The organism is Arthrobacter sp. Sr24 (genome assembly GCF_054511175.1).
In genome coordinates this window covers 1-113,971 of sequence record NZ_JBTNDB010000004.1, presented here as the reverse complement: position 1 = coordinate 113,971, position 113,971 = coordinate 1, and the positions used below count along the sequence as shown (strand labels likewise).

Here is a 113,971-nt window from a genome sequence, read left to right as displayed (position 1 = left end):
AACCTTTGAACCACCATCAGAAGAGGAAAGAGCGTCCTCCATGGCTGTTGGGGCGCAGCACGGGTGAGTGAGCGAATGGTCAGGAAAAACTGATCACCAGCACCTGAGCCGTCACGGTGCACGATGAACGCTTCCTCACCACTCACCGGATGGCCGGGGAGTGTTCGGTACGAGAAGCCCACTCGTTCCGGGGCTTTCACCACGGCCACCACTTCCACTGGTTCAATGACCTTAATGCCCCATAGGCCAGCGGTCACCTGAACGTACTGACCTTCAGTGACGGGATCAGCGGTATTGACGGTGAACCCACTCTGGGTTTTGACGGCCCAATGCAACACATCTTCTGACGCACGCTCCCAGACATCGGCACCTGTTCCTAGCAACCCGGTTACGGAGGAAACCCTGTAGCCGGCACTACGACTTACCCCCGCAAGAGCCCACTGGGCGATGCCGGGATGAGTCTTGCCTCGCCGTAGGGATGCAAGGGCATCCGTGGACATCACCCATTCGTGGCCTTCTGTTCTCTGCAACCATCGTTGCGGTTTCGAATCCGGCGCGCCCGTTGCCAGCGGGCTTGAGGGATGAGTTGTCAGGTCATTGAGCCAAAAAGTGGCATCAGGATCCCAGCCTGCCAAGACAGTGGAAAACTCTGCATCGACGGGAATGGCACGGCCAGCGGTGCTCAAGTAGGCACCCATGGTGAGGTGAACGGCGTCGTACTTTTCTTTCAGTAGGGCCCAGTCCGGGATCAGCCACTTGCCATGACGCCCGGTGGTCCGGTACCAATCGTGGCGCTTGGAGGCCGTGACCTCCAGAGAATGCTCGCGGCACAGCTGGGCCCAGGCCTCAGGAGATTCGATCTCAAACACCCGCACGCCCGGAGCGATCTCGAGCTTTGCTGCGATGGCCTCCTGCTGACCGAACCCGTCTTCTACCAGCCACAACCCAACGGGACCGTGCCCCTGCATTGTGCGGGTGCTATGGGTCAGGGCTGCCGGCGGCATGGACCACCACTGCCCACCCCAATTCGCGGCGGGGTCGGCGGGACGCTCTTTGCTGGCACGGGTTTCCTCCGCGATAGTGTCCGGGCGCCACTGTGCAAGTGTGTCCGCGGCGTTCGTCAACTCAAGGGGCGGGCGGGGCTCATCGTCAAAGAAGGTGACCTCCCACTGAGCCGTTGGATCCAGGGGAGCCATCCACCAGTTCGTGAGCGGAGATGCCAGTAAGTGTTCGGCGAAGCGATGCAGCGCGCGGCGCATGGTAGCGCTCGCAGCCAGTGCGTCGTCACCGTCGGGCTCCTGCCAGTAACGGGCCGAGTTCACCGTGGCGGCGAGTGCGGAGAGCAGTAATTCCTGGGTGAGCACGGGTAGGGGAACAGCGTCCAGGAGTTTAGCGGCATCGTCAGCCGTGGGCCGTGGCGGCGGTACGTTTGCACCGGGGCCAAAGAGGACGCTGGATCTCCCACTTTCCGGAGCCATGGAGTGAGCGGCATAGAAGGCTGTCGAAGTATAAGCACTCGCTGCGGATGCTTCGGCGGCCTCGGTGGCTTCTGCGACTTCTGGGACTTCGGCGGCAAGGCCGGCAATTTCCAGGCACAGCCGCCGTCCACGAGGGCCGGCTAGTAAAATGTCAGGGTTCATGGAGGGGGAGGAACGCGTCATGAGCCCAGCCTACTGGGCACCGGCTTTTAGATGGCGAACACCGCTAGGGCTCCCGCAAGGGACTGTTAGTGGAGTTGCACCCGGCAACTTTTGCCGGTGGGTTCGTCGTTAACTGTGAACTCGATAGTCAAGTGATTGACTCCAGAGGGTGGTTCCGGCATAAAGACCCAAGAAGCGTCCCACTCACTAACGGACCCCGCCACCCGGCCAGCCACTAGGCGGTAATCAGTGTCGTGGTTGTCGGTGATGACAGGCTTCACGGCGCTAAGTACAACATCTCCCGGCATGACGGGCGGGCGGCCGACATTTTCTTGCCCTTGAGCCTTAATTTCCTCGTGCCACGCTTCTAGCGCCTGCATATAGGCGGCACCCAATACGATCGTCTCTCGACTTGTGACGCTAGCTAGATTCACTCGGATGCCACGCTCACCGGGGACCTGGTCTAGGTAGAAAGGGACGTCCGGAGTAATGGCGACCCCGGCCAGGCGCACATCGACGCCTTCGTTGCTCGCAATGATCAAGTCTCCCGGCGCCCAAATGATTGTCATCATGATGTGAGACTAGCAAGCCGATCCGAGCTAGGGGAGGCCCTGCGCTAAGATGCTTGTTTCTTCGCCGCCCACGCCGTCCTGTGCCCACGAACCACCAAGTCACCGCGGCGCTCTAAGGACCCAGGCCCATCGCCCAACAAAACATCAAGAGCGGCTAAGTCAGCAGGAGCAGCCGAGTCAGCGAGCGCCCCACGCATTTTGCTGAGGAAGATGCGCCCGTAACGGGCCGCTAGCTCTTGGGTGACGCTGCCCGTAGTAGGGAAGTGGCGGCGTTCAACCACAAAACCGGCACGCTCAAGCCCTACTGTCCACTCGGGATACTGATTCCAGCCGCTACTTGCCAAGGCCGCGTGCAGCCGTGACTCCAAGCCGGACTCTGTCTCTTCGCCTTCTGCTGCACCCGCCGGGAGGAAGGTGGGGAGGCTATCCATCTCAATAACCATCAGCAGACCACCCAGGCTCAGGTGGGAGAACATTTCCACCATGGTTCGCTCCGGATTGGCCAGTTCATGGAGGGAGGATGAGGCCCATATGAGATCCGCCGTTGCGCTCGCAGGCCACCCCTCATTCAAATCAGCCTGGACACCTGAAATGCGCCCATCAAGTCCGTGCGCGGTGGCCGCTGAGAGGGTCGTCTGAAGCATTTGCTCCGACATATCCACCGCGGTTACATGGGCGGTGGGGAATCTGCGGGCCAGAGCGAGGGAGCCGACGCCGGACCCGGCACCTACGTCAACAATGGCCGCCGGCGCATTGACGGAGAGTTCTGCCGCCCACGCCGTTGCCTCATCGAGGTAGGAGCCCAGGATGTGTGCGTCAAGATCCAGCATCTGCGCTAACTCGGCAGGGTTCGCGTGCGAGTGTTTATGCCCTGAGTGGTCATGGCCCCTATGCCCATGGCCAGTCTGAACATGGCCCTCGGCTCCCTGATGAGAATGACCAGCGTTGGCGTTGGCGGGGGAATGGTGACGTTCGTGGTTAGTCATGCTTCTACGGTAGCTTTTGGATTCGTTAGAGGCATAGACTTTTGCGCATGACGCAAGAAACCGATGTTGACTCAGTGATCCGCCAACGAATCCGCAGCCTCCGCGCAGCTCGCGGCTGGTCCCTGGACAGCCTTGCCGCCCGCTGTGGACTCAGCACCTCCACTCTGAGTCGGATCGAAACGGGTCACCGCCGGATTGCATTGGACCAGCTCATACCGATCAGCCGGGCTTTGGACACTACTTTGGATGCGCTGGTGGAATCACACGGCGATGCGGACGTGGTGATTCGCCCGCAACCCGGGCAGTCACAGGGCCTGACAACCTGGATCCTCTCCAGTGATGATGGCTTGTACGGCAAAACGGTCGCCAAGCTCCGGATCACCCCCGACCGTCCGCAGCGGCTCGGCGTCCACCCAGGCCGCGACTGGTTCACCGTACTCACCGGCATAGTCAGGCTAGAGCTGGGGGAGCGGACCATCCTGGTGCACCCGGGCGAGGTTGCGGAATTCTCCACCATGGTTCCGCACGCCATCTGTGCCCATGAAGCGCCTGTGGAAATCCTCAGCATCCTCAATCACGACGGCGGACGGGCTCACCTCCACGGCGAATCCCACCCGGCGGGTTAAGCGCACGGTGCTAGCGCTGCTGGGAGCTCGCGTAGGACGACGCCATCCGAGCTGATATTTTCAGAAAGCTTCATCTGCTGACGGCGAGTGTTGCGTGGTTAGCTCTGGCAGCCGGAGTCCTCGGCGTGAACCAGACTATGGTCCCCAGTTCTGCCGTCACTGCGGGGATCAATCTTGTCCAGTTAATCGTCTTTTGGGGATTCCTGAGCGTTCTCATGATGTTCGTTTATGGCAGCTCCCACAGTTATTTCGGTACCGGTTATGGCCAGAAATTCTGGCAGATACCGAAGCCACCATGAGCGGCGAACGTTAGCCATGCTGAGCGTCGATCCAGTTCAGCCGTTCCACCCGTACGAACAAATCCGGAGTCAAGTCCTCGCACTCATCAGCGAGGGTGAGCTCAAGCCGGAAACGCGCTTGCCCACCGTCCGCAAACTCGCCGCTGATCTCGGAGTGGCACCCAATACCGTGGCCCGGACGTATCGCATACTTGAACTCATCCGCGCCATCGAGACCCGCGGCCGGCACGGCACCTTCGTCTCTGCGCATGAGGATCCCATCCCGCGTCAGGCGCAGAAAGCTGCCGAAGAATACGCCCACCACATCCGCTCCTTGGGACTCGGTAATCAGGACGCCAGTGCCTTCCTTAAGCACGACGCCGGGACTCACCTGCGTGCCTTAAGATGGGCAGAATGGTTCCCACCGCGCGTCGACCCCACGCCCTTTCGCTCAGCAAGCCTGAATTGGCGCTGCTGGCCATCACGGCGGTATGGGGTGGCACCTATCTGGTGATCCACTTAGCCATGAAGTACAGCGGTCCCATGTTCTTTGTGGGGCTCCGCTTCGCCATTGCAACCCTGGTTGCGTGCTTGATATTCCGGCGCGTTTTGAGGGGGATGAGCCGGGCAGATCTGGGCGCCGGAGCCGCTATCGGTGTCATGATCTTCTTCGGTTACGGTCTTCAAACCGTGGGCCTACAAACTATCAGCAGCAGTACCTCGGCGTTTTTGACAGCCCTTTTCGTTCCAATAGTGCCATTTTTGCAATGGGCGGTGTTCCGGAAACGGCCGCACGCCATGGCGTTCATCGGGGCGGGTCTGGCGTTTGCCGGACTGGTGATGTTGGCTGGTCCGGATGCCTTTAAGGTCGGCTTGGGCACGGGCGAGGTGGTGACTCTGGTCAGCACCGTTGCCATTGCAGGTGAGATCGTGCTGATCAGCCTCTTTGCGCCAAAGGTCAATTTAGGCCGTGTCACAGTAGTGCAATTGCTAGTGTGCAGCGTGCTCTCATTCTTGGCCATGCCCGTCACTGGAGAATCCATTCCCGAGTTCTCCTGGGTGTGGCTGGTTGCAGGGGTAGCTCTGGGACTAGCCAGCTGCCTGATCCAACTGACCATGAACTGGGCGCAGAAATCGGTGGACCCCACACGAGCCACCATCATTTACACCGGAGAACCCGTGTGGGCAGGCGTCATCGGACGCATCGCGGGGGATAGGCTGCCGGGTCTGGCCTTGGTGGGCGCCTTGCTCATTGTGCTCAGCGTGTTGGTCAGTGAGCTCAAACCCATGAGCCGCAAGCCCTCAGGGAATCCGTCCTCCATGGTGGAACTGCCCACCGCTAAAAAGGAGCCGGGGGAGTAGCACCATAAGTCAGTGGCGATTCATCGGCCCGGCTGTTCTTCTCAGGTGCGTTTCAGGTGCGTTCATCTCAGAGGTGTTCACCTGCGCTGGCCTACCGCGTAGTGTGTTGTGGGAACGTGAAACTCAACCACGCAGGAGATGATTCCCGTTGACAACGCTCAACAATCGGCCTCATACGGCGCTGCTAGTGATCGATGTTCAAAACGACGTCATGGCCGAGAGCTACAATTCCGAGGCGATCATTGCCAATATTGCATCCCTCATTGATAAGGCCCGTTCAGCAGGAACTGCTGTGGTGTGGGTGCAACACTCGGACGCCGAGCTGGTCCCGGATACCGAGGGCTGGCAGTACGTCCCAGAACTCATCCGGCTGGAAACTGAGCCGCTGGTACCCAAGATGTACGGAGACTCCTTCGAAGGCACCGATCTGGAAGACGTGCTGGAACGCAACGGCGTTGGCACACTGGTGGTTGCCGGGGCACAGACCGATATGTGCATCCGCTCCACGATCCACGGCGCCTTCGCCCGCGGCTACGATGTGACGCTGGTCAGTGACGCACATTCGGGAGCAGACCTCACCGGCTGGGGTGCGCCGTCGCCGGAGCTGGTCATAGCCCACACCAACCTGTATTGGGACAACCAGAAGGCGCCGGGCCGGACCGCGTCAACGGTGCAGACAGCCGCGGTTCAGTTCGCTCCGTAATCTGGTGTTCTCGCTACTGCTTATTGCCCGCCGCCAGAAACGTACGACGGCGGTCATCCCCAGTGCCGCTGTGCCGTTTGCTGGATATGGAACCGAGCCGCTTCCACCAGCCACGTTCCCTCCGCCACGGGAGCTTCTCATGAAATCTCACAGCAAACTTTGGAATACCGTCAATATCTTCGTACGTGGACTCGCACCGGCGATGCCACTGGCACTCTTGACTGCCTGCAGCAGCACCAACTCCACCTCGTCCACCAATGTTCTCCATACTCCCGGTACTGTCTTGGGCACGGTGTTGGCCAACGGCGCCCAGCAAGTGACGCTCAACGGTTTGCCCCTCTACGCCTATGCTGCGGACAAGAATCCCGGAGACGATTCTGGCCAGGGTAAGGGTGGAATTTGGTAGGTCAGCGGGGCCGACGGCGCCAAGGTCACTTCCGCTCCGGCGCAGATCGGCAGCGGTTACTAGAGACACAGCCCGCTTACTACTTCGAGAGATGAAGCAGCAAAACTTACGGGGCCGTGGTTCCCGTAGCCACGGTGGTCTACACCCCGGCGGCAGTGACCATCACCAACACGAAGTCCTGACCCGCCGGATCAGCCGGATCACCTGAGTAGTCAGATGCCGGGGCGTAGCTGCAGTGCCAACTAATTTGGGTGCCCCAAGAATAACTGGAGAGCTTCCCCGTCGCTGAGTGTCCCCGAGGCAACGTGCCGGCGAACGTGAGGGGCATGCTCGGGGAGGCACTGCTGACGGCCAGCGATGGGGGAGCGGTACTGGAGATAATCTCGGTGGTGATGGCCGCCGTCGTACCTGCCAAGATGTCGGGGGAGTAACTCCTGAACTACAGCCAGCTCACCGCTTCCCCCGCAAATCAATTGTCAACTCTAAGTTGCATTCTTCATACGTTGGATCCCAAGACGCTCCGGCGTAGCCGAAAGGCGGCTGTGATGTGGGGAAAGCTAACCAGTCCCGTTTCCGGTGACATGGCCTGTTCGCCCAGTAAACGGATCCGTTCCAGCACGGTTCCTTGATCCGATCTCTGGGCGACGAAAGCCCAGGAATTGGTTAGATCAACGAGCTGGTCGAGGGACAGATCGTAACTAAAGCGAAAATCTTTACGTTCAAAGCCGCCCCGCCCCATAAATTCACGGGGCACGCTTCTGGTTTGATCCGGCGGAATTCCACTCGGCTCCACGATTGCGGCAAGTTCCTTTACCCAATAGCTGCTGCGATCCCACGTATGCCACGCCATACTCATCATTCCGCCTTGCCTCAACACACGGTCACATTCAGGCAGCGCGCGTTCAGGGTCAATCCAGTGCCAGGCCTGGAGGCAAGTTATGGCGTCAACGCTGCGATCATCCAAAGGAATGGATTCCGCGGAGCCGAGGGCAGTGGTGATTCGGCTAGTAGTGGCGGGCAAGAGCTGCTCACAGCTCTTGCGGAGTACCGAGAGCATTTCCTCAGATGTATCAACCGCGGTGACGTAGTGTCCCAGGGTTGCAATTGCACGGGTTCCCAGGCCTGTCCCGGCTCCTAGATCGAGGACTTTGAGTTTGCGATCCAACAGCGGTGAACCCAGCAGCCATGACATCACATCTGGTGTCCAAGCAGGCCGAACTGCGTCATGCAGTACCGCATTGCGACTCGAAGCGGATGGCTCGGCAACAATCTGATTCATGCTTGCCAGTCTAACGAGCGAGAGGTTACAGCTTGCGCACCAACGGTTAGCGGGGCAGCAACGGCGGCGACCAACGATCGTCCATGGACGGAATGCTAATCGTCGGCACGGCTAGGGTGCGTCACTTCAGATGCGACATGACACCAAGGCACGAGACGCCGAATATGACCCCTTCCGGGGCCCAGTTTCACTTTACTTGACATAATGTAGATTATCGGCACAATGTCAGTATTTCTGAAAGTACCGGATTTCAGGGGTTTTGCTCTATGGAGTGAACGCAAGCAATCTACTCAGCGTGCGCTACTCAGTGTGCGACAAGATTTCCCTGATGACGTCCGTCTTGGCGTCGGCGTAAGCGTTCATATCGTCCCAGTCACGCCGTAGCAACAGTTGTTTAGTTGATTCGTAGAGTTCTCGATCATCATCGCTGCGACGGAGCTGGTCGCGAAACCGCAGCCTGTCCACTGCATCCTGGTCACCGGGTTCATTCACGTGGATGTGTACGTCTCTGGCAGAAGTTCTCAGGAGACGGTGCCCAGGTTCACGCACACGCAATTCGTAACCGGCCGAAACCAATTGCTTGACATAATGCTCCTCGTCCGTGATGTCAGGAACAGTGACCAGGATATCGATGATGTCTTTTGCAGCTAGCCCCGGGACAGATGTTGAACCAACGTGGTGGATGGCAGTGACATGCTCGCCTAGCGCCGACTCAATCCTGTTCCGTTCGCTCTCAAACCGAACTATCCAGAACGGGTCGTAAGGCAGAAGCTCGAGCTTTCGATGCTCCACTCCCCCTACTAATTCCGCCCCCGTCACGTCGTCCCTTTTCCTGGGACGGGCAGCGCGCATGAGGAGGCCCATGCCACCGAGGAACTCCGTCGTATGAAATTTCGCGGCGCTCTCAACCATTGTGAAACCCCATTGAGCGTGCAGGTCTATGGAAGCCAAATTGGTCGCATTGACAACGTAGCAGGCCACCGAATCGCGCTCCCAGATCCAGGCTAAGCGCGCTTGCGTCAAAGCACTACCAATCCCCCGCCGCCGCCATTCGGGCTTCACGCTCACTCCGCCCAGATAGTGTCCAGCCGGCGCCAGCTGGTCTGCCTGGGCCCAGAAATGGGTCTTGGCCCAGCCCACAACCACCCCATCAACACAGGCAACCACCACCAGCCGCGAATTATCCGAGATGGCCGCGGCGAGCGGTAGAAGGCCCATAGAATCCTGACCAGACTGCTCGTTGGTCTCAACTATCCGGGGAATATCAGCCACAACGGCCTGGCGAATGATCAGTTGACCGGGCGCCAGGGCGTCACCGAGAGACTTCTCATCCGGTTCATAGTTGACGAAGTTTCCTTCTGGATGGGGCATATGACTCAGTGGTCCATCAGGCGTCAACATAAGCCGCCAAATGCTGGCCTGTCAGCGTCTCTTTCGAGGCCACCAGCGCAGCCGGCGTTCCCTCGAAAACTACCGCGCCGCCGTCGTGCCCTGCCCCTGGACCAATATCAATAATCCAGTCCGCATGAGCCATCACGGCCTGGTGATGTTCAATCACAATCACCGATTTCCCCGACTCGACTAGCCGGTCCAACAGCCCCAGGAGCTTCTCGACGTCGGCCAGGTGCAGGCCCGTGGTGGGTTCGTCCAGAACATAAATGCCGCCCTTCTCCCCCAAGTGCGTGGCCAGTTTGATGCGCTGGCGCTCACCGCCGGAGAGGGTCGTCAGTGGCTGGCCCAGCTTGAGGTAACCCAGTCCGACGTCGGACAGGCGGCTGACGATCTTATCCGCGGCAGGCAGTTTGGCCTCACCGTCGCGGAAGTACTCCAGCGCCTGATCGACGGACATGTTCAGCACCTCGCTGATGTTCTTTCCGCCCAAATGGTAGTCCAGGACGGCGGCTTGGAAGCGGCGACCCTCGCAGTCCTCACAGGTGGTGGAGACGCCCGCCATCATGCCCAGGTCCGTGTAAATGACCCCGGCGCCATTGCAGGTGGGGCAGGCACCCTCGGAATTGGCGCTGAACAGGGCCGGCTTGACGCCGTTGGCCTTTGCGAAAGCCTTGCGGATGGGCTCCAATAGACCCGTATAAGTGGCCGGATTACTACGACGAGACCCCCTGATGGCTCCCTGATCTACGGTGACCACGCCATCGCGCCCGGAAACCGAGCCGTGGATCAGCGAACTCTTGCCGGAACCGGCCACGCCCGTAATCACTGTCAGCACGCCCAGTGGAATGTCGACGTCAATGTTCTTCAAGTTGTTCTCACTGGCTCCGCGCACCTCCAGGACAGAGGTGTTTTTCCGGAACGAATCCTTCAGTGACATGCGGTCATCCAGATGTTTGCCAGTCAGGGTGCCACTGGCGCGCAGGCCCTCAATGGACCCTTCGTAGACAACCTGGCCGCCGGCGAAGCCAGCCAAGGGACCCAGATCCACCACGTGATCGGCAATCGCGATGGCCTCGGGCTTATGCTCAACCACCAATACTGTGTTGCCTTTGTCTCGCAGCTGTAGCAGGAGCTGGTTCATGCGGGCAATGTCGTGCGGGTGCAGTCCAATGGTGGGCTCGTCAAAAACGTAGGTGATGTCAGTCAGCGAGGACCCCAGATGGCGGATCATCTTGGTCCGCTGAGCCTCCCCGCCGGACAAGGTGCCCGATGGCCTGTCCAGTGACAGGTAGCCGAGTCCGATGGCCACGAAAGAGTCCAGGGACTCCCCCAGCGATTCCAGCAACGGCCCCACCGAGGGCTCATCTAAGGACCTCACCCACGCGGCAAGGTCGCTGATTTGCATGGCACACGCATCGGCGATGCTCACGCCGTCGATCTTGGAATTGCGTGCATGCTCAGCCAGCCGCGTGCCTTCACACTCGGGGCAAGTGGTGAAGACGACGGCGCGCTCCACGAAGGCGCGGATGTGTGGCTGCATGGCGTCAACATCCTTGCTGAGCATGGACTTTTGCATCTTGGGAATGATGCCCTCATACGTTAGGTTGATGCCCTCAACCTTGATCTTGACCGGTTCCTTGTAGAGGAGGTCGTGGAGTTCCTTCTTGTTGAACTTGCCGAGTTTCTTGTCCATGTCGAAGAACCCGGAGCCAGCAAAGATCCGCCCGTACCAACCATCCATGCTGTAGTTGGGTACCGTGATGGCACCCTCGGACAGTGATTTTTCGGCGTCGAACAGGGCAGCTAAGTTGAAGTCATTGATCTTGCCCATACCCTCGCAGCGCGGACACATTCCGCCGGTGATGGAGAAGCTGCGGCGCTCCTTGATCTTCTCCCCCGCCTTCTCGATGGTCACAGCACCGGCGCCGGAGATCGAGGCGACATTGAAGGAGTACGCCTGAGGTGAACCAATATGCGGCTGTGCTAGTCGGCTGAAAACGATCCGGAGCATGGCGTTGGCGTCGGTGACTGTGCCAACGGTGGAGCGAGGATTGGCGCCCATCCGCTCCTGATCAACCAAGATGGCCGTGGTCAACCCTTCAAGAAGGTCGACGTCGGGACGGGCCAGAGTGGGCATGAATCCTTGGACAAAAGCGCTGTACGTTTCATTGATCATCCGCTGCGACTCTGCGGCGATGGTGCCGAAAACCAAGGAGCTCTTTCCCGAGCCGGAGACGCCTGTGAACACCGTGAGGCGGCGTTTGGGAATTTCAACGCTGATGTTCTTGAGGTTGTTGACCCGCGCGCCCTGCACGCGGATCATGTCATGGGCATCAGCGGCGTGCTGGCTTGAATTTGGCGATTCCACGTCTGCATCGGTACTCATAGCCACTCTTTCCTCGGTTCGGCGTCGTTGTCCACTGTAGTGGGAATTCAGTGCGTCAGCGGGCAGAAACTTTCTCCATTTCTGCTCGATGCGTAGGGGCACTCTGCGTGACAGAGCAGTGACTGCACATCTAGGTGGCTCACGTAAGTTCGACTGACTCAATGTGGGGTCAGACAAGATAGAACGACACCCAACATGGACCGTTGTTAGGTGATGTCATGAACTTGAATGGGTTCGGCGATTGGGTCTGGGCATCCCTTCAGCAATTGACAGGCGAAGCGCCATTGGGAACTCTCCTGGCCGTAATCGTTGCCTATTTCTCCTCCCGCTGAACAATCAACCAAAAGACTTTGGCCGACAACCGCAATGCATGGTGGCACCGTGTTCAGTGAGCCATCGATGCGGCGCTGTCGAATGACAAGCCGCTCCAATTGCTTGAATCGGAGAACGACTCAGCGCGCATGGTCGGCGCGTAATCCTGCACAGTCGGGCAAGTATGAAGTTACATTGAACTCACGCGACGGCAGGGTTGTATAGGCGAAGTCAATAACCCAAAAGCGAATCCTCGCCAAGGCCAACAAAAAGATTGCCGGGTAGGCGTTTCAGCACGTCTCCTGCGACTACTGAGGACTCGCCCTCTTACTTCCGGTCCCCCCTTCCGCAAATAGCCTTGCCACGCAAAAATGCCCTGGCCACATGCTTAGCCAGGGCATCTCCTTTCCCTTTCAACTTCTCCTACGACGCTGCCACTGGCTTATCGATCACGAAAAGCTCACAACGGGCGTTGTAGTACTTCTTGGTAGAGCCTTGGTGTTCCATGCCAATGCGGCGGCACACGCTCTGGGAAGCTTCGTTGGCGGGGTTCGTCACGGCCACTACTTGCTCAAGACCTGAGGAAAAAGCATGCTCGAGAATAGCCGTAGCCGCCTCTGAGGCGAAGCCACTCCCCCAGTGGTCCGGATGGAAGTGCCAACCAATTTCGACGTCGTCGGAGGGCTGGAGTGGTTCCTCGCCTGAAGCGGGAATCGGCTTGAGCAGTAGCGCTCCGACGGGCTGACCGTCTTCTTTGCGTGTTACAGCCCAGATCCCGTGGACAGGGTGATTGCCGACCTCCATGAAACGGTTGACTCGAGCCACCGCTTCAGAGCGACTTTCCATCACGGCAGGCTCCGTGCCGATGAAGCGCTGAACCACCCAGCGGGAGTAGAGATCAAAGACGAAATCGACGTCGGATTCCTCCCATGGGCGCAGGGCAAGGCGTTCGGTGTTGATGTGGACTGTCATAAAAGCATTATGCACGTTTCATCAATTCGATGGGCTTGACCCCCGGATTTCTGGGCGAGCCCTGCCGTAACAAAAGTTTCCACGAAGGCAATCTGCTCAACACAACAGTCCACTCAACGCCACATTCCATGATTCTGAGGCGGTCTGGAAAACGAGGCCTGAGAGACTTTGGAACAGCGGTTGATCATTGAGAATTCTCCGCGGGTTCGTGGCTCCAGCGTTGCCCGCGTATCTTTCCGAGATGGTGGTTGTGGAACGTAGCGTTCGTTCCTTATGCCGCCGTTCATGACGGCAGGCGTCAATCCTGGAAAGGCACGCTAATATTTCATCTGCTACTTCATTGGGAGTCACTGTGGTCGATTACCTAGGCGAAGAGCATCTCGCAGGGCTCGGCGAGTTAGCCGGGTACGTATCAGCGGAGGATCCGTAACGTTGTTCTCGGTCGGGCTACCCGAACCTGTCGGTAGCTAGTCGCCGCCGGAAAAGCTCAGCCGCTTGGGTAGGCAGTCCAACTAACCGCCCGTTCACAGGGCCGTTAGCCGGACGTATTTCCTATGGAACTCTAGGCTCTTCGTGGCTGGTTGCGGAGTTCCTGGCTGAGCAACTGGGCATGGCCAATGCTTACAAGCTCAAGTCGTGTGAGTAGCCGTATAAGTCCGTGAATGTGCATCCCTCTGGCATTTTCACCGTCTAATATGTAGATTTCTCCGATGCGGTCGGTCACGAGGTACCGAAGCACTTCTAGGAGGCCCAGAGCGGGAACTCTGGAAGAAACTCCGCCTCGTCTATTTGAATGGGCGGTGGTCTGGCTGTTCGAATGGAAGGTCATTCCCCCTGGCATCCGCAAATTACGGAACTGGTTTTAGTTGATGTCTCACCAAACTGAGCCGCAGGTTGCTCCCTAGCAGCACTGACTCGCAACTGTTCGAGCGGTTGGTTGACGGTGTTCGTTTCGTCGCGGAGGCTCCTCGCGCAGACCGTGAGGCATTAAGTCATAGCCTGGCACCAACTCTGTGTACCCATCGGGACGATGTAGGAGACCCGAGCTCTTCGCGTGCAAGTCGAGGTCGGAGATGGCGAGGGCTGTGATGAGGGCAAGCTGCCGCATAACGTTAGCCTCGGCGCGAGTTCTCAACACATCAGCGATGCACTTCTGGCTCACGGTGCCGCCGTACATCTGGTACTTATGCTGGTAAATATTCTTCCGGAGCTGTGAAATGCGCGCATTTTCTAAGTGTTCTACGAATGCGCCCTTCAGGGGTTCTTCCTCCATCATTCTAGGCATTTAGCTTGGCCGCGCGTGGTGGAGGTGCCTGTGACTCAGGGAATGAGCCGATCTTGGCGGTAGTGATCAAAGAGGGCCATGAATGCGTCTTCGGTCCTCCGATACCCAGTGAAGCCGGCTATGCGGCTCTTGCCCATATCCGCGGTAACTTCGATGTTCCGTCCGAGGTCTCCATCGGTATGCCACCATGAGGCGATGCGGGCGAGATCGGGCTCGATCAGTCCATACTTTTTGCTGATGATGGCCCACGTGGATTCCATGCCCAGCATCTGTTCCATCAAGGGGCGGGGCTGGGTATCGAATCCGACCGCTTCGACGCCGAAGTATGCTGCCAAGCGTGGCCACATCCAGCGCCACCGGAAAACGTCACCGTTAACAATGTTGTAAGCCTGGTCGCCGGCATTAGGTGTAATGGAAGCCCAGATCATGTGTTCGGCCAGCAAACCGCTATCCGTCATGTCTACGAGTGAGTTCCATTGGGTTTCAGAGCCGGGGAAGATGAAAGGGATATCAAGTTCACGGCAGATTGCTGCCTGCGCCGCCAAGGTCAGGCCCATGTTCATGGCGTTGCCAACCGCATGCCCTATGACCGTATGAGCACGATGCACCGACCACGTGAATTCCTGATTGGTGGCTGCATCGAAAAGGATATCTTCCTGAGCGTAGTAAAAGTTCTTGACCTGCAGCCGGGGTTCCTCCTCGTGGAACGGCGTATCAGGCATTTCCCCGGATGCGTAGGCCTCAAAAGGACCAAGGTAATGCTTCAGGTCCGTCATAAGAGCCACATGTTGCACCGGCGCGTGCTTCAAGGCCGCAAGCAGATTTCTCAGCATCCCGGCGTTGACCTCGATATTTTCCTCTTCTGAGTCCTGGCGCAGCCACGCTGTAAAGAAGACGTGCGTGGGATGCTCCCCCGCAAGAGCCTGCCCAAGGCTTGCCGCAGAGGTCAGGTCAGCGGTAATGTGGCGTGCCCCTATTTGCCCTGTGTCCTTACGCGACAGCGCCAGCACATTCCACCCGTCTGCGAAAAGCCGCGCAACGATAGCAGAGCCTGCGATTCCGCTGGCTCCCACAACAAGAGCCGTGCGTTGACTCTCGGATACCTGAGTGGCTTGCATAGATTGTCTCCTCAATGGTGCCGGTAAAGCGTTCCCTAGCTTGCAACCTTAGCGGCTCAAGTGCGCTGGACTCCCAGCGGATCGGGCACGCACGGCAGATAACCGGTTCTCTTCTCATCGATCAGTAAAGTGCGCTCTCCTCTCCAAAGATGGAGTCTGAGAGGGGCATTTCTGACCAGTTCCCTGTAACAGCCCGCTATGCGCCCGAAGATAATCGTCGCGTTTCTGCTGGGTGATTCAACGCCCACAGGCAGGGCGCTCTACGAGACTGGGACTCCGTACATGTGGTTGGTGCCAGGAATTGAGTTCCACTGAGGACGCAGGACGGTTACCGGCGACTGCCGATTTCGCGATGCCAGAACTGGCCGTCATCACTGACGGCACGCAAGATGGCGTCCGGTTCCACAGACGCGGACCACAACTCGATGAGATAGGAATCAAGTAGTTGCTCGGAGAACTCGTCATCGCGTCCCTGATCTCTCCCCATTGCGCTAACTCGCATCCTGTAGCTACCCGATGCGACACCGTCGAGCTTTCCCCAGTTCATGCCCGCCCAGCTCGCCCACTGCATTTCGTGCCCGTCTGGGAGGACGAAGGATACCTCGACTACGTCTTCCCATTCAGGATCAATCGACGTTGGAGGCCCTTCCCGCAGAATAATACGCACGGGCGAGCCGCCTGAGCGGCGGCCGAAATGGATGTATATGCCGCTGGAGTCGGAAACGCCAACCAAGCCGTTGAGATGCCCTGTGAAGTAGTGGTCGAAAATACCGTCGAAACCATCACCATCAGCATTCCAGACAAGATCAAATTGTCCGTAGTCGGTATTTATGACCCGATCCAACAGCACTTTTTCCATAGGCTCAGGATACGGCCCACGCGGTGGCCTAAAGCTCATTCATCGGCTAGCAGTCAGCGTTCGTAAACGTTGCTGCGATGACCAAGCGTGATCTCTGCTACAACCAGGATGTTGTCGACAACCGTGTAGACGATGCGGTAGTCCCCTATGCGAACTCTGAGACCGGGACGTCCTTGTAGGGCTTTGGCGCCTGGTGGTCGAGGATCCTCACCAAGAAGCGCGATCGCTCCACGAATGCGGTCGCGATCATGATGGTCAATTCGTTTCAACGCGCGAACTGCGGCAGGACGCAACTCGACTCGGTAGGTCATACCCAGCCCAGATCGACTTTCACTTGAGCCCAAGGGATATTGGGACCCTCCTCTGCCATCGCCACATCGAATGAGGCGACATCTTCGGCATCTTCCAGAGCTTCAAGCATCTGCTCGTAGCGCTCAGGGCTGATCACCACGGCAGCGCGATGACCGCGGCGCTCGATGAACACCGCTTCGGTCTTCGAGCGATCGATGACGTCTGAAAAATGGTTGCGTGCGTCTGCGACGCTGACAATGGACATCATCAAATTGTCCATCGAGCCTTTTGAAATGTACATGGAATAAGTTCCTTGAAAGGAAAGTCACGTTGATCGCGCTACCCTCTGAAGGAACCTCCTGCGGGACTGATTAAGACTCAAGGTGCAAGAATCCCAGGGACTTCTGAATACGTTCTGAACTAGGCTCGAAGCATGAACACACTCGCCCGTTCCCGAACCACGTTTCAGTCTTCTGAATTGAGCCGCTCTTCCGCTGATGTCTTCGCGGCTGCGGCAGATCATCCTGTTGAGGTTACTCGTCGTGACGGTGAATCTCTGGTTCTCATGTCCGGCAGTGCAGATCGAGCACGCACTAATCTGCTGGAGCTGGCAGCCCAGCTTGTTGCGGTTTCTACGAGCACGGATGGAACTCTCGTAACGCGCATGATCGACAGGTTCCCTTGGATGCTGGCGCTGAGCTCGGCTGATCGGCAGGCCTGTGTCAATGATATTTTGTCTGCCGCACGCGCTTCGTTCGCCACCAACCAGCCGCACATGGCCATTGCTGAACTCACAGCTTGGCGCGAAACGGCGACGGCTATCGCCGGCCTCGGCCAGGAGCCCGTGGAATGGCTAGATGACTCCGTAGTCGTTGAGCGCCCCTAAGGGATGGCCAAGAACCTGAAGGTCGAGCGGCCAACAAAGAAGTCTGAATACGAGGTGAACACGGCGTCGTGACCCGTAATGGCTTCACCATTGAGCGATGGCAGCACAAGCCAACGCTCAAGGGCGACGCTCGTATGTGGTTCTACGTCGGGGGCCCGGTGGTCTATCTGGAGCAGGTCCATACCAGGCATCCCAACGAGACCAAGTAGGGATCTTGGGGAAAGAATACATCCAACGGTAGCGTCTCTCTCAGATGCCTAACCAATGGACCGCAGCCTGGTCGGAGCGATCCTCCAAGAGTCCACCCGCAGGGGAACGGCTAACGGGAATGGGCATCCCCTAGTCGTTAGACTGCCGGACAGGAGAATGGAGGGCTGATGTTTTCTACTTGCATCGACCAAGAAGCCGCAAAATGGATCACGACCGGCGTTGAGCACTGGTGGAATCTGGTGACGCTAGGCCCGCCGGGATGACACCCTCCCCGAGCCGGTATTGCGCACGCCCCAGCTGATGGTCCCGAATCGTGAGTACTACCTGTGCAGGGTCTCGCTGCAGGACTTCGTAACCGGGGCGATCGAAGACTCGTGGCAGACGGAAACGGGTCACACCTTGCCGCACCCCGCCTCCATCTGGCCCTCGGACCAGTCTTGGTGCATCACCTCAGACGTTGATCCCCATTGGGCTGGCATCGGGGCTGAACAGGCGCTGATCGATCCGCTACTGACCGAGCCACGTCTCGACGTCGTCCGGGTCGAGCCGAATCAAAAAATGCCCTTTTACCACTAGGGGCGGCGAACCAAAGACACGGAGGGAAAGCGCCCGCAGCAGTAACGTGAAACGGAGCCAAATGCCTATTCGTAGTCAGAGAATTGTTAGTTCTGAAGCCGATAGGCTACTCGCCCGCGGGACCCTCTTCGTTTGCTGTTTGCTCTATCCAGTCGAATGCCTCATCTGACAGGAAAAGTCCGTCGTGCCCGGTGTCTTGAATCCAAGAATCTTCCGCCGTGGCTTGGCCTGTCATAGCAGTTATCTGGTCAAGAATGTCTGGCGGCACGACGTCGCCATTGTTGTCGATCAGCCATTGCTGAGTTGGAGAGTCGAGTAGTGGCCACCAGTCCTGAATGTTCATGGCGTCATTCTGACACCGCATTGGCCACGACGGGAAGCCCTACCGGGCCGGCGGGTATGGCGTGAGGCATCGCGATTCGCAAGGTGCCAGTTTCGCCCGCGATGTCATTTGCGTGAACGATCGTTCCTTGACACCAGGACTATGACCACAAGGCACACGACAAGCAGTGCGACGTAGAGCCCTTTAACGAGTGCCCCATTTCCGATGAAGATCATCACCAGGCTGAGAGCAGCTAAGAAGGCAAAGCCAATTTTCCATGCTTTCAAAATGTTCTCCTTTGGTCTCATGCTCCAGTAGACATTGGATTGCCTAAATGGGGAACACCCAGCGCTACACCCACCAACAGTCCATGGGTGTGAAGGAGAAACCGGCATTTTCATCCATGTAGTCCGGGAAGTTCTCCGCCGAGACCATATGCCGTTGCGATAGTTCCGGAAAGTCGGGAATTAATTGCTGACTGCTGTTAGCCTTTCACGATGCGGGTACTGCTCACACTCCTCGGAATCGTTGCGATCATCGTCTACTCCTTCATCGGGGCAACATTGATGAACGACTGGGCAGTGATCGCCGCGAGCGAGATGCCGCTTGAAACGACGATTGCTGACATGGATGCTGCGGATCAGACATACACCACCGTTCCGGGCTTCGTCTTCGCGGTGATGGGTATATTGCTCTCACTTGCTTGGGGCGTGACGACGCTTTTCCGCCGATCCGCAACTGCGAACTGGGCAGCCGTGTCACTATGGGCCGGAATCGTCGCATTGGGTGCGCCGGCATATTTCTTCACGTCGTTCACCAACCTGAACTCAGTAGGTGATACCTATCTTGATTGGAACGCCGAGGCGGCATTCGCGTTGGAGGCGCCCCTGTACATGGTCAGCGGACTCGCGTTCCTTGTTGTCGTTGCAATGATGGTGACGGCGGTGAACAAGGCAATGGCGCGGAAGAAAACGTCGCCGCTCACGTAGCAGGACAACAAAACAGGCTTGTAGCCCCTGACCGCCGGGCACACGAGCGGAGGCGCCAAGTCCGCCTTACGGTGGGACATGCGCTCGATCGCGGTGACCTAGCGTGGAAACAGCTTTCCCCGCGACTGTAAGAGTTGAATGAGTGTGCAAAATAACCTGATTCGAGATTGCCGTAAATGCCCTAGCTAGGGCGCTTCGCTCTTCATTGATTGACAGGGTTGAAGAATGAATCCACGCTCGATTCCCGCCACTGCCATCTTGCTTCTATTTGCCGCACCAGGCTCTCCCGGGGCTCCCTGTTCGATCAACAGGTGGACCTCACTCTGCGCGACCTCGTAAACCCCGAGTCCGATGCTCCCGATGTCACAACACAGGCGGAAGGCATAACAGACAGGGCGTCTGTATACCGGTGTGATTGCGTTGAGGCGTACAGCACTGCAGAAGCAGACTATGTCCGGTTTGATACTCGAAAGCGTGCTGACGTGTATGGGGACCGTGTATGGGTACATCGATCTTGCCGGAGGGTGGGGCGCGGCGCTCACCAGCCGGCGGTGCCCGGGCCGCCCTTGAATGGTCCAACGATCTGCGCGGTGATCCAACCGCCGTAGAAGTCGCCTTCTTGGAAGCTGACCTGCTGGCCGTTGACCTCGCAGGATTCCATTCGGCCTGGGTAGAGTGCCACGCGGGTACTGAGCATCTCGAAACCAGAGACTGGTTTGGGGTAAGTCCACCCCGCGCGGGAAGCGATGATTCCGCCAGCCGCAACGTCAAAGTAGTGTGCTTCTCCCTTGTATTCGCAGATACTGGTGCCTGGAGCTGGAACGAGTACACCGGAGGCGAATGCATCCAGTGGCAAGTAGTAGACGGGAGGGTGACTGGTCTCTAGGACGCGCACTGCATTGGTGGTGTCGGCAATTACGTGTCCACCAAGGCGAACAATGATCCGTTCCGATCTTGGCTCGACTTTTGGTGGTCGAGGGTAGTCCCATACCGATTCTTGGCCAGCTTTGGGCTTGATGGGTTGGGGACGGCGGGAGAAGCCTGGATGATCTTTAGCAGCAGTCATATCCACATCCTGCCATCTTGCGATGGGATGCCACCGTGAATGAAGGGATTGTCTCGGTCGGTCTATGCCCGAGCGTTCAATGCTCCATGCTCAATGTTGTATCCATAAACGTCATGTACCTTGGCGTCGACCGACCCAAAAGGGAACCTCATGCGGGAGGTTCGAGCAATGGTTCCCCTCGTCGTACTCTGGTCACCTCCGGTGATTCGTATGACGACTGTAGTCATGGAACGAAAAATACGTGGACAACCAGTCTCAGGGGCCGAGATCGACTGGTGGGTCGAGGAAGCTGAGACTGGGTACGACGTCGAAGACCTCAAGGCCCGCATGGGACGCCCCGCCAGAGGGGCTACAGCTTCACAGGTCGTGCCCGTGCGCTTGACCACCGAAGAGCTGGCTGCGGTCATGGAGCGGGCTGAGCGCGAGCATCTGAACCGCTCAGAGGCGTTCCGTGCTGAGCTGTCGAGCTGGGCGCACACGGATAACACGGTTGCCAGTTCATGATGGTTCGCGGCTCCGCGCACAGGCACGGAATCAACGATGAGGACGGGGTCGAAGCGGCCTCGTGGCCGCTTGTGGAGGTCCCGCTGGACGATGAAGATCCTCGACGCTTCCTCCGTTTGGGGTTTGATACCCGAAGCAGGCTGTTGGAACTCATCCACGCGATGAAGTGCAGACCCAAGTACCTCTCGCTGCTCGACTGACGGGGACAGCTCCGACTGTGCCAGCTCGTGGGCCAGCTGGTCATTAGTAACGCCTCATAGGGGAACCTTTACCGGACAGCTGAAACCAGGTCGGGGCCGATGGGTTTTGGAGAAGAAAAAGTGGAGTTGTCCACGACGAACGTGGCACGTTCCCAGGGGCGTGCCGCCTTGAAGTACAGACGTTGTCCGCCGACGTAACGGCGCATTGTGGGGTGCCCCCGGGTCCGGGTTGCTGCCGTTTCGGTTCGCCATTCGTGCCGCGGTTTCGGTGAAAGGAACGTCCAGGTACACCGAAGCATCCCAATATGAGGCGAGCTCATCGCGGTGGAGGAACATGCCTTCCACCACTATCACTACATCCGATGGCGCACGAACGACTTCCCTTGGTGCCAGTCGGTCGGCCTGCGCACCGTAGGAAACCGGTGAATACCAGCCGTTCCCGTGAGGACCGAGGGGTTCGAGCACTTGGGTGAGGAGGGCAGCATAGTTGTACGTGTCCTCCCAAAACCCTTCCGGCGACGCACGACCTTTGGCATGTCTGACCAGCGAAGGATTCAAGAAGTCATCAACATGGATGGTGATCGCTGGTCGGTCCCGGATCTCCGCTACCAAGTTGGCAGCGAAGGATGTCTTGCCAGTGAGTGCATCAACTTTTCCATACGTCCATTCTCCACGGCTCGGCCCCTCACCGCCGACCGCAAGGGAACGGTCTAAGGGACACTATTCGCGGGGCCGCAATGAAGATGAAGGATGCTGGTGGATCGCAGAGATAAATGGTGACTCTACTGCAGCGCTGAATGACACCCCGGCGCCCGAAAGTCAAACCGTCAATGGCTGCCCCGTCGGACATATTCAGCCTCTGGGAGGAGGCGCTTTCTTTCGGCCGCTGACAGACTGGACCAATGCATACACTCGCCATGACTAATTTGTTTGGGGCTATTGAGCGAGACGGTATCCAGTGAAGAGAGCGATTTCCCTGCTGTGTGTGTTCGTGACAGCGGCGGTTCTAGCCACGGGCTGCACCAGTCATTCGGTCCCGACGCACCCGTTTGATCATGAGCTGGTGAATGAGAGTTCCGTGGCAGTGCCAGTGCCAGATCGAGGTGAGGTTGCACTCGTCGTCTCACGCTTGGAAGAAGCGGGGTTCTTTTGCGCGCAAGTGCGTGCCAATAGCGATGCCGCCCAAGTTTGGTGTCGTGCTTCAGAGAACCCAGTGGGAAATGAGATCGACAGTTCGGCGACGTCGGTGAACATTGTGACAACCCGGGAAGGCGTCATTCAATATGCAGATATTTCAGCCTAGAGAGGTGGGCGCGACGGTGACTGAGACAGACTACGCGAAGTGCTGGATGCTTCATTCTTGGCCCTGTGGCCCAGTGATGCGTCGAAGCTCCACAAAGTAATCACTGAAGTTGTTAGGGGCCCCGGATTTTTCCCCGATGACCCTCACCCGTCCGTAATCAAGAATTTCAGCACCAAGAATGCCAGCTATCTCGTTGCTGAAGGAGGGCTTGTCCCTAAGTTCCGCCTCATCACCTCGGCAGTTCAGGATCGCAGCTGGCCCTATGCGGCCAATGATTACGCAACGACGATGGCGGTAGCCGGTCCGGAGCTTGAATTGGGTGGATACGAGTGTTCTACACACTGGTCCTCACCGTGCAGAATGAGAGGAGGACAGGGGTCCAACCAAGAAATAAGGTTCACAACTCCGAACCCAAACTTGAGCCTAGACGACCCGGATCAAATACTCACTGTGGATATGTTCAATCCTGGAACAAGCAATGACGCCGACCTTGAGAACTTGTCCTCTATCGGATTCCCTCAGGAGCTGCCGTTCCTAGTTCCTGCTGCTCGCGGTCCTGTCGAAGCGCAGATCGTGGCCACACAACGCACCGGCGAACCCTTTATTGGAATAGTGGCCGGGACGATCCTCATCGTCGAGCCACCAATTGACCTCCCCCGAGTCAGGACGGGGCCCTTGCCAGTCAACGTAACCATCGGTGTAGCCCCGATCAGCATCGTTCAATGACCGGCCCAGAAGAACACTGCTCCCCGACTGTTTGGCTTCCCGCGGTGTCCGGAATCGATTCTCGTCCGGCGCTAGATCCGGACGCTGGGAGCACTCGCCCCATGCTTCAATCGTAGGGGCCTGCCCACAACCCTGAGTGAACATCAAGTCTGACGATTCATTCCTGGCTAGGATGATTCATCCTAGACCGGCTGAGACTCTGAAGTAGTGAACTCATGCCTTGGTTGTCTGCCTAGCCATCAAGCTTGTACTTGCCGTGTTTGTGCTGATTGTATGCATCAGCTCGTCACATGGGATGTGAGCCTTTCCCGCACGCGGATTGTCACGTCAGAATTTCCGTCCGTCAGTCAAAGTCGTTGAAGAGGGACATTGTGGTTTCTGAAGTTACTGTCGCCCCCCAGCTCTACCGTCGTGGCCTAACTTGCTGTGGCACTGATTGTCACTACAGCCGATGGCAGGGCGCATAGCCTCGAGTGAACTTTGGTGCTTCAGCATCGTCAGCTTGCGTCACAAGAAATCGGACACAGTAGTCCCTCGACCAAGATCTGCTCCGTGCCCTCAGGAGTAACCGTCGCCATGGTCGTCAGAAGTCAAGAGCCCGGAGTCTGATGGCAGGAGTAATGCTGACGTCGAAGGTGCCATACAAGACGAAACGGTACAACCCTCTTCCAGCCCCCGGTCCTTGCTCACTGTGGCACCAAGGTGGTCACGAAAAACATCAGTGACCTCGAAAGCAGTGAGCCCTTGCCGAGCCACGCTAGATTCCGTAGATTATGTTCCCTCCATCTGAGCACCCAACCGCGAAGGCATGGCCAGCTTTTTTCACGGCTTCCCGGAGGGGAACGGGCGCAGCTCCTCACGAATGGCGTCCATGTTGTTGGGGGTCATCCGCCAACGGCTGGTGTCAAATTCCTCGAGTAAGACGTTGTACTGCCCAGACTTCCGGTTGAACTGCACCAGCAGTCGTGTGGGCCACTGCTCTTCGTGGGTGTAGTGGCTCACCATGAACGCCCATACCGCTGGTCCGATCTTATGCGGCTTGAGACCTGCTGGCGCCAAATAGTCCTCAGCTGAGTAAATCAGAGCCGAGGTTCGCTATACCGGCCAATCTTCATCCTTATCCGGATCTATGACGGCCGAGTATGACTCCCAGTGATCGTTACCGGGAGTATTGAGGTTCTCCGCGATGGCACGCAGCAGCTCTCCAGAAACATCGATGGATGACATCTTTCTCCCTCACACGCAGACCTCAGCGTTCTTTAATGCCTAAGTGAGGCATCACCCAGCGACTCTAACGGGAGTCCAGACTAAGTATCGAGAAGCTGACGCAATACGTACTGCAAAATTCCACCGTGGACGTAGTAGGCCTCCTCCGCCGGCGTATCAATGCGCAGCGTCGTGGCGATCTCTCGGGTGGCTCCCCCGGATTCAACCCTAACCATCACCTCCCACGGCAGTGGATTCGCACCGGCCAGACCGAGGAAGGAAAACGTCTCAAATCCGGTAAGCCCCAAGGACTCCGCGCTCTGGCCGTCCTTGAACTGAAGCGGCAGCACGCCCATACCAATCAGGTTGGAGCGGTTAACGCGCTCAAAGGAAGTAGCAAGAACGACCTTGACACCCAGCAACATGGTTCCCTTGGCAGCCCAGTCGCGTGAAGATCCTGAGTCGTAGTCCGTGCCAGCAATGACCAACAGGACGCTCCCTTCTCCTGGCAAGCGTTGGAAACCTCGAAGATGGACTCCATCTCCCCGTCGTCGTTGCGCTTGGTAAAGCCACCTTCCACCCCTGGAACCAGCAGGTTCCGCAGGCGGATATTAGCGAAAGTATCGCGGATCATTACGTTGTGATTGCCGCGGCGCGATCCATAGGAATCGAAATCCGCCTGCGCCACCCCCTGTTCCAAGCGGTACTGCCCCGCCGGTGCGCACTCTTTGATGTTCCCGGCCGGAGAAATGTGGTCCGTGGTGACCGAGTCATCCAACAAAGCCAACACACGCGCCCCCACAATGTCCGCCACTGGTTCCGGCTCACGCGTCATGCCCTAAAAGTATGGTGGCTTGCGCATGTAGCTGGATTCATTGGACCAGGCGAACATACCTCCCGCAGGGACCTCCATGCCGCGCCAATTTTCATCTCCTCGGTACACATCTGCGTATCCGCCCGTGAACATGTCTGCCGCAAGGCTGGCGTTCACCAGTTCCTTGTCGTCCGCCGTCGTAGGCCAAATGTCCTTGAGGAACACCCGTTCACCGGAGACGTAGGTCCCGAGCGGGTCCTTGAGTAGGTCCACGCGCATGGATCCTGCGAGCGCGTAAGCGATGACCAGCGGCGAGGAGGCCAGGAAGTTCACCTTGACCTCGGGGATGAGGGGGCGGGAGTTGCCAATGCAGGTGGTGCAGCCGTAGCCCACTAAGCCGAAGCCGAGTTTGTCCAAGTATGGGGTGAGTCCGGCGCGCTCGAGGTAGTCGGTGACGACGCGTGAGCCGGGGGCCAGAGTGGTTTTGACTCAGAGTTTGCGGTCGAGCCCCAGTTGCACGGCCCTATTGGCGGCAGGGTCACTGCCGGGGAATGATTCATCCCCCGCGTCGTCGAGCCAGCCAACCAGCAAGCAAGCACGGCAATATCTCGGGCCTCGCCGGCAAGTAGGCCACGGACGGCGCGGGTTGTGCTTCGGCGCGGGTCTGCTGCGGAGTAGGGTCCGGTCTTGGCGGCGTTTGGGGGCCGGCGATGGAAGTCTCCACGATGGAGAGGTCCAACCCGACGATTTGGCTGCAGTCCGGTGTGTGCGTGGGATCGTGCACGATGCCTGGTTCCTTGGCGTTGCCTTGTTAGCCAACCGCCGATTAACTACCCGGGGCCGAAGAAGTCTACGAACTTCCCCACCATCCGTGGGACCACCATGTTCATGGGCTGGCCCAACATGGCGGCCTCGGCTTCGATGCCGCCCACACACAGCCCAGCACGCCCAAGCCATTCGTCATGGGTGTGTGGGCGAGTCTGCCCCTACCAGAGTGTCTGGGTAAGCCAACTGCACGCCGTCGTGCTTTCTGGTGAAGACCACCAGGACGTCGTCGAAGGACTGTTGGGCCAAAGCAATAGCTCGTAGCGTTCCTTGTTGTGTTTGAAATCGATTTCAGAGTTGCGGGCGCTGGCGTCGGGACGGTTGAAGACGTCGACGATGAGTGAGTGGTCGCTGATCAGCTCGCCGTCACTAGCAAGCTCACTAGGTGCGTTACCTGTGCGCAATGAAAGTATCCGAATATTGCTCCCCTCAAGGCACCCGCATCACTGATTGCTTGGCACAATAGGAGCGGGGATCGGCACAGCGTCCGACTCAGTAGGCAGCAACATCAACAGAGACACTCGGCAGACACAGGAGCATGCGGCATGACAGTTCAGGGTACGGATAGGCACGGCCTCACTCAAACAGGGGCACATGAACTCGATGTAGCTGAGGCCCGCAATGTCTGAGCCGCTGACCATCGACGATTCTTACCTGCGCGCTACCGTTACCGCTATCCTGGCCGCCGATGACCTGCCCACCATTGTGCAGGCTGGCCATCCCGTCCTGCGCGCCCGGGCTCTACCTTTCACCGGCCAACTCTCCTCCGCGGAGCTGGCCCACCTGATTGACATCATGACCGCAACCATGCATGCAGCGCCGGGGGTGGGACTCGCCGCGCCGCAGCTCGGGATTCCGCTCCAACTTGCAGTGCTAGAAGATATGTTCGAAGTTTCCCCTGAGAACGCCGCTGCCCGCCACCGTGAACCGCTGGAACACTTCACCATCATCAACCCGTACTACCAGCCGCTGGGCACGGAGTTGGCCTCGCACTACGAAGGCTGCCTGTCCATGTCAGGCTGGCAGGCGGTAGTTGAGCGCCCTGCCGCCGTTGAACTGACGTACGACGACGAACACGGCACCGCGCGCACCCGCCAGTTCGCGGGGTGGCAGGCGCGCATTGTCCAACACGAGACCGACCACCTCTTCGGCACCCTCTATATAGACAAAGCCCACACACGCTCACTGGCCAGCAATGCACAGTACAGCCAACACTGGGCCAATCCAGACATTGCCGCCGCACGGGCAGGACTGAACTTCTGAACTAGTGAGCCTGCGAGCGCCTAAGATGATTCCATGGAAATCTCTGCTGTCAATGCCCTGGTGTGCCCTCATTGCGGATCGGAGTTCTCCACCCCAAGCGCTGGTGCTGGGTTGCTGGCATGCACGGCCGGTCACAGTTTTGACATTGCCCGTCAGGGTTACCTGAACCTCCTGACGGGTCACGGGACTAAATTTGTCCCCGATACCGCTGCTATGGTTGCGGCCCGCGATGCCTTCCTTGACGCGGGCCACTACGAACCGCTTGCTCAAGCGCTCGCAGATCGGGTCAAGGAACTCTTGCCTAGCGCATCTGTGAATGCCGCTACGCCGAATGTTGATTCCGTGATTGTCGACGCCGGTACCGGCACCGGCTACTACCTACACCACGTACTTGCTGCCACTGCGGTAACTGCCGTAGGCATGGACATTTCCAAGTTCGCGCTACGCCGTGCCGCCCGCCGCAACCCGCAGGCGTTGAACATTGCGTGGGACCTGTGGCGCGAGCTGCCGCTGGGAGCCAGCACGGCCGACGTCGTACTTGTGGTCTTTGCGCCGCGCAACGCCAGCGAGTTTGCGCGCATCCTCAAGCCGGGCGGCACCCTGCTGGTGGTCACCCCGTTGGCGAACCATCTGGCCGAGATTGCACAAGACGCTGGCATGCTGGGGATTCAAGAGGATAAGGAATCGGCCCTGAACCATTCACTGGAGGAGCACTTCACTCCAGCGGGTAGTCAGGAGCTACTGGTTCCGCTCCATCTTGGCCCAGCAGACATTGGCAACGTTGCTCTTATGGGACCGGCTGGCCATCATCTTGACACAGTGGCGCTCGCCGCACGTCTGGCGCAGCTGCCCGCTACCACTGAGGCAACAGCCGCGTTCCGGATTTCCACCTTCATGGCACGCCAGCACTGACGCGCAGGCTCCATGGCCTGTCCTAGCGTTGAGGTTCGGGCAGCTCTACTTTGGTGGTGCGCACACTTTTGGCGTGCAGATCAACGCGCAACCAGCGCAGCGTCACCTGAGTCAGCGGCCCTACACCCAAGGCGAAAGCTGCAGTACCAGCACCCACCACGCCACCGAGTAAGAATCCCACCACAACAACGGATAGCTCAATGCCGGTGCGGATGATCCACACCGGGCGGCCAGTGACGCGAACCAGCCCTGTCATGAGCCCGTCACGCGGACCTGGGCCCAGGCCTGCGCCAATGTACAGCGCAGTTGCGAAAGCGAGCACGAACAGGCCAGCGGCGAAAGACACGGTTTGCAAGGCGAGGTGCTCGGCCTGCGGAATCAGGGCTAGCCCTGCATCGGCGAAGACGCCCACCAAGATGGCATTGGCAATGGTGCCCACTCCCGGGCGCTGCTTCAACGGGATCCAGAACAACAGAACCACACCGCTGATGATGATGGTGCACAGGCCAAAGGAAATGCCCACCGTGCGGGACAGTCCCTGAGCGAAAACGTCCCAGGGTGAGGCGCCAATATTGCCTCGGATCATCAACGCAATGGCAAAACCGTACAGGACCAGCCCCACGAAGAGTCGCAGGAACCGTACGGGGAGGTTTTGGGTGGTAATGAAGAGTCGCAGGAACCGTACGGGGAGGTTTTGGGTGGTAATCAGGGACGTGAAGTACTGGCGCATGAGTCCATCATGATTGAAAGTGGCCTTACAACATAGATCCAATTCAACTAATGTGGCCTCATGAATACTCTTGTCACTGGGCGCAGGCTGGCACGCGAACTCGGCGAATGGCGCAGCAACGCCCCCGCCTACCGCTCACTGGCCGAACGCATCAGGGTCCTGCTCATGGATGGGCGGCTCGCCAGTGGCGCCAAACTCCCCGCCGAACGGGAACTGAGCCAAGCCCTAGACCTCAGCCGAACCACCGTCGCCGCTGCTTATTCCAAGCTCCGCGAGGACGGCTTCCTCGACAGCGTCCGCGGCTCTGGCAGCACCTTGCGTCTACCTGGCTTGGAACGCGGCGAACACCGCCTACACCCCGGCCTGGCCCTGGACTTTACCAAGGCCACAACGCCCGCCTATCCCGGACTCCAAGCCGCCTACGCCACCGCACTGAGCGAACTGCCTCTCTACCTCTCCCACGACGGCTTCGACATGGTGGGCCTACCAGATCTACGTGAAGCGATCGCGCAGAGCTTTAGCGATCGAGGACTGCCCACCAGCGCAGATCAAATCATGGTCACCGTGGGCGCCCAACATGCACTGAACCTCGTAGCCCGGACCCTGTACTCCCCCGGCGAACGCATCCTGGTAGAACAGCCCACTTATCCTCACGCCCTGGACACGTTCACTTCCCTTGGCGCTCGCATACTGGCATTTCCCGTACGGCAAGAGAGCGGTTGGGACTTACAGGAAGCGCTCTTGCAAATCCGCCGAGCGGCACCCAGCATGGCGTACCTCATGCCGGACTTCCATAACCCCACCGGGCTGAGCATGTCAGTGCCAGACCGCGAGTATTTAGCTGCCGCAGCGGACCGAGAAGGGACGGTCTTGGTGGTGGATGAAACGACGGCGCTCCTGGACATTAGCCGCGGCCCACTGCCACCTATGGCATCTTTCTCGCCCAACATCATCACCTTGGGGTCTTTGGGCAAGATTGCGTGGGGCGGGCTGCGCATTGGCTGGATTAGAAGCCATAAGGATATGCAGGCCCGGCTCCTGCGCAACCGTCCCGCCGTCGATCTTGGCACCCCGCTCATGGAACAGCTGGCGGCATTGGCCCTCATAAACGATCTCCCGTCTATGGCCGCAAGTCGCAGCCTGGATCTGCGGCGCGGCCGAGACACGCTTGTACATTTACTCCGCGAGCACATGCCGCAATGGGAAGTGGATGTTCCCGAGGGTGGGATGTCCTTATGGATTAACACCGGGACCATGTCCAGTTCCGCACTGTCACTAGCGGCACGCGCAGAAGGGCTGGGCTTGGTGCCGGGGCCACGGTTCGGAATTGATGGCGCCTTTGAACGCCATCTAAGGCTGCCCTTTTGCTATAGCAACGAACAATTGCGGGAGGGTGTGGAGATCCTCAGCGCCTTGGCTGAACAGGTCGGTTCGGAGCCGCCAAGAATACCTCTTCAGGCAGTGATTTAGCCGGAAGTTTTCAGCTCAACGTAGTAGGGTCGTAGATACGAAATAAGTCCTAAGGGGGACTCAATGCTCGAATGGATCAATGACTTCGGCTGGATTATATGGCTGACGGTTTTCCTGCTCCTAGCTGTCGCTGAAATGCTGACGTTGAATCTGTATTTCATTTTGATGTCCGTAGGAGCACTCGCCGCGCTTATGGCATTCCTGTTTGGCGCTGAGCTCTGGTTGCAGATCGTTGTCTTCTGCGTCGTCGCCCTAGCCACAACAGTTCTCATTAGACCGCTGGCCATGAGCCACTTGCATCGTGGCCCCGCCGATCAACTCTCCAATGTAGAGCGCCTCATCGGTCACTCTGCCGTGGTTCTAGAGACCGTTGGCACTGGCGGCGGACTGGTAAAGATTGGCGGGGACATCTGGACCGCCAGGATTTCTGGGGGTGCGCAGATTCCTGTGGGCGCCACGGTTGAAGTTGCCGCTATTGACGGGGCAACAGCAATTATCAGCCATCCGTCCACGCCCAAGGCCAGTGGAACACCAGAGACCCCGGCAACAACAGCCTAGACACTTTATGCGCTAGGGCCTCACCACGCCTGCGTGGTGGAACCGTGCGCAGTTACACGATTCTTAACATAGAAAAGAGGGGATTTCATGGGAGACGGAGCCGGCGCAATAGTGTGGCTGTTTGTAATTCTTGTCCTACTGATATTTGTCGTCATTGTTTTGGTGCGCTCTGTGCGCATCGTTCCGCAGGCTCGCGCCGGAGTGGTGGAGCGTCTGGGCAAGTACCAGCGCACGCTCAATCCTGGGCTGACCATATTGATCCCGTTTGTGGATCGCCTGCTGCCCTTGCTGGATCTGCGTGAGCAAGTTGTATCATTCCCGCCGCAGCCAGTGATTACCGAAGATAACTTGGTCGTTTCCATTGACACCGTGGTCTACTTCCAGGTTACCGACCCACGTGCGGCAACGTACGAGATCGCCAACTACATCCAGGCCGTCGAGCAGCTGACCACCACCACTTTGCGTAACGTGGTGGGTGGTTTGAACTTGGAAGAAGCACTGACCTCACGCGATCAGATCAACGGTCAGCTCCGCGGCGTCCTCGATGAGGCCACCGGCCGATGGGGCATCCGCGTTAGCCGTGTTGAACTCAAGGCCATCGATCCGCCACTGTCTATCCAGGACTCCATGGAAAAGCAGATGCGTGCAGAGCGTGATCGCCGTGCTGCCATTCTGACCGCGGAAGGCACCAAGCAGTCAGCTATTTTGACTGCTGAAGGTGAGCGCCAGTCCTCCATCCTGAAAGCTGAGGGTGATGCCAAGGCAGCCATCCTCCGTGCTGATGGTGAGTCTCAGGCCATCCAGAAGGTCTTCTCCGCCATTCACAAGGGCAACCCCACGCAGAAGCTGCTGGCCTACCAGTACCTGCAGACGCTGCCCAAGATCGCATCCGGCACCTCCAACAAGCTGTGGATCATCCCCAGCGAAGTGGGCGAGGCTTTGAAGGGAATCGGCAACGTTTTGGGTACCACTACCCCGGACGCGGACGAGGCCTCCGAACCAATGGCAGGGACCGGGCAATAACCCGGCACACGCCAACAGCAAGAACTGCACAGTCCGCGCGGTCAATCACGTATAATAGGTGATTGGCCGCGTGGCGTTTGCCCGGCCGGAGTTTTAGCATCACGGACACCAGTGCAGGAACAACTGGCGGATGTTATGCGTTGAAACAACAGTAATCAATTTGAGGGAGAAGTCATGAGCGATCGCAGCTTGCGTGGCATGCGCCTGGGCGCACAAAGCATGGAAACCGAATCAGGTGTGGAGCCGGCTCCCCGCCAGCGTGTGGAGTACCGCTGTGCCGATGGCGAGGAAGTCTTCGTTATGTTCTCATCCGAGGCTGATATCCCGGCCACCTGGATGTCCAAAACTGGCAAGGAAGCCCTGCTGGTCAACGGCGAGGCCCCAGATACCTCCAACGACAAGCCTGTGCGAACCCACTGGGACATGCTGCTGGAACGCCGTAGCCTTCCCGAGCTGGAAGTCATCTTGGCCGACCGCCTGACCGTCCTGCGCGAAAAGCGCGGCGAAAAGGTCTAGGCCCAAAGGTCTAAGCGATACGGTTTAGGCGTGAAGCCGAATCATAAAGAACGCCCCTGGGAAGATTCCCAGGGGCGTTTCTTGTTCACGAGCCAGGGTTATTAGTGAGCTCGAGACGTCAAGGACTGAAGTCTGGCGTTACTTATTGCGCCCGGTCAATTTATTCCAGCGGGCACTCAGGCCCCACTTGGTGACATTGATCATGGCTTCTTGGACAATGTTGCCGCTCATTTTGGAATCACCAAATTCGCGCTCCACGAAAGTGATAGGAACCTCAACGACTTTCATGCCCTTTTGGCACACGCGCCACAGCATATCCACTTGGAAGCCGTAGCCCACTGACTCAACGGTGTCGAAGTCCAAGGCTTCAAGGGTGGTTCGGCGGAAAGCCCGGTAGCCGCCAGTGACATCGCGGATGGAGATCCCCAGGATGACCCGTGAGTACAAGCTGCCACAGGTAGAGATCAGCTTGCGGTGCAACGGCCAGTTGACAACCTTGCCGCCGGGAATCCAGCGTGAACCCAATACCAGGTCAGCGCCTTGATCAATGGCATCTAACAACAAAGGCAACTGCTCAGGCTGATGGGAGCCATCGGCATCCATCTCCACGAGCACGTCGTAGCCTGCATCCAGGCCCCACGTAAAGCCAGCCAAATATGCGGCTCCTAAACCTTCTTTACCGGCACGGTGAAGAACGTGAACCTGCGGATCGTTAGCTGCAAATTCATCGGCCCAGTGGCCGGTGCCATCAGGGCTGTTGTCATCGGCAACCAGCACGTCCGAGTGTGGCACGGCAGCCCGCAGACGAGCCAAGGTCTTGGGCAACGACTCGATCTCGTTGTATGTGGGAATGATCGTCAGGACACGCAACAATTGGTGCCTTTCCGTAAAGATAGTCAAGGTGGAGGACGCTGCCAACACTTCCGCCCGGGCCGGCACTGGAATTCTTCTCACAGTGGCCCGGCAGATAGCGCCAAGAATCTATTATAGGCGAGGGCACGGGGCAAAAGATGAGCCCACGCACCTTCGGACCAAATCTGACCCGCGCAAAGGCGCAGAACAGCTCTGTTTTCTACTGGTGCGTGAGCTTATCTCCGAAATGTCGGCCGAGGTTCACGACCTCCGAACCGACCGGAAGCCTCCGTGAGGAGGTTCTCCACTCCCCTAAAGCTAATTGCCTCCGACGGCACTGTCAACATGCCCCTGACCTGCACTAACACCTATCCGCGCAGGTCAGAACGGCGAGGCTGGAGATAAACTTTTTTAGATTTTTGAGGACTCCACCCACCCCATCGGCACTGATCAGAGCCCACTCCGGTTCAGAACTTAGAGCGTGGGATCCGCCACATCGAAGTCAGCTGCGGCAAATAGTTCCCTGCCTTGGTGGACAGTCTGGAGACAACGCGGGTCGCTGCCAGTGTCCAGAGCCGGCAGCAACGGAGTGCGTGCCCGCGGATCCGTTGACCACGACTGCACGCGCTCATCAGCCACCTGGACCATCAGCTGCTCCACATCCCAGATAGCGAAACTTGCTGGCGCCCCCGGGCCCAGCTGGCCCATGAACGGGTTCTGGGACTTTGACGCTCGCCAGCCGGCGCGGGTGTGACCAATAAAGGCAGCGCGGGCGGAAACTCGCGCAGCGGGGTTGTGGTGGTTCAGTGCAGCCCGGACACTGGCCCAAGGGTTCAGAGCCGTGACTGGAGTGTCTGAGCCAAAGCACAGCGGAACTCCGGCCGCATAGAACCGAGCCAAGGGGTTCAGCTCGGTGGCACGCTCAGCTCCCAAACGACGGGCGTACATCCCCTCAGCGCCTCCCCACTGTGCATCGAATGCGGGTTGTACAGAGACAGTCACGGAGAACTTAGCCAGTGCGTCCATGGCTGCGGCATCCACCATTTCTGCATGTTCAAGGCGGTGCCCGGCTGCCCGAATCTGATCGAGGCCTACGCGCTGGGCAGCACGTTCCAGACCCTGCACGGCGATCTCCATGGCGCCGTCGCCAATGACATGGAAGCCACCGGTCAATCCCAGTTCCGAGGTGGCCGCAAAATGGTCAGCAACCTGTTCTACGCTGAGATGGGCTGTACCGGAACTTTCAGGAGCGTCGGCGTAGGGCTGGCGCAGCAACGCCGAGCGTGAGCCTAGGGAGCCATCAATGTTGATGTCGCCAGCAAGGCCCAGAACATCGACGCCGAGATTTGCCATGACCGCACGGGCCTCGTCGGCGCTGGCGACCAGCTGGCCCCAATAGGGCAGGATTTCAGGCAACGCCTCAGCGGCATCTCTTGCACCTAGCGCCACGAGAGCAGCCAGATCTGCAGGAGACCCAACATGTGGGGCAGCCATCTCCGCCAAGGCTACATAGCCGTTCGCGGCGGCATGGCGCAATGCCGTGCGTTGTACGGCATCACGACGCTCTGGCGTGAGATTCCGGGCGGCATCGCGGGCGGCAATGTGAGCAGCACCGCTGACCAGACCGTCACCGTCCCAACCGTCCAAAGCTGCCAACTTGCACCGCTGAGCCAGAGTGGCGGAAACCAGCCCGGAGTGGACATCTATGCGTGCCAGATAAACCTCTCCTCCGCCTGTGGCATTGTCCAGCTCGACGGCGCTAGGTAAGCGAGTGTCTGGCCACAGTGAGTTATCCCAACCATGACCAAGCAACACGCCGTCAGTCGCCGAACTCGATGCTGAAGCCGCGGCCACCAGCTCTAGTACCTCTCTGGCAGATCTGGCAACGGAAAGATCCACCGAGTTCATCGCCAAGCCAGTCTCGGTGATGTGGGCATGTGAATCCACAAACCCCGGCGTCACCAAAGCCCCAGCCAGGTTCACTTCACGCATCCGCGAATCCAACAGCGAGGTGGCAGCATGTTCGGAGCCCACCCAGGCCACCACATCGCCGTCTACCAGCATGGCCGTGGCCAACGGGTCTACGGAGCTATATACCGAACCGTTGCGGTACAGGGTTAAAGACATGACTTCATGGTCCTTTCACAATGTCCAACTGGACACAATTCAACAAAAATAATCCAAATGAAATTCGCCCGCTTTGAGGCTGGCCTACTGTGCTTCTTCGGGCTTAAGCTACTGGACTTATTACTCCAAAGCTCGACTACTCTGGGTCTCCACCGTCGCGTAGGCCACCACGCCGCGGCGCAGCAGCTCCACAGCTTTGCGGCAGGTCCCGGCAAAACCTGGATGAACGTTGGGTACCTGCGACAGTTGACCCAAGAGATCGATCACTTGCTTGGTCCAGCGGACAAAGTCGCCAGCCGCTAAATCGGTACTATTCAAGGCGTCGTGCAGACTGCGCCCCTTGGCCCACTTATACATGGCCCACACCAAACCCATCTCGGGCTCGCAGGTCAGTGGTAGCTTGTGCGACTCTTCAGCGTTCTGCAGCTGCGACCATAAAACCACCACGTCTTCGGCTGCCTGCTCCAGACTGACACTGGGCATGCGCGGGCGGGTGCCCTCGGCGTCGCGCTTGGATTGGTAGACCAAGGTGGTCACAAACGCCGCCAACTCCGCTGCGTCGAGGTCATTGAAAGAACCCTTTCGCAGTGCCAGCGCAATGAGCAGGTCCTTCTCACCGTACACGCGCCGCAGCCGTTGCCCGTCCTCGCTAGGAACCAGATTTCCGGAAGGATCAGCCACCACAAATCCATAGCTGGCCAGCAGGTCAATCACCCGGTCGAAGGTTCGGGCGATGGTGTTTGTGCGCGCCTGAATGGCACGGACAATCCCATCGGTTTCCTTCCGCAACTTCCACCAGCGCTCGGACCAACGCGCATGATCCTCTCGGTCACTACAACCATGGCACGGGTGGGCACGCAGGTTCCGGCGCAATGTGGCGATCGCCTCGTCGTCGGCCGCGGCAGATCCAGCGAGCGTGAAGGCCGCTGACCGGTGTGGTCGCTGCGCTGCGGGCTCGGCCACTTTAGCCTCAACTGCCGCAAGTAAGTTGCGCTTGTCCTTGGGAACTTTTGGATTGAACCCTTTGGCAACGCGCACCTGGCCAACCGGCTCCACGGGACCGTCCAGATCCTCCAACTTCAAGCGGCGATATTCCTTGTCCATACCCAACACACCCGGCCGCGGCACTCGCGCTTGGCGATCTTCATCAAGTACGACGGCGTAGCCCGGGTTGCGCCCGCCGCTCACCATGATCACGTCCCCAGTGCGCAGATTCGACATGGATTGCGCTACGGCGTCGCGGCGCTGCTTTGCTTTGGACTTGGACGCACCGGATTCGTGATCCGAAAGTTCCCGGCGCAGTTTGGCGTATTCATTAAAGTCGCCCAAGTGGCAGGTCATGGATTTTTCGTACCCTGCCAGAGACTCCTCACGGGAGCGTACCTGGCGTGCCAGATCAACCACGGAACGGTCGGCTTGGAACTGGGCAAAGGAGGATTCCAAGATGGAGCGGGTGCGGACCCGGCCAAATTGGGCGATGAGGTTGATGCTCATGTTGTAGGTGGGGCGGAAGCTAGAATTCAGTGGGTAAGTGCGTTTGGACGCCAAGCCACCCACAGCGGCCGGGTCCGTGCCCGGTTGCCAGAGGACTACGGCATGACCTTCAACGTCAATGCCACGCCTTCCGGCACGGCCCGTCAGCTGGGTATACTCCCCCGCAGTGATGCTTACATGTGCTTCGCCATTGTATTTCTCCAGTTTTTCCAGCACCACGGTGCGGGCTGGCATGTTGATGCCCAGGGCCAGTGTTTCGGTGGCAAAAACGGCCCGGACCAGCCCGTCCACAAATAGATCTTCCACTACTTCCTTGAAGCTGGGCAGCATCCCTGCATGGTGGGCGGCGAGGCCTCGCAAGAGCCCGTCGCGCCAGCCCCAAAAACCGAGGACTTCCCTATCGGAATCGGGAAGTTCTGCGCACGCCGTGTCCACCCTGCGGGCAATCTCGGCTTGTTCCTGCGGCGTGGTCAGCCACAGCCCGGCGGCCGCACACTGTTGCACGGCAGCGTCACATGCTGCGCGGGAGAAGATAAACGTAATGGCCGGCAGTAAGTTCTTGCTCTCCAGCGCCCTGATAACTTGCGGGCGGGAAGCGGCACGTGCCCAGCCTTGTGGCCCACCTTGGGCACCGCCGTAGCGGCTGCCCTGATCCTGCCGGGATGAATCTTGGTAACCACGCCCGCGCGATCCTCCACCACCGCGACGGCCGTGACTTAAACCGCGCCCGGTGCTGACGGATTCGCTCCGGGCGAGCTTGAGCAGCTCAGCATTGATCTTCGGGGTTTTGGCTGAACTGCTTGCCCTGCGTTCCTGGGTCCCTGTCCCCACCATGTCGGGGGCAATTTCATCGAAGGCTACGTTCTCGGCAAAGAGATCCACCAAATCCTTCCGGACCATGATGTGCTGCCACAGCGGGACCGGGCGGTGCTCGGAGACAACAACGGCTGTATCCCCCCGTACGCTGCCCAGCCAGGCGCCAAATTCTTCTGCGTTGGAGACTGTTGCGCTGAGCGAAATGACGGCAACTTCACTGGGAAGATGGATGATCACTTCTTCCCAGACAGCCCCACGGAAACGGTCGGCTAGGTAGTGGACCTCATCCATGACCACGTAGGCCAAGCCAGTCAGCGTGTGAGAGTCGGCATAGAGCATATTGCGGAGCACCTCGGTGGTCATGACCACCACAGGTGCTTCGGAGTTGATGCTGGTATCCCCGGTTAACAGGCCCACATTTTCTGAACCATATTTGGCACAGAATTCTTGGTATTTTTGGTTACTCAACGCCTTGATGGGGGTGGTGTAGAACGCCTTGTTTCCCCGTTGCAAAGCCAAATACACGGCGAACTCGCCGACAATAGTTTTCCCTGCGCCAGTGGGCGCAGCAACTAAAACACCGCGGCCGGCCTGGACGGCTCGGCACGCGGTGTTTTGAAAATCGTCGAGTTCAAAGTTCAGGCCAGCTTTGAAGTCCCCAAGATCGGTCCTGTTATCTTGGACCCGCAGCTTCGCTGCCAAGAATCGTTCGGAAGGGCTTGGCGTGTCTGAGGTGGGCATAGTACAAGCCTACGTCAGCGGAGCTGGCTCACAGGTCAGAGTATTTCCAGATCCGTTGAGGGTGTCGCCACATCCGCGTTCGCTTCAGATTCAACAACCTTCTTAGCTTCCTTGCGGTCCCTGCGTTTGTCATTGAGTATGCACAACCCAATGGCACCGAAGTACAGCACCAAAAGTGGTGCTGCCAGGAAGAACATGCTCATAACGTCCGAGCCAGGGGCGGCCATCGCCGAGACGATGGTGACACCCAAAATAGTGAAACGCCATGCTTTCAGGTAGGTCCGTCCCCGCACCATGCCGATGGCGTTGAGCGCAAAGAGCAGTACCGGCACCAAGAAGGCAACGCCCATGAAGAGCATCAGCTGCAGGGCAAACTGCAGGTAGTCGATCGCCTTCATCAAGTTGGCGCTCTCGGTATCAACGGGAGTGAAGGACGTCAGTGCCTTGACAATGTTTGGCCAGATGGTCCAGCCAGCGAAGATACCTGCCAAAAACAGTGGCACAGAGGCAAACATATAGGACAGCGTGTAACGGCGTTCCTTCTTCGTCAGACCCGGGGTGATGAACGCCCACAGCTGATAGATCCATACCGGGGAGGCAATGATCAATCCGAGGATCAATGAGATCTGAATTTTCAGGTCAAAGGACGTTGTTACACCCTCAAAGTTCAGCGAGGCAACAATGTTTCGGCTCTCGCTGATGTCTCGCAGTGGCTGCGTAATGGCATACATCAGGGGATCGTAGAGAATCCAGCCAAGGATCACGCCCGGGATCATAGCCAAGGCGCTCTTGAAGAGGCGATTTCGCGCTTCAATCAAGTGCGCCTTGAGCGGCATATTGCCTTCTGGGTTGGCCTTACGACCCTTTGCGGCACCCACCGGCTTAGTGTCCGTTTCTATGACTGAGCGCCGGTACCGGTTCCGGTACCTTCGCCCGTAGTGTTGCCCTGGGCCGGATTGTTAACGATCTTGCCCTCGAAGGGGGCTTCAGGAGCCGCAGTAGCAGTCGGTGCCTGAGGCGCAGCAGAGGCTGTCGGGGCAGGGGAAGCCTTCTCGTCCTTGCCGTCGTTCTTCATTTCCTTGACCTCGGACTTGATGATCCGCATGGACTGGCCCAGGCTGCGAGCCATGCCCGGCAGTTTGGGGGCTGCGAACAGCAAAAGTACAACGATGATAATGATGGTGATAGCCCAAGGGCTCTCAAAAAGTCTTCCCACGGTAAAGCCTTTCCTTTTGGTTCATCCTACGTCTTGTAAAGCTTCGATGTCGCGCAAGGATTGGAGCTGTCCGCGTTCTTTCCTGCGGGCGACGCGCCGTTGGAGGCGGGCGAAACGCCGATCCTCTTTAGCAGCTAAGTAATCATGCTTCATTTCCTCGGGCGTTGCAAAAACCGCAGCGCCCGGAACTACATTACGCGGTTCTGTGACGTGTTGCACTTTGGCCCGCTCCAGGCTCGTGCCCCAGTAGGCAGTGCGTTCGGCCGAGACATCATTGAAGGTGCGCATCACCGCCATGGCGCCACGCCACAGCTTGAAGCCCAATAAGACAACGAAAAGTAGGGACAGCGCTGCAAGCGCTATCCAAATAAGAATCCAAGACCACCAAGGCATGTGATGAGTCTATCGGCCCACGCTGGGAATAACCCTGACCGTTTCGCCGTCAGCGTCATAGCTGGCGGCCGATTCGCTCAGCCACATAGCCACTTGTTGGCGGACCTGTTCCGGAGCCGCAACGCGTGCGTGACCTCCCAGCCGCGCCATGAGCGGGGCCAATGTGGAGGGGTCCCCAACTAGCAGCTGCAAACCCACCATGCCGCCACCCAGATCAAAGAGCTGAGCGTTGTAGGCCGGCGCCAATCTTCTGGCAGTGGTGGAATCGGCAATGATCTGGACTTGCTGATCCCCACTGCCGGGACTGTAAACACTGCCGCCAGGCTGCCAGTCAACTGAGGTGACTGGCGCGTGGACCTGAGTGCCGGCGTCGCTCATTTCTTGAATGCGGTCCACCCGAAAACTGCGCAGCCCCTCCACTTTGCGACACCATGCCCGCAGATACCAAGTGGCGTCGAGGGAGAATAACCGCAGCGGCTCCACAATGCGTTCGCTGACCTCATCACGGTGGCGCACCAAATAGGTGATGGAGCAGGCGCGGCCTTGCTGGATGGCGTTTTGCAAGGCGGCAACATTGTCCATCTCCTTGCCCGAAACCAAGTGAAGTCCGACGGCGTCCGCTAGCCAGGCATCCTGACCCGCCACCGTGGTGAGTGAGGTAATTGCCTGCTCCAGCGCGGGTGCCCGGCCGGGTGCGGGAATGGTGGCCAGTGCCTGTAGCCCGATCAACACTGAGCAGGCTTCTTCTTGGGTCAGGCGCAGCGGACTGGCCAGCGTTTCTGCATCCCTGATGAAGACCTGTCCAGCTTCGGTGGAGACGTCCATGAGGTCCCCCGGGAAGTACCCAGGAAGTCCAGTCAGGCTGAGCGTGTCACGATCCTTCTCCCACTGTTTGGCACTGATACCAAACTCGGCCATCACCTCGGCTTCTTCTACTCCGGGGTTCGTCACTAGGTAAGGCACCATGGATAAGAGCCGGACCAGCCGCTCACGTGAATCCGGCTTGCGCGAGTTATTCAGTGCTAGGGGCTTGGACCAGGTCAAAGCCTCGGGCACAGCATTGAGTTCATCGTGGGCGTAGGCGTCTGCGCCGGGGTCCGCTTCGGCGTGGAGCCCTGCCACAGCGGCGGCCCTGTGCAACCGGCCAGCCACGGCGTCTCTTAGTTCAGCGGGCTCCACAACGAACGCCTGGGCACCCATGGCAGCAACGTCGTCGGCCATGAGTTCCGGGGAACGGTAGGCGGCGGTCAGCACCTCCCAGCCGTCTTTGTGCCAAGGAATATCGGCGCTTTCCGTGTTTGGGGCTGACGTCTCGTCGCCGTCTAGCTCTCGGACGTCTGGCTCCGGGGATTGTAGATCTGGGGCTTGGCCCATAGTCTCCGTGCGCAGCCAGTGGGCCGAGCCAGTTGGAACGCCAATATGCGCTTTGTGTTCGGTCCCCGTGCCCAGCCTGCTCAGAACTGTACTGATGCGGAAATTAGCGGGACGATCAAAGCGCTCCTTGGTGTGGACCAATACCTCCGAAGTGATCCGGGAAAGGCGGAAATTACGCTCTGCCTTCTTCTCTAGGTCATACGCTGCCAAATACCATTGTCCGTATTTACTGCCGAGCCCCCACGGCTGAACCGTCCGAGTAGCGGCTTGGCCGGTAGCGGACTTGCGGTAGTCGAAGAAGACGGTTTGGTGGTTGCGTAGGGCATCCCATAAGGGTTCAAAGGCAGGCTCGGCGGTTCGGATGCGTGACTGTGAGGTGGTGTCATCTTCATACCAGCCGGTGCCAGTGCGGGCCGCAATCTTGCGCAACGCCGATTGGGCCGATGCCCCGAGCGATGCTCCCGCCCACAGGTTCGCCGCGATGGATAAAAGCGTCATGGCTGATTCATCCAGCCGAACTTCCGGGACCCGGTAGTCTTCGGGGCGGATGCGGTATAGCACCTGCTCCTGGGCATCGTTGCCGGCCACCTCGGATTGCTTCAAGGGAATGCCGAGCTCCAACAGGATCTTTTTGTCGCGTTCGAACATGCGCTCAAAGGAGACCTGAGCCTTGTCGTCATCGGAAGCAGCATCGCTGGCATAGCCGTTGATATTGTTCCGGATATGACTCTTGCTGTATCCGCGCCGGGTCCCCAGAAGGGCGATCACCAGGTTCAACAGACGTTCTGTGGCATCAATTTTTGTGGACACCTTGTCAGCGTACTAGGTGGCGTGACGCTTTCAGGGTAGGAGTGCGTCCACGTTACGAGGAAATGCCGCCCCTTGACGCAAATGCCACGGTGTGAACTATGGCAGATGCGTCAATGGACGGCATTTCTTGCGCCTGAGCGCGAGTGGGAACTAGCGAACTGCTACCAGGTCAACCACGAAGATCAAAGCCTCGTTGGGGCCAATGGCTCCACCGGCGCCGCGCGAGCCATAGGCCAGCTCCGAGGGGATTTCCAGGCGACGACGGCCACCAACCTTCATGCCCAGCAAACCCTGATCCCAGCCCTGAATGACCTGGCCAATGCCAGCCTTGAAGTCCAGCGGTGCTCCACGGCCCCAGGAGGAATCGAATTCTTCACCGGTCGAGAAGGCGACGCCTACGTAGTGGGTTGAGACGGTGCTGCCGCGCACTACTTCGGTGCCGGTGCCCTCGATCAGGTCCTCAATCACCAGTTCGGTGGGGACTTCGTGGGCCGGGAAATCAATTTCCGGCTTGGTGCGGTCTAACTTGCGATCTCCGAAAGACATGCTTCTCCTTGGTGTTGTTGGTGTTACTTAATACCTAGGATATCAACGACAAAGACAAGATCTCCCTTAGCCTTGCCCTGACCGGCTTCACCGTAGGCTAGATCAGCTGGGATTTGGAGCAGAACACGCGAGCCGACGTTCTTGCCTTCTAGGCCTTGGGTCCAGCCCGGGATTACTCCTTGCAAGGAGAACGTAGCGGGCTGCCCGCTGTCGTAGCTGGAATCAAATTTTTCCCCACCCACTAGGTTCACACCGACGTAGTTGGCAACGATGCTATCGGTAGCCTTCACAACTGCACCCTTACCCTTGATCAGATCTTGGGCAATGAGTTCTTTGGAAGCTTTGGTGTCACCAATAGTGATCTGCGGGATTCCCTTGTCATCATCCTTGACAGTGGGAAGGCCTGCTGGCGGTGTCACCGTTTCGCCTTCAGGAGCGGATAGAGGAGCGACTACTGGGGGTACCTCGGCAGCGGAAACAACTTGGAAAACACTCAGCCCAGCAGGCTGTGCAGGCTGCGCCGGGGCTTCGGCGGTGCCTTCAGTGGCTGGCGTGCCGGCTAGCCCATACGCAATGTAGGAGCCAATTTTAGAACTGGCAAAAGTGGTGTAAACCAGCGGGAACTGGTCCCTAAAGGAATCATTGAGGACGATCGTTCCACCGTTGTCTTTGCTAAATGATTCATCTAGGACCTCGCCGGTCTCAGCGTTGAGGGCTACTTCGCGGAATTCAACAACCTGTCCAGCTTTCACCTGCGCTCCGGTGCCAGGTGTCAGGAGCCGCATGGACTCGGCCGTGATAGCCAAGGGCTTGTCAAAAGTTACTGTGGGGGCCTTTCCTTCACCTTGATCCGCAGCCTTCACCGAGGCGAGTGCCTCGGCGTTGGCGGGCGGTACGGAGACTGTAGAACTGGCCGAAGCATCAGGTGAGGAAGCATCTGTAGCCTCTTGGGCACACGCTGTCGTAACAAGCAGAAGGGGAAGGAGCAGGGCAAGAAGTCGTCGCACAAATACACTTTCGATGGCTGGGTTATGAAGGTCAGGTGCCGCGGAGAAAAACTACGCCCGCGGAGAATTGCTCATAAGTTTTCGGGTCAGTGTGCATCACGCAAGTCAATCCTGTGATCGGAAACACGACCGAATTTAGCTTATCCGTTGAAGCTGAATGAATGCTGGCCATTCGGTGCCTATTCGCTTTGCAACGACGCAATCAATTCATCAACGCGCTCGTCCACACTCTTGAACGGATCCTTGCACAGGATGGTCTGGTGGGATCTGTCATTGAGCTTCAGATGCACCCAGTCAACGGTGTAGTCGCGCCCAGATTCCCGGGCAGCGTTGACAAATTGCCCACGCAGGTGAGCCCGAGTAGTGGCCGGAGCCGTGTCGACTGCCGCGACAATCTCGCCTTCAGTCACCAATTTCGCCGCCGCCCCTCGGCGTTCGAGCATGTTGAACAGGCCGCGCTGGGGGTCAATGTCGTGATAGCGCAGGTCCAGCTGACCCACCTGAGCCGAGCCCCACGGCAGATTGTGCCTGTCCGCATAGGAACCTAGAAGTTTGGCTTTGATGGCCCAATCAATTTCCGTGTCAATGCTTGAGTAGTTCTGAGATTCGATGGCATCAAGTGTCCGTTCCCACAAATCAAGGATGCGTGGAACCAAGTTGTTGTGGGCACCGTGAGAGCGGACAAAGCCACTGACCTTTTCTAGATAATGCCGTTGTATATCCAAAGCCGTCATGGTTCGGCCGTCGGCCATCTTCAACGGATGGGAGCCGGTGAGGTCATGGGAGATTTCGCGGATGCTACGAATGGGGTTTTCAAGGCGCATATCGGTCATGATGGTGCCAGCCTCCACCATGCGCAATATCAAATCCATGCTTCCCACCTTCAACATGCTGGTGGTTTCGGACATATTCGAGTCGCCCACAATGACGTGCAGACGGCGGTACAGTTCTGCATCGGCGTGCGGCTCGTCGCGGGTGTTAATGATGGGACGCGAACGGGTGGTGGCCGAGGAGACGCCCTCCCAAATATGGTCAGCACGCTGGGAGAAGGCAAACTTTCCGCCCTGTTGGGCGGACAAGACTCTGCCGGCGCCGGCGATTAGCTGCCGTGTCACCAGGAAGGGAATGAGGATGTCCGCAAGGCGGTTAAATTCACCTCTGCGAGTGATCAGATAATTCTCATGGCTGCCATAGGAATTGCCCGCGGAATCAATGTTGTTCTTGAACAGGAAAATCTTCCCGTTGTAGCCATCCTGTGCCAGCTTGATCTGAGCTTCCTGCACTAAATCGTGCAGAATCAATTCACCGGCTCGGTCCTGGGAAATCAATTGGGCGATGCCGTCACACTCTGCCGTGGCGTACTCAGGGTGAGAACCTACGTCTAAGTAGAGTCGTGAGCCGTTGGGCAAGAAGACATTCGACGAACGGCCCCAGCTGACCACCTTCCGGAAGAGGTAACGTGCTACCTCTTCCGGGGAAAGGGGCCGGGACCCGGGCGCAGAGTAAGTAACGCCAAATTCGGTTTCGATGCCAAATATCCGCCGGTCCAACGTCTCGGGTCTCCTTCAAAATTGATGTAGTCACATAGCTGGGTGATGCTCTTGGGGCTGAGGAAAGGGCTAGCTTAAAGCTGAGGCAACTGGCCGCTGGCTAAGTGCGCTGCCACTTCTGTATCGTCTAGGCGCCGGAAAGCACGGTGAGATCCACGCACCCGCGAGGCATTGCGCTCCAAAACAGCAACTTCCAGATTCGCCGCCTCGAGGGGTAAAAATTCCCGGCCGTCGCCGGGAGTGGTGGCACTTGCGGTGCCGGATGTGGCGGCTACTCCACCTGTGCCAGCCGCGCCACTTGTGCCAGCGGTGGCAACGGTACTCGCGGCTCGGCGGGGAAACTCCAACGCATCGACCGCCCAGCGCAGCGCCGAGCCCAAATCTGCTCCTGGTTTCCAGAGCTTCTCTAGAGCTGACTGCACTGTGTCCGCCTTACCGCCCATGGCCAAGAATCCTGTTTCGTCGGCAATGGAGCCATCAAAGTTCAAGCGGAAGATGTGATCCTCTGATTCATTTGCGCCCACTTCTGCCACAGCCAGTTCAACTTCGAACGGTTTTTGTTCGGCGGTAAAGACTGTGCCCAAACTTTGGGCGTACACACTTGCCAGTCCGCGGGCAGTCACATCAACTCGGTCGTAGGAGTATCCGCGTACGTCAGCGTAGCGAATCCCCGCCTGGCGCAGGCTCTCAAATTCGTTGTATTTTCCCACCGCAGCAAAGGCGATGCGATCATAAATCTCACCAATTTTGTGCAGAGTGGCTGATGGGTTCTCAGCCACCAGGGCCATGCCGTCACGGTAACTGAGCACCACCACGGACTTGCCACGGGCAATGCCCTTGCGAGCAAAATCAGCCCGATCCTTCATGACTTGTTCCGGGGAAACGTAGAATTGCTGGCTCATCTCAGGCCTCCCTTCGTTCAGCGGTTCGACGCGTCAAGATCTCTGCCACGACGGCAGCCAGCGCTTCCTGTGGAACTCGGGCTGCGCCGTCGTGCGTCACGGTGTAAACAACGGGCCACAGCTGCCTCATCACATCCGGACCACCGGTGGCAGAATCATCGTCGGCGGCGTCGATGAGGGCCTCAACGGCCACCGTCACTGCTTCATCGCCAGAGAGTTCCGGATGCCACAGTTTCTTCAGGGCGCCGCGTGCAAAAACGGACCCAGAGCCGACACTGTGGTGTTCAAGTTCCTCATACCGTCCGCCAGTGACGTCGTAGGAGAACAGCCGTCCGGCCGCTTCGCCCCGTTCAATCCCAGCGAAGAGTGGCACAACAGAAAGTCCTTGCATCGCCATCGGCAAATTGGCCCGGACCATGGCCCCGAGCCGATTCGCCTTGCCTTCGAGGCTGAGCCGGGTGCCTTCAATCTTCTCGTAGTGCTCCAGCTCGACTTGGAAAAGCCGCACCATGTCGATGGCAATTCCAGCAGTCCCGGCAATACCCAAGACTGAGTATTTGTCCGCCGGGAAGACCTTTTCAATCCGTCTGCTAGCGATCATCGACCCCATCGTGGCCCGGCGATCACCCGCCATGAGCACTCCCCCGCTAAACGTCAGCGCAACAATGGTGGTGCCATGCGGGGCGCTAGGCATACCACTGGAAGGGAGCTCACGTCCAAAGGGCAGGAGCCCTGGATTGCTTCGGCTCACATGATCCAAGAACGACGACGAGGAGCCGTCACCATCCAGCGCTGGAAATCCCTGCGGCCCATTGTGACCGCCGTGCCGGGAGCCGTCCATGGGACTTACTGTCCGCCCTTTTGGACGAAGCCACGCACGAATTCCTCAGCGTTGACTTCCAAGACACCGTCAATCTCATCCAGCAGGTCATCGACACCGGAGGTGGCTGCTTGGGCGGCTGCCGAATCCGGGGTGGGCGACGGCGCGGGTAATTCATCGACGTGCTCTTCCTCGGTGCGCGAGGAGACGTTTTTTTGTTCCTGAGAAGCCATGATGAATCCTTCTTTACTGATGACACTTACGACACCGACGCCACAATCCTTTGTCAAAATGTCTTGTTCGGTACTTGCTCCCATACTGCCACGGACCCGCTGACTTTGTGTGCAGTCAGCGGGTCCGTGCGTCTAGACAGTAATTTATGACATCAGTTCAAGAGAGAGCTTCAAAGAATGTACTAGGAAGCAGCCAAGACTGTATCTACCAAGGTTGCCAGTTCGGCGGCAGTCGCCTCGTCAGCTCCGCCGCCCATCTTGACGACCGAGACCAGGAGACCGCCCTGCAGCGCTTCCACCGTAACGGTGGTGTTGGTGCCGGTGGGTAGTTCTTGGGTGATCAGGGTTCCGTTTTCCTGGTCGGCGGACGTGTCTACCTTGACCGGCTTCATAGTGGTTTTAATGGACTGACCGGCAATTTCCATGGTGAACGTGGAGCAGGCTCCGCTGTCGCTACCAACACGGTCCATGGTAGCGGCGAGAACCTGAGGCTTGGCGGAGAGGACGGTGACTGCCGTCACTTCTCCGACGGCTACATCTCCCATCCACGTACCGGCTGCGTAGACGCTGCCCTCAGGAAGTTCCGCGTTGGAGTTCGCGAACGCCTTGCATTCTTCGGGCGTGATGGTGACCGAATCCATGCTGGATTTTGCAAGGTCCTGACTTTGTTTCAAATCTGCGGCCGGGATCAGCGTGATCGCGTTACCTTTGGCATCCTTGAGGCCTTCCAGGATTGCTGTAAGTTCGGCTGCCGTGTAGTCCTTGGATGAGGCCGCCTTAGTCTCCTTAGCCTTCTCGGTGGTGGCCGCCGTGGTTTGCGCAGCGGCGCTCGGCTCTGCAGAGGCAGCAACGGTCTGCTCGGTAGAAGCGTCCGGAGTTGCCGCGCCGCTGCAGGATGTCAACGCCAAAAGTGCTGCTGCTGCGACTGAGATAAAGACCGACGGACGTGTGTTCTTGGATGCGGTTCGGAATGAAAAAGTCATACTATCCCCCATATTTATAATCGAATGACTAATTCTATCCGGTTCTTTTCGGTGCGAGCTAGTCCGAGCGGCTAGTGTCCGGCGGCTAAGAGGGTTCGCAGAAAGTCCTGTAACTCACGGTGATTCTCGAACAGCTCACGGGTCAGTAATTCGGTCCCCCGGAGAGGCTCCTTGGTGGACACCCGTTGCAGCCTTCGCAGCTCAGGTACTTCAAAGATGACCGAATCCCAACTGGCTCCCACTACATGCCGCCCAAAAGCCTGAATGCAGCGGCCGCGGAAGTAGGCTCTGGTGTCTGTTGGTGGCGCCAGCACGGCAGCAGCAATGGACTCATCACTAACTAACCGCTCGATCCGCCCATGTTGCAGCAACTTGTAGTAGAGACCCTTCTCAGGGCGAATGTCAGACCATTGCAGGTCGATCAGCCCCAGGCGGGGATCATCCCAGGAGATATTGTCACGGTTGCGGTATTGCTGGAGCAGGTTTAGCTTCGCTACCCATTCCAGTTGTCCTGCCAGAGACATGGGATCCTCGCCCAGAGCTGTCAGTACTTCTTCCCATTTGTTCAAGACCTGGGCGGTGTGGCCATCGCCGGTGTCCGGGTGGCTTGAACCATTAGCAAGGCAATGGGCACGGGCCGCGTCCAGGTACTGCCATTGCACATCCAACGCGCTGATCAGGCTGCCATCGATAAGTTGGTGCTTTTCCTTGAGCTCCCAGTCGTGACTAATAGCGCGCAAGGTTGCGACAGGATCGGCAAATTCCAGGTGCGGCGCCGAGCCGTGTTCAATCATGTCCAACACCATGGCCGTGGTGCCAAATTTGAGAAAGTTAGAGACTTGGCACAAGTTCGCGTCGCCAATGATGACGTGCAAGCGCCGGTACTTCTCAGCCGTGGCGTGTGGTTCATCGCGGGTGTTGATGATGGGGCGCCGAATGGTAGTTTCGAGCCCAACTTCCGCCTCAAAGAAATCAGATCGCTGGGTGATTTGGAAACCTAGACCCGAACCGTCTTGACCCAAGCCAACACGGCCGGCTCCGCACATGATGGCGCGGGTGACAAAGAACGGGGTCAGCCCGGCAACAATGTCCTTGAATGGGACGCTGCGGGGCATCAGATAGTTCTCGTGGCTGCCGTAGGAGACTGACTTGTTGTCTGTGTTGTTTTTATACAGGTTGATGGCGGGTACGCCCGCAGTAGCCGCAATCCTCCGCACAGCCGCCAATGCCACCAGGTCGCCAGCGGCATCCCAGCGTACGGCGTCCAGCGGATTGGTGACCTCCGGTGAAGAGTATTCTGGATGGGCATGATCCACGTAAAGACGTGCCCCGTTACCTAACACCATGTTCATCATCAGCGGTCCCGAGTTCTCACCAACTTCCCCGACCTCGCCACCTTCCAACGCAATCTGGGCTGCTGTCAGTTCAGGTTCCGAATCTGTCAGCTGGCTAAGATCCGCAGCGGAGCGAGGCATCGACCAGCCACGGGCATCCGCCAGGGGATCCTCGTCAGTGTAATCCCAACGAGTTTCTCCGCCCGCTGAGGCCCTGTCCTTGGTTTCCTTTGAATACGCGTGCACCACTTGAGTGGAGAGCCAGGTGGCGTTGAATTCTTGGACGCCCGGAGCATGGATGCCATATTCCGTCTCGGCCCCCATGACCCTGATGGCACTCACAGGTACTGCCCCGTGTTCGGCAAGGTTTCCAAGGTCCGTCCCGGTACTTGGCCTTCTTTACTCTGCACGATGGTGCGGATGTAGGTGATCCGTTCGCCCTTCTTACCGGAGATCCGGGCCCAGTCATCGGGGTTGGTGGTGTTGGGCATATCTTCGTGTTCACGGAACTCGTCCACCACTGCACGCAGCATGTGTTCGATCCGAATACCCTTCTCACCACTGGTGAGCAGGTCCTTGATGGCGTACTTTTTAGCGCGGTCAACCACGTTTTGGATGACAGCACCGGAGTTAAAGTCCTTGAAGTACAGCATCTCGGTGTCACCGTTGGCATAGGTCACCTCAAGAAACTCATTGCCCTTGTCCGTGGCATACATGGCCTCAACAGTGCGCTGAATCATGGCGTCCACGGTTTCTTGCAAGCTGCCGTGGTTCGCTGCAACGTCATCTGCGTGGAACGGCAGTGCTGTGGTGACATATTTGGTAAAAATATCCGCCGCTGATTCAGCGTCGGGGCGCAGAATTTTGACCTTGACGTCAAGCCGACCGGGCCGCAGGATGGCTGGGTCAATCATGTCTTCACGGTTGGAGGCGCCGATGACAATCACGTTATCGAGACGTTCGACGCCGTCAATCTCGCTGAGCAGCTGCGGCACAATAGTGGTCTCCACATCCGAGGACACACCCGTGCCACGCGTGCGGAAGAGAGAGTCCATCTCGTCAAAGAACACCACCACGGCGCTGCCGTCGGAGGCTTTTTCGCGCGCCCGGCTGAAGATGAGACGGATTTGGCGCTCGGTCTCGCCTACATACTTATCCAGGAGTTCCGGGCCCTTGATGTTCAAAAAATAGCTTTTTTGATCCTTGACCCCGGAGCGTTCGGCGGCTCGTTGTGCCAAGGAGTTTGCTACGGCTTTGGCGATGAGCGTTTTGCCACAGCCGGGAGGGCCGTACAGCAGAATTCCCTTAGGTGCTTTCAGTCCGTGCTCGCGGTACAGGTCAGGATGCAGGAACGGCAGTTCAACGGCGTCACGGATCTGCTCGATCTGTGAGGCCAGGCCACCAATGTCTGAGTAGGAGATGTCTGGGACTTCTTCTAGGATCAAGTTTTCCACTTCTGAGCGCGGAATCTTCTCCATGGCGTAGCCCGTGCGTCCGTCCATGGTGAGTGCATCGCCCACCTTGACGACGCCACCTTGCAGTGCTCCGGCGAGTCGGAGCACCCGTTCCTCATCAGCCCGGCCCACCACCATGGCACGGTCCGTACCCAGGAGTTCCTTGACCGTGACCAGCTCGCCAACATCGGGCAGACCCAGCGCGGCAATCACGGTGTAGGCCTCGTTGAGCAACACCTCCTGCCCCACTGAGAGATCATTCATGCGTAGCAAAGGGCTCAGTGAAACCCGCATTTTGCGACCTGATGCATACACATCCAGGTTCTCTTTGCTCACCGCATTGCTTGCACCTGTCGTGGCCGAGGCCCGGTTCAGGGACACAATAGTGCCGAAGCTGTAGGGCGGTTCTCCGTCATTTTCTAGGGCGCTGCGGAGCTTGAGGATCTCAGTCTTAGCTGTTTCCAGCACCGCTACTAACTTGGTGTTGTTCGCTGTCGCCGATGCCAGCTGACGGTCCAAGTTTCGGGCCTTGTCACGGAGGACGTTGAGCTGGCGTTCCAGTACTGCCTGCTGGCCAGGGCCAATGGAATAGCTGGCATCGAGGGAGCCAGGCGCGGGCGTTGCCGCGCCTGGCGTGCTGCCGTCCTCGGGAAGTCCCGGGGTGGAGTGCGTTGAGTCGTTCATGACCTTGTATCCTTCCGCGGTGTATGCCGCCGCAGCCGTGACGATGCGGTACTGCCGATCTTAGTGCTACTGCTCGCCGAAGCCGTCTTGGCGCGTTTCGGTTTCCTCAGACTGCTCTTGGTTCCGCTTGGTTTGCACGGTTGAAGAGGCATCACGGGCGGCGCGGCGCAGTTTCTTATCTGAGACCGACCGCTCCCCCACGGCTGCTGGTGTCCACGCATCGAGGTCTTCTTGGGCAAAATCAGTTTTCGACGCGCGGCGCTTGGGTGTCATGCCTGTGACACCATCAGCGAGACGGCGGGTCACCATCAAGAATCCAGTGTGGGCCACCATGCGGTGGTCCGGGCGCACTGCCAGACCTTCGAGGTGCCAGCCGCGAACCATGGACTCCCAAGCGTCGGGCTCGGTGAAGCGGCCGTCAGCACGGATGGCCTCGGCGGTGCGGGAGAGCTGGGTCACGGTGGCAACGTAGTTGATCCACACCCCGCCCGGGGCAAGAACCGTGGCTACGGCGTCGAGGCACTCCCACGGTGCCAACATATCCAAGACAACACGGTCAACGCTGCCGGGAGCTTCCTGCTCCACAACCTGGTCTTGGAAGTCGCCCAAGGAGATCTTCCATGCCGGGTGCGGGCCACCGAAGATGGTCTCGACGTTGCCGCGGGCAATATCGGCAAATTCTTGACGGCGCTCAAAGGAGTGCAGGTAACCGTTGTCCCCTACGGCACGAAGCAAGGAGATGGACAGGGCTCCGGAGCCCACGCCCGCTTCGACAACGCGGGCGCCGGGGAAAATATCACCCATGGTGATGATCTGCCCGGCATCCTTCGGGTACACCACGGCGGCACCGCGGGGCATCGACAGCACGAAGTCCGAGAGCAATGGGCGCAGTGCCTGGTACTGCTGGCCAACGTTGCTTTCGACCATGGAGCCTTCGGGCTGACCAATCAAAAGGTCATGATTCAAGAAGCCTTTGTGTGTATGGTAGGCCGTTCCAGGGGTCAAGGTGATGGTGTTCATACGGCCACGCTCATCCGTCAGCTGCACGCGTTCGCCGGAGCGGAACGGGCCACGCCGTGATGCTGCACCGTGAGGCTGCTGGCCGGTTTCTGGCGTTGTTTCGTCTTGCTTCATCGGGTGGTTCCTCACATTTGGTGCTTAAAGGTCAGCGGTTACGGCCCGGTAAAGGGGCCTTAGTCAGAGTGGAAAGCTAAGAAATTGAAAAACTGTGGTGGCAGTTGTGGTGCCGGTGGTGCCGCCTGATGCTGTGCCTGTTCTGGCAATGCAATCTCACACGGACATCCTCACGCAGGCATCAGCTGACTGGCTTGCCGGTCATGGCTGCCACAACCTTCGCCTGACTGAGCAGGCCAGTGACTTTACCGTCAAGGTTTATAACAGCGTATTCGGTGTCCGGTAACTGAGCCAGATAGGACACCAGCTCCACACCGGCTGCAACATCGGGAACATAGGCTCCCCGGGACAGGGTTCGAGCCACAGCACTGGCTGGTGTCATCAGCGCGGCCTGCGGAGGCACATGGGCCAATGCATACTCGTCAACAACAGCTGTGGGGCGGCCGTCCTGGCCGAACAACACAATGGGTTCCTGCGGGAACTGGCCCCTCAGCGTCCACAGCTGAGCCACGGTGCATTCGATCGACGCGCTGACGGCCGGAGTTGCCAAGATTCCCGCGCTGACAGCTGGTAGCCGCAGGCGCATACTGGCTCCCTTGATGGAGGCTGAGGCGCCCATCCACAAGAAGCCCGCCAGCAAGATGATGATGAACGTTGTGGTCAGATCCGGCTGCTGGCCTTGCAAAAACGGCACTGCGAGCATCACGGCAACTATGGCCACAGCAATTACCCGCCCGGCCCAGCCCGCGGCCACGGTACCTTTCTCCTGGCTGCCAGTGGATTTCCAGACAATGGATTCCACCAGGCGGCCCCCGTCGAGCGGCAGACCCGGCAGAATGTTGAAGGCGCCGATCAAAAGATTGGCCCAAATGAAGATGTTGCTCAGCAGCACTACGATCGCGCTCAGGAGGGACGTGGATTCGGGCAGTAATGCCGCCACCAGCCATCCCAGGCCTGCCAGCACAAAGTTGGCCACAGGCCCTGCGAAGGCAACCACGAGGGCTTTTCCAGGAGTTGCCTTGCCAAAGTCAAACTCTGTGTGCCCGCCCCAGAGGTTAAGCACAATTTTGTGAGTGGCCCAACCGTAGAGCTTGGCCGCAACGGCGTGCGCCAGCTCGTGGATGAGCACGGAAAATAACAGCAGCAGAGCATAGGCAAAAGCAACACCGTAGGCCCGCCAGCCGAGACCGGAAAAGTTTCTTTCCAGTTGCGGACCAAAGATCATGACAGTGATCGCCGCGATCAAGAACCAAGAGTTAGCCAGAATAATCGGCGTTCCCCCGATCGATCCCAGAACTAACCCTTCTCGCTTTTCCTTCACACCATTAGTTGAGCCGCTCACAAAGCAGCCCCTGCGGAACGTGCGTGAGAAGCTACAACCAGCCGGACGTCGTCGTACGTCTTACCAGCAAGTGTGTCCCATGTGGTGCGACGTGCATCCTCGCCCAAGGGCACAGCGTTGGGAATGGCGATGGTGGCCATCCCTGAGGCGATGGCCGAAGCCACACCCGGAACCGAGTCTTCCAAAGCTGCACAGTTAAACAGCGTGAGCTCGGGATCGCCCACTCGTAATTGCTCCACTGCCGCTAGGTATGGTTCTGGATGCGGCTTGCCATGGGTGACTTCATCACCGGTGACCAAAAATTCAAAGAAGTTCTGATCGAGCGCGTCGACAACTTCCTGCGCCATGTGCCGTTCGCTCATGGTCACCAGCGCACAACGAATTCCCTTGGCGTGCAGATCTGCCAGCAGTTCCCGGGCACCAGGGCGCCAAGGAACTAGCTTACGAATTCGGGCCACCACACTATTTGAGAGGTAATCGATGATCTCCCTGACAGTGAGGTCCACTCCGGCGCGCTGCAGAACCGCGGCCGTGCTGTCCAGTGCATTGCCTACCAGCTGGTGGGCCTTCTCCTCATCCCACTGCCCGCCATGAGCCTGAACCAAGGCAATCTCAGCGGCGATCCAATACGGTTCGGTGTCCACCAAGGTGCCGTCCATGTCCCAGAGGACTGCTTTAAGCGGATGGTCTGGGGATGAGTCAAGGCGAGCGGCAGCAGAAGTGGGTGAAAGCATGCCCTTAGTCTACGTGGCGGCAGAGGTGGAACTGTTTTCCACAGCCGCGCGTGGTGGGTGGTGCCGCAAACCCCTTGGCGCCGTAGGCTGGGGCTGTGAGCAGATTCAATGACGGGGAAGTCGAACAGCCGGAAGCATTCTTAGAAGCGGCCGCTGGCGAGGAGCGGTTAACTGTGCTGTTAGCCGCTTTTGAAGGGTGGAACGACGCCGGCGAGGCAGCCAGTGACGCCCTTAAATACTTGCATCAGCTCTGGGATGCCAAACGCGTCGCGGTGATTGAACCCGATGAATACTACGATTTCCAGTTCACCCGCCCCGAGGTCCGGCTTACCTCCTCGGGCGGTCACAAGATCAAATGGCCGGTCACCAAGATCGCCAAGGCTTCCATTCCGGAGACCAATATTGACGTAATCCTGGTGCATGGAATTGAACCGTCGTACCGATGGCGCGCCTACACGGCTGAGCTACTGGCCAAGGCGGCCGAACTCAACGTCAATTATGTGGTGCTGGTTGGCGCCCTGCTGGCCGATGTCCCCCACTCACGGCCCATTCCTGTCACAGCAACGTGCGACGACGATGAGCTCGCCACTCGCCTGAAGCTGGAACCCTCACAATACGAAGGACCCATTGGCATTGTGGGAGTACTCAATGAAGTTGCGCTGTTGGCGGGCCTGCCAACAGTCTCACTCTGGGCAGCCGTACCCCACTACGTAGCTCAGGCGCCTTCCCCCAAAGCCGAGCTGGCGTTGCTGAACAAGATCGAGGACTTCTTGAAGGTTTCCTTGCCCACCACCGACTTAGCCGAGGACGCCCATGCTTGGGAGCGTGGTGTCAACGAACTGGCCTCTCAGGATGCCGAGATCGCAACGTACGTCCAACAGCTAGAACAAGCCAAAGACACAGCAGAATTGCCCGAAGCGACGGGTGAATCGATTGCCCAAGAGTTTGAGCGTTACCTGCGCCGTCGCGGCAATGAGCAACCCTAAGCGCGCTTAGGGTTGCTCATTGGGCGTTGTGGCGCTTGTTGATGTGTGGCTAGCTGGTGTGTGGCTTAGAGCTCCACACCGAGGAGGGCTTCAAGCGCATCCGAAACCAAGGCGGCATCTCGCTCTGACGCGAGGCTCGCATCGCTGGCCGTGGAGAGTTGCGCCCACGCGTCGACGGCGGCCAAGGCACGGGGTGCATCCAAATCCTGAGACAGGGCAGCACGCAGTTCGCTCAACAACGCCATGCCAGAGCCTTCGGCAGCTCGTGGCGCAGCTTTACGCCAACGCTCCAACCGGTCCTGCGCCGATTCCAGCAGTTCCTGAGTCCAGAACCAGTCGCTGCGGTAGTGGTGGGCCAGGATCGCCAAGCGGATTGCGGCCGGATCGACACCTTCTGCACGCAATTTTGAAACGAGCACCAAGTTGCCCAAAGACTTGCTCATCTTTTCACCGTCCAGACCAACCATGGCCGTGTGAACGTAGTGAGAAGCCATCGGAGTGTGGCTCAGCGCATAAGCGTGACCGGCGCCCATCTCGTGATGCGGGAAGACCAGGTCACTGCCGCCGCCTTGCACGGTGAAGGGCTTGGGCAAGAATCGCTGGGCGATCACAGTACATTCAATGTGCCACCCGGGGCGTCCGGCGCCCAAGGAGGCACCGTCCCAAGAGGGCTCACCGTCGCGGGCGACCCGCCACAGCAGGGCATCGAGCGGGTGGCGCTTACCCGGGCGGGCAGGATCCCCGCCACGCTCAGCAAACACGGGCAGCATCTCATCCTGGCTGAGGCCGGAGACCTGACCCAGCCACCATGCAACGTCCGGTCCTGGAACCTTTTCGACAGCCGAGGCGGCCTCAACGGAGAAGTAAATATCGCCGTCGGGCGCTCCATCACTTCCCTCAACGGGGTAGGCAACACCTGCCGCGATTAGCTTCTCAATCTCGGGCACAATCCACTCAATGGCTTCGACGGCGCCAATGTAGTGATCTGGAGCGAGAACGTTCAGGGCCTCCATGTCGGCGTGGAACAGCGCTGTCTGGGAGGCTGCGAGCTCACGCCAGTCAACACCGTCACGGGTGGCACGTTCTAGGAGGGGATCATCAATATCGGTGACGTTCTGCACGTAGTTGACGGTGCGATCCGCATCGAGCCATGCCCGGTTGAGCAGATCGAAGGAAACGTACGTGGCGGCATGACCCATGTGGGTTGCGTCGTAGGGGGTGATGCCGCAGACGTACATGCTGGCCGGGCCAGTCTCCGGCAAAAGCTCGACTCGATTTCGAGTCGTTTCATGCAGTGCAAGGGCAGGCATGCGGCCGGGGAGCTGGGGCAGGGAGTGGGACTTCCAAGTTTTCACAGGGTCTAGCCTAACCGCCGAGGGACCCAAAGCGAGCGAAGCGAGCATTTGGGAGGCGGATAGGCGCTAACCGCCGAGGGACCCAAAGCGAGCGAAGCGAGCATTTGAGAGGCGGATTAGGCGCTAACCGCCGAGGGACCCAAAGCGAGCGAAGCGAGCATTTGGGAGGCGGATAGCTGCGGGCGGAAGACTCGTGGAGCACCGCCCTTAGGGGGCCTTTAGGGGGTAATGACGTTGGTTCCGAGCAGAATAAAGAGCAGCAGTCCCAAGCCAATGCGGTACCAAACGAACGGGCGGAAGCTTTTGGTGGAAATGTATTTGAGGAACCAACCGATAATGAGATATCCCACAACGAACGCAATCACTGTGGCGAGGATTGTTTCCCCCACACCGAAGGGTCCAGCTGCGCCTTCGTGCTTGCCAACGATTTTATACAGCTCATAGAAACCGCTACCGAAGACGGCGGGGATGGCCAGTAAGAAAGCGTATCGAGCTGCAGCTTCACGGGTGTAACCCATGAGTAGCCCAGCGGTGATGGTGCCGCCGGAACGCGAGACTCCGGGGATCAGGGCCAAGGCTTGGGCGAAGCCGTAAAGGATGCCGTGCTTGTAGCTCAGGTCCTTAAGTTCGCGTTTCTGGCTCGCCACATGGTCTGCCACGGCGAGTATGAGTCCGAAGACTACGAGAGTGGTTGCTACGAGCCACAGGTTCCGGAGGGTGGATTCGATGTGGTGCTGGAACAGCACGCCCAGCAGTGCAATGGGCAAGCTGCCAATGATGACCAACCAACCCATGCGGACATCAGGATCTGTGCGAGGTACTCGCCCTCGCAGCGAGCCCCACCACGCTTTGATGATGCGCACAATATCGCGCCAGAAGTACAAGAGCACGGCAGTTTCGGTACCCAGTTGACTGACAGCCGTAAAGGCCGCCCCGGGGTCAGCCCCAGAGGGGAGGAATTTACCGACGACAAAGAGATGGGCACTTGAAGAAATCGGGAGGAATTCAGTCAGGCCCTGGACAAGGCCTAAGAAGGCAGCTTCAAACCAGTTCACGAGTTTCAGCCTAAAGCATGGGCACCGCCTCGCCATCCACATGCGGCAGTGTCGGGCGAAACACACAGACAATTCCCCGTAAGCTTGCAGCCATGGAACAACGATTCATGGGCACCAGCGGACTGCGAGTTTCTGCTTTGACCTTGGGCACAATGACCTGGGGAAATGAGACAAGCGCCGAGACTGCGCGGGCGCAATTGCGGGATTTTGTGGATGCCGGCGGCACCACTCTTGATACTGCTGTCAGTTATGTGGAGGGGCGCAGTGAAGCGATCCTCGGTGAACTGCTCGGAGATGTGATTCCTCGCAGTGATGTGGTGTTGGTCTCAAAAGCGGGGGTCAGTCACCGAAACGACAGACGAATGGTGGATACATCACGGCGTGCCATGCTTGCCGGGCTTGATGCCTCCTTGGCGCGCTTAGACACGGACCATCTCGATTTATGGCTAACCCACGTCTGGGATGAGAATGTGCCATTGGATGAGACGCTCAGCGCCCTGGAGTATGCGGTCAGCAGCGGACGGGTCCGTTATGCCGGAGTCTCCAATTACAACGGCTGGCAGCTTGCACGGGCTGCGACCCTCAGCGAGACGCCTCTGGTGGCCAATCAAGTGGAGTACTCCTTGTTGGCTCGCGAGGCCGAGCGCGAAGTGGTCCCCGCCGCCGAGCACATGGGTGCGAGCCTGCTGTGTTGGGCTCCGTTGGGCCGCGGTGTCCTCACGGGAAAGTATCGCGGACATATCCCGGGTGACTCACGGGCAGCCAGCACCACCATGAGCCCATACGTGGAAAAGTACTTGGAAGGCCGCCCGGCCCGGATCACCGAGGCGTTGGTGACGGCAGCCAAGGGGTTGGGGCGAACGCCCCTCGACGTGGCTTTGGGTTGGCTGCTTGAGCATCATTCTGTGGCCTCGGCCGTGGTTGGACCACGCACGCAGGAACAGTTGCAGGAAATCCTTACGTCCTCGTTGGAACCGTTGCCGGAGCAAATTGTGACCGTGCTGGACGAGGTTTCGCAGCTATCGTGAGTGCTAGTTACCCTTGGGCGTAAGTGCTAGCTAGTTGAATTTTCCGAATCATCTGTTGAGTCGTTGGGGCCCTCTGAGCTATCGGAATCCTCATCTTCTTCGTCATCTTCTTCATCGAAATCCCCGTCTTCACCGTCTTCACCGTAGATGACCAGTGGTGTCACTTCGTCAAATGCGTCAAAGAGGGCTTCTTCGTAGGCTTCAAAGGCGTCAATAATGCCCAGGAACGTCGCTTCAACAATGGGGTCTTCTTCCCCACGGCGCGCCGAAGCAGCGACCAAGTGTTCTTCTAGGGCGGTAGTGAGGGCACTCAGGGCTGCGCGGGGATCGATGCTCATGCGATTGACGGTACCAGTGTGCTCGGAAACTTGAAAGTCCTTTCCGCCGGGTGAGGATTTCGGCAGGAAACACAGGTAGCTTGGTGTGAAGCAACACACTTTATGCACCACGTCCAGACACCCATGTGATGGGGACTGCACCCATGTGATGGGGACTGTTAGAGGGCTCGTGGCGGCAGATGGCTAGGATAGAAAAAAGACGGGAAGGACACTTCATGAGGGAAACCTTGAAGCCTGCAACGACCGGCCCGGGGGCACCCCTGCGCCAGTACGAGTACTTGGAAATCACGGTTTCCGCCGGCGAATCGGTGCCGACCGCCTACCAGCGTCTGCGTGAACACGCCGAGTACGGCAAGTGGGAGCTGGCACGCAGCACCCTGTACATGGGCGGCCACCGGAAATACGTGATGCGCCGTAAGGTGCTAAGGGTCCAGCGGACCCTCGATATCTTCTGAGCCCCAATCTTTGGGCCAACCCTTCTGAACGCTACTCAACTTCAGTCTCCCAGCATCATTCCTCCAGCGGTCCCAGCAATGCGCTGGCAATCGTGGAGTGCGCCGATTCGTCATCCGAAGGGTGGAACATCCCGGCTAAGACATCCCGGTAGAGGCGGCCAAGTTCACTGCCGGCAAAGTAGCTGCTGCCGCCGCTGACCCGGATGATCAAATCCACCACCGTGCGAGCAGTTTCCGTGGCCCGAACTTTTAACCCCACCATCTGGGGGAACCACTGGGCTCCATGATCGACCAGATTGTCCACGTCGCGTGCCAATGACTCCAGTTGCGGGTAGAGTCCGTCCATCGCCATAGCTGCGTCGGCGATGCGCCAACGGATATCTGGATCCTGCGCGTAGCTCTTGCCCGATTTCTTGGACTTGCGTTTATGAACCGTGTCCACGCCGATCTGAAGCGCTCGCTCTCCCAGCCCCGTGTACACGGCTGCCAGCAGCGTCTCAAAGCAAGCGAAAATCGAGAAGATTAGTTGGTCTGCATTCGGCCCCACCGGAAGCTTCCGGAACACGCGATCGGCCGGAGCCACCACACCGTCGAGCACTGTTGTGCAGGACTGGCTGGCTCGCATCCCCAACGTATTCCAGTCGTCCTTAATGGTATATCCCGGACTTTCCCGGGTGATGAACGCATGCACCAGAACTGCTTCGTCCCCGCTACTGTCCTTGCCAAAAATCCCCAGCCTCGTCCAGGCCGGCGAGAGCGAGGTGAAGATCTTGGTGCCGGTAAAGGAGTAGCTGCCATCGTTCTGGGGCGCCGCCACAGTATTGGAATCAAACAGCACAGAATCATTGCCCGCCTCTGAATTACCAAAGGCAAACACCTCCCCGGCCACTGCCTCCGTCAGCACATAGTGCAGCGAGTTGTCCCCTCGCTGCGCGAGAAGATGTGCGACGCCGGTCCACACCAAGTGCATGTTGATCGCCAATGCGGTGGCTGGGGCGGCTGTCGCCAACCTGCGTTGCGCTGCAGCTGCCTGTTCCAGACCAAAGCCGAGTCCGCCGTCGTGCGTGGCGGCAAACATACGCAAGTAGCCCTGTTCCTTGAGCTCAGCAAGGTCCTCGTGGAAAAACTCGTTACGTGCGTCGTAGCCTTTGGCCCGGACTCGGAACCGTTCCAGCAGCTCATCAGGGAGTAGTTCTTGCAGTTCAACGCTCATGGCACGGAGTCCTTAGTAGTTGCTCAGCAGCCGGTCCAGAACACGGGACCCGAATTTCAGCGAATCGACCGGAACGCGCTCGTCCACGCCATGGAACATGCCCGTGAAGTCCAGCTCTGCAGGTAGTTGCAAGGGCGCGAACCCATAACCCATGATGCCCAGACGGCTCAGCGACTTATTGTCAGTGCCTCCGGATAGCGTGTAGGGCAGAACGGTGGAGCCGGGATCCTCAGCATGCAGAGAATCGATCATGGAGTCCACCAGGTTGCCGGCGAAGGGAGTTTCCAGCGATACATCGTTGTGAATGGTTGAAATATCGATGCCTTCACCTGCCAGTTCGCGGACCAGTTCCAGAACCTGCTCATGTTGGCCGGGAAGGGTTCGGATATCAATCATGGCCTCGGCCGTGCCAGGAATCACATTGGCTTTGTATCCGCCGGAAAGGAAGGTGGGGTTAGCGGTGTTCTGCAAGGTCGCCCCCACAAAGCGGGAAACGGTTCCCAGCTGACTCAGCAGAGTTTCCGGGTTTCCCTCGTCAAACTCAATGCCGGTCATCTCCGAGACTCCCTCGAGGAAGGCTCGGGTGGTGTCGGTGTATTCAATGGGCCATTGATGATCACCAATCCGGGTGACCGCGCGGGCCAGACGTGTCACGGCATTGTCGGTATTGATGTGCGATCCGTGACCAGCACGGCCATGGGCCGTTAAGCGCAACCAGGCCAGACCCTTTTCGGCTGTCTGCAGCAGGTAGGCGCGCTTACCGTTGATGTCCGTGGAGAAGCCACCCACCTCGGAAATTGCCTCAGTTGCTCCTTCGAACAGGTCTGGGCGGTTGTCCACGGTCCAGCGGGCACCATACTTTCCGCCAGCTTCTTCATCGGCGAAGAACGCGAAGATCAGATCGCGCTTAGGCTTACGCCCTTCCCGGCCCATCGAGCGCATGACAGAGAGCATCATGGCGTTCATGTCTTTCATGTCGACCGCGCCACGACCCCAAATCATCCCGTCGCGCTCTTCGCCGGCAAACGGATCAACACTCCAGTCCGAGGCCTGCGCCGGCACAACGTCCAAGTGCCCATGCACCACAAGAGCAGGTAGCGAAGAGTCGGTGCCGGAAATTCGGGTGACAACATTGGCTCGTCCCGGAGAGGACTCATAGAGTTCAGCCGACAGCCCCACCTCGGTAATCAACGCAGCGGTATGCTCAGCAATCGCCCGCTCCCCCGGACCTTCATTGTCTGCGTAGTTACTAGTGTCGAAACGGATGAGATCGGCACAAATGCCTGCAACTTCGTCCTCTGGCCTGACGGTGTTCACGGGATAACTCCTTAGTGTCTGGTGCGTTTGTTCCAGCCTACCTTTTGGGCCCTTTCTGGCACTCTGAGGGGTAGAAACACGGCAATGAGGCCTCGATTTTTCTTCTCGGCAAAAGTCGTGCTATTGTTTTCATCGCTGCTGCAGCGAACATCGATTCAAACGAGAGTGAGAATCAAATTCCTGTGGTCACCTGCGCGGGTGGCGGAATGGCAGACGCGCTAGCTTGAGGTGCTAGTCCTGGAAACGGGGTGGGGGTTCAAGTCCCCCTCCGCGCACTGACAGACTCCCTGAAAACTTAGGTTTTCAGGGAGTCTTTTTGTTTGCCCAAAGGCTCTGTTCGCATGTGATCATAGTCACCGAAGCTCTAGTGTTCATTGGGTGGCTTCTTACTTTGTCAGACCCCCGCAGTAGAGTCCTGACCAATGCAAAGGAGTACGGCACCATGAAGACGGACCAGGAACCCGGCCGCAAAGCCGAGAAGACACTCAAGCTCATCACCAAACTGCTCGCCAAGGCAGCCAACACGCCATTCCCTGCCGAAGCGCAGGCCTTTCAGGAACATGCAGAACGGCTCATGGTTCGCTATGGCATCGAACAGGCAACCATCGACGCCGAGGCCGGCAAGTCCGGCCGGCCGCAGGAGGCCATGGTGGAAGAACGGGTGGAATTTGGCGGACAATACAAAGTTGGCCAAGCTCGTGGTTTCACCGAGGTTGCCCTAGCCTTCAACACCGTCAGGGTCCTGCAGGCAAACACTCCATCGAAGAAGATCCTCTATCTGATCGGCGCCGAATCCGACGTGGGCCAGGTGCTGCGACTCTTCGATTCCCTCCGCCTTCAATTAGAAGCAGCCATGCAGGCTTGGTGGCCCACGTATCCTTACAAAGATTTCTTGAGCGCCCAGGAGAAGACAGTCGAGCGCCGACAGTTTCAGCTCGGTTTCCTCACCACTGTTGCCGACAGAATAGGCGCCATCTACAGTGCCGAGGTGACCTCGGGAGAACCCGGAAACGAGTTGGTACTCGCAAGTCGCCGGGAACGCGCTGACCAGCATGTCAAGCACTTGTACCCACAGATTCGTGCGGCTCGTCGGCAAAACATCTCCATGGGATCTAGAAGTGCCCACTCGGCTGGCAGCTACGCCGGGACCAGAGCCAGGGTCAATGCCGAAATGAATGCCTCTGCACGCGGCTCGATCAAGGCGTAAGCCGATAGGCTGTGATCACTTCAGCCCGCAGCGTTAAGGACAGGCCACCCATGCACCACAGCAGACTGGCCAGCGTTGCTGGCCTCGTAGCCGGAGTAGCAGCTATTGCTGTTGCGATGACTCCCTCGCTGGTTCCACGGCCGGCTCTATTTCAGGGTTTCCTGGCCGGACTCAGCTTCGGGCTAGCTTTTCTGGCAGTTTCTTGGTTGTGGCGTAGAGCAACCGGGCTCTGGATCCAGCGGAAACACCTTTCCGCCGGATCGGCCTCACTCACGGCAGCACCATCTGGGCCCCCATCGTTGAGACAAATTCCCTTCTGGGTCTGGCCGATACTGGGTGCAGTAGGCGGGAGCTATGTGGCCGTGGTCGGGATTCTGACCGTCCAGTGGCAAAACGAGGTCCGCAGCAAAGTGGAAATGCCTCCCATGGATGGCTTAGAACTCGGCACGTTTTTTCTGGTGGCGGTTCTTGTAGCAGCTGTGGTTTTTGGCATCCGTTGGGCGTTGGTGCAGGTGGCTGCTCTAGGCCGCCGCTGGGCTCGCCGAGCAGGCTGGGGCGCCGGACTAGTCACGGCCGGGGGCTTATTCACAGGAACACTAACCGCGGTGTTGACCTTGGCGCTCCTAGTATCCGGAGTGCTCATGGGCACGGATCGCGTATATTCGGCCAGGAATGACACCACACCAACAGGCATCACCGAACCAGGCTCCAAATTCCGATCGGCTGGGAGGGAGTCTGCGGTTGGCTGGGACAAGTTGGGCATGCAAGGGCGCGCCTTTGTGGGTGGCGGCCCCTCAGCTGCCACCATTGCAAAGATCACCAATCAGCCAGCCAAGCAACCCGTGCGTGTTTACGTAGGCTCCGAACAAGAACACTCCATGGCGGACCGCGCACAAGTGGCGGTCGCTGAACTAAAACGTACTGGCGCCTTTAGCCGCGGCACTCTCATGATTGCCACCCCCACAGGATCGGGGTGGCTTGAACGGCAGGCAGTGGACTCACTGGAATATCTCCATGGCGGCGATACGGCCATTGTCTCCATGCAATACTCCTACCAGCCCAGTTGGGTTTCATTCCTTTTCCACCAGGATCTCGCCCGCGCATCTGGACAAGCACTGTTCACAGCGGTGAAGGCCGAATGGGATACCTTGCCGGAAGCGAAACGGCCACAGCTGCTGGTGTATGGGCTCAGGCTGGGAGCATCAGGTATGCAATCCGCGTTTTCCACTGTGGAAGAACTCACCACCAGCATTGACGGAGCAGTCTTTTCAGGGGCTCCGAACAACTCCCAGCCGTGGGGTGAGTTGCAGGCCCAGCGCGATTCCGGCTCTCCCGTTTGGCAACCCGTCTACGACGGCGGACGCAACGTGCGCTGGTTATCAAATAACGGCGACTTCGATAAGTTGCCTGGTCAGTGGGACCCGGGTCGCGTGGCCTACCTGCAGCATGCCACCGACGCTGTGACGTGGTTGACGCCCCGGCTCATCTGGCAGAAACCGGAATGGCTTGCTGGAAGCGCCGCCAGCGGCGGGCGTGCCCCCGACGTCAGTGATTCCATGCGCTGGATTCCCTTGATCACCTACTTGCAGGTGGCCTTCGACATGTTCATGGGCGAGTCGGTCCCCGCCAGTCACGGCCATAACTTTGGCGACGTGGCGGTCCAGGCGTGGAATGGGGTCTCCCCCAGTGGCCTGGACCAGCCTGCGCTAGAGAGGATTCAACTAGTCATCGAGGCGTACCCGTATGAGGAATCCATGACAAACTAGCCAGCGCTCACGGTGCCACTAAAGAATTTGCGGGCACTGCGGGCATTCCACGCAGTGAACTCCGAACTCAGCCAGACGCCGTCGTCGTTCCTGTGGTCAAGGACCTCGAGTGAGACCGTGGCCGGCAGGAACATGGGCGAGTCAAAGCTGATATCCCAGCTAAAGGAATGTGGCTTGGCCTGCGGAACTGTCGCCAGAACCCGGGAAGCTGCGTACATTCCATGGGCAATGGATCGGCGCAGCCCCAAAGCCTTGGCCGTCAAAACACTGAGGTGGATTGGGTTAAAGTCTCCCGAAACGGCCGCATAGGCACGGCCCGTGTCAACGCCCAACCGCCACTGTGCCGTGGGCACCGGCGGAACGAAGTCAACGCGATCGGTCGCGGGCGTTGGCTTGTCCAGCCCGGGGAGGAATACCCCCTTGGCGAGGTAGGTGGAAACTCCTCGCCACAACAGCTCTGTACCGTCTGCGTTATGAATTTCTGCCACAAGCTGCACCTGGGTGCCGCTCCGGTGCCCTACCAAATCCCGTGCCCACGCCCGGACCAACAGCTCATCCGTGAATAGCACCGGAGCTAAGTGTTCCACTTCATTGCGCAAGTGAATCAGACCCAGCAACGGCAGCGGGAAATCGTCTTGAACCATGACAGACATGGTCACGGGAAAGACCAATGCGTGCAGGTATCCAGAGGGCAACACGTCTCGGGCAGGCTCGCCCATCAAATGCGCGAACTCCGTCACCTTGGCTAGATCGGCCCGCACCCCACGGACCTCCACTGCTCGGGACGGTAGTGCCACGACCGGTTCGCTCCGCACCACTTTGCTTTTGGCAGCCATGGCTGCGGCATTGATGTAGAGCTTGGACAGCGAAGGCATCTCACTCAGCAAGGTTGGCTCGCTCATTGCCCCACCATATTCTGCCCGCACACCCTCAACACATTAGCCGTAACACCGGCAGCTTGAGGCTGGGCAAAGAAGGCAATGGCTTCGGCTACGTCGCTGGGCTTACCGCCCTGTTGCAAGCTATTGAGCCGCCGGGCCACTTCCCGCGTGGCGAAGGGGATCTTCGCCGTCATGTCAGTTTCAATAAAGCCCGGAGCGACGGCGTTCACCGTGCCACCGCGTGCACTGAGCAACGGCGCAGTGGCACGCACCATACCCATGACACCCGCCTTCGAGGCTGCATAGTTTGTCTGGCCACGGTTACCGGCAATGCCGCTCGTGGAGGCAACACTGATGATGCGCGGGTTGTTGGAGAAATCGGTACTCGCCAGGAATGCTTCATTCATGCGCAACTGGGAGGCGATATTGACGGCCATCACCGAGTCCCACCTTGCGGCATCCATATTGGCTAACAATTTATCTCGAGTAATTCCGGCGTTGTGCACCACAATATCCAGCCGCCCATAGCGGGAGATGGCATGTTCTAAGATGCGTTCCCCGGCGTCCAGAGCAGTGATATCCAGCTGAAGCGCCGTCCCGTGAATTTCATTCGCGACGGCGGCCAGATGGTCTCCCGCTGCCGGCACGTCGACCGCCAAAACAGTGGCACCATCGCGGGCCAGTGTGCGGGCAATGGCCGCTCCGATCCCGCGGGCTGCGCCAGTCACCACAGCAACCGAGCCCGACAAGGGCTTCTCCCAATCGGCTTCCGCGGCAGAACCAGCTGAGGCCGCGGTGAGGAATTGACCAGCCACGAAGGCAGAACGGGCAGAAAGGAAGAACCGCAGTGCTGACAAAGAGCTGGGTGCGTCCGCGGCAGTGCCGTTAGCCAGCAGGACACCGTTGGCGGTGGCTCCGGCACGGAGTTCCTTGGCCAGTGAGCGAACGATCCCGTCAACGCCGTTGCGTGCGGCACCCACTGCAGGGCTGTCGCTAACAGTCGCCACGCGAGAAATGGTGACAACGCGAGCGTTCTTGTTCAGGTCACGCAGTGCAGCGCCAACGGCGAGCATGGGCGCCGAGAGCTGGTCCGGGTGCTCGAGTTCATCAAGCACCACCACAATGGCACCCAACTTTTCCTTGGGAGTTGCATGTCTGCGCACATCTTGGTGCCAATCAAGCAGCGCCTGAGCAACGGCGTCGGACCCTACTCCTTGGCCAAGAACCAGAATGGGACCCTGAACCAGAGGTGCGTTGGGGGTGTAGCGGCGCAGAACTACGGGCTGTGGCAGGCCCAGGCGCTTGGCAAGGTCTTTGCCGAAACCACGGCTGACGAACTCGGTGTACTTGTCCGTCTTCTCCCGCATTGAGGAGGAATGATTCTGGTTGTTCATGTTTTTAGCGTCCTTCCAAGATGGCAACGACACCCTGTCCGCCAGCTGCACAGACGGAGATGAGGCCGCGTGCCGGGCGTCCATCAATAGGACCGCGTTCGTGGAGCATCTTGGCCAGTGAGGCAACGAGCCTTCCGCCCGTGGCAGCGAAGGGGTGCCCGGCCGCCAATGAGGAACCGTTGACGTTGAGTTTGGCGCGATCAATGGAACCAAATGCGCCATTCAGGCCGAGACGTGTCTTGCCAAAATCTTCATCTTCCCAGGCCGCGAGGGTGCTGAGTACTGTTCCGGCGAATGCTTCGTGAATTTCAAAGTAGTCAATGTCCGCCAGTGTCAGACCATTCCGAGCCAGCATGCGCGGGACAGCGAAGGCAGGGGCCATAAGTAGACCGTCTTTGCCGTGAACAAAGTCAACAGCAGCGGCCTCACCGTCCACCACGTCAGCCAGAATGGGCAGGTCGCGGGCTGTGGCCCACTCTTCGGAAGCCAACAGCACGGTTGAGGCGCCATCCGTGAGCGGCGTGGAGTTGCCAGCTGTCATCGTGGCGGATTCTCCGAGTGATTTACCAAAGGCAGGCTTGAGCTTGGCGAGCTTCTCCAGGCTGCTGTCAGCACGCAGGTTCGAGTCACGGTTCAAGCCGCGGAACGGGGTGATGAGGTCATCGAAGAAGTTGCGATCGTAGGCGGCAGCGAGATTCTTATGGCTAGCTAAGGCCAATTCGTCTTGAGCCTGACGGGTGATATTCCACTGGGCCGTGGTCAGGGCCTGGTGCTCACCCATGGACAGGCCAGTACGCGGCTCACCCGTTGAAGGTGCATCCGGTGAAAGATCCTTGGGCCGGATCCGGCTGATGATCTTGACCTTTTGTCCCATGCTCTTTGCCCGGTTCAGATCGAGAAGAATGGCACGCAGCCCTTCACTGACGGCTATGGGTGCATCCGAAGCTGAGTCGACGCCACCGGCAATGGCTGACTCAATTTGGCCCAGCTTGATCTTGTTGGAGAGCCCAATGACCGCTTCCATACCCGTTGCGCACGCCTGCTGGAGATCGTAGGCCGGAGTGGTTGCCGACAGTGCCGAGCCAAGAACGGCTTCACGGGTGAGATTGAAGTCGCGGGAGTGCTTCAGAACTGCACCCGCTGCAACTTCACCGATTTCTTCATCAGCCAGACCGAACCGTGCAACGAGTCCGTCAAGAGCAGCTGTCAGCATGTCCTGGTTAGAGGAGTGCGCGTAGGCGCCACCCGAGCGTGCAAAAGGAATACGGTTTCCGCCCACAACTACTGCCTTGCGAGGCGCCACCAATGAGGTGGCTGGAGCCTTGGTGGTTGGCGTAGTGGCGGCTGCTGGCTGGTTGCTGGATGCTGCTGCTGCTTGTGAGGTCGTCATGAAGCTCTCTCCTAAAGGGAACACCGATTGTTATTGATACTCAGCGTACCTGATACGCTGGGTATCGTGAACTCGTTAGAACAAGGGCCGGCTGTGTCGGCCCGCTCTTCAGCGCCCAGTGCCGGTAGGGCTACCGTGGCATCCCTTGATGGACGTTCGGTGAGGTGGGATACCCATCGTGAGGAACGCCGTCGTGCGTTGATCAAGGCAACCCGCCGGGCCATCCACCGGCTAGGTCCCGACGCCTCAATGGAGGACATCGCCGTCACGGCAGGCACGTCCAAATCGGTCTTCTACCGCTACTTCGGGGATAAATCGGGGCTCCGAAATGCCGTAGGAACTGTGGTGATCCGGCAGATGCAGAACACCATTGCCGCCGCACGGCAAGGTGCCACTGATCCGCGCGAAGGCGTCACCGCGATGGTCTCGGCGTACCTGCAAATGGCTCAAACCTCCCCCAACGTCTATTTTTTTGTGACATTGCCGGACGACGGTGAATCCCGCCAGTCAGGTGAGTTGAGCGGCTTTTTCGACAGCATTACCGCCATGATCACCGAGCCGCTAAGTCACCTGTTGGCTGACCCAACCTCACCCCTGTTGGGTTACTGGCCCAAGGCGGCCATCGGTATGGTTCGCACCGCCGGAGAGTTGTGGCTAAGAAGCCCAGATGAGTCCGGCAAACCTGATTTCAACACCATGGCTGGACAGATCTCTGCCTGGCTATTCGACGGTGTGGGACAGTTTGTCTCTCCCGCCACCCCTGACCATTCAGCACCCGCAGCAGAAGGAAAATCATGACTGACACTATGAACCCGCTGTCTTCCACAGCCAGCCAGAAAGATGTCACCGTTGACGTCGCCGAGCTAGGTAAAGTTCTCCTGGGCCGATGGGCTGATGTCCGGTTGCAGGCCCGTGCACTGGCCGGACTGCCCGAACTGCATAAAATTGAGGGCCTGAGCCACACCGAGCACCGGAAGCGGGTGTTCGAGCAGCTGGGCATTCTTGTACAAAAGGAAGGTGTTCACCGCGCCTTCCCCACCAGGCTTGGTGGCAGTGACGATCATGGCGGCAATGTTTCCGGCTTCGAAGAGCTGGTAATCGCCGATCCTTCGTTGCAGATCAAGGGCGGTGTGCAGTGGGGCCTGTTCGGTTCTGCCGTGCTGCACTTGGGTAACCAGGAACATCAGGACAAGTGGCTGCCGGGCATCATGAACTTGGACATCCCGGGCTCGTTTGCCATGACGGAAATTGGTCACGGCTCTGATGTAGCGTCAATTGCCACCACGGCCACCTATGACGCGCAGTCGCAGGAATTCGTCATCAACACCCCGTTCCAGGCAGCCTGGAAGGAATACATCGGTAACGCAGCCGTAGACGGTCTTGCCGCAGTGGTGTTTGCCCAGCTCATCACCAAGGGCGTCAACCATGGCGTCCACGCTTTCTACGTTGATTTGCGGGATCCTGAGACAAAGGAATTCTTGCCCGGCATTCAGGGCAAGGATGACAACATCAAGGGTGGCCTCAACGGCATTGACAATGGTCGTTTGGCCTTCGATCACGTGCGAATCCCCCGAACCAACCTGCTCAACCGCTACGGTGATGTGGCAGTCGACGGCAGCTACAGCTCTGCCATTGCCAGCCCGGGACGGCGCTTCTTCACCATGCTCGGCACCCTGGTTCAGGGGCGCGTTTCCTTGGATGGCGCTGCAGTGGCAGCGTCCAAGGTTTCCCTAGCAATCGCAATCCAGTACGCCACCGAACGCCGACAGTTCAACGCCGCCTCGGATACCGAGGAAGTGGTGCTCTTGGATTACCAACGCCACCAACGCCGTCTTCTACCTCTGCTGGCAACCACATATGCTGCAGCTTTTGCGCATGAGGAATTGCTGGTGAAATTTGACGACGTTTTCTCGGGTGCGCACGACACCGATGAAGACCGCCAGGACCTAGAAACCCTTGCTGCGGCGCTCAAGTCTTTGAGCACATGGCACGCTTTGGACACGTTGCAGGAATGCCGCGAAGCTTGTGGCGGCGCCGGGTTCATGGTGGAGAACCGATTCACATCTTTGCGTGCCGATCTTGATGTTTACGCGACCTTTGAAGGCGATAACACCGTCTTGCTGCAGTTGGTTGCCAAGCGTCTACTGGCCGATTACAGCAAGGAATTCCGGAACCTGGATTTCGGTGTGTTGGCCCGTTTCGTCGCTGATCAGGCAGCCGATCTGACCATCAACAAGACGGGCCTGCGTCAGGTGGCACAGTTTGTGGCAGACACTGGGTCCGCTCAGAAGTCTGCCAAGGCACTCAAGGACGAGGACACGCAGCGTGCCATGTTGTCCGATCGAGTCCAGAGCATGGTTGCCGACGTTGCTGGCGCCCTCAAGGAAGCCGCAAAGCTGCCCAAGGCGAAGGGCGCTGAAGTATTCAACAACAATCAGAACGATCTCATTGAGGCTGCCCGCGCCCATGCCGAACTGTTGCAGTGGGAAGCCTTCACCACAGCACTTGGCCGCATTAGCGATCCTGACACTAAGCGCGTTATGACCCGTCTGCGCGATCTTTTTGGCCTGTGTCTCATTGAGAAGCATCTTTCGTGGTACTTGATGAATGGCCGCATTTCCATGATGCGCGCCCGTACCTTGTCCCCTTACATCAACCGCATACTTGGCAAATTGCGTCCCCACGCGCTGGACCTAGTGGATGCATTTGGCTACGGGCCCGAGCATCTCCGGGCCACCATTGCCACAGGTATTGAGCGTGAACGTCAGGACGAGGCGCGCGACTATTTCCGAAAGCTCCGCGCCAGCTCCGACGGGCCCATTGATGAAAAAGTCCTGATCCAGCGGGCGAAGGCCGCTTCTAAGAAGTAACCTTCACCGATGCATGGTCGACGGCGGCACCCACCTTGGGTGCCGCCGTCGTTCCTTGTGTTGTGGTCTTCTACCCTGAGCTGCTGCTGGGGCTGGTTTAGCAGCCGATTCCGTTGGGGTTGGCGAAGCAGTCGTCGGCGTAGAGGTGGGTTTCGGCGCGCCAGACGGTCAGCGGTTGCGCTGGCGAGGGGATATTGCCTTGGCCGGGGATGGGTAGTTCGGGTCCGCCGTTGACGCTGTAGCTGCCGTCGAAGTGGGTAGTGACGCTGATGGTGAGACGGCCGGTTTCGGTGTAGATGTGACTGGTTTGGGTTTGTTCCCCGACCCGGTCTTGGTGCAGGAGTGCTCCGTGAATGGGCGTGGGTCCCCAGAGGGTTCCGTCACCATAGTTCCAGGTGTAGGCCACCGGTGTTGCGGTGATGGTGACGCTTTGGCCCAGCATGGTGAGGTTGAAGATTTGTGTGCTGGCTGTGGCCCAGACGTTGGTTTCCTTCCCGCGCAGGGTGTGGGGTCCGGGCTGGCTGCCGAACTCTGCAGCGGCGACCGGGGTGCGCTGGAATTCGGTAGCTATTTGACCGGCGATCTCAGCGAGGAGATCGCGGGGTTGCTCGTCGTAGATGCAGACTGGGCCTGAATGGAAAGCCCAAGTTTGCAAAGCTGCATCCCTTAACGCGGCATACCAGTAGACGGCAGTACCAGGCTCACCATCAGCTGAGTCGGTCCCGGACGCACAAGTTGGCATGATCGTGGCACACTCGGGGAACACCAGGATATCTCCCTCGGTACACGCAACGCGTGCTTCATAAATGAACGGATTGGTTGGACCACTCGATGGTCCCTGTTCCAAATAGTTACCCTCTTGCGCGGGAAGCCAGCCATCAGTCTCAACATTGGACTCTCCCCAGTTCGATTCAATCGGATCAGCTCCGAAAGCAGGTGACGATACCAGCGCCAACCCCACAAGTAGGAGAAGAACGGTTCCTGCCGCCTGAACCGGACGCCAAATCATGATCCTTTGCTCCCAGCGAGATGCTCAACCGTGCCTGCGAGCCAGCTACCATCCACGTACGAGGCGACAAGAATGTCACCCGTTGCGGTTGTGATACCGAGATCTTTTGAGAGAGTTTTGTCAGCCCTAAAGTATTTGACTTGCTCTTGACGCACCAGCGCGATGGCCTGAAATGTACCGTTAGGCGTCTCAACGAAAGTGACACTGGGAGGATCTACGATCATCCTCCCACCCATGATCCATTTGCCAGCCGCATGTCCGGCTACAGTTGTCTTTTCCATCGCCTGACAGGTGCGGCAATCGGGGCCACTGATGGCCATCATCGGTGCTGGATCGCCGGTTTCAAAGGCGTAGCCAAGGGTTGAGTACCAATATTTAGCGAAAGCTATGAGGCCTTCTTTGCTGAATTCCTTGGCCTTCTGCGGCAATACCGGGACTGGAACGTTCTCGGCGGGCCCCTGCTCCGTCGCTGGTTTGTAAACAGCTGGCGATGGGATCGGAGGTTCCGTAGTTGGCGGCACAGCAGTCCCAGAAGATTCAATGCTGGTAGCCGGAGCTGTGCTCGGCAGAGGTGTTGGATCAACTGTTGATGGTGGCGAACAGCCGGCCAGAACCAAGGCGCATGCAGCTAGCAGCACCACAACGAATCGTCTGCTGCCGTAATGTTCAACTATGGTTCGGCGCATCGCCTGTCCCAACATCTGCTGAACAGCAACGGCTTCCTCATTGAAGTCGCTGCTGCTGGTTTCATTCCAAAGTACAGCGCAGACGCAGTACGCGCCACTGCGTTATCCACAGCCGCGCGGAGCGCGCCCGCGGAACTGGCTTACTCAACAAACAGTCAGTGTCCTTGGAACGCTTCCGCCAGCCACCATGAGCCCGAATCAGAGGCAATTTTTGCATCTATGACCAGCGGCCTGCTCGGCTTTGACGCAAGCCACTCCCCCACCGCCTCCAGATCAGCAAGTGTGCGCACCGTAATCCCATCCGCACCAAACCCGCGTCCAATAGCCGCAAAATCGGTGTCAGGGAACTCCACTGAGCTCATGTCAGCATCCGGGTTATTGATGGCAAAGTGATGCACCTCCGCTCCATAGGCTGCATCGTTGTACACAATGCAGACCAATGGCATCTTCAGCCGGACAGCGGTGTCCAACTCCGCGATCGCCATGTGGAAACCGCCGTCGCCGGTTCCTAGCACCGGTATGCGGCCCGGCTGCGCCAGCCCAGCACCAATGGCGGTGGCCAGCCCCAGCCCGATTGATTGAAAGGCCTGGGTAAAGCAGAAACCAAACTCATCCGGCACGTTCAAGAACTGGCTCGGGTAGCCCATGAAGTTCCCCGAATCCACACTCACAATCCGCTCGGACGGCAGCATCTTATCCAGTGCAGTGGTTAAGGTACGGGCATCGATGAACTGACCGTCAGAGAGGTCATCAAAACTGACCTGCTGCCAGTGGACAGAGGATTCAATACGCTCCGCAACTACTGCACTCCGGTACCCTTCGCGCACCTCGACACGGGCCGCGAGTAAGGTCTCAAGAGTGTCAGTAGCAACCTGGGCTGAATCGCCCACAACCCCCAGATCAATGGATCTATTGGCACCCAATGCCTGCTCTTCAAGATCAACCTGGACCACTCTGGTTTCGTCACCAATCAAGTGACCCTGGCGCATGGTCCACATATTCAAGGCACAGCCGAAGCCGACGATGAGGTCAGCATCCGTTATCAGCTCGGCGGCTAGTGGGGAGGAAAATCCGCCCGAAATCCCCAGATTGAATTGGTCCTCATTGAAGAGACCTTTGGCCACTGCCGAGGTAGCTACTAGGGCGCCGGTGTGAGAAGCCAGGGCGAGAATTTCATCCCTCGCTCCACGACCCCCGCGGCCAGCAACAAATACCGGACGCTGCGCCCGAGCCAGCAATTCAACTAACGCCTGGACAGAGGCACGCGATGGCCGGATGGGCTCAACCGGCGCCACCGCGGGTGTGGGGGCCGCTTCCATGTCAGCTTCTTGGGCCTGCACGTTCAGCGGCAGGTTCAACACCACGGTGCGTCGGTCATTCACGGCTCGGCGGTAGGCGCGAACAGTGTCCGCTACCGCGCTAGCAGCCGAGTGCACGCGTTCTGGCACGGCATAGACCGAAGCAGCAAACGCATCCTGATCCATGGAAAAGTTTGAATACACGGCGCTGGGCGCAGCCTCTGCCGCGAGCACGATCATGGGAGTGCGAGATTTGGCGGCCTCACCAATGCCGGTGGCAGCGTTGGTCAGTCCGCACCCTTGATGCACGGAGACTAGGGAAACTTTGCCGCTGGTTCGCGAGTAAGCGTCAGCCATGGTGGCCGCTCCTCCTTCGTGCCGCGTGGCCGTAAAAGGGACGCCGTGCTCCATGAGTGCGTTGGTGATGACGAAGTTTCCCGAACCGACCACACCAAAGCAGTGCCCAACGCCCAATTCTGCCAATGTTTTTCCGACAAGTTGTGCCACATTCATGAGTGCTTCCTTCGCTGCAAAGTGCTCTCGATTTTTCTAGAGAAGCGCGGTTACTGTGCCGGGATCAAAGCCAGCACGCGAGTGGGCGCTCCCGTTCCGCCCACAATCGGCAGCGGAGCAACCACAATCATGGCGCCGTGGGCTGGCAGCTTGTCCAGGTTCTTCAATGAGGTGATGCCGTACTTGTCAGCGCCCATCAAGAAGTAATGCATGGGGAACGGCGGGTTGAGTGCGGCCGCTTCGCCGGCGTCGATGCCCACGGTTTCCACACCGATTCCGGAAATTTCCGGTTGCTGCGCAATCCACTGGGCACATTCTGCCGTAAATCCGGGGGTGTGCGATCCTGTCTCATCAAGGTTAAGGAAGGTTTCCTGACTGTGATCGTACTGGTCCCATCCAGTCCGGAACAGCAGCCATGAATTGGCCGGGAAGGCACCATTTTCTTGCTGCCACGTGACCAGATGTTCGACGTCGATGAGAAAGTCAGGATTCTCAGCAGACTCTGCGCTGAAGTCGAGGACGACGGCGGGACCCACCAGGCGGGCCGGGTCCAGTTGTGAGACGTCCTTGCCATCTCGCCCGGAAATCCAGTGGATCGGAGCGTCGATGTGTGTACCGATGTGCTCACCGGTGTGAATATTGTGGTGCTTCCAATACGGGCCAGGCTCGTTGTATTCCGAGACGGCCTCAATGCTGAAGTCAATCAGGTTGGCGAACGGCTCCGGCAACACCAAGGTGGGAGTATCAGCCGAGAGCGGCGCGGTCAGATCGCACACTTCGACGGTTCCAGTGGCCAACGAGGACAGAAGTGCATTGAGAGGACTCAAGATATCTCCATTAGTGAGGACGGGACGCACCGTCAAGGCAATGATTTGTTAATCATCTGACTGTATTTCCGGGCGAATAGACAGCCCTGCTCACATGGCGGATTTCTGCAGGTCACACTTGCTCATAAACAGGGCGCCGCATAACCTAACGCGCCGAGGGGCCCTGCCTAAAAGACAGGGCCCCTCGTTCACGTCAACCACTAATACTGGAGATCTTTTACTCCTGCGGGAGCACGCTCTTGTAGACCTCGAGTGTCTGCTCCACAATCGATTCCCATGAGAAGTTCTCCTGCGCGCGTTGGCGACCTTTCTCCCCCATGGCACGTGCACGGGCGGGATCGTTGACAACTTCAATCATGGCGGCGGCAAAGTCTGCAACGAACTTCTCCGGATCCAAGGGCGTTCCAGTCCCATCGGTGACCTGTTCAAGCGGAACCAACAAACCTGTTTCACCGTGAGCCACCACTTCGGGAATGCCACCAGTAGCACTGGCTACTACGGCAGCACCGCACGCCATGGCTTCCAAATTCACAATCCCCAAGGGCTCGTAAATGGACGGGCAGGCAAACACGGTGGCATGGCTGAGTACCTGCATGAGTTCAGCACGAGGCAACATGCGCTCGATGACGATGACGCCGTTGCGCTGGGCCTTCAAGCCGTCAATGAGCTCGTTGACCTCTGCTCCAAGTGCAGGAGTGTCGGCGGCGCCAGCACACAAAACCAACTGCACCTCGGGAGGCAGGGCCGCAGCCGCCTTCAACAGGTAAGGGACGCCCTTCTGGCGCGTTACACGCCCAACCCACACCACGCTGGGACGGTCAGGATCGATACCAAGGGAACGGACGACGTCGTCCTTCTCATCCCGCTGCCACGCCTCAACATCAATGCCGTTGTGGATGACCTTCACCTTGGCCGGATCCACATCGGGGTAGCTGCGCAGAATGTCCTGGCGCATACCATCCGAGACGGCAATGATGGCAGCTGCCGCTTCATAGGCGGTCTTTTCAACCCACGAGGAAACGGCATAACCGCCGCCCAACTGCTCAGCTTTCCACGGGCGCAGCGGCTCAAGACTGTGAGCGCTGAGCACATGCGGGATCCCATGAAGCAGCGAAGCGATATGGCCAGCCATATTCGCGTACCACGTGTGTGAATGGACCAGATCTGATCCGGCAATGGCCGAAACCACCTGCAAATCAACACCCAGGGTCTGCACCGCGGCATTTGCGTCGGCTAGTTCTGGAAGATTTTCATATGAGGTCACATTCGCGCCATGAAAATCTTTCTCCCTTTCCTTTCCAAATGCATGCACATGCAAATCTGCTTTAGCTGCCAAGACGCGGCTGAGCTCGGCAACATGCACGCCAGCTCCACCATAAATCTCGGGCGGAAACTCTTTTGTCACAATGTCTATACGCACCCTCTCAAGGTAGTCTGTCTGGACACATTTGTTCTAGTGTGAAGTTGTTGTGACTCACAGGGAGGACACAACACAGTGCACCATTCAAGCTGTCGGAGGTTGGGATCATGTCAGTAAAGAAAGTTCTGGCGATCGTGTTAGCAGGCGGTGAGGGCAAGCGTTTGATGCCCTTGACAGCAGACCGTGCAAAACCGGCGGTTCCATTCGCCGGATTCCGGTTGGTCGATTTCGCATTGTCTAACTTGGTGAATTCGGGTTATTTGAAACTCGTCGTGTTGACGCAGTATAAATCTCATAGTTTGGACCGCCACATTTCAGAGACATGGCGCATGTCCACCCAATTGGGAAATTACGTTGCTTCGGTACCGGCACAACAACGCCGCGGCAAGAGCTGGTTCTTGGGCAGCGCCAACGCCATCTACCAATCCATGAACCTGATCGTTGACGCTGAGCCCGACATTGTTGTGGTGGTTGGGGCCGATCACGTTTATCGCATGGACTTTGAACAGATGGTCCAAAGCCATATTGCCTCAGGAGCACGCGCCACCGTTGCCGCGGTGCGCCAGCCCTTGGAGATGGCCGACCAGTTTGGTGTCATCGAGATTGATGAAGCCAAGATCGACGGCGCGATTGGCGCCCACAAGATCTCGGCCTTCGTCGAGAAACCTCAATCGACTCCCGGCCTTCCTGACGCTCCTGACCAGTTCCTGGCTTCCATGGGAAACTACGTCTTTGATACAGACGCTCTAGTTGAGGCACTTGAGCAAGATGCCCTCAAGGAAGACACCAAGAATGACATGGGCGGGGACATCATCCCTTACTTTGTCAGTCGTGATGAGGCGTTTGTTTACGACTTCTCCACAAACGACATCCCGGATGCCACCGATCGGGACCGCAACTACTGGCGCGACGTGGGAACCCTCGATTCCTACTACGACGCGCACATGGATCTCATCTCGCCTGTGCCGATCTTTAATCTGTACAACCGTGCCTGGCCCATTTACACCCGCAACACCACCTCGCCGCCAGCAAAGTTTGTCCGTGGAGAGCACAACTCCGTAGGAACCGCACTCGATTCCATTGTGGCCCCGGGCGTGGTGGTCTCCGGCGGAGTCGTGGAAAATTCAGTCTTGTCTAACGATGTTTATGTCGCAGCGGGCGCCCGCGTCCAGGAATCTGTCCTCATGGACAAGGTCTCAGTTGGTGCCGGTGCCGTGGTGCGCAGAGCCATCATTGACAAGAACGTCAAGATCCCCGCAGGAGCCACGATTGGTGTAGATCCCGAACTCGACAGGGCTCGCGGCTTCACGATCACCGAATCTGGGCTGACCGTTTTGAGCAAGTGGCAGATTGTTTCTCCACCCGATGCTCGGGAAAGGAAGCTTGCGTTGGCAGCCGCTGCCGAGGTACCCGAAGCGCTTGAATTGGCCATTGGCCGTGGCAAGCTAGCTCAGGAAACCCTGAACAAGGTGGTGGAAAACCAGATCGCAGCCATCAGCGCCGTACCCGGCGGGTCAGCGCTTGACGACGAAGAGGCTAACATTGTGGGGTGAGCGCCCCAGACTTTACCCCTGAAGAAATCCAAAATTGTCTAAAAGTTTTGGAGAACATCCACGTCTACGACGAAGAACATCCTGACTATATTTCGGTTCGCCGAGCAACTGGCAAGATGTTCAAAGCCGTCAAACGTCACCGCCGAGTCGTCAAGCGTGATGCGATCAACGACGCCGACAAGGCCGTTATTGCGTTGACCGCCACGGCTGCTCCGGACCGGATCGACGATGAGACCCGGGGGAACAAACTCAAACCGTCAACAACGGGTGAGACGGCGGGGACGCTCTTGCGTTCCCGCCCGTGTTACATCTGCAAGCAGCACTACACACTCGTGGACGCTTTCTACCACCAACTGTGCCCGGACTGCGCAGCCTTCAATCATTCCAAGCGCGACGCGCGGACCGATCTCAGCGGTAAACGCGCCCTGCTCACCGGTGGTCGCGCCAAAATCGGCATGTACATTGCCTTGCGGCTGCTGCGCGACGGCGCCCACACCACCATCACCACCCGCTTCCCCAAAGATGCGGCCAGGCGTTTTGCGGCCATGGAAGATAGCGGCGAGTGGATCCACAGGTTGCGTGTTGTGGGTATTGATCTGCGCGACCCCACCCAGGTGGTGGCCCTGACCGACTCCCTCAACGAGGCCGGTCCGCTGGATATCATCATCAACAATGCCGCCCAGACGGTGCGCCGCTCCGGCAACGCCTACAAGCCCTTGGTGGATGCCGAATTGGAAGAGCTCCCCACGGACACCCCCATGCCGGAGCTGGTCACTTTTGGTCACGCCCATGACAAGCATCCACTGGCCTTGGCCACGCAGATGATGGAGCACCCGCAGCTGGCAGGCGATGAGATCGCCTCACTGGCCCTCTCCATGGGATCGGCCTCGCTTGAACGCATTGAAGCCGGCACCGCCATTGATGCAGGCGGTCTGGTTCCCGACGTTGCCGCCATCAACAGCTGGACCCAAGTGGTTGATCAAGTAGACCCGCTGGAGATGCTCGAGGTCCAACTCTGCAATGTCACTGCACCGTTCCTTCTTGTGTCCCGGCTCCGCCCGGCCATGGCGGCCTCCACGGCTGACCGCAAGTACATTGTGAATGTCTCGGCGATGGAGGGGCAGTTCTCTCGCGCCTATAAGGGCCCCGGCCATCCTCATACCAACATGGCCAAGGCGGCTCTGAACATGCTGACCCGCACCAGCGCCAAGGAAATGCTGGATACCGACGGCATTCTCATGACAGCCGTAGACACCGGCTGGATCACCGATGAACGCCCGCATTACACCAAGGTGCGCCTCGCGGAGGAGGGCTTCCATGCGCCTCTGGACCTGGTGGACGGCGCCGCACGCGTCTATGATCCCATCGTCATGGGCGAATCCGGAGAAGACCAGTACGGTGTTTTCCTGAAGGATTACAAGCCCAGCCCGTGGTGAAGTACGACGCCGGGAGGCTGGCTTTAGCGGCCACGTTACGGACATTGGGGCCGGGTTTGGCAGCCGCCTTCGCGGCCGTGGCCGGCTCCCTCGTGGTCCACGCATTGGTACCGATGCTGCCCGCCATGACGGTCGCCGTCGTACTTGGTATTTCCGCCGTCAACTTGCCCGGCACCTCGGCACTGTGCCAAGGTCCATGGCGGGCCGGGCTGAACTTCGCCGGCAAGCACCTGATGCGTGTGGGGATCGTTGTTCTGGGACTCAAGCTCAGTCTGGGCGACATCATGGACTTGGGCTGGATTACTGTGGCCCTAGTCGTGGCGGTGGTGCTGCTTAGTTTTGCTGGCACCTACGCGATGGGGAAGATGTTCCGGCTGGGCGGCGATACTCCCCTGCTGATCGCAACCGGATTTTCCATCTGTGGGGCCTCGGCGATTGGCGCCATGGCCGCGGTCAAGGGCACCAAACATCAGGACACCGTGCTGCCCGTGGCGCTGGTGACACTGTGCGGGACGCTCGCAATTGGCGTACTGCCGCTGCTCATGCACCCGCTGGGCCTATCGCCCCTTCAGTTTGGTCAGTGGGTGGGTGCGGGCGTTCACGATGTGGGGCAGGTGGTGGCCACGGCACAAACGGCTGGCAGCGTTGCTCTCAGTGCCGCCGTCGTTATTAAGTTGACGCGCGTGGTGCTGCTGGCGCCGATCGTGGGCGTCGCTGGAGCGATGGAACGGCGCAAGCACAAGCACGCAGCAGGAACGCCCAGCGCGACAGGACCAGCAAGCGCTACCGGAGCCGCAGGACCAGCAGTCGCATCCAAGTTTCCGCCGGTCATCCCGCTCTTTGTGTTGGGCTTCTTGTTGTTGGCTGCGCTGCGCAGCACCGGGTGGCTGTCTGAGTTCGCCATTGAAGGTGGCGCACTGGCACAGGACATTGCACTCGGGGCTGCACTCTTTGGCCTAGGTTCCAGTGTTCGTGTCCGGGAGCTTTTTCAAACTGGGCTGCGGGCAACAGTGATGGCTTTGTGTTCTTGGGCGCTGATCGCCCTCTTGGCCTTTGGTGCCGTGCACCTGATGGCTGCCTGATTTTCGCGATGAGCCTGACGGCTGCTTGACCTGCATTTAGAGTCGGTGCGTGATTGAATCAAAGAGTGCCAAATTTCAATCTTTCTCGCAGCGACGCTGCCACCCGCAAATCCTTCCTCACGGTCCACAGCTACGATGTCGAGCTAGACCTGAGCGAGGCCCAAAACCTCTCGGTTCCCGGTTTCACCAGCCGCACCACCATTTCCTTCGCGGCGAATCAGACCGTAGCCGGGTCGGAGCAGACCTTCCTTGACTTCATGGGACTTAGCGTGGAGTCAGTGGTCCTGAATGGAACACCGCTGGATACAACTGAAGTGGTGGATGGTGCCAGGATCAACCTGCCCGGTCTCGCCAGCGAGAACAAGGTAGTGGTCACTGCCACCGCCGCCTATTCCACCAGCGGGGAGGGCCTGCACCGATTCGTGGACCCTGCCGACGGGCAAACCTACACGTACACCCAGTACGAACCTGCCGATTCCCGCCGCGTCTTCGCCAACTTTGAGCAGCCTGACCTTAAGGCACCCTTTACCTTCCACGTGACCGCACCGACCGGCTGGGACGTGGCTTCCAACCAATCCGTGACGTCCAAGGCAGCGCTCACGAAGCAGTCGGATCAGCCAGGCGCAGGCACCACCCGCTGGGATTTCGCCCCCACGCTACCCATTTCCACCTACATCACCACCGTGTTGGCGGGCCCGTATTTCAAGGTCGAAGACCACTTCTCCATGGTGTTCCCACCCGAGAGCACGCACGCCGGTCAGAGCTTGAACATCGCCTTGGCCGCGTATTGCCGGGCATCCCTAGCACCGCATTTTGATGCCGATGAGATCTTCAAGGTCACCAAGGCTGGGCTGGCGTACTTTAACGAGCTCTTCGACTACCCGTACCCGTTTGGCAAGTACGATCAGGCATTTGTGCCCGAATATAACCTGGGCGCCATGGAGAATCCGGGCTTGGTGACCTTCACGGAGGCGTATCTGCACGCGTCCCGTGCCACCGATTCGGCTTATCAGCAGCGCGCCAACACGATCATGCACGAGATGGCGCACATGTGGTTTGGCGATCTTGTCACGATGAGCTGGTGGGATGACCTCTGGCTGAAGGAATCCTTCGCTGATTTCATGGGGCATCTGGCCGTCGCCGAGACCACCGAGTGGGGCCAGAAATCATGGATCATGTTCGCCAGCCGTCGCAAGGCGTGGGCCTACACGCAGGATCAGCTTCCCACCACCCACCCCATCGTGGCCGACATCCCCGATCTGGAAGCCGCCAAGGCCAACTTTGATGGCATCACCTATGCCAAGGGCGCCTCAGCGCTCAAGCAGTTGGTGGCTTATGTTGGCCACGACGCGTTCATCGCCGGCTCCCGGGAGTACTTCCGTCATCACGAATATTCCAACACCACCCTCAACGATCTGCTGGAACCGCTGAGCCATGCATCGGGCCGCGATCTCAAGGAGTGGGCAAGCCAGTGGCTGGGCACCTCCGGGATGTCCACCCTGATCCCTGATCTGGACATCGACAAGGGTGCCGTCACCTCCCTACGCATCAAGCAGACATCCCTAGATCCAATCACCGGCAGCACGGCACTGCGCCCGCACCGCTTGGGCGTCAGCTTCTTCACGTACGACGCCGGAGCCCTGGTCAAGACCCAATCGTTCACACTTGATGTGGTGGGCGAAGAGACGCACGTTGCCGATGCGGTGGGCTCCCCCGCTCCCGATCTAGTTCTGGTCAACGATCAGGATCTCAGCTACGCCAAGGTGCGCTTGGATGCCGGGTCTATGAGCACAGCATTGGCGAGCGTTGGCAGCATAGTTGATCCCTTGGCTCGCAGCCTGGTGTGGTCGGCGCTGTGGAATGCCACCCGAGATGGCATGCTCCCAGCCACCGTGTACCTTCGCACCGTTGCTGCGCACGCCGGTGGCGAGGCTGACACCAGTTTGTTGCAGACCCTGGCTGACAACGCCCTGTACGCACTGAACAACTATTGCCCCGCGGGCGACCGGGCCGCGTCCAGAGAACTGTTGCTGGCCGGCGTCGACCATCATTTGTCTCACGCCGAGCCGGGCAGTGACGAACAGCTGATCTGGGCACGCACCCTCGCGCTCTTGGGCAGAGGCAGCGATGCTGTGAATACTCGAAGCCGGGAACTGCTAGCCGGCAGCAATGTTCCGGCCGGCCTGGTTGTGGATGGTAGTTTGCGCTGGCTTCTCTGGCAGCAGCTGGCTGCTCGCGGTGAAGCAACGATAACGGAACTCGATCAAGAGCTGGCCGCAGACACCACTGCAGAACACCGAGCCAACTACTGCACGGCCGTCGCGGCCCTGCCTGAGGCTGCGTTGAAGGAACAACGCTGGGTCGAAGCCGTTGAGGAGAGTGCGCTGAGCAACCAACTACTCAGCGCAACGATCGAAGGCTTCATGATGGGCAGTAAAGCACTGCTGGAGCCGTTTGCCGAACGGTACTTTGAGTCAATTGAGTCGGTCTGGAGTACGCGGAGTTTGGAAATTGCCGGGCGTATTGTTCGTGGCTTGTTCCCAGCTCACCAAGATTTGTTGGCCGGACAGTCCCCTGATCACCATCCGGCGATTCACCGCACGGACCAGTGGCTGGCAGAGCACCCGGACGCTACCAGGGGGCTTCGCCGGATGGTGCTCGAACAGCGCGATCACCTGCTGCGAGCATTGCGTGCGCAGGCTGGAAGGTAATGAAGAACGCCGGGCTAGCGCTGCGCTTCCGCGTAATGGGCTCTAGTGCGGCCTCCGAAAATTCAGGACGGTGGCTTCTTTGAAGCCACCGTCCTGAATCGCCAACTCTCGACTAGCGCAAGCGTGCTCAGTGCCCCTAGTGTCCGGTGTCCAGTCCGGTTACAGGCCGGTGATGATGGTGGCGGCCTTTTCCAGCGCACCGGGAACGATCGAGTAGTATGCCCAGGTGCCGCGCTTCTCACGTTCCAACAAGCCTGCATCCACCAAGATCTTGAGGTGATGGGAGACAGTGGGCTGACCCAAATCCAAGGGCTCGGTGAGGTCACAGACGCAGGACTCACCGCCGTCGCCGGCTTTGACAATGGAGAGCAGACGCAGTCGGTTCGGGTCCGAGAGCGCTTTGAGGATCCGGGCCGACTCTTGAGCGTCAGTGGCGTTCAGTACGGGCCGGTCGCTGGGTTCGCAGCAGACTTGCTCAGAGCTTGTCTCCATCGTTAATGCAGTGTTCATGTATCCATTATGCCCATAGATTGACAATTGTCGATACAGGGGTTGATACTTTTCATATCGACAATCGTCAATCTTAGCTGGACCGCCTAGGAGCTTTGTGAGTATCAAGACCACTACACCCGCCCTCTCTGGAGAGGCTGCCGTCGTTGGCAAGCTCTCCACCTTGGACCGGTTCCTGCCGGTGTGGATCATCGCCGCCATGGCCGTGGGCCTGTTACTAGGGAGATTCATTCCCGGCTTGAATGCCGCCCTGGACTCAGTAAAAGTGGGTTCGGTTTCCCTGCCAATCGCCATTGGGTTGCTGGTGATGATGTATCCCGTCTTGGCGAAGGTCCGCTATAACGAAACCGGGCGGGTGTTGGCGGACCGCAAGTTGATGATCACCTCGCTGGTCATCAACTGGGTGGCAGCACCGGCGTTCATGTTCGCGCTGGCCTGGATCTTCGTCCCGGATCTGCCTGAGTACCGCACGGGCCTGATCATTGTGGGCCTGGCCCGCTGTATAGCAATGGTGATGATCTGGAACGATCTAGCGTGCGGCGACCGCGAGGCCGCCACAGTACTGGTACTAGTCAACTCCGTCTTCCAGGTCTTCGCCTTCGGTGTCTTGGGCTGGTTCTACCTTCAGGTATTGCCGGGCTGGTTGGGACTTCCCACCACCAGCGCAGATTTCTCCTTCTGGGCCATCACCGCCTCGGTTCTGATCTTCCTCGGCATCCCCCTGCTGGCAGGATTTTTGACCCGAACGATTGGCGAAAAAGCCAAGGGCCGCGACTGGTATGAAGGCAAGTTCCTGCCGAAACTCGGTCCGTGGGCGCTGCACGGGCTGCTGTTCACGATTGTGTTGCTGTTTGCGCTCCAGGGCGATCAAATTACCTCCAACCCGTTGGATGTGGCCCGCATTGCCTTGCCGCTGCTGGTGTACTTCATCGTGGTCTTCGGGGTCAGTATGGTGATTGGCCGCCTGTTGAACCTGGGCTATGCGAAGACCACCACTTTGGCCTTCACCGCCTCGGGCAACAACTTCGAACTGGCGATCGCGGTGGCGATTGGCACGTTCGGTGTCACTAGTGGCCAAGCCCTGGCCGGCGTCGTAGGCCCACTCATCGAGGTCCCCGTCCTCGTCGCCTTGGTCTACGTAGCACTCTGGGCACGGAAACGATTCTTCACCCACTAAACCCCGCCAATTCGTCCCGACCCCCACATACTTTCTAGCAGGAGCCTGAACACATGAACACCACCGAAACATCCAAGAAGCCCTCCGTCCTGTTCGTCTGCGTGCATAACGCCGGCCGCTCCCAGATGGCCGCTGCCTACCTCACCACGCTTTCCAATGGCGCCATTGAGGTTCGCTCCGCCGGGTCAGCACCAGCAGAGACAGTCAACCCGGCCGCAGTGGCCGCAATGGCTGAAGAAGGCATTGACATGTCCACTGAAATCCCCAAAGTATTGACCACTGAGGCCGTGAAAGAGTCTGACGTTGTGATCACCATGGGTTGCGGCGACACCTGCCCCATCTTCCCGGGCAAGAGGTACGAGGATTGGGAGTTGGAAGACCCCGCCGGGCAGGGAGTGGACTCGGTACGTCCCATCCGAGACGACATCAAGGCCCGCATTCAGTCCCTTATCGCTGAACTCCTCCCCACCAACTAGAAAAGGGACCTGCCATGACTGAACAAATCATCATCATCGGCTCCGGCCCCGCTGGATACACGGCCGCGATCTACGCAGCCCGTGCCGGGCACGCCCCGCTGGTCATCGCAGGCGCCGTCACCGCTGGCGGGGCACTGATGAACACCACCGAAGTGGAGAACTTCCCCGGATTCCCCGCCGGCATACAGGGTCCGGAGTTGATGGACAACCTCCAGGAACAAGCCGAACGCTTCGGTGCCCGGATCATCTTCGACGACGTCACCGCAGCCACCCTCACAGGCGATCTGAAGACCGTCACCACCGCCGCCGGTGAAAGCTACCAGGCACCAGTGGTCATTCTTGCCACCGGCTCCGCCTACAAGGAACTGGGCTTGCCGGAGGAAAAGAAGTTCACCGGCCACGGCCTGTCCATGTGCGCCACCTGCGATGGATTCTTCTTCAAGGATCAAGACATCGTGGTGGTTGGCGGCGGCGACTCTGCCATGGAAGAAGCAACGTTTCTGACGCGCTTCGCCAAGTCAGTGACCCTGATCGTGCGCCGTGATGAACTCCGGGCCTCAAAGATCATGGCGCAACGAGCCATGGAAAACCCGAAAATCCACATCATGTTCAACAGCGCGGTCACGGCTATCCATGGTGAGGATAAAGTTTCCGGTGTCACGGTGCGCAACACGGCCACTGGCACAGAAGAGGCACTGCCCGTTACTGGCGTATTCGTCGCCATCGGCCATCTTCCCCGCACTGAACTGGTTGCTGGACAAGTCGATTTGGATGAGGACGGATACATCCGGGTACAGGCACCCACCACACACACCAACCTAGACGGCGTGTTTGCTTGCGGGGACGCCGTTGACCACCGCTACCGGCAAGCCATCACCGCGGCCGGAACCGGTTGCGCAGCGGGCTTGGACGCCAAGAGCTACCTCGCAGCACTCGATGACAGCCAAAGCGGCACCAAGGCCAGCATCTCTGAGTCGGTCCCGGCGTAGCCGCCCCACCATCGCCTGACCAGCAGCTGACTGGCAGGGCCCGAACATAACTAATTGCGAACATCTCAAGGAGAACTACGGACATGACGAATTCACAAAATGAGCTTCCAGTTGCCATCATCGGTGCGGGCCCCATCGGCCTAGCGGCTGCAGCGAACTTGATCGAACGCGGCATCACCCCCATCATCTTTGAAAAAGGTGCAGACGTGGGTGAAACCATCACAGCCTGGGGTCACATTCGTTTGTTCTCCTCCTGGGAGCACAACATTGACCCAGCCTCCCGCCGTCTGCTGGAGCCCACTGGTTGGACTGAGCCCCGACTGACGTCCTTGCCCTACGGTTCCGAGCTAGTGGAAAGCTATCTCATGCCCTTGGCCGCTATCCCTGCCATAGCGTCGGCTTTGCGTTTATCCTCCACCGTGACGGCTGTGAGCCGGGTCGGCATGGATAAAACCCATTCACGCGACCGTGACCAGCAGCCCTTCCTGGTTCGTGTCGCCGACGCCGACGGACTTCTGAGCGATCACCGCGTGCGTGCAGTGATCGACGCCTCCGGCACGTGGTCCCAGCCCAACCCACTCGGCCAGGCCGGCCTGCCCGCACCGGGCGAAACCGAAGCCATCGCAGCCGGACTCATCACCGCACCCTTGGCTGATGTCACTGGCGCGGATCGTGACCGCTTCACCGGCAAACACGTCCTCGTCATTGGGGCAGGCCACTCCGCTGCGAACACTCTCATCGGTTTGGGCCAGCTGGCTAAGAACGAGACGGGAACCCGGATCAGTTGGGCCGTGCGCGGCTCTGACGCCTCCCGCCTCTACGGTGGCGGGGATCTGGACGGCTTGCCGGCTCGCGGCCAACTGGGAACTCGTCTGCGCAAACTCGTCGAAGACAGCATTATTGAGCTGCACACCTCCTTCACCACCACCTCCTTCGCAACCAGCGTTCAAGGATTGGCTGTCACCGGCTCCACCCCGAACGGGGATAAGACACTGGACGTGGACTTGCTGATCCCGGCCACAGGGTTCCGCCCAGATCTGGACATTCTGCGGGAAATGCGTTTGGAACTCGATCCGATCGTGGAGGCCCCACGGGATCTGGGTCCAATGATCGATCCTGAATTCCACTCCTGCGGAACCGTACCCGCCCACGGAGCCAAAGTCCTGGCCCATCCCGACAAGGATTTCTACATTGCCGGAATGAAATCCTATGGCCGTGCCCCGACCTTCTTGATGGCCACTGGCTACGAGCAGGTCCGCTCCATCGTCGCCGCCCTGGCAGGAGATCAAGTAGCGGCCGACCAGGTCCACCTCGAGCTCCCCGAAACCGGTGTCTGCTCCACAGACCTCGGGGGCAGCTGCGACACCCCCGTCCAAGCCACCGCAAATCAGGATCAGGGTGAACCAGCATCGTCATGCTGCAGTACTCCGGAACTGGTACTGATCGGCATCCCCACCGGTCTTGAGCACGGGCGCTCCGCAACAGACTCCGCCACAAAATCTGCCAGCACCTGTGGCTCCCCTGCCGAGACACCTGCGGTCCAGGATGAGTCCGCGCCAGCCTCATCTGGCTGCAGCTCCCCCGAACCGGGACTGATCGGCACCCCCACCGTCCTGGCCTAAGCTCGTCACTCCACAATCAACGACCAAGCGAAAAGAGACCGCTATGAGTGAGCAACGCGAGACTGTACTGACCGGCCTAAGCGATGATACCGCCGTTCTAGAGCGCATCAGCGCAGACCTGACTCTGAAGTTCACTGGAATCTTCGCCGCTGAGACCGTCGAACGCTACGTATTCGAGTCATACACAGCCTTGGCCCGGACGGCAAGGATCCGCACGTACCTAGCCTCCACGACAGCTAGGTTTGCGGCCGACCGGCTCAAAGCCTTGGCGCAATCCAAGGGTGCGATCGCCCAAGACGTGCCTGAAGTATTGTTCGTATGTGTCCACAACGCCGGACGCTCGCAAATGGCAGCCGCTCTATTGAACAAACACGCCCAAGGAGCGGTCCATGTCCGCTCGGCAGGCTCGGCCCCGGTCGCAGAACTGGAACCCACAGTTGTAGCCGCCATGGCCGAGGTTGGCATCGACTTAGCCCAGGAGTTCCCCAAGCCGCTCACCGATGACGTCGTCCGCGCAGCCGACGTCGTCGTCACCATGGGCTGCGGGGACTCTTGTGCAATCTACCCAGGCAAGCAATACCTTGATTGGCAGATCGAGGATCCGGCTGCGAAGGACTTGGCCGGGGCGAGGATGATCAGGGATGAGATTGACCAATTAGTCCAGAACCTCCTCGAGAAACTCAAAGCAGTAACTGATGAGGAAATCTAGGGACGAGGCCAGGATGAGTATGGCCTCGCGGACCCGACTCGGGGGTCCGACGCCCAGGATTCATGCCGAAAATCAATGAACTCCTCCCCGCACATGCAACAGCATTTCCACTCCCCTCTCACGACTGAAAGAAGAACCATCCCATGACCAACAAACCCGGCATCCTGTTCGTCTGCGTGAAGAACGGTGGGAAATCCCAGATGGCCGGTGGCCTCATGCGCCACCTAGCCGGCGACACCGCGACCGTGTACACCGCCGGAACCAAACCCGGAACCGCCCTGAATGCCCAATCCGTGGAATCACTGGCCGAACTGGGTATTGACATCTCCACTGAGCACACCAAGCCAATCACCTCTGAGATGCTCAATAGCGTCGGCCTCATCATCACCCTCGGCAAAGAGGCTGTGGTGGACCCGGTCCCGGGGATTGAGATCCGCAACTGGGACACAGATGAACCGTCCGAGCGTGGTATCGAAGGAACGGAACGGATGCGCCTGGTTCGTGACGACATCAAGAACCGAGTACTGGCCCTCATGAAGGAAATAGGCACCAACCCAGCCTCATAACTTCAGCCAATTTCCCTAATTCATGGTGAGAAGTTCACAGAATCAATCTGGGCAATAGGGCATATTCTATTCTTGGTTTGAATCTCTTAGCCGGAGGATGAATTCGTCCGCTTGAGCCAGGTTTCGGGCCATTTTGGCTCGTTGCCTGGTGCCATGCTCAAGAAATTCCCTCAACCGTGCTTGAGTTCCTGCAGCTGCCCTCTCACTCTGATCCAGTGCGAGGATATCCAAGATTTCTGACATTTCCTCCAAGGTAAACGCTAGTGGTTTCATTGTCTTGATGACCATGAGGCGCTCGTAGTCATCTTCAAGATAGACACGAAAACCACCGTCTGTGCGCGCGGTTGCCGGAAGGAGACCTACCTCGTCATAGTGCCTGATCGTCCGATGAGAGAGCCCCGTCCGTTCAGCCAATTCGCCAATATGCATCGTTGTCGCGTGTGCCTTCTCCGTCATAAAAATCTCCGTCAGTGGTTCCAGCATCAACTCTACCGTCACGTTAGGGTAGAGTTACAAGTGAGTGGTGAGTCCTTCTAAGGCTATCTCCCACTGACCCGGCGCAGTGTCGCGCCCCATAACACTTGAGAAATGCGAAGACGCTGAACTGCGTCTTCTTGACCCTGAATGGAGCCAGTAATGGCCAACACCACACTGCAGCCCAAACCGCCCCTGACCCCAGAACAACTCCAATCCGTGCGGGAAACTCTCCGCTCCCCACGCCGTCTAAAAACCGAGGCCCTTGCTGGGCTTGTCGTGGCATTGGCACTGATCCCCGAGGCCATCGCGTTCTCAATCATCGCTGGGGTTGATCCTCGGATCGGATTGTTCGCCGCCTTTACGATGGCCGTGACGATCTCTTTTGTTGGCGGCCGTCCCGCCATGATCTCCGCCGCGACCGGGGCAGTCGCCTTGGTGATCGCCCCACTGGTGAAGTCCCACGGCCTTGACTACTTTATTGCCGCGGTCATCCTGGCCGGAATCTTCCAAATCATCCTAGGCGTCTCGGGGGTTGCCAAGCTGATGCGGTTCATTCCCCGTTCCGTCATGGTGGGCTTCGTCAATGCACTAGCCATCTTGATCTTCATGTCCCAGGTCCCGGAACTGATCGGTGTGCCATGGATGGTCTACCCGCTGGCTGCTGTCGGCTTGGTCATCATTTTCGGACTACCCAAACTCACCAAAGCCGTTCCGGCACCACTGGTGGCCATAGTCGTCCTCACCGTTATTACCGTGGTGGCGTCAATCGTTGTTCCCACGGTGGGAGACAAGGGAGAACTTCCAGGCTCACTCCCTGCCCTGTTCATCCCGAACGTTCCTTTCAGTCTGGAAACCTTACAAATCATCTTCCCGTTCGCGCTGGCAATGGCGTTCGTGGGCCTGCTTGAATCCTTGATGACTGCCAAACTCGTTGATGACGTCCCGGACACTCACTCCAACAAGACTCGAGAATCATGGGGCCAGGGCGTAGCCAACATCGTCACCGGATTCTTTGGTGGCATGGGCGGTTGCGCCATGATCGGCCAAACCATGATCAACGTCAAAGCCTCTGGCGCCCGCACCCGCATCTCCACCTTCCTCGCGGGAGTTTTCCTGCTGGTCCTCGTGGTGACCCTCGGAGATATTGTCTCGGTAATCCCGATGGCCGCACTGGTAGCTGTCATGATCTTTGTCTCCATAGCCACCTTTGACTGGCACAGCATCCGCCCCAGCACCCTGGCGCGAATGCCCAAGAGCGAAACCATCGTCATGGTCTCCACTGTGGTCGTGGTTGTTGCCACCCATAACCTAGCCATTGGAGTGGGTGTTGGCGTTTTGGTCGCGATGGTCCTGTTCGCCCGGCGAGTGGCACACCTGGTCACGGTCAAACGCAATCTCACAAGCATCGACGGTGTTGAGACAGCCACGTACGTTGTAGACGGCGAATTATTCTTCGCCTCCTCTAATGACCTGTACACCCAATTCGACTACGCACTGGACCCGGAGAGTATCATCATCGACATGCACGCCTCCCACCTTTGGGACGCCTCCACGATCGCGGCTCTGGACGCCATTACCGAGAAATACCGCCGCCACGGCAAACACGTCACCATCACAGGACTCAACGAAGCCAGCATTCATATGCGTGAACGACTCTCCGGGAACCTTGGTGCCGGACACTAAGACCTACCGTCCCCGTCAGCAAAAAAGGATCCCCGTACCAGTCGAGAGACTGGTACGGGGATCCTTTTTAGCGGTGATTGCCGGCAGGGTCAGTCTTGTTGGTAGACATCGGGGATTCCATCGTTGTCAGCATCAACTGCTTCCTCAAGCTCCAGTTTCCCGTAGTACCTGTTTCTGGTGGACAAGACGGCTGTCGCGAGCAGTGCCGCTAGCACCGAGGCAGCGAGAATACCAATCTTGGCATGGTCGTCGTGGGCACTGCCTTGGCCAAAGCTCAACTCTGCTACCAGCAGAGAGACGGTGAAGCCGATTCCCGCAAGTAGGGACACACCGAACACGTCAATCCATTTCAGCGACCGGTCCAAGGACGCCTTGGTGGTTTTAGTCAGCAACCATGTGGTCCCTAGAATTCCGATCGGCTTACCGAGCACCAATGCAACCACAATGCCAATGGCAACCGGGTCGGTGGCGGCAGAGACAAGACCATCCCACCCGCCGATCGCTACACCCGCGGAGAAGAACGCAAAGACCGGGACGGCAATACCGGCTGAGATGGGACGGAACCTGTGTTCGAAAATTTCTGACAAACCTGGGCCCGCTTCAGGACCGCCATTGATCTGTGAACGGATTACGGGTATGGCAAATCCAAGCAGCACACCGGCCACTGTGGCATGGATACCGGAAGCGTGAACCAGCCCCCAGGTGACCAAGCCTAAGGGAAGGAGGATAACCCATGCCGCCCATGCCTTGGTGCCGAAAAAACTTCGGTATTTTTGCGCCAAAATAGTGTAAAGGGCCAGCGGGAGCAGTGCTAGAAGCATCGGAGTGAGCTGAATTTCATCGGTGTAGAAGATTGCGATGATACTGATGGCCAGTAGGTCATCCACTACAGCCAAGGTCAACAGGAAGATCCGCAGGGCACTAGGCAAGTGAGAACCAATGATGGCCAATACGGCCACAGCAAAGGCAATATCTGTTGCCGTGGGTATGGCCCAGCCGCGGAGCGTTTCCGGGCTGGTCAGGTTGATCAACGCATAAATCACCGCTGGGACCACCACACCGCCCACTGCCGCAGCGACGGGAACAATTGATTTACTGAACTGGCGTAAATCACCGGCAACGAATTCGCGCTTGAGTTCCAGTCCTACAAGGAAGAAGAAGATTGCTAGCAGTCCATCTGCGGCCCAAGCACCCAAGCTGAGCTCAAGGTGCCAAGGCTCGTAACCAATTCGGAAATCGCGCAAGGCGAAATAGCTATCCGAAAAAGGTGAGTTTGCCCAGATGATAGCAATGATGGCTGCAGCAACCAGGAGTATGCCACCGACGGTCTCTTTACGCAGAATCTCGCCGATTCGCAGGGCTTCAAGATAACTGCCCCGACCAAGAACGGTGGCTGGTTTGGGCGTGGAGGGTCCTTGCTTCATACAATTATTCCTTAGGAGGGTTCGACAATAGAATTGTCGACCAGACTTCCCGACTCACCTCAAAGATTCTAACATGACAGCCCAATATTTTAGCCTTTGGGGTTCTGCCTACGGATGCTCTTCTTTGACGTATTCCCCGGCCACAAGGCGGTGGAGGAGTTCGGCGGTTTTCGCCTCACTACATGGCGCCAAAAGACCGGAGCAGGTAGCTGATGTCGCCCCTGTGGGTCCGCAGAGTTGGAGCACAGGTACGTCTCGGGGCAGGTCCAAACTCATGGAGCTGGCAAGCACTGTAATAGCTGTGGCGCACACGGAGATCCCCTTGGTGCGGACAAACCCGCCTAGATGCTCACCGCCGGTCAGCAAGCCCAGCAGAAAGGCTCATAGCAACCACCATCAGCACATGTAAACCGACTACGGCGATCCACTGCAGTGTCTGATATGCCCATGACCATGACAAAACCAAAGGAAGCAGGTGGTCGATTGGGCCAACTCTTCGGCACGCGTGAGGTGGCCCGGACCAGAGGGTTTATGGCACTCGATGCAGCCACTCCTCGGTACCGAACTTCGCCACAACCCTGCGCTGCGCCTCGGCCAGTTCAGCTTCTGTGAGAGTCGCCGGATGTGTGTCGTAGCGGGCGGCAAACGTTTCAGACATGCGCTCCACAATTTCCTGCCGACTCATACCGCTTTGCCGGCGAAGGGGATCTACGCGTTTCTTCGCCGAGCGAGTGCCTTTATCCGAAAGCTTTTCCTTGCCTATGCGGAGCACTTCAACCATTTTGTCAGCGTCGATATCGTAGCTCATGGTCACGTGGTGGAGCATGGCACCATTGCTCAGACGCTTCTGGGCTGCGCCTCCAATTTTTCCTTTGTCCGTGGCAATGTCATTGAGCGGAATGTAGAACGCTTCAATGCCCATCGATTCCAGGGCCGCCAGCACCCAAGCGTCAAGAAACTTGTAGGAGTCCTCGAAGTTCAAGCCGTCCACAAGGGTCTGGGGTAGATACAGAGAGTATGTGATGCAGTTCCCGGCCTCCATGAACATTGCACCGCCGCCAGTGACACGGCGCACCACATTGATTCCATACTTTTGGACGCCCGCAGGTTCCAGTTCGTTGCGCACTGACTGAAAGCTGCCGATCACCACTGAGGGCTCATCCCAGTCCCAAAAACGCAGTGTTGGGTTGCGTAGTCCTGCACCAACTTCTTCGGTGAGGACCTCATCTAGTGCCACATTGAGGGCCGTGGGCAGAACTGTTGGGGCAATGATGTCCCAGGTGTGATCGATCCAGCTGGTTGCGTTGGTCAGCGCACGGCGAACCGTGATGGCTACGGCTTGTGCCGAGAAGCCAAAAAGTACGGCATCCGCGGGAAGCGCCTCCGTAATGGCCTCTGCGAATCCATCAGCGGGGAGGTTGGCAGATAAGCCATTGAGTGCTGCGTTGATGTCATCGAGCGCTTCGTCGGGCTCGAGGAAGAAATCACCACTGACATGGACATCGTGGAGTAAGCCGTCCGTGACAGAACAGTCAACCACCACTAACTTTCCGCCGTGGACCTTATATTCACCGTGCAATTTCGAAGACATGTCTACATCTTCCCAAGGGGAACGCGCCAAGTGCAAAAACAGGGCCCGCACCCATAGGTGCGGACCCTGTTTGAAGAACTGTGGAAAGAAGTATTACTTCTTGCCGAAGCCTGCGAAGCGAGCGTTGAAGCGCTCGACGCGGCCGGCGCTGTCCATGATGCGCTGCTTGCCCGTGTAGAACGGGTGTGACTCTGAGGAGATTTCAACGTCGATGACGGGGTAGGTGTTTCCGTCTTCCCACTCGATGGTCTTCTTGGACGTCGCGGTGGAGCGCGTCAAAAACTTGGTGCCTGAAGCCAGGTCGTTGAATACAATGGCTTCGTACTTGGGGTGAACGTTCTGCTTCACAGGGAACCTCAGAGTGTTATTGCCTGGTTTTTGCCAGACTGATGAATGTTATGGCCACTAGGACCAGCTAGAAACTTTACCGGTTCGAGCCCGTTTCACCAAGCCCGCTCGCGGAGAGCGGCTAAGGCGCTGTTGGCGTGGACATCCATATTGGTTTCACTCGTGACCTGAAATCGCAGTATCTGCCCAGAATCAACGATGAATGTGGCCCGTTTTGTTGGCAGTGACTTTGCCAACAGACGACGCCGGACACCGAAGATATCGGCCACAGCACCATCCTGGTCGCTCAGGAGTGGGTATTCAAAGTGGTTCTTGGTCGCGAAGTCGAGCTGCTTGGCCACCGAATCGGTACTAATACCCACCATGGAGGCCCCTTCGGCGGCAAATTCTGCTTGCAGGTCACGGAAATGACAGGCCTCTTTGGTGCAGCCGCCGCTGCCAGCTAAGGGATAGAAAAAAATCACTACAGGGCCGTTAGCAGTCAGCTCGGAGAGACTACGAACCTGACCGTGTTGGTCCTGCAGGGAAAACTCGGCAACTTTCTCATCAATCTTCATCCTTCAACACTACTCGCAGAGGCGGCACTAAAGCTCTTTGAGGTTCGTGGATCTGTGGCGAAGAATGCCACCGCACTGGCCGCTGCAACATTGAGCGAGTCCACGCCGCCATACATGGGAATCATGACCGTATGGTTTGCAGCTGCCAGAGTCTGCGCACTAAGTCCGTAACCTTCGCTGCCCAAGATCAGTGCCAGCTTCTCGTCGTTGCGGGCGGCAAGTTCATGGATGGTGAGCGAATCGGGCAAAAGGGCGAGGGCCGCCGTCGTAAATCCAGCATCGTGGAGCATCTCGAAACCATCGAGGCCCTCCGGTAAGCGTGCCCACGGGACCTGAAAGACCGCGCCCATGCTGACACGAATGCTGCGCCGGTATAGCGGGTCGCCACAGCGCGGGCTGATCAGTACAGCATCAATACCGAGTGCCGCAGCGCTGCGGAATAAGGCACCAATATTTGTGTGGTCACTAATGTCCTCCAGCACCGCCACGCGTTTCGCGACGGCCAACATGGAGGGAATGTCCGCCGGCGCGGGTCGGTGCATGGCGGCCAAGGCGCCACGGTGAAGGTTGATGCCGGTGATCTCCTCCAGCATGGCCCCTGTGCCCACGTAGGCAGGGATATCTGGATGAGCATCCAGCACGTCGGCTATCTCTGGCAGCCGCTTTTCTGCGAGAAAAAACGAGCGCGGTCGGTGTCCAGCGGCAAGTGCCCGGCGAACCACCTTGGGACTTTCAGCGATGTAGAGGCCCTCGGCAGGCTCCCTAACTTTGCGCAGCTGGACATCAGTCAGGGAGTGGTAATCGCTGACCCGAGGATCGCTGGCGGTTTCGAGCTGGATGATCATGCGGCCACCAATTTCTGGATCATGAAGAAGAGTGCAACAACGCCCAGCGTGACAATGACGCTGCGCAGGACTACGGGAGAAAGTTTGCGGCCAATGCGGGCCCCCATAAAGCCACCCAGCAGAGAGCTCACGGCAATGAGCGCCACCACTTGCCAAATAATCTTCTCGGGAGCAAACAATAGGTACGAGATAGCGGCCACGACGTTGACACTGAGCGCGAGAAGGCTTCGCACAGCATTGGCGTTTTGCAAGGTGCCTGACATGAATATACCCAGAATTCCTACCAACAACACGCCCTGGGCGGCCACAAAATAGCCACCATAGACACCTGTCAAATAGACCAACACCACCATGGCGATATCGTGTGTGCGGGCCGAGGGGCCGGCGATGCGCTTGGCCTGAATAGCGCGTTGGAGCCGCGGCTGGAAAATGACCAGAGCCAAAGCCAACACAATCAAGACTGGCGCTACCAGGGCGAAAACCGTTTCCGGCAGGTGCAGCAACAAATAGGCACCGGTGATGCCACCCAGAATGGAAGCCGGCATGAGCTTGATGAGGTTAAACTTCATGCCTCGTAGCTCGCGCCGGTACCCCCATGTGCCGGAGACTCCCCCGGCAATCAGGCCCATTGCGTTACTGACCACAGCCATGACCGGCACTACCCCTAAAGCGATCAGGATGGGGAAGGTAACCAGTGTGCCGGAGCCAACCACAGAGTTGATGGTCCCGGCCCATAGGCCGCCGAGCAGTATGAAGAAGGATTCGAGCGCGTTCACTGCCGGGGAAAGGTCCTTCGCAAAATGGTGGGTAGAACAGTACGGGTGGCGGCTAGTGGCGAGCCGTGGCCGTGTAGCGTCCGGCGTTGCTGGTGACGGTAAGCGGCAGGCCAAAGGTCTTGCTGAGGTTTTCTTCGGTCAAGACCTCAGCCAAAGGTCCCTGAGCCACAACGCCGCCATCACGGAGCAATAGCGCATGGGTGAAGCCCGGCGGGATCTCCTCAAGGTGGTGGGTGACCAGCACGGTGCTCGGCGCGAACGGATCGGCGGCCAATTCACTCAGACGCTTGACGAGGCCCTCTCGGCCGGCCAAGTCCAGACCTGCACCGGGCTCATCGAGCAGCAACAATTCGGGATCGCTCATGAGGGCACGGGCAATCTGAACACGTTTGCGTTCGCCGTCGCTCAAGGAAGCGAAGGGGCGGTTGAAGGAGGTGGAAACCCCCCACTCGTCCAACAGCGCAAAGGCACGACGTTCGTCGTCGCGCTCGTAATCCTCGCGCCAACGCCCGGTCACACCGTAGGAAGCAGTCACCACCACATTGAGAACTTTTTCATGCTCCGGGATCTGGTGGGCCAGGGCGGCCGAGGCCAGACCAATCCGGGGTCGCAACTCAAAAACGTCGACGGCGCCAAGCACCTCATCGAGGATGCCGGCTACGCCACGGGACGGGTGCATGCGGGCACCGGCAATCTGCAACAGAGTGCTCTTACCTGCACCATTAGGCCCAAGCACCACCCAGCGCTCACCCTCGGCGACATGCCAATCGACGTTGTCCAACAATGTCTTGGTGCCGCGGACTACGCTGACACCGGCCAAACCCAGAACTTCACTCATAAGCACTGAGCCTATGACAACAACGGCGGCCAACGCTAACCGAAGAGGCACCATCATTGGTCACTTAGCCAAGCGATGCCCCTCATTGGTTAGAATACTTCTCATGCCCTCCACTTTTACAGCAGTCTGCTACGGCCAAACGCTCTCCCCCATAGCCCTAGCCAAGGTTCGGTCTGTTTTGACGGACCATGGCTATACGGTGGCCAACGAACGCACGGAGAACCACCCCGGATTTGTGGCGGCAGTACTAGAACTGGGCTCACTGGATCCTAGTGGAGCTAGCGATGCACAGGCAGCAGCCCGCATTGCCCGACTCCGCGCGGCACTGGCTGATGTTGCACAGGACGGCGTGAGTACCGCAGTGGTCCCCGATTCGCTGCGCGAGGCGAAACGCAAGTTCATCATCATGGACGTTGATTCCACGTTGATCCAACAAGAAGTCATTGAAATGCTGGCCGCACATGCCGGGAAAGAATCCGAGGTGGCTGAAGTCACCGAGGCTGCCATGCGTGGAGAGCTGGATTTTGCGCAGAGCCTGCACCATCGGGTAGCCACCCTGGCTGGGCTGCCCGAAAGCGTGCTCGCGGATGTGGGTGCCAAAATTAGGCTGTCCGTGGGTGCCGAGCGGCTTGTGGCCGATGCCAAGGCTGCCGGGCATGTTGTGTGTGCCGTCTCAGGTGGGTTCTCCCAGATACTTTCTCCGTTGGCACATCGTCTGGGTCTGGATCACGCCATGGCTAACGATTTGGAAATTGTTGACGGACACCTCACCGGCAAGGTCAGTGGCGCCGTGGTGGACCGGGCTGCCAAGGCTGTGCAATTGAGGGCTTGGAGCGCTGAAGCAGGCGTTGAGCCCGACGCCACGATGGCCATCGGAGACGGCGCTAACGATCTGGACATGATGGCCGCGGCGACACTTGGGGTTGCCTTCAACGCCAAGCCGGCCGTACGGGCCGTGGCAGACGCCCAGATCAACATCCCGAACCTCGACGTGGCACTGGTGTTGGCCAACATCTAGTCAACAGCTATTGGTCAGTATCAAATTCCGGCGAACAACAGCTGCTCCCTCCGGAGGGCTTTGACAGCACCTCAGCAACTAATTTCCGCCCTGAGCCGGATCCTTAGGTCGTCATTGCTGGAAAAGTGCCGGAACGTAGAACAGTGCCGTGAAGAATGACCACGTTGCTATGGCATAGCCGACGCACAGAGCAGCTATTGCCAGCCAACGCCCCCGCTCACCTGTTCGTCTGATCTGTTCCAGTGAGACATGTCCGGCTCCTACCGCGAGAACGGCAAGAACTCCAATGCCGAGCAGCCAGAGGCCACAAATGGCAACAACAGCCAAGATTACGGCTGCAACTGAGAGTTTGTTCAGTTGACCAGTTTTGGTGAAAGTGGCTGACGCCGTTGGTGTGCTCATTATTGGTTCCCCTTTTGCCTCATGAGTTAAGTGCCGAGTCTAGCCGGGTACTTTCGCCGAGGCTACGAATAGCCATTGGAGGTGGGCAAAACCCATTGACCTCGCCGCCTGAGGGGCAGGCTCGGCCAGGCCGCTAGGCTTGCCAGATGGAAGAAATCCTCCTGACCGGCGGCAATGCCTCAGATGGTGTGGTGCGCGTCGGCGCGACAGTACGCAAGCCATGGACGGACGCCACTTCGAGCGTGCTCGCCTACATGAAGGCCATGCGCGCCGAAGGCGTTGATGTGCCTGCCGTATATGAGCCGGACACCAAGGGACGGCAAGTGACAGAGTTTGTCCCCGGCCGCCTCGCCATGGACTCACCACCTTTGTCGCTCCCCCAATTGTTCCGGGTCGGCCGCCTGGTTCGCTCTATTCATGACTCCAGTGCAACTTACGAACCGGCTCCCGACTCAACTTGGAACACACTCATTCCAGCCCCCGGAGCCGAGCTGATCTGCCACAACGACCTGGCTCCGTGGAATCTCATCATCGGAGACCGCTGGGTATTCATTGACTGGGATGCGGCCGCGCCGAGCACGCGCTTGTGGGATCTCGCATACGCCGCGCAGGCGTTCACGCTGAATCATGCACCGACGGATCCATCCGTGGCGGGACGGGCGTTGGCGGCGTTCATTGACGGCTATGGGGCCGACGACGAGCTCCGTGCGGCACTCCCCGCCGCCATGTGGCAACGGACAGCGGCAATGTACGAACTACTTAAGAGTGCCCATGCCACAGGAACCGAACCATGGGGGACGATGTTCACGACCGGCCATGGGGACCACTGGAACACCATGACTGAATTCGTGAGGGACAACGAGTCCATCTGGGCAGAAGCGATCCGGACTGTCCACTAGGGTTGGTCTTCGGGCACACGACTGTATCGCTAGGGATTAGGGACATTTGTGGTGCCGTCCCCACAAAACGAATGTCCACTTGACGCACGCTACAGGCCCAAAAAGGCGCCAAAACGTACATCAAGTGGACACTCGAGAATGATGTAGCTAAAAAACCGGCGGTGTGCGGCCTACTTGAAGTAGTCGGCGCCGCCCACGTACTCGGTGTGACCTGAAGGAACATCGGCCGATGCCATCTTGGCAATCTCAGCGGCGAATTCAGCCACTGTGTACAGCCTGCCTGCCTCAGCTCGGCGAGCTTCGATGGCACCGGGGTTGGCCCGGTCCAGCAGAGTAGCCGTTACGGTTCCTTCAATCATGTCGCCTGAGACAACCACTAGGGAGATGTCCTCTGCGGCGAGGTTCGGGATCAAGGCGCGCAGGGCATCTTCACCGGCCCGCTTGCTCTTGGCAACCGGCTCGTATTCGGGCATCGTGGGCACAGTTTCAATGAAGTGCGCCTGGTGGCTGGTGACAAACACCACGCGGGAACCGGCGGGCAGCACCGGCATCGCGGCGTTGAGCAGGTTGACCTGCGCGTCACGGTTGAGCTGCAATGCGTAGTTCTCAGCCATGCCGCTTTCCATGCCACCAGAAGCGTTCAGCACCACCAGATCCAGTGAACCGAAGTTCTCCAGGGCTGCGCTGACCAAGGCCTGCACACCTTCCTGAGTGGTCAAATCTGCGCCTACAGCCACGGCGCGGCCGCCAGCTTCAACAATCTGAGCCACAACCTTGTTGGCACGGGGTGCCTTCTGGCGGTAGTTGACTACCACTGCTGCGCCTTCGGCTGCCAAGAACTTGGCTACATCGGCGCCAACTCCTCGCGAGGAGCCAGTAACAATGGCTGTCTTTCCGTCAAGCTTTCCCATAAAAAATCCTTCACATCTCATTGAAACTTATTGATTTCCCGCGTAACGATGACATTGAGGTCAACCCACGCGGGCAGTCTTATATCGAATCCTACTGGCGCCCGGACGTACCGCCGAGTAGAGAGTCGCTGCAACAGCGACTCCAACGGTGGCGGGGCGTACGAGAGGCGTGCACGCCGCCGTCGTACTTCGGTGGCCGGAACTTTAGTGGCCCATGCCCAATCCGCCGTCAACGGGGATGACCGCACCGGAGATGTAGGCGGCCTCATCGCTGGAAACCCAACGAACCACGTTGGCTACTTCCTCAGCCGAGGCAAAGCGCCCGGCCGGGATGGTGGAGAGGTACTGCTTCTGAGTGTCCTCGGGAAGGGCAGCGGTCATGTCGGTGCTGATGAAACCAGGAGCCACCACGTTGGCGGTGATGCCGCGTGAGCCCAGTTCGCGGGTCAGCGAGCGGGCAATTCCCACGAGGCCGGCCTTGGAGGCGGCGTAGTTGATCTGGCCCGGGGAACCATAGAGGCCCACCACGGAGGAGATCAGCACGACGCGGCCCTTGCGCATACGAATCATGCCCTTGGAGGCGCGCTTGATGACACGGAACGCGCCGGTGAGGTTGGTGTCCACAACGGAGGTGAAATCGTCCTCGCTCATGCGCAGCAATAGGGTGTCCTTGGTGATGCCGGCGTTTGCCACCAGCACTTCAACGGGACCGTGAGCAGCCTCGACTTCTGTGAAAGCGGCGTCGATGGAGGCAGCGTCGGTCACATCAGCTTGGACGCCCAGGATGCCCTCGGGCAGATCGGCGGTGCTGCGAAAAGTCACGGCGACCTTGTCACCATTAGCCAAGAATGCCTTGGCGATGGCTAGGCCAATGCCCCTGTTGCCCCCTGTGACCAAAACACTGCGGCCCTGCTTTTCGGCGCCTACCGATGCACTCATGTATTCCTCCTGGAAGTTTTTTAGTAAAGCAACTTACGTGCCGGGACGGGAAAATTGGCGGGTCGATGCCCACGCCGCACCGGGACTGTCACTTTAGTTAACGAATCCTACGTGAAAGCCGCCGCGGCTCCCAGCTGGCTTTTGGTTGTGCAGTGCTGCAGTGAGAGAATGAATGGGTCCCTTGGAGTGTGATGAAAGAGCAATCAGCTACGCCCGTGTCCGGTGAAAATCGGCCCAGCAAATACCTAATCGGCACGCCGGAACCCACCGTTCAAGCCATAACCAACGCCGCAATTCCCCATAGCGTCGACATGCGCCACAGAATGCGGCAATACGCTTTGACCATGGGCATCCGTATGGTCTGTCTGGTCCTGATCTTTGTGGTCGACGGCTGGTTCAAGATCATTCCCGCAGCTGGTGCCGTGGTGCTGCCCTGGGTCGCTGTCATGCTCGCCAATGGCGGCGCTGACACCATCCATCAGGAAACCGTGGAGTTGCTCGATGAAGCGCCCCTCTATGCGGTGAACGCGGGGCAAGATCCCACGAACGACGACGTCTCCCCCGACAATGACTTCCTCACCGGGGAGATCGTCCCCGACGAAGGTGAAACCGCCGCTACGGAGGACGCTGCGCCTCAGGACGCCACTGAGCAGGATACCGAGCAGGAGCCACGCCATGAACATCTTTGATCTTTTGGGCGCTGATGGGTCCGAACAGCCGCCCGCTCCGGAGACGCCGATATGTTCCCGAAAGGGCTGCCGCGAACACGCCACCACGCAGCTGCTCTGGAACAATCCCAAGATCCACACCCCTGAACGTCGCAAAATCTGGTTGGCCTGCACCGAGCACACCGCCTGGCTTGAGGATTACCTGCAGAGCCGTTCACTGTGGAAAGAGACTGTGCCTCTTGCCACCCAACCGTTGAACCCGAAGGATCCCGTCTAGTTCATGAAGACGTACAAATTTCTATTTTCAAGCAGGTGGCTGGGCTATTTCGCCATGGCCCTCATCTTCGCCCTCGCTTGTGTGGCTCTAGGCAACTGGCAGATGAACCGTCGCAATGCGGTGGTTGAGAATATCCATAAGATTCAGCAGAACTATGCTGGCACCATTGTGGATTACGGTGAAATTGCCGCTAACTTTGACGAGTTGGACCCGGCTAAGGAGTGGACTCAGGTCAGGCTGAAGGGTACCTACCAAACCGAGGATCAGCGGGTGGTTCGCAACCGTCCGTTGAATGGTGGTCCAGGTTACGAGGTACTGGTTCCACTCACACTGGAAAATGGCGACACCGTCATCATTGACAGAGGCTGGTTGCCCATTGGTAACCGCGAGGCCGGACACCCGGACTTTATCCCCCAGCCGCAGGAGGGCGTTGTTGAGGTCATTGCTCGGCTGAAACCGGCCGAACCCACCTTGGATCGAGGTGCTCCGGAAGGCCAATTGGCCTCCATTGACCTCAACGAATATGCCGGCCAGCTTGCGTACCCCATTAAGACGGGGTCCTACGGTCAGCTGGCCTCAGAAACACCTGCCGCCGCCAGCAACCCGGTTCCATTCCCAGCCCCGTCCATCGATGAGGGCTCGCATTTGAGCTATTCACTGCAGTGGATTGCCTTTGGCATACTGGCCTTCGTAGGCTTCGGTTATGCCGCAAGGATGCAGCGCCGCAACGATGACTTTGACGCTATGGAAGCCGAAGAGTCAGGGGTACCTGTGGAAGAACTCCATGGCAGAGGATCAGCATTCCACCCCCGCCGTCACACCAAGGTGCGCAAACCCGGCGCCAAGCCAACGGCTGAAGAAGCCGAAGACGCCCTCCTCGACTCACAAGGATTCTGATGAGCCAGCCCTCTGAAGGACTCGCAGCCAGCCCCAGCGCAGATCCCATCGATCCGATCGTGGAGAACGTCCGCGCAGCATTGCTCAACGCTGGTTTGCCGGACACCGTGATAGTTGTGCCGGACTCGGTCGCTACGGCTGCCACAGCTGCGGCAGCTCTGGGTTGCGACGTCGGCGCCATCGCCAACAGCCTGATTTTTGAATGTGACGGTGACCCGCTACTGATCTTGGCCAGCGGAGCCGCCAAGGTCGATACGAAAAAGGTTGCCCGAGATCATGGCCTGCCTAAGATCACCCGCGCCAGCCCCGAGTACGTCCTGCAGCACGCGGGGCAGCCTGTTGGCGGAGTGGCACCACTGGGGCATCCCTCCCCTATCCGTTCCTTCTTAGATTCTTCCTTGGCACAGTTCCCCGTGTTGTGGGCAGGCGCTGGCAGCCACCAAGCCATGTTGTCTATCAGCTACAACGAACTAGTTCGCGCCACCGGGGCCGTTGAAACAACGGTGCGCTAGCTCCTACCCACCAGAAAACTCTGCCCAACTAACGACGGCGGGAGGTCACCTTGAAATCCAAGGAAACCTCCCGCCGTCGTACTTGTGTGGAGCGGTGAAACTAAGCCAGTGTGATCAGGTCCAGATAGTCCGGGTTCCAGAGGTCCTCGTCGCCGTCGGGCAGCAGCACAACGCGTTCGGGATCTAGGGCCTCCACGGCGCCTTCATCGTGGCTGACCAGCACCACGGCGCCGGTGTAGTTCTTCAGGGCGCCAAGGATCTCTGCACGGCTGGCGGGGTCCAAGTTGTTAGTGGGCTCATCCAGAAGCAACACATTGGCGCTGGAAGCCACAATGGTCGCCAACGCCAGACGAGTCTTCTCGCCACCGGAGAGAACCCCGGCCGGTTTGTTGACATCATCACCGGAGAAGAGGAAGGAGCCAAGGATGCCGCGAACCTCGGCGTCGTTCATGTCACCGGCTGCGGAGCGCATATTTTCCAGAACGGTGCGGGTGACGTCCAGAGTGTCATGCTCCTGGGCGTAGTAGCCAACTTTCAGGCCATGGCCGGGGATGATCTCACCGGTATCAGGCTTCGCCACGCCCGCAAGCATGCGCAGTAGCGTGGTCTTTCCGGCACCGTTGAGGCCCAAGATGACTACCTTGGAACCGCGGTCGATGGCCAGGCTGACATCGGTGAAGATTTCCAACGAGCCATAAGACTTGCTCAAGCCCTCAGCCATGAGCGGGGTCTTACCGCACGGCGAAGGATCGGGGAAGCGCAGAGCTGCAACCTTGTCCTGGGCGCGCACCTCTTCCAGTCCGGCCAACAGGCGCTCGGCACGTTTGGCCATGTTCTGCGCTGCCACAGCTTTGGTGGCCTTGGCGCGCATCTTGTTGGCCTGGTCCATCAGGACGCCAGCCTTCTTTTCAGCGTTGGCGCGTTCCCGGCGTCGGGCGCGTTCATCGGTTTCACGCTGAGCCAGGTACTTCTTCCACCCCAGGTTGTACTGATCGATCGTGGCCCGGTTCGCGTCAAGGTGGTAGACCTTGTTGACGGTGGCTTCAAGCAGTTCGGTATCGTGACTGATCACAATCAAGCCGCCCTGGTGGCTCTTGAGGAAGTCACGCAACCAGGAGATGGAATCGGCGTCCAAGTGGTTGGTGGGCTCATCGAGCAGCATGGTCTGGGCGCCGGAGAAGAGAATCCGGGCCAACTCCACACGGCGACGCTGACCACCGGAGAGCGTCTTCAACGGCTGGTTGAGGATGCGTTCGGGCAGGGCAAGGTTTGAGGAGATCGCGGCAGCCTCAGCCTCGGCTGCGTACCCGCCACCGGCAAGGAATTCCTGCTCCAAGCGATCGTAGCGGCGCATTGCCTTGTCACGGATGTTGTTGTCCTCGCTGGCCATGTCCGACTCGGCCTTGCGCAGCTTGGTAATGACCTTGTCTAGGTCACGGGCCGAGAGGATCCGATCCTTGGCCAACTGCTCCATGTCCGGGGTGCGGGGATCCTGCGGGAGGTAGCCAATTTCACCGGAACGGGTGACCTTGCCACCTGCTGGCAGACCCTCACCGGCGAGGACTCGGGTCAACGTTGTCTTGCCGGCACCGTTACGCCCCACCAACCCAACTTTGTCACCTTTGTCGATGCGGAATGACACTTCGTCCATGAGCAATCGCGCTCCTGCGCGTAACTCAAGGTCTTGGACCGTTATCAACGTAGTAACCTTTCAAAGAATGGGTAGGTGCCGTGCCACGCCGGCCGCAAGCATTAGTTGCTTGCCACGGGCGTTGGACAACCTCCTTAGTCTAACGACGTTCCGGCACAACGAGAATCCCCCGCGCAGAAAGTACCTAAGAATGAATCGAACATCACGTCAGGTGCACAAGTCTGAGACAGCTTCAGACATGTCAGGCATTTCCTCCCTCCCGGGACGCAGCCGCCAGCGCTGGGGCGCCATGGACCTTTCCCTCATTGCCGTTTTTGCCGCACTCATGGCGGCCTCGATCGCCGTCCCTGGCATCAATGTGGGCCCCTTTGGCGTGGCCATCACTTTGCAAACGCTAGTGGTAGCCATGTGTGGCCTAGTTCTTGGTTTTGCTCGTGGCACCGCCGCCGTGGGGCTGTATGTATTGCTGGGGCTCATTGGCCTCCCTATTTTTAGCGGCTTCCGCGCCGGGCCAGCTGTACTGGCCAGCCCCTCTGCGGGCTACATTGTGGGCTTCATTTTCGGAGCTGCCGTGATTGGTTTGCTGGCCACGCTGGCAGTTCGCAGCCGGTGGCGGACCGCAGCTTTGTTTGGTGCAGCCATGGCTGGAACCGTAGTGATTCACATCTTCGGCATCATTGGCTTTGTCATGAAGGGCATGAGCTGGCAGACAGCCATGCTGGCCGATGTCATCTACCTCCCGGGCGACGTCATCAAGAACGTTCTAGCTGTGATCATTGCGCTGAGCCTTCACCGTGCCTTCCCTGATCTGTTGGTGCGCCGCAAGCGGTGACTAATTCTTCAAACAGCGGCATTGTTCTAGCCCAGGCTGGAGTCACTGTGCCGCCAGCAGATCCCCGCACGCAGCAATCAAAACAAATCTTGGCCCCCGTATCCTTGGCGCTGACCGAGCAGCGAATCGCCATTATTGGCGCCAACGGCTCCGGCAAATCCACCCTGTTGCGGCTCCTTAACGGACTGCTCCTGCCCACCACCGGCACGGTGACCATCAATGGCCGCAGCACTCACAGTGACGTTGCCGCCGTCCGGCGCAGCGTGGGCTTTGTGTTCACCGATCCGCTCTCGCAGTTGGTCATGCCCACTCCGCAGGAGGACCTCGAGTTGTCCCTGCGCCGGCAGAAGTTGGGCAAAAAGGACCGCCGCGAGAAGGCCCTGTCCATCTTGGCCAGTTACGGGCTGGAGCACCTCGCCCAGAGCAGCATCTACGAGCTCTCCGGTGGCGAGCGGCAGCTGACCGCACTAGCAACCGTCTTGGCCGTAGACCCTGAGATTTTGGTGCTGGATGAGCCATCCACGCTGCTGGATCTGCGTAACACCCGGCAGCTCATGCAGCGCCTGACGAACCTGCCCCAGCAAGTCATCATGTCCACGCACAATCTCTCCCTGGCTGCCACCTTTGACCGCGCCCTGGTCATTGATCAAGGACAGGTAGCGTTCGACGGCGAACCTCACCAGGCCATTGCCGCTTACCAGGAGCTGGCGGGCTAGTGCGCGGTCACGCTTTCATGGTGGCTGGGCACGTCCCCGGCGACTCGCTCATTCACCGCACGCCGCTTGCGCTCAAAGCCGCGCTCTTGTTCGCGGTTGCTGTGCTTTGCTTGGCCTCTCCGCTGATTTCGGTTTTGGTGGGCGCTGTTACCACCACGGCAACCCTAGTACTGGTGATAGCCACCCATTTTGTTGCTGGCTTGTCCTGGCAGCGAATGTGGCGAGCGGTGCGGATGATGCTGATCTTCTTGGTGCTCATCGCCGCGTATCAGTGGTGGCAGCACGGTCCGTTGACGGCGTGGCAGGTCATCGCCGCCATCGTGGCCACGGTGCTAGCTTCCAATGTTGTGACTGCTTCAACGCCTGTGGACGAACTCTTGGACGGGCTGTCCGCGCTGGTTGCGCCCCTGCAGCGCTTCGGCGCCGACCCGGAACGGTTCTCGCTGACAGTTGCCCTGATGTTGCGTAGCATTCCGTTCGTGATTGGCGCCTTTGCCGACGTTCGGGATGCGGCTCGCGCCCGTGGTCTGGAGCGTAATTTGCTGGCCCGGTCTCTGCCCGTGGTCATCGCCACCGTGGGGTACGCCCGGGCCACTGGTGAGGCTCTTGCGGCCCGCGGCCTAGGCGATCATCATCCTGAAAATTCAGAGTACGACGGCGACTCCCCCACCTAATACTTGGGCAACATACTTCTCGCTTACCCCCTGGCGTGATGCGGTCTTGATAGTACTGGGTAAGGATTGAGCGTAAGGCCCTGCCCTGCGTGGGCGCGAGGCAGCTCGGTGACAGGTCGATTGATGAGCAAGCGGTGGTGTTCGGGCGGTTTGTAGGCGAACCATCTCAGGCGGAGCTGGAGCAGTTCTTCTATCTCGACGCGGCTGACCTGTGTGAGATTGCTGAGCGCCGCGGCGAGAATAATCGGCCCGGTTTTGCGCTTCAGGTCGGGACATTGCGGTTCTTGGGCACTTTCCTGTCTGATCCGTTGGATGTGCCGTGGTCCGTGGTGGAAATGGCACCTGTTGGGCGGTGCCAACTTGCCCAAGTCCGGCTGGCCGTTATTTTCATCCAGCCGATTGGCCTAATCTAAAACCCTTTGGGCCAAGATTCGTGCGCACCCGTATATCCGGCGCAGCACATTCCGTGCTTGGCCTGTGAACCTAGTCCGCAGCGCACTTTCGTTGTCACAATTGATCGGGCCAAAATAGGTCGGTCTTGAGGGGACGCTGCGCCACCGTCCGGTTGGATTCCACCAATCTATGAGTCACAGTGGTAAGTGGCACGTAGGAGACATAAATTGCAGGGGTGAGCGTGACGAAGCGTGCGAAGTCGGGACGGCCCCCCAAAAAAGCGGGACGTGCAGCGGACTCCCATTCCTCTGGTACGAGCTCGTGATTACCAGGCACGCATGAAACAGTAACACTCCTCGTGGTCCCCGCCATGGCTGGCTAGAACCGCTGGATTCCCTGGTTTGTGGGCCCACCCTAGGTGAGGCGGGATAGGCTCCCCAAGATTATTTTCGGACTGATGTGCGAACCACTCTTGTTTTCCCTTCAAAATATGGGTAGACATAGCCCATTACTTCGCTTCGTTTTGGGGGACAACGATGTCTATGAAAACTCTGCGCCAGCAACTGCCCGCTGACAACTTACACCACACTCGCCCGGCCACTGCTCCACCGACCCGGTGGGGGTTTGTGGGACGGACATCTCTGGTCGGGACATTGACGGCCGGGTTGGAGCTGGGTATGGGCGTGGGTGTCGCTACCCCCTCGTTCGCCGCTCTTCCTTCCGGAGATGCCTCCACGGTGGGACTGCTGGGATCCAGGCCTGGGGCTACCCGGTTGCCGATCCCGATCAGCGAGAACGTCAGCGCATCCCTGGACGTTGGCACCGGCAACCTTCAACTGGGCATCACGGCTCTGGCACTGCCCGGCATCAACGGTGATGTCGGACTCGGGATGAACTTCAACTCCCTCTCCGCCGATACCAGCCCCGGACTGGTAGCCCCGCGCTGGACCCTGACTGCTGGTTCGGCAGGGTCCTTGTCCACCGCCCCGACCGGGATCCTTTACACCTCAGGAGATGGATACTCGGCCCTGTTCACCCCGGTATCCGGGTCAACGACGGCGTATACCTCACCTGCCGGCGTGAAAGCCGATCTGGTCAAGACCGGCACGCCCGGCTGGACGTTGACGTCCCGGACGAGTGCGTCCGTGTTGACGTTCAACACGGACGGGCAGGCCACCCAGATCAAGGACCGCAACAGCAATGCCACCGCCCTGATCTGGTCCTCAGGCAAACTGACCAAGGTCGTCTCCACCCGCGGCGTCGCCGGGGCCCGGACCGCGAACCTTGGCTACAACTCCTCCACGGGGTTGCTGGAGGGGATTACTCAATCCTCGGGAACCTCCGCCCGGTCAGTGTCGTTCGCCCATGACACGTCCAAGAACCTGAGCGGGTTCACGGATCTCGCCGGTAAAAACACCACCTTCACCTATTCCAGCGGACGGGTCGCTACGATCACCTCCCCCACCGGGGCTGTGACTACCCTCAGCTACGACAGCAACGGCAAAGTCACCCAGGTGCAACAAACCAACACCACCACCGGTTCCCCGGGGGATTCCATCACCCGGCTGACCTATCCTTCGAGCACGCAAACCCTGTTGGCGGGTCCGAACACCCATCAAGGAACAGCGGTTTCCCTCGTCCCGCACACCACCTACACCCTGGGTGCTGACAAGCGGGTCTCCGCAGTCACCGATGAAATGGGCCGGGCCCGCTCAAAAACCTACACTGCTGACGTCGATACCCTCACCGCTACGCAAGGCACCGGCACCACCGCCGGCACCACGACCACTAACACCTTCGGCGCCAACACGGGTCAGTCAATCACCGCCTCCCAGAGCTCCGGTGGTGCGACAGGGGCGGCCGAGTACGCGAACACGGCCGCGAACACCGCCTACCTGGCAACATCATCCACCGACGATGCGGGCAACGCATCATTGTTCACCTACAACGGTGTAGGGAATGCGTTGACGTCCTCGGACGCCCTCGCGGCAACAGCAGCACTGACGTACAACACGGATGGGACGGTGGCCACCGCTCTGGCGCCCGGGAACGGGAGCAACAAAACCGTCTACGGCTACGACGGAAACCATCAACTCAACGCCCTGACCCCCCGTAACGGGTTCCTCCCTGGGCGCACGGGCCTTCACCTACGACCCCTGGAGACGAGTACTCACCGCGAGCAACGGCCGCGGGATCACCCTCACCTACGCCTACGACGCGATGGGACGGGTCACGTCCACCTCCTTTTCGGACAATACCCCCACGGTCACCAATACGTACAACGACAGCGGGCAGCCCCTGACGCGGGTTGATGGGTCCGGGACCACCACCTACACCTATGACCAGATGGGCCGGCTGATTTCCCGGACCAATACCGCTGGCGGTGGCACCATCAGCTACAGCTACGACCGGGCCTCGAACCTGGCCTCCACCACCGACAGCCGCGGCACCACCACCTACCAATTCGACGCCTCCGGCACCCCCGTCACCTCGACCTATCAGCACCCAACCGACGGACCCAAAACGTTGGCGTTCGCCACCGATGACCGCGGCCGACGCACCGATACCTGGCTGCAAGCCAACCCGGCACTGACGACCTGGAAAGCACACACCCACAACGACTACGACACCACCGGGCGCATCACCCGGGCCATCGCCAACTCCGGGAACGGCAACACCGACAACACCGTGGTGATGGATCAGTCCTACTGCTACTCGGCCGGATCCACCGCACCGAGCTGCCCCACCACCGCAACTGCGGACCGCTCCAAAATCCAATGGGTCAAGGACAATCTCACCGGTTCCGCCACCGCTTACACCTATGACGGTGCAGGCCGGCTCACCCAAGCCGCCACCAGTGGCGGAACCACAGCCGCGATCACCTACAACTACAGCTATGATGCTCGCGGGAACCGGCTCACTGCCACCACGACTGGGGCTACGACCACGAGCCAAACGTTCACCGCGAACGCGGCCAATCACATCAGCTCCACCGGTTACAGCTACGACGGAACCGGGAACCTGACGGCGGACCCGAACGGTTCTTACGCCTACAACGGTGCCGATCAAATGACGACCGTGACCAAAAACGGGTCCAGCTACCACTACAGCTACGCCGGAACCAGTCAAAACGAAATCCTGTCCCAAACCACCGCCAATGGCACCTACCAGATCGCGTACGGCCGCACCGACGCTCAAGGCCTTCCCGTGATCGAGCAATACAAAAAGGGTACCCAGACCCAGGGCTAATGCAAAGTCGTTGGTAGAGGTCTGATTCTGGCGATTTTGAGGGCGCGGTGGGCGTTTCTGGCGGTGTATCTGGTGGCTTTGGCGATGTTCGTTATTCGTGCGATGCGGTAGAGACTGATCGCAAGGTTTCTGAGAGAGGCCATGAGTCTGGGCGCGTTGCCGGTCCGCACCATTGATTTGTCCTCAAGGAAAACCACATCCCTGACCCAATGAAGACGATTTTCTATGGTCCAGTGCCCCCGGAGTATGGCGTTCAGCTCTGCGGCACTGGTGGTTTCCGCGGGCAGCGATGTAATGATGTAGACCGTTTCCACACTCCACTTTGTGCCATGGGTCCGGCGGGATCGGCGGGTGACCTGCGCGGCTTGCGCGGCGTGTGGGAACAAAATTCCGGCATCAATAGTGACGACCTTGATCGAGCGCGATCCCTTGCGGCCGTGGCT

112 protein-coding genes, 1 tRNA gene and 1 pseudogene (1 of these 114 cut by a window edge) are annotated in these 113,971 nt (G+C 58.8%); 48 read left to right on the top strand and 66 right to left on the bottom strand.

Annotated features, from left to right (window positions below; genetic code table 11):
• The 3 genes from ACX80D_RS04600 to ACX80D_RS04590 form a co-directional block, all read right to left on the bottom strand.
• Positions 1-1,661: the 5' portion of a DUF1990 family protein gene (locus ACX80D_RS04600; RefSeq protein ID WP_459321455.1), read on the bottom strand. 34 nt of this gene lie to the left of the window's left edge; the window shows 1,661 of its 1,695 coding nt (coding positions 1-1,661); it begins with the start codon at positions 1,659-1,661; the stop codon falls past the left edge of the window.
• 65 nt (positions 1,662-1,726) lie between these two features.
• Complete coding sequence (locus tag ACX80D_RS04595) at positions 1,727-2,212, bottom strand: hypothetical protein (RefSeq protein WP_459321454.1); 486 nt, start codon at positions 2,210-2,212, stop codon at positions 1,727-1,729.
• 44 nt (positions 2,213-2,256) lie between these two features.
• On the bottom strand, positions 2,257-3,198 hold the full coding sequence (locus ACX80D_RS04590; RefSeq protein ID WP_459321453.1) for a class I SAM-dependent methyltransferase: 942 nt from the start codon (positions 3,196-3,198) through the stop codon (positions 2,257-2,259).
• Positions 3,199-3,245: 47 nt separating this feature from the next.
• On the opposite strand from ACX80D_RS04590, the gene ACX80D_RS04585 reads away from it, so the two are divergent.
• From ACX80D_RS04585 to ACX80D_RS04565, 5 genes are all read left to right on the top strand, one after another.
• Positions 3,246-3,824, top strand: coding sequence for a helix-turn-helix domain-containing protein (locus tag ACX80D_RS04585; RefSeq protein WP_459321452.1), 579 nt, complete (start codon positions 3,246-3,248; stop codon positions 3,822-3,824).
• A gap of 228 nt (positions 3,825-4,052) precedes the next feature.
• Complete coding sequence (locus ACX80D_RS04580; protein WP_459321451.1) at positions 4,053-4,616, top strand: GntR family transcriptional regulator; 564 nt, start codon at positions 4,053-4,055, stop codon at positions 4,614-4,616.
• Positions 4,517-5,464, top strand: a complete 948-nt coding sequence (locus ACX80D_RS04575; RefSeq protein WP_459321450.1) for a DMT family transporter — start codon at positions 4,517-4,519, stop codon at positions 5,462-5,464. The genes ACX80D_RS04580 and ACX80D_RS04575 overlap by 100 nt, the downstream gene beginning before the upstream one ends.
• Before the next feature lie 148 nt (positions 5,465-5,612).
• Entirely contained in the window at positions 5,613-6,167 is a 555-nt protein-coding gene (locus ACX80D_RS04570) for a cysteine hydrolase family protein (protein WP_459321449.1), read from the top strand.
• 139 nt (positions 6,168-6,306) lie between these two features.
• Positions 6,307-6,573: a hypothetical protein gene (locus ACX80D_RS04565; RefSeq protein WP_459321448.1), complete on the top strand. Its 267-nt coding sequence runs from the start codon at positions 6,307-6,309 to the stop codon at positions 6,571-6,573.
• Positions 6,574-6,712: 139 nt separating this feature from the next.
• On the opposite strand, the gene ACX80D_RS04560 is transcribed toward ACX80D_RS04565, so the two are convergent.
• The 9 genes from ACX80D_RS04560 to ACX80D_RS04520 all read right to left on the bottom strand — a co-directional run bounded on the left by ACX80D_RS04560 (position 6,713) and on the right by ACX80D_RS04520 (position 16,768).
• On the bottom strand, positions 6,713-6,988 hold the full coding sequence (locus ACX80D_RS04560) for a hypothetical protein (protein WP_459321447.1): 276 nt from the start codon (positions 6,986-6,988) through the stop codon (positions 6,713-6,715).
• An 81-nt stretch (positions 6,989-7,069) separates the two neighbouring features.
• Positions 7,070-7,852 carry a class I SAM-dependent methyltransferase gene (locus ACX80D_RS04555; protein WP_459321446.1) on the bottom strand — a complete coding sequence of 261 codons (783 nt, stop codon included), beginning with the start codon at positions 7,850-7,852 and terminating at the stop codon, positions 7,070-7,072.
• A 300-nt stretch (positions 7,853-8,152) separates the two neighbouring features.
• Entirely contained in the window at positions 8,153-9,223 is a 1,071-nt protein-coding gene (locus tag ACX80D_RS04550) for a GNAT family N-acetyltransferase (protein ID WP_459321445.1), read from the bottom strand.
• A gap of 16 nt (positions 9,224-9,239) precedes the next feature.
• A complete protein-coding gene (locus ACX80D_RS04545; RefSeq protein ID WP_459321444.1) occupies positions 9,240-11,630 on the bottom strand; it encodes an ATP-binding cassette domain-containing protein in 2,391 nt (796 codons plus the stop codon).
• Between the two features lie 735 nt (positions 11,631-12,365).
• Positions 12,366-12,914 (bottom strand): GNAT family N-acetyltransferase, encoded by a 549-nt coding sequence (locus ACX80D_RS04540; RefSeq protein ID WP_459321443.1) that lies wholly within the window; start codon positions 12,912-12,914, stop codon positions 12,366-12,368.
• 1,320 nt (positions 12,915-14,234) lie between these two features.
• Entirely contained in the window at positions 14,235-15,317 is a 1,083-nt protein-coding gene (locus ACX80D_RS04535) for an SDR family oxidoreductase (protein ID WP_459321442.1), read from the bottom strand.
• A gap of 328 nt (positions 15,318-15,645) precedes the next feature.
• On the bottom strand, positions 15,646-16,176 hold the full coding sequence (locus tag ACX80D_RS04530) for a hypothetical protein (RefSeq protein ID WP_459321441.1): 531 nt from the start codon (positions 16,174-16,176) through the stop codon (positions 15,646-15,648).
• Between the two features lie 53 nt (positions 16,177-16,229).
• Positions 16,230-16,487, bottom strand: a complete 258-nt coding sequence (locus tag ACX80D_RS04525; RefSeq protein ID WP_459321440.1) for a type II toxin-antitoxin system RelE family toxin — start codon at positions 16,485-16,487, stop codon at positions 16,230-16,232.
• Positions 16,484-16,768 carry a type II toxin-antitoxin system Phd/YefM family antitoxin gene (locus ACX80D_RS04520; RefSeq protein ID WP_459321439.1) on the bottom strand — a complete coding sequence of 95 codons (285 nt, stop codon included), beginning with the start codon at positions 16,766-16,768 and terminating at the stop codon, positions 16,484-16,486. The genes ACX80D_RS04525 and ACX80D_RS04520 overlap by 4 nt, the downstream gene beginning before the upstream one ends.
• 132 nt (positions 16,769-16,900) lie before the next feature.
• Here ACX80D_RS04520 and ACX80D_RS04515 point away from each other — a divergent pair, with 132 nt between their 5' ends.
• The gene (locus ACX80D_RS04515) at positions 16,901-17,353 is read left to right on the top strand and encodes a prevent-host-death protein (protein WP_459321438.1); all 453 of its coding nucleotides are present in this window, start codon (positions 16,901-16,903) and stop codon (positions 17,351-17,353) included.
• Here the strand turns inward: ACX80D_RS04515 and ACX80D_RS04510 are convergent.
• Complete coding sequence (locus ACX80D_RS04510; RefSeq protein ID WP_459321437.1) at positions 17,350-17,535, bottom strand: hypothetical protein; 186 nt, start codon at positions 17,533-17,535, stop codon at positions 17,350-17,352. The genes ACX80D_RS04515 and ACX80D_RS04510 overlap by 4 nt on opposite strands.
• 328 nt (positions 17,536-17,863) lie before the next feature.
• Here ACX80D_RS04510 and ACX80D_RS04505 point away from each other — a divergent pair, with 328 nt between their 5' ends.
• Positions 17,864-18,139, top strand: coding sequence for a hypothetical protein (locus tag ACX80D_RS04505; protein ID WP_459321436.1), 276 nt, complete (start codon positions 17,864-17,866; stop codon positions 18,137-18,139).
• Between the two features lie 106 nt (positions 18,140-18,245).
• Here the strand turns inward: ACX80D_RS04505 and ACX80D_RS04500 are convergent, their stop codons facing one another.
• On the bottom strand, positions 18,246-18,482 hold the full coding sequence (locus ACX80D_RS04500; protein ID WP_459321435.1) for a hypothetical protein: 237 nt from the start codon (positions 18,480-18,482) through the stop codon (positions 18,246-18,248).
• Between the two features lie 476 nt (positions 18,483-18,958).
• Here ACX80D_RS04500 and ACX80D_RS04495 point away from each other — a divergent pair, with 476 nt between their 5' ends.
• Positions 18,959-19,450 (top strand): hypothetical protein, encoded by a 492-nt coding sequence (locus ACX80D_RS04495; protein ID WP_459321434.1) that lies wholly within the window; start codon positions 18,959-18,961, stop codon positions 19,448-19,450.
• A 538-nt stretch (positions 19,451-19,988) separates the two neighbouring features.
• On the opposite strand, the gene ACX80D_RS04490 is transcribed toward ACX80D_RS04495, so the two are convergent.
• Positions 19,989-20,516: a DUF427 domain-containing protein gene (locus tag ACX80D_RS04490; RefSeq protein ID WP_459321433.1), complete on the bottom strand. Its 528-nt coding sequence runs from the start codon at positions 20,514-20,516 to the stop codon at positions 19,989-19,991.
• Positions 20,517-20,741: 225 nt separating this feature from the next.
• Between ACX80D_RS04490 and ACX80D_RS04485 the strand changes: the two genes are divergently transcribed.
• The 3 genes from ACX80D_RS04485 (at position 20,742) to ACX80D_RS04475 (ending at position 23,249) form a co-directional block, all read left to right on the top strand.
• The gene (locus ACX80D_RS04485; RefSeq protein ID WP_459321432.1) at positions 20,742-21,020 is read left to right on the top strand and encodes a CopG family transcriptional regulator; all 279 of its coding nucleotides are present in this window, start codon (positions 20,742-20,744) and stop codon (positions 21,018-21,020) included.
• Positions 21,017-21,220, top strand: coding sequence for a hypothetical protein (locus ACX80D_RS04480; RefSeq protein WP_459321431.1), 204 nt, complete (start codon positions 21,017-21,019; stop codon positions 21,218-21,220). The genes ACX80D_RS04485 and ACX80D_RS04480 overlap by 4 nt, the downstream gene beginning before the upstream one ends.
• 1,720 nt (positions 21,221-22,940) lie before the next feature.
• Positions 22,941-23,249, top strand: coding sequence for a hypothetical protein (locus ACX80D_RS04475; protein WP_459321430.1), 309 nt, complete (start codon positions 22,941-22,943; stop codon positions 23,247-23,249).
• Between the two features lie 822 nt (positions 23,250-24,071).
• Here the strand turns inward: ACX80D_RS04475 and ACX80D_RS04470 are convergent.
• The 4 genes and pseudogenes from ACX80D_RS04470 to ACX80D_RS04455 all read right to left on the bottom strand — a co-directional run bounded on the left by ACX80D_RS04470 (position 24,072) and on the right by ACX80D_RS04455 (position 26,498).
• Complete coding sequence (locus tag ACX80D_RS04470) at positions 24,072-24,254, bottom strand: hypothetical protein (protein ID WP_459321429.1); 183 nt, start codon at positions 24,252-24,254, stop codon at positions 24,072-24,074.
• A gap of 90 nt (positions 24,255-24,344) precedes the next feature.
• A complete protein-coding gene (locus tag ACX80D_RS04465; RefSeq protein WP_459321428.1) occupies positions 24,345-24,476 on the bottom strand; it encodes a hypothetical protein in 132 nt (43 codons plus the stop codon).
• 80 nt (positions 24,477-24,556) lie between these two features.
• A pseudogene (locus ACX80D_RS04460) lies at positions 24,557-25,758 on the bottom strand (aconitase family protein); the annotation flags it as partial.
• 497 nt (positions 25,759-26,255) lie between these two features.
• Positions 26,256-26,498: a hypothetical protein gene (locus tag ACX80D_RS04455; RefSeq protein ID WP_459321544.1), complete on the bottom strand. Its 243-nt coding sequence runs from the start codon at positions 26,496-26,498 to the stop codon at positions 26,256-26,258.
• A 217-nt stretch (positions 26,499-26,715) separates the two neighbouring features.
• On the opposite strand from ACX80D_RS04455, the gene ACX80D_RS04450 reads away from it, so the two are divergent.
• Entirely contained in the window at positions 26,716-27,357 is a 642-nt protein-coding gene (locus tag ACX80D_RS04450; protein ID WP_459321427.1) for a peptide deformylase, read from the top strand.
• 33 nt (positions 27,358-27,390) lie between these two features.
• Positions 27,391-28,269: a methyltransferase domain-containing protein gene (locus ACX80D_RS04445; RefSeq protein ID WP_459321426.1), complete on the top strand. Its 879-nt coding sequence runs from the start codon at positions 27,391-27,393 to the stop codon at positions 28,267-28,269.
• 22 nt (positions 28,270-28,291) lie between these two features.
• On the opposite strand, the gene yczE is transcribed toward ACX80D_RS04445, so the two are convergent.
• On the bottom strand, positions 28,292-28,999 hold the full coding sequence (gene yczE, locus ACX80D_RS04440; RefSeq protein WP_459321425.1) for a membrane protein YczE: 708 nt from the start codon (positions 28,997-28,999) through the stop codon (positions 28,292-28,294).
• A gap of 60 nt (positions 29,000-29,059) precedes the next feature.
• Here yczE and yczR point away from each other — a divergent pair, with 60 nt between their 5' ends.
• From yczR to ACX80D_RS04420, 4 genes are all read left to right on the top strand, one after another.
• The gene (yczR, locus tag ACX80D_RS04435) at positions 29,060-30,469 is read left to right on the top strand and encodes a MocR-like transcription factor YczR (protein ID WP_459321424.1); all 1,410 of its coding nucleotides are present in this window, start codon (positions 29,060-29,062) and stop codon (positions 30,467-30,469) included.
• 63 nt (positions 30,470-30,532) lie between these two features.
• On the top strand, positions 30,533-31,027 hold the full coding sequence (locus ACX80D_RS04430; RefSeq protein ID WP_459321423.1) for an NfeD family protein: 495 nt from the start codon (positions 30,533-30,535) through the stop codon (positions 31,025-31,027).
• Positions 31,028-31,114: 87 nt separating this feature from the next.
• Positions 31,115-32,050, top strand: coding sequence for an SPFH domain-containing protein (locus tag ACX80D_RS04425; RefSeq protein ID WP_459321422.1), 936 nt, complete (start codon positions 31,115-31,117; stop codon positions 32,048-32,050).
• A gap of 174 nt (positions 32,051-32,224) precedes the next feature.
• Positions 32,225-32,566 (top strand): RNA polymerase-binding protein RbpA, encoded by a 342-nt coding sequence (locus ACX80D_RS04420; RefSeq protein ID WP_459321421.1) that lies wholly within the window; start codon positions 32,225-32,227, stop codon positions 32,564-32,566.
• 138 nt (positions 32,567-32,704) lie between these two features.
• Here the strand turns inward: ACX80D_RS04420 and ACX80D_RS04415 are convergent, their stop codons facing one another.
• From ACX80D_RS04415 to ACX80D_RS04325, 19 genes are all read right to left on the bottom strand, one after another.
• Positions 32,705-33,436, bottom strand: coding sequence for a polyprenol monophosphomannose synthase (locus ACX80D_RS04415; RefSeq protein WP_459321539.1), 732 nt, complete (start codon positions 33,434-33,436; stop codon positions 32,705-32,707).
• A 456-nt stretch (positions 33,437-33,892) separates the two neighbouring features.
• On the bottom strand, positions 33,893-35,545 hold the full coding sequence (locus ACX80D_RS04410; RefSeq protein WP_459321420.1) for an amidohydrolase: 1,653 nt from the start codon (positions 35,543-35,545) through the stop codon (positions 33,893-33,895).
• Between the two features lie 120 nt (positions 35,546-35,665).
• Positions 35,666-38,596 carry a DEAD/DEAH box helicase gene (locus tag ACX80D_RS04405; RefSeq protein ID WP_459321419.1) on the bottom strand — a complete coding sequence of 977 codons (2,931 nt, stop codon included), beginning with the start codon at positions 38,594-38,596 and terminating at the stop codon, positions 35,666-35,668.
• A 35-nt stretch (positions 38,597-38,631) separates the two neighbouring features.
• On the bottom strand, positions 38,632-39,432 hold the full coding sequence (gene tatC / locus ACX80D_RS04400) for a twin-arginine translocase subunit TatC (protein ID WP_459321538.1): 801 nt from the start codon (positions 39,430-39,432) through the stop codon (positions 38,632-38,634).
• Positions 39,433-39,491: 59 nt separating this feature from the next.
• Positions 39,492-39,812, bottom strand: a complete 321-nt coding sequence (tatA, locus tag ACX80D_RS04395) for a Sec-independent protein translocase subunit TatA (RefSeq protein WP_459321418.1) — start codon at positions 39,810-39,812, stop codon at positions 39,492-39,494.
• Between the two features lie 21 nt (positions 39,813-39,833).
• Positions 39,834-40,205, bottom strand: coding sequence for a hypothetical protein (locus ACX80D_RS04390; RefSeq protein ID WP_459321417.1), 372 nt, complete (start codon positions 40,203-40,205; stop codon positions 39,834-39,836).
• Between the two features lie 9 nt (positions 40,206-40,214).
• On the bottom strand, positions 40,215-42,389 hold the full coding sequence (locus ACX80D_RS04385; RefSeq protein ID WP_459321416.1) for a helix-turn-helix transcriptional regulator: 2,175 nt from the start codon (positions 42,387-42,389) through the stop codon (positions 40,215-40,217).
• Between the two features lie 150 nt (positions 42,390-42,539).
• Complete coding sequence (locus ACX80D_RS04380) at positions 42,540-42,935, bottom strand: FKBP-type peptidyl-prolyl cis-trans isomerase (RefSeq protein WP_363840610.1); 396 nt, start codon at positions 42,933-42,935, stop codon at positions 42,540-42,542.
• A gap of 23 nt (positions 42,936-42,958) precedes the next feature.
• Positions 42,959-43,942, bottom strand: coding sequence for an FKBP-type peptidyl-prolyl cis-trans isomerase (locus tag ACX80D_RS04375; RefSeq protein WP_459321415.1), 984 nt, complete (start codon positions 43,940-43,942; stop codon positions 42,959-42,961).
• A 179-nt stretch (positions 43,943-44,121) separates the two neighbouring features.
• Positions 44,122-45,492, bottom strand: a complete 1,371-nt coding sequence (gene pafA, locus ACX80D_RS04370; RefSeq protein ID WP_459321414.1) for a Pup--protein ligase — start codon at positions 45,490-45,492, stop codon at positions 44,122-44,124.
• 74 nt (positions 45,493-45,566) lie between these two features.
• Positions 45,567-46,394, bottom strand: coding sequence for a proteasome subunit alpha (gene prcA / locus ACX80D_RS04365; protein ID WP_459321413.1), 828 nt, complete (start codon positions 46,392-46,394; stop codon positions 45,567-45,569).
• A 1-nt stretch (position 46,395) separates the two neighbouring features.
• Positions 46,396-47,235 carry a proteasome subunit beta gene (gene prcB, locus ACX80D_RS04360; RefSeq protein WP_459321412.1) on the bottom strand — a complete coding sequence of 280 codons (840 nt, stop codon included), beginning with the start codon at positions 47,233-47,235 and terminating at the stop codon, positions 46,396-46,398.
• Positions 47,236-47,240: 5 nt separating this feature from the next.
• On the bottom strand, positions 47,241-47,447 hold the full coding sequence (locus ACX80D_RS04355; RefSeq protein ID WP_459321411.1) for a ubiquitin-like protein Pup: 207 nt from the start codon (positions 47,445-47,447) through the stop codon (positions 47,241-47,243).
• A gap of 182 nt (positions 47,448-47,629) precedes the next feature.
• On the bottom strand, positions 47,630-48,430 hold the full coding sequence (locus ACX80D_RS04350; protein WP_459321410.1) for a hypothetical protein: 801 nt from the start codon (positions 48,428-48,430) through the stop codon (positions 47,630-47,632).
• 71 nt (positions 48,431-48,501) lie between these two features.
• A complete protein-coding gene (dop, locus tag ACX80D_RS04345) occupies positions 48,502-50,088 on the bottom strand; it encodes a depupylase/deamidase Dop (RefSeq protein WP_459321537.1) in 1,587 nt (528 codons plus the stop codon).
• A 14-nt stretch (positions 50,089-50,102) separates the two neighbouring features.
• Positions 50,103-51,902 (bottom strand): proteasome ATPase, encoded by a 1,800-nt coding sequence (gene arc, locus ACX80D_RS04340; RefSeq protein WP_459321409.1) that lies wholly within the window; start codon positions 51,900-51,902, stop codon positions 50,103-50,105.
• 66 nt (positions 51,903-51,968) lie between these two features.
• Complete coding sequence (locus ACX80D_RS04335) at positions 51,969-53,036, bottom strand: tRNA (adenine-N1)-methyltransferase (RefSeq protein WP_459321408.1); 1,068 nt, start codon at positions 53,034-53,036, stop codon at positions 51,969-51,971.
• Positions 53,037-53,217: 181 nt separating this feature from the next.
• Positions 53,218-54,378 carry a site-2 protease family protein gene (locus ACX80D_RS04330; RefSeq protein WP_459321407.1) on the bottom strand — a complete coding sequence of 387 codons (1,161 nt, stop codon included), beginning with the start codon at positions 54,376-54,378 and terminating at the stop codon, positions 53,218-53,220.
• On the bottom strand, positions 54,375-55,112 hold the full coding sequence (locus ACX80D_RS04325; protein ID WP_459321406.1) for an HAD family hydrolase: 738 nt from the start codon (positions 55,110-55,112) through the stop codon (positions 54,375-54,377). The genes ACX80D_RS04330 and ACX80D_RS04325 overlap by 4 nt, the downstream gene beginning before the upstream one ends.
• Positions 55,113-55,207: 95 nt before the next feature.
• On the opposite strand from ACX80D_RS04325, the gene ACX80D_RS04320 reads away from it, so the two are divergent.
• On the top strand, positions 55,208-56,098 hold the full coding sequence (locus tag ACX80D_RS04320) for a PAC2 family protein (RefSeq protein ID WP_459321405.1): 891 nt from the start codon (positions 55,208-55,210) through the stop codon (positions 56,096-56,098).
• Positions 56,099-56,163: 65 nt separating this feature from the next.
• Here ACX80D_RS04320 and mshC read toward each other — a convergent pair whose 3' ends face one another.
• Together mshC and ACX80D_RS04310 are read right to left on the bottom strand one after the other, a co-directional pair.
• Positions 56,164-57,453, bottom strand: a complete 1,290-nt coding sequence (gene mshC, locus ACX80D_RS04315; protein WP_459321404.1) for a cysteine--1-D-myo-inosityl 2-amino-2-deoxy-alpha-D-glucopyranoside ligase — start codon at positions 57,451-57,453, stop codon at positions 56,164-56,166.
• Between the two features lie 218 nt (positions 57,454-57,671).
• A complete protein-coding gene (locus ACX80D_RS04310) occupies positions 57,672-58,508 on the bottom strand; it encodes an undecaprenyl-diphosphate phosphatase (RefSeq protein WP_459321403.1) in 837 nt (278 codons plus the stop codon).
• 92 nt (positions 58,509-58,600) lie between these two features.
• Here ACX80D_RS04310 and ACX80D_RS04305 point away from each other — a divergent pair, with 92 nt between their 5' ends.
• Positions 58,601-59,536: an aldo/keto reductase gene (locus tag ACX80D_RS04305; RefSeq protein WP_459321402.1), complete on the top strand. Its 936-nt coding sequence runs from the start codon at positions 58,601-58,603 to the stop codon at positions 59,534-59,536.
• A gap of 26 nt (positions 59,537-59,562) precedes the next feature.
• Here the strand turns inward: ACX80D_RS04305 and ACX80D_RS04300 are convergent, their stop codons facing one another.
• A complete protein-coding gene (locus tag ACX80D_RS04300) occupies positions 59,563-59,874 on the bottom strand; it encodes a hypothetical protein (protein ID WP_459321401.1) in 312 nt (103 codons plus the stop codon).
• A 215-nt stretch (positions 59,875-60,089) separates the two neighbouring features.
• Here ACX80D_RS04300 and ACX80D_RS04295 point away from each other — a divergent pair, with 215 nt between their 5' ends.
• Positions 60,090-60,329: a DUF5703 family protein gene (locus ACX80D_RS04295; protein WP_459321400.1), complete on the top strand. Its 240-nt coding sequence runs from the start codon at positions 60,090-60,092 to the stop codon at positions 60,327-60,329.
• A gap of 55 nt (positions 60,330-60,384) precedes the next feature.
• On the opposite strand, the gene ACX80D_RS04290 is transcribed toward ACX80D_RS04295, so the two are convergent.
• Positions 60,385-61,542 (bottom strand): acyl-CoA dehydrogenase family protein, encoded by a 1,158-nt coding sequence (locus tag ACX80D_RS04290; RefSeq protein WP_459321399.1) that lies wholly within the window; start codon positions 61,540-61,542, stop codon positions 60,385-60,387.
• Positions 61,543-61,554: 12 nt separating this feature from the next.
• Positions 61,555-62,859: a M20/M25/M40 family metallo-hydrolase gene (locus tag ACX80D_RS04285; protein WP_459321398.1), complete on the bottom strand. Its 1,305-nt coding sequence runs from the start codon at positions 62,857-62,859 to the stop codon at positions 61,555-61,557.
• Positions 62,860-63,051: 192 nt separating this feature from the next.
• On the opposite strand from ACX80D_RS04285, the gene ACX80D_RS04280 reads away from it, so the two are divergent.
• From ACX80D_RS04280 to ACX80D_RS04270, 3 genes are all read left to right on the top strand, one after another.
• A tRNA-Leu gene (locus tag ACX80D_RS04280) sits at positions 63,052-63,134 on the top strand.
• A gap of 167 nt (positions 63,135-63,301) precedes the next feature.
• Positions 63,302-64,066: a DUF2786 domain-containing protein gene (locus ACX80D_RS04275; RefSeq protein WP_459321397.1), complete on the top strand. Its 765-nt coding sequence runs from the start codon at positions 63,302-63,304 to the stop codon at positions 64,064-64,066.
• Positions 64,067-64,077: 11 nt separating this feature from the next.
• Positions 64,078-65,832 carry an alpha/beta-hydrolase family protein gene (locus ACX80D_RS04270; RefSeq protein WP_459321396.1) on the top strand — a complete coding sequence of 585 codons (1,755 nt, stop codon included), beginning with the start codon at positions 64,078-64,080 and terminating at the stop codon, positions 65,830-65,832.
• On the opposite strand, the gene ACX80D_RS04265 is transcribed toward ACX80D_RS04270, so the two are convergent.
• From ACX80D_RS04265 to ACX80D_RS04255, 3 genes are read right to left on the bottom strand one after another with little or no spacing between them, the layout of a single operon-like run.
• Complete coding sequence (locus tag ACX80D_RS04265; protein ID WP_459321395.1) at positions 65,829-66,734, bottom strand: MaoC/PaaZ C-terminal domain-containing protein; 906 nt, start codon at positions 66,732-66,734, stop codon at positions 65,829-65,831. The genes ACX80D_RS04270 and ACX80D_RS04265 overlap by 4 nt on opposite strands.
• The gene (locus tag ACX80D_RS04260; protein WP_459321394.1) at positions 66,731-68,107 is read right to left on the bottom strand and encodes a 3-oxoacyl-ACP reductase; all 1,377 of its coding nucleotides are present in this window, start codon (positions 68,105-68,107) and stop codon (positions 66,731-66,733) included. Before ACX80D_RS04260 ends, ACX80D_RS04265 begins: the two co-directional genes overlap by 4 nt.
• 4 nt (positions 68,108-68,111) lie before the next feature.
• On the bottom strand, positions 68,112-69,497 hold the full coding sequence (locus ACX80D_RS04255) for an acetyl-CoA C-acetyltransferase (RefSeq protein WP_459321393.1): 1,386 nt from the start codon (positions 69,495-69,497) through the stop codon (positions 68,112-68,114).
• Positions 69,498-69,563: 66 nt separating this feature from the next.
• Here ACX80D_RS04255 and ACX80D_RS04250 point away from each other — a divergent pair, with 66 nt between their 5' ends.
• Both ACX80D_RS04250 and ACX80D_RS04245 read left to right on the top strand, forming a co-directional pair.
• Positions 69,564-70,295, top strand: a complete 732-nt coding sequence (locus ACX80D_RS04250) for a TetR/AcrR family transcriptional regulator (RefSeq protein ID WP_459321392.1) — start codon at positions 69,564-69,566, stop codon at positions 70,293-70,295.
• Complete coding sequence (locus ACX80D_RS04245) at positions 70,292-72,367, top strand: acyl-CoA dehydrogenase family protein (RefSeq protein ID WP_459321391.1); 2,076 nt, start codon at positions 70,292-70,294, stop codon at positions 72,365-72,367. Before ACX80D_RS04250 ends, ACX80D_RS04245 begins: the two co-directional genes overlap by 4 nt.
• Positions 72,368-72,464: 97 nt before the next feature.
• On the opposite strand, the gene ACX80D_RS04240 is transcribed toward ACX80D_RS04245, so the two are convergent.
• The 5 genes from ACX80D_RS04240 to glgA all read right to left on the bottom strand — a co-directional run bounded on the left by ACX80D_RS04240 (position 72,465) and on the right by glgA (position 78,120).
• Complete coding sequence (locus tag ACX80D_RS04240) at positions 72,465-73,022, bottom strand: PKD domain-containing protein (protein ID WP_459321390.1); 558 nt, start codon at positions 73,020-73,022, stop codon at positions 72,465-72,467.
• Between the two features lie 350 nt (positions 73,023-73,372).
• The gene (locus tag ACX80D_RS04235) at positions 73,373-74,062 is read right to left on the bottom strand and encodes a DUF6318 family protein (RefSeq protein WP_459321389.1); all 690 of its coding nucleotides are present in this window, start codon (positions 74,060-74,062) and stop codon (positions 73,373-73,375) included.
• Positions 74,063-74,217: 155 nt separating this feature from the next.
• Entirely contained in the window at positions 74,218-75,873 is a 1,656-nt protein-coding gene (locus ACX80D_RS04230) for a thiamine pyrophosphate-binding protein (protein WP_459321388.1), read from the bottom strand.
• Between the two features lie 50 nt (positions 75,874-75,923).
• Positions 75,924-76,700 carry a cyclase family protein gene (locus tag ACX80D_RS04225; protein ID WP_459321387.1) on the bottom strand — a complete coding sequence of 259 codons (777 nt, stop codon included), beginning with the start codon at positions 76,698-76,700 and terminating at the stop codon, positions 75,924-75,926.
• A 217-nt stretch (positions 76,701-76,917) separates the two neighbouring features.
• The gene (gene glgA, locus ACX80D_RS04220; protein WP_459321386.1) at positions 76,918-78,120 is read right to left on the bottom strand and encodes a glycogen synthase; all 1,203 of its coding nucleotides are present in this window, start codon (positions 78,118-78,120) and stop codon (positions 76,918-76,920) included.
• A gap of 107 nt (positions 78,121-78,227) precedes the next feature.
• Between glgA and glgC the strand changes: the two genes are divergently transcribed.
• From glgC to pepN, 4 genes are all read left to right on the top strand, one after another.
• Complete coding sequence (gene glgC / locus ACX80D_RS04215; RefSeq protein WP_459321385.1) at positions 78,228-79,673, top strand: glucose-1-phosphate adenylyltransferase; 1,446 nt, start codon at positions 78,228-78,230, stop codon at positions 79,671-79,673.
• The gene (locus tag ACX80D_RS04210) at positions 79,670-81,109 is read left to right on the top strand and encodes an SDR family NAD(P)-dependent oxidoreductase (RefSeq protein WP_459321384.1); all 1,440 of its coding nucleotides are present in this window, start codon (positions 79,670-79,672) and stop codon (positions 81,107-81,109) included. Before glgC ends, ACX80D_RS04210 begins: the two co-directional genes overlap by 4 nt.
• Positions 81,103-82,191 carry a YeiH family protein gene (locus ACX80D_RS04205; RefSeq protein WP_459321383.1) on the top strand — a complete coding sequence of 363 codons (1,089 nt, stop codon included), beginning with the start codon at positions 81,103-81,105 and terminating at the stop codon, positions 82,189-82,191. Before ACX80D_RS04210 ends, ACX80D_RS04205 begins: the two co-directional genes overlap by 7 nt.
• Before the next feature lie 65 nt (positions 82,192-82,256).
• On the top strand, positions 82,257-84,902 hold the full coding sequence (pepN, locus tag ACX80D_RS04200) for an aminopeptidase N (RefSeq protein WP_459321382.1): 2,646 nt from the start codon (positions 82,257-82,259) through the stop codon (positions 84,900-84,902).
• A gap of 159 nt (positions 84,903-85,061) precedes the next feature.
• Here pepN and ACX80D_RS04195 read toward each other — a convergent pair whose 3' ends face one another.
• On the bottom strand, positions 85,062-85,412 hold the full coding sequence (locus ACX80D_RS04195) for an ArsR/SmtB family transcription factor (RefSeq protein WP_459321381.1): 351 nt from the start codon (positions 85,410-85,412) through the stop codon (positions 85,062-85,064).
• Between the two features lie 97 nt (positions 85,413-85,509).
• Between ACX80D_RS04195 and arsB the strand changes: the two genes are divergently transcribed.
• The 6 genes from arsB (at position 85,510) to ACX80D_RS04165 (ending at position 90,951) form a co-directional block, all read left to right on the top strand.
• Positions 85,510-86,589 (top strand): ACR3 family arsenite efflux transporter, encoded by a 1,080-nt coding sequence (gene arsB, locus ACX80D_RS04190; RefSeq protein WP_459321380.1) that lies wholly within the window; start codon positions 85,510-85,512, stop codon positions 86,587-86,589.
• 53 nt (positions 86,590-86,642) lie between these two features.
• Positions 86,643-87,065 (top strand): arsenate reductase ArsC, encoded by a 423-nt coding sequence (locus ACX80D_RS04185; RefSeq protein WP_459321379.1) that lies wholly within the window; start codon positions 86,643-86,645, stop codon positions 87,063-87,065.
• A 14-nt stretch (positions 87,066-87,079) separates the two neighbouring features.
• Positions 87,080-88,054 (top strand): thioredoxin-disulfide reductase, encoded by a 975-nt coding sequence (gene trxB / locus ACX80D_RS04180; RefSeq protein WP_459321378.1) that lies wholly within the window; start codon positions 87,080-87,082, stop codon positions 88,052-88,054.
• 83 nt (positions 88,055-88,137) lie between these two features.
• Positions 88,138-89,676: an FAD-dependent oxidoreductase gene (locus ACX80D_RS04175; protein WP_459321377.1), complete on the top strand. Its 1,539-nt coding sequence runs from the start codon at positions 88,138-88,140 to the stop codon at positions 89,674-89,676.
• Positions 89,677-89,719: 43 nt separating this feature from the next.
• Positions 89,720-90,385: an arsenate reductase ArsC gene (locus ACX80D_RS04170; protein ID WP_459321376.1), complete on the top strand. Its 666-nt coding sequence runs from the start codon at positions 89,720-89,722 to the stop codon at positions 90,383-90,385.
• 143 nt (positions 90,386-90,528) lie between these two features.
• Positions 90,529-90,951 carry an arsenate-mycothiol transferase ArsC gene (locus ACX80D_RS04165; protein ID WP_459321375.1) on the top strand — a complete coding sequence of 141 codons (423 nt, stop codon included), beginning with the start codon at positions 90,529-90,531 and terminating at the stop codon, positions 90,949-90,951.
• 66 nt (positions 90,952-91,017) lie between these two features.
• Here the strand turns inward: ACX80D_RS04165 and ACX80D_RS04160 are convergent, their stop codons facing one another.
• A complete protein-coding gene (locus tag ACX80D_RS04160) occupies positions 91,018-91,407 on the bottom strand; it encodes a MerR family transcriptional regulator (RefSeq protein ID WP_459321536.1) in 390 nt (129 codons plus the stop codon).
• A 180-nt stretch (positions 91,408-91,587) separates the two neighbouring features.
• Here ACX80D_RS04160 and ACX80D_RS04155 point away from each other — a divergent pair, with 180 nt between their 5' ends.
• Complete coding sequence (locus tag ACX80D_RS04155) at positions 91,588-93,111, top strand: SulP family inorganic anion transporter (protein WP_459321374.1); 1,524 nt, start codon at positions 91,588-91,590, stop codon at positions 93,109-93,111.
• Between the two features lie 89 nt (positions 93,112-93,200).
• Here the strand turns inward: ACX80D_RS04155 and nhaA are convergent, their stop codons facing one another.
• The 7 genes from nhaA to ACX80D_RS04120 form a co-directional block, all read right to left on the bottom strand.
• The gene (gene nhaA, locus ACX80D_RS04150; RefSeq protein ID WP_459321373.1) at positions 93,201-94,535 is read right to left on the bottom strand and encodes a Na+/H+ antiporter NhaA; all 1,335 of its coding nucleotides are present in this window, start codon (positions 94,533-94,535) and stop codon (positions 93,201-93,203) included.
• Positions 94,536-95,064: 529 nt separating this feature from the next.
• A complete protein-coding gene (locus ACX80D_RS04145; protein WP_459321372.1) occupies positions 95,065-96,126 on the bottom strand; it encodes a lipoate--protein ligase family protein in 1,062 nt (353 codons plus the stop codon).
• Between the two features lie 93 nt (positions 96,127-96,219).
• Positions 96,220-96,474 (bottom strand): type B 50S ribosomal protein L31, encoded by a 255-nt coding sequence (locus ACX80D_RS04140; RefSeq protein ID WP_459321371.1) that lies wholly within the window; start codon positions 96,472-96,474, stop codon positions 96,220-96,222.
• 95 nt (positions 96,475-96,569) lie between these two features.
• Positions 96,570-97,031: a peroxiredoxin gene (locus ACX80D_RS04135; protein ID WP_459321370.1), complete on the bottom strand. Its 462-nt coding sequence runs from the start codon at positions 97,029-97,031 to the stop codon at positions 96,570-96,572.
• Entirely contained in the window at positions 97,028-97,876 is an 849-nt protein-coding gene (locus ACX80D_RS04130; protein WP_459321369.1) for a TrmH family RNA methyltransferase, read from the bottom strand. Before ACX80D_RS04130 ends, ACX80D_RS04135 begins: the two co-directional genes overlap by 4 nt.
• Positions 97,873-98,652, bottom strand: coding sequence for a sulfite exporter TauE/SafE family protein (locus ACX80D_RS04125; protein WP_459321368.1), 780 nt, complete (start codon positions 98,650-98,652; stop codon positions 97,873-97,875). The genes ACX80D_RS04130 and ACX80D_RS04125 overlap by 4 nt, the downstream gene beginning before the upstream one ends.
• Before the next feature lie 52 nt (positions 98,653-98,704).
• A complete protein-coding gene (locus ACX80D_RS04120; protein WP_459321367.1) occupies positions 98,705-99,490 on the bottom strand; it encodes an ABC transporter ATP-binding protein in 786 nt (261 codons plus the stop codon).
• 103 nt (positions 99,491-99,593) lie between these two features.
• On the opposite strand from ACX80D_RS04120, the gene serB reads away from it, so the two are divergent.
• On the top strand, positions 99,594-100,508 hold the full coding sequence (gene serB / locus ACX80D_RS04115; RefSeq protein WP_459321366.1) for a phosphoserine phosphatase SerB: 915 nt from the start codon (positions 99,594-99,596) through the stop codon (positions 100,506-100,508).
• A gap of 111 nt (positions 100,509-100,619) precedes the next feature.
• Here serB and ACX80D_RS04110 read toward each other — a convergent pair whose 3' ends face one another.
• A complete protein-coding gene (locus tag ACX80D_RS04110) occupies positions 100,620-100,910 on the bottom strand; it encodes a DUF4190 domain-containing protein (RefSeq protein ID WP_459321365.1) in 291 nt (96 codons plus the stop codon).
• Between the two features lie 146 nt (positions 100,911-101,056).
• Between ACX80D_RS04110 and ACX80D_RS04105 the strand changes: the two genes are divergently transcribed.
• Positions 101,057-101,809, top strand: a complete 753-nt coding sequence (locus ACX80D_RS04105) for a phosphotransferase (protein WP_459321364.1) — start codon at positions 101,057-101,059, stop codon at positions 101,807-101,809.
• A 170-nt stretch (positions 101,810-101,979) separates the two neighbouring features.
• On the opposite strand, the gene ACX80D_RS04100 is transcribed toward ACX80D_RS04105, so the two are convergent.
• Positions 101,980-102,720 carry an SDR family oxidoreductase gene (locus ACX80D_RS04100; protein ID WP_459321363.1) on the bottom strand — a complete coding sequence of 247 codons (741 nt, stop codon included), beginning with the start codon at positions 102,718-102,720 and terminating at the stop codon, positions 101,980-101,982.
• Positions 102,721-102,924: 204 nt separating this feature from the next.
• Entirely contained in the window at positions 102,925-103,659 is a 735-nt protein-coding gene (locus ACX80D_RS04095) for a beta-ketoacyl-ACP reductase (protein ID WP_459321362.1), read from the bottom strand.
• A gap of 191 nt (positions 103,660-103,850) precedes the next feature.
• Here ACX80D_RS04095 and ACX80D_RS04090 point away from each other — a divergent pair, with 191 nt between their 5' ends.
• The 4 genes from ACX80D_RS04090 to ACX80D_RS04075 are packed head-to-tail and all read left to right on the top strand — an operon-like array spanning position 103,851 to position 106,013.
• The gene (locus ACX80D_RS04090; RefSeq protein WP_459321361.1) at positions 103,851-104,348 is read left to right on the top strand and encodes a DUF3099 domain-containing protein; all 498 of its coding nucleotides are present in this window, start codon (positions 103,851-103,853) and stop codon (positions 104,346-104,348) included.
• Positions 104,335-104,604, top strand: coding sequence for a hypothetical protein (locus tag ACX80D_RS04085; protein ID WP_459321360.1), 270 nt, complete (start codon positions 104,335-104,337; stop codon positions 104,602-104,604). Before ACX80D_RS04090 ends, ACX80D_RS04085 begins: the two co-directional genes overlap by 14 nt.
• 3 nt (positions 104,605-104,607) lie before the next feature.
• Positions 104,608-105,501, top strand: coding sequence for an SURF1 family cytochrome oxidase biogenesis protein (locus ACX80D_RS04080; RefSeq protein WP_459321359.1), 894 nt, complete (start codon positions 104,608-104,610; stop codon positions 105,499-105,501).
• On the top strand, positions 105,501-106,013 hold the full coding sequence (locus tag ACX80D_RS04075; protein WP_459321358.1) for a YbaK/EbsC family protein: 513 nt from the start codon (positions 105,501-105,503) through the stop codon (positions 106,011-106,013). Before ACX80D_RS04080 ends, ACX80D_RS04075 begins: the two co-directional genes overlap by 1 nt.
• Positions 106,014-106,113: 100 nt before the next feature.
• Here ACX80D_RS04075 and ACX80D_RS04070 read toward each other — a convergent pair whose 3' ends face one another.
• Positions 106,114-107,712, bottom strand: a complete 1,599-nt coding sequence (locus ACX80D_RS04070) for an ABC-F family ATP-binding cassette domain-containing protein (RefSeq protein ID WP_459321357.1) — start codon at positions 107,710-107,712, stop codon at positions 106,114-106,116.
• A gap of 142 nt (positions 107,713-107,854) precedes the next feature.
• Between ACX80D_RS04070 and ACX80D_RS04065 the strand changes: the two genes are divergently transcribed.
• From ACX80D_RS04065 to ACX80D_RS04040, 6 genes are all read left to right on the top strand, one after another.
• Positions 107,855-108,496 carry a biotin transporter BioY gene (locus ACX80D_RS04065; protein WP_459321356.1) on the top strand — a complete coding sequence of 214 codons (642 nt, stop codon included), beginning with the start codon at positions 107,855-107,857 and terminating at the stop codon, positions 108,494-108,496.
• The gene (locus ACX80D_RS04060) at positions 108,493-109,212 is read left to right on the top strand and encodes an energy-coupling factor ABC transporter ATP-binding protein (protein ID WP_459321355.1); all 720 of its coding nucleotides are present in this window, start codon (positions 108,493-108,495) and stop codon (positions 109,210-109,212) included. The genes ACX80D_RS04065 and ACX80D_RS04060 overlap by 4 nt, the downstream gene beginning before the upstream one ends.
• Positions 109,212-109,886, top strand: coding sequence for an energy-coupling factor transporter transmembrane component T family protein (locus ACX80D_RS04055; protein ID WP_459321354.1), 675 nt, complete (start codon positions 109,212-109,214; stop codon positions 109,884-109,886). The genes ACX80D_RS04060 and ACX80D_RS04055 overlap by 1 nt, the downstream gene beginning before the upstream one ends.
• 89 nt (positions 109,887-109,975) lie before the next feature.
• Positions 109,976-110,299: a DUF4158 domain-containing protein gene (locus tag ACX80D_RS04050; RefSeq protein ID WP_459321353.1), complete on the top strand. Its 324-nt coding sequence runs from the start codon at positions 109,976-109,978 to the stop codon at positions 110,297-110,299.
• Positions 110,300-110,815: 516 nt separating this feature from the next.
• Positions 110,816-112,591, top strand: a complete 1,776-nt coding sequence (locus tag ACX80D_RS04045; RefSeq protein WP_459321352.1) for a hypothetical protein — start codon at positions 110,816-110,818, stop codon at positions 112,589-112,591.
• Positions 112,500-113,528 carry a hypothetical protein gene (locus ACX80D_RS04040; RefSeq protein WP_459321351.1) on the top strand — a complete coding sequence of 343 codons (1,029 nt, stop codon included), beginning with the start codon at positions 112,500-112,502 and terminating at the stop codon, positions 113,526-113,528. Before ACX80D_RS04045 ends, ACX80D_RS04040 begins: the two co-directional genes overlap by 92 nt.
• Here ACX80D_RS04040 and ACX80D_RS04035 read toward each other — a convergent pair.
• Positions 113,525-113,971: ISAs1 family transposase (locus tag ACX80D_RS04035; RefSeq protein WP_459321350.1), on the bottom strand; the 447-nt coding region annotated here is incomplete at its 5' end. The two genes, ACX80D_RS04040 and ACX80D_RS04035, sit on opposite strands and share 4 nt — an antisense overlap.

What these genes read in the sequence shown, in the direction of transcription:
- serB (WP_459321366.1), top strand. Translation starts at nt 99,594, where the DNA reads ATGCCCTCCACTTTTACAGCAGTCTGCTACGGCCAAACGCTCTCCCCC.
- ACX80D_RS04185 (WP_459321379.1), top strand. Translation starts at nt 86,643, where the DNA reads ATGAACACCACCGAAACATCCAAGAAGCCCTCCGTCCTGTTCGTCTGC.
- ACX80D_RS04410 (WP_459321420.1), bottom strand. Translation starts at nt 35,545, where the DNA reads ATGTCTTTAACCCTGTACCGCAACGGTTCGGTATATAGCTCCGTAGAC.
- ACX80D_RS04065 (WP_459321356.1), top strand. Translation starts at nt 107,855, where the DNA reads ATGAATCGAACATCACGTCAGGTGCACAAGTCTGAGACAGCTTCAGAC.
- ACX80D_RS04255 (WP_459321393.1), bottom strand. Translation starts at nt 69,497, where the DNA reads ATGACGACCTCACAAGCAGCAGCAGCATCCAGCAACCAGCCAGCAGCC.
- ACX80D_RS04175 (WP_459321377.1), top strand. Translation starts at nt 88,138, where the DNA reads ATGACGAATTCACAAAATGAGCTTCCAGTTGCCATCATCGGTGCGGGC.
- ACX80D_RS04505 (WP_459321436.1), top strand. Translation starts at nt 17,864, where the DNA reads ATGGTCCCGAATCGTGAGTACTACCTGTGCAGGGTCTCGCTGCAGGAC.
- ACX80D_RS04130 (WP_459321369.1), bottom strand. Translation starts at nt 97,876, where the DNA reads ATGATCATCCAGCTCGAAACCGCCAGCGATCCTCGGGTCAGCGATTAC.
- ACX80D_RS04170 (WP_459321376.1), top strand. Translation starts at nt 89,720, where the DNA reads ATGAGTGAGCAACGCGAGACTGTACTGACCGGCCTAAGCGATGATACC.
- ACX80D_RS04425 (WP_459321422.1), top strand. Translation starts at nt 31,115, where the DNA reads ATGGGAGACGGAGCCGGCGCAATAGTGTGGCTGTTTGTAATTCTTGTC.
- ACX80D_RS04075 (WP_459321358.1), top strand. Translation starts at nt 105,501, where the DNA reads ATGAGCCAGCCCTCTGAAGGACTCGCAGCCAGCCCCAGCGCAGATCCC.
- ACX80D_RS04515 (WP_459321438.1), top strand. Translation starts at nt 16,901, where the DNA reads ATGAACACACTCGCCCGTTCCCGAACCACGTTTCAGTCTTCTGAATTG.
- ACX80D_RS04525 (WP_459321440.1), bottom strand. Translation starts at nt 16,487, where the DNA reads ATGACCTACCGAGTCGAGTTGCGTCCTGCCGCAGTTCGCGCGTTGAAA.
- nhaA (WP_459321373.1), bottom strand. Translation starts at nt 94,535, where the DNA reads ATGAAGCAAGGACCCTCCACGCCCAAACCAGCCACCGTTCTTGGTCGG.
- ACX80D_RS04390 (WP_459321417.1), bottom strand. Translation starts at nt 40,205, where the DNA reads ATGCCTTGGTGGTCTTGGATTCTTATTTGGATAGCGCTTGCAGCGCTG.
- ACX80D_RS04085 (WP_459321360.1), top strand. Translation starts at nt 104,335, where the DNA reads ATGAACATCTTTGATCTTTTGGGCGCTGATGGGTCCGAACAGCCGCCC.
- prcB (WP_459321412.1), bottom strand. Translation starts at nt 47,235, where the DNA reads ATGGACGGCTCCCGGCACGGCGGTCACAATGGGCCGCAGGGATTTCCA.
- ACX80D_RS04145 (WP_459321372.1), bottom strand. Translation starts at nt 96,126, where the DNA reads ATGTCTTCGAAATTGCACGGTGAATATAAGGTCCACGGCGGAAAGTTA.
- ACX80D_RS04420 (WP_459321421.1), top strand. Translation starts at nt 32,225, where the DNA reads ATGAGCGATCGCAGCTTGCGTGGCATGCGCCTGGGCGCACAAAGCATG.
- ACX80D_RS04230 (WP_459321388.1), bottom strand. Translation starts at nt 75,873, where the DNA reads ATGAATGTGGCACAACTTGTCGGAAAAACATTGGCAGAATTGGGCGTT.
- ACX80D_RS04045 (WP_459321352.1), top strand. Translation starts at nt 110,816, where the DNA reads ATGTCTATGAAAACTCTGCGCCAGCAACTGCCCGCTGACAACTTACAC.
- trxB (WP_459321378.1), top strand. Translation starts at nt 87,080, where the DNA reads ATGACTGAACAAATCATCATCATCGGCTCCGGCCCCGCTGGATACACG.
- ACX80D_RS04450 (WP_459321427.1), top strand. Translation starts at nt 26,716, where the DNA reads ATGTCTGAGCCGCTGACCATCGACGATTCTTACCTGCGCGCTACCGTT.
- ACX80D_RS04325 (WP_459321406.1), bottom strand. Translation starts at nt 55,112, where the DNA reads ATGCTTTCACCCACTTCTGCTGCCGCTCGCCTTGACTCATCCCCAGAC.
- ACX80D_RS04155 (WP_459321374.1), top strand. Translation starts at nt 91,588, where the DNA reads ATGGCCAACACCACACTGCAGCCCAAACCGCCCCTGACCCCAGAACAA.
- ACX80D_RS04575 (WP_459321450.1), top strand. Translation starts at nt 4,517, where the DNA reads ATGGTTCCCACCGCGCGTCGACCCCACGCCCTTTCGCTCAGCAAGCCT.
- ACX80D_RS04120 (WP_459321367.1), bottom strand. Translation starts at nt 99,490, where the DNA reads ATGAGTGAAGTTCTGGGTTTGGCCGGTGTCAGCGTAGTCCGCGGCACC.
- ACX80D_RS04445 (WP_459321426.1), top strand. Translation starts at nt 27,391, where the DNA reads ATGGAAATCTCTGCTGTCAATGCCCTGGTGTGCCCTCATTGCGGATCG.
- ACX80D_RS04405 (WP_459321419.1), bottom strand. Translation starts at nt 38,596, where the DNA reads ATGCCCACCTCAGACACGCCAAGCCCTTCCGAACGATTCTTGGCAGCG.
- yczR (WP_459321424.1), top strand. Translation starts at nt 29,060, where the DNA reads ATGAATACTCTTGTCACTGGGCGCAGGCTGGCACGCGAACTCGGCGAA.
- ACX80D_RS04105 (WP_459321364.1), top strand. Translation starts at nt 101,057, where the DNA reads ATGGAAGAAATCCTCCTGACCGGCGGCAATGCCTCAGATGGTGTGGTG.
- ACX80D_RS04520 (WP_459321439.1), bottom strand. Translation starts at nt 16,768, where the DNA reads ATGTACATTTCAAAAGGCTCGATGGACAATTTGATGATGTCCATTGTC.
- ACX80D_RS04430 (WP_459321423.1), top strand. Translation starts at nt 30,533, where the DNA reads ATGCTCGAATGGATCAATGACTTCGGCTGGATTATATGGCTGACGGTT.
- ACX80D_RS04265 (WP_459321395.1), bottom strand. Translation starts at nt 66,734, where the DNA reads ATGAGCGAGCCAACCTTGCTGAGTGAGATGCCTTCGCTGTCCAAGCTC.
- ACX80D_RS04545 (WP_459321444.1), bottom strand. Translation starts at nt 11,630, where the DNA reads ATGAGTACCGATGCAGACGTGGAATCGCCAAATTCAAGCCAGCACGCC.
- ACX80D_RS04295 (WP_459321400.1), top strand. Translation starts at nt 60,090, where the DNA reads ATGAGGGAAACCTTGAAGCCTGCAACGACCGGCCCGGGGGCACCCCTG.
- ACX80D_RS04355 (WP_459321411.1), bottom strand. Translation starts at nt 47,447, where the DNA reads ATGGCTTCTCAGGAACAAAAAAACGTCTCCTCGCGCACCGAGGAAGAG.
- ACX80D_RS04095 (WP_459321362.1), bottom strand. Translation starts at nt 103,659, where the DNA reads ATGAGTGCATCGGTAGGCGCCGAAAAGCAGGGCCGCAGTGTTTTGGTC.
- glgC (WP_459321385.1), top strand. Translation starts at nt 78,228, where the DNA reads ATGTCAGTAAAGAAAGTTCTGGCGATCGTGTTAGCAGGCGGTGAGGGC.
- tatC (WP_459321538.1), bottom strand. Translation starts at nt 39,432, where the DNA reads ATGCCGCTCAAGGCGCACTTGATTGAAGCGCGAAATCGCCTCTTCAAG.
- ACX80D_RS04590 (WP_459321453.1), bottom strand. Translation starts at nt 3,198, where the DNA reads ATGACTAACCACGAACGTCACCATTCCCCCGCCAACGCCAACGCTGGT.
- ACX80D_RS04040 (WP_459321351.1), top strand. Translation starts at nt 112,500, where the DNA reads ATGGGACGGGTCACGTCCACCTCCTTTTCGGACAATACCCCCACGGTC.
- ACX80D_RS04100 (WP_459321363.1), bottom strand. Translation starts at nt 102,720, where the DNA reads ATGGGAAAGCTTGACGGAAAGACAGCCATTGTTACTGGCTCCTCGCGA.
- ACX80D_RS04090 (WP_459321361.1), top strand. Translation starts at nt 103,851, where the DNA reads ATGAAAGAGCAATCAGCTACGCCCGTGTCCGGTGAAAATCGGCCCAGC.
- ACX80D_RS04485 (WP_459321432.1), top strand. Translation starts at nt 20,742, where the DNA reads ATGGAACGAAAAATACGTGGACAACCAGTCTCAGGGGCCGAGATCGAC.
- ACX80D_RS04465 (WP_459321428.1), bottom strand. Translation starts at nt 24,476, where the DNA reads ATGTCATCCATCGATGTTTCTGGAGAGCTGCTGCGTGCCATCGCGGAG.
- ACX80D_RS04480 (WP_459321431.1), top strand. Translation starts at nt 21,017, where the DNA reads ATGATGGTTCGCGGCTCCGCGCACAGGCACGGAATCAACGATGAGGAC.
- ACX80D_RS04300 (WP_459321401.1), bottom strand. Translation starts at nt 59,874, where the DNA reads ATGAGCATCGATCCCCGCGCAGCCCTGAGTGCCCTCACTACCGCCCTA.
- ACX80D_RS04490 (WP_459321433.1), bottom strand. Translation starts at nt 20,516, where the DNA reads ATGACTGCTGCTAAAGATCATCCAGGCTTCTCCCGCCGTCCCCAACCC.
- dop (WP_459321537.1), bottom strand. Translation starts at nt 50,088, where the DNA reads ATGGGGGCCGAGACGGAATATGGCATCCATGCTCCGGGCGTCCAAGAA.
- ACX80D_RS04580 (WP_459321451.1), top strand. Translation starts at nt 4,053, where the DNA reads ATGGCAGCTCCCACAGTTATTTCGGTACCGGTTATGGCCAGAAATTCT.
- ACX80D_RS04535 (WP_459321442.1), bottom strand. Translation starts at nt 15,317, where the DNA reads ATGCAAGCCACTCAGGTATCCGAGAGTCAACGCACGGCTCTTGTTGTG.
- ACX80D_RS04110 (WP_459321365.1), bottom strand. Translation starts at nt 100,910, where the DNA reads ATGAGCACACCAACGGCGTCAGCCACTTTCACCAAAACTGGTCAACTG.
- ACX80D_RS04245 (WP_459321391.1), top strand. Translation starts at nt 70,292, where the DNA reads ATGACTGACACTATGAACCCGCTGTCTTCCACAGCCAGCCAGAAAGAT.
- ACX80D_RS04305 (WP_459321402.1), top strand. Translation starts at nt 58,601, where the DNA reads ATGGAACAACGATTCATGGGCACCAGCGGACTGCGAGTTTCTGCTTTG.
- ACX80D_RS04165 (WP_459321375.1), top strand. Translation starts at nt 90,529, where the DNA reads ATGACCAACAAACCCGGCATCCTGTTCGTCTGCGTGAAGAACGGTGGG.
- ACX80D_RS04565 (WP_459321448.1), top strand. Translation starts at nt 6,307, where the DNA reads ATGAAATCTCACAGCAAACTTTGGAATACCGTCAATATCTTCGTACGT.
- ACX80D_RS04500 (WP_459321435.1), bottom strand. Translation starts at nt 18,482, where the DNA reads ATGAACATTCAGGACTGGTGGCCACTACTCGACTCTCCAACTCAGCAA.
- prcA (WP_459321413.1), bottom strand. Translation starts at nt 46,394, where the DNA reads ATGAGCCAGCAATTCTACGTTTCCCCGGAACAAGTCATGAAGGATCGG.
- ACX80D_RS04585 (WP_459321452.1), top strand. Translation starts at nt 3,246, where the DNA reads ATGACGCAAGAAACCGATGTTGACTCAGTGATCCGCCAACGAATCCGC.
- arc (WP_459321409.1), bottom strand. Translation starts at nt 51,902, where the DNA reads ATGAACGACTCAACGCACTCCACCCCGGGACTTCCCGAGGACGGCAGC.
- ACX80D_RS04550 (WP_459321445.1), bottom strand. Translation starts at nt 9,223, where the DNA reads ATGCCCCATCCAGAAGGAAACTTCGTCAACTATGAACCGGATGAGAAG.
- ACX80D_RS04380 (WP_363840610.1), bottom strand. Translation starts at nt 42,935, where the DNA reads ATGTCTTTCGGAGATCGCAAGTTAGACCGCACCAAGCCGGAAATTGAT.
- ACX80D_RS04260 (WP_459321394.1), bottom strand. Translation starts at nt 68,107, where the DNA reads ATGAACAACCAGAATCATTCCTCCTCAATGCGGGAGAAGACGGACAAG.
- ACX80D_RS04080 (WP_459321359.1), top strand. Translation starts at nt 104,608, where the DNA reads ATGAAGACGTACAAATTTCTATTTTCAAGCAGGTGGCTGGGCTATTTC.
- ACX80D_RS04555 (WP_459321446.1), bottom strand. Translation starts at nt 7,852, where the DNA reads ATGAATCAGATTGTTGCCGAGCCATCCGCTTCGAGTCGCAATGCGGTA.
- ACX80D_RS04195 (WP_459321381.1), bottom strand. Translation starts at nt 85,412, where the DNA reads ATGAACACTGCATTAACGATGGAGACAAGCTCTGAGCAAGTCTGCTGC.
- yczE (WP_459321425.1), bottom strand. Translation starts at nt 28,999, where the DNA reads ATGCGCCAGTACTTCACGTCCCTGATTACCACCCAAAACCTCCCCGTA.
- ACX80D_RS04470 (WP_459321429.1), bottom strand. Translation starts at nt 24,254, where the DNA reads ATGGTGAGCCACTACACCCACGAAGAGCAGTGGCCCACACGACTGCTG.
- ACX80D_RS04495 (WP_459321434.1), top strand. Translation starts at nt 18,959, where the DNA reads ATGCGGGTACTGCTCACACTCCTCGGAATCGTTGCGATCATCGTCTAC.
- ACX80D_RS04135 (WP_459321370.1), bottom strand. Translation starts at nt 97,031, where the DNA reads ATGAAGATTGATGAGAAAGTTGCCGAGTTTTCCCTGCAGGACCAACAC.
- ACX80D_RS04540 (WP_459321443.1), bottom strand. Translation starts at nt 12,914, where the DNA reads ATGACAGTCCACATCAACACCGAACGCCTTGCCCTGCGCCCATGGGAG.
- ACX80D_RS04510 (WP_459321437.1), bottom strand. Translation starts at nt 17,535, where the DNA reads ATGGACCTGCTCCAGATAGACCACCGGGCCCCCGACGTAGAACCACAT.
- ACX80D_RS04235 (WP_459321389.1), bottom strand. Translation starts at nt 74,062, where the DNA reads ATGCGCCGAACCATAGTTGAACATTACGGCAGCAGACGATTCGTTGTG.
- ACX80D_RS04530 (WP_459321441.1), bottom strand. Translation starts at nt 16,176, where the DNA reads ATGGAAAAAGTGCTGTTGGATCGGGTCATAAATACCGACTACGGACAA.
- ACX80D_RS04290 (WP_459321399.1), bottom strand. Translation starts at nt 61,542, where the DNA reads ATGAGCGTTGAACTGCAAGAACTACTCCCTGATGAGCTGCTGGAACGG.
- ACX80D_RS04595 (WP_459321454.1), bottom strand. Translation starts at nt 2,212, where the DNA reads ATGATGACAATCATTTGGGCGCCGGGAGACTTGATCATTGCGAGCAAC.
- ACX80D_RS04350 (WP_459321410.1), bottom strand. Translation starts at nt 48,430, where the DNA reads ATGACTTTTTCATTCCGAACCGCATCCAAGAACACACGTCCGTCGGTC.
- ACX80D_RS04160 (WP_459321536.1), bottom strand. Translation starts at nt 91,407, where the DNA reads ATGACGGAGAAGGCACACGCGACAACGATGCATATTGGCGAATTGGCT.
- ACX80D_RS04335 (WP_459321408.1), bottom strand. Translation starts at nt 53,036, where the DNA reads ATGAAGCAAGACGAAACAACGCCAGAAACCGGCCAGCAGCCTCACGGT.
- ACX80D_RS04275 (WP_459321397.1), top strand. Translation starts at nt 63,302, where the DNA reads ATGAAGACGGACCAGGAACCCGGCCGCAAAGCCGAGAAGACACTCAAG.